General features: G+C 37.8%; 100 protein-coding genes and 1 tRNA gene (1 of these 101 only partly in view). 48 read left to right on the forward strand and 53 right to left on the reverse strand.

Features of this window, described 5'->3' with window-relative positions:
- On the forward strand, positions 1-916 hold the 3' portion of the coding sequence (locus P278_RS14585) for an enolase C-terminal domain-like protein (RefSeq protein ID WP_038268497.1). The gene continues 320 nt to the left of window position 1, outside the view; only the last 916 of its 1,236 coding nucleotides appear in the window; its start codon lies off the left edge, out of view; the stop codon is at positions 914-916.
- A gap of 248 nt (positions 917-1,164) precedes the next feature.
- Entirely contained in the window at positions 1,165-1,833 is a 669-nt protein-coding gene (locus tag P278_RS14590) for a TetR/AcrR family transcriptional regulator (RefSeq protein WP_038268500.1), read from the forward strand.
- A 53-nt stretch (positions 1,834-1,886) separates the two neighbouring features.
- Here the strand turns inward: P278_RS14590 and P278_RS14595 are convergent, their stop codons facing one another.
- The 25 genes from P278_RS14595 to hemA all read right to left on the reverse strand — a co-directional run bounded on the left by P278_RS14595 (position 1,887) and on the right by hemA (position 24,742).
- Positions 1,887-2,906, reverse strand: coding sequence for a hypothetical protein (locus tag P278_RS14595; RefSeq protein WP_038268502.1), 1,020 nt, complete (start codon positions 2,904-2,906; stop codon positions 1,887-1,889).
- Between the two features lie 3 nt (positions 2,907-2,909).
- Entirely contained in the window at positions 2,910-3,617 is a 708-nt protein-coding gene (locus tag P278_RS14600; protein WP_038268504.1) for a porin family protein, read from the reverse strand.
- 28 nt (positions 3,618-3,645) lie between these two features.
- Positions 3,646-4,701: an HAD family hydrolase gene (locus tag P278_RS14605; RefSeq protein WP_038268505.1), complete on the reverse strand. Its 1,056-nt coding sequence runs from the start codon at positions 4,699-4,701 to the stop codon at positions 3,646-3,648.
- Between the two features lie 22 nt (positions 4,702-4,723).
- On the reverse strand, positions 4,724-5,302 hold the full coding sequence (locus P278_RS14610) for a DUF4136 domain-containing protein (protein WP_038268507.1): 579 nt from the start codon (positions 5,300-5,302) through the stop codon (positions 4,724-4,726).
- 375 nt (positions 5,303-5,677) lie between these two features.
- Entirely contained in the window at positions 5,678-6,268 is a 591-nt protein-coding gene (locus P278_RS14615) for a hypothetical protein (protein WP_038268509.1), read from the reverse strand.
- Positions 6,269-6,290: 22 nt separating this feature from the next.
- Positions 6,291-6,824, reverse strand: coding sequence for a hypothetical protein (locus tag P278_RS14620; RefSeq protein WP_038268511.1), 534 nt, complete (start codon positions 6,822-6,824; stop codon positions 6,291-6,293).
- A gap of 73 nt (positions 6,825-6,897) precedes the next feature.
- Positions 6,898-7,611, reverse strand: coding sequence for a 3'-5' exonuclease (locus P278_RS14625; protein WP_038268513.1), 714 nt, complete (start codon positions 7,609-7,611; stop codon positions 6,898-6,900).
- Positions 7,611-8,759, reverse strand: coding sequence for a serine hydrolase domain-containing protein (locus tag P278_RS14630; RefSeq protein ID WP_038268514.1), 1,149 nt, complete (start codon positions 8,757-8,759; stop codon positions 7,611-7,613). Before P278_RS14630 ends, P278_RS14625 begins: the two co-directional genes overlap by 1 nt.
- Before the next feature lie 42 nt (positions 8,760-8,801).
- Positions 8,802-9,287 (reverse strand): methylated-DNA--[protein]-cysteine S-methyltransferase, encoded by a 486-nt coding sequence (locus P278_RS14635; RefSeq protein WP_038268516.1) that lies wholly within the window; start codon positions 9,285-9,287, stop codon positions 8,802-8,804.
- A complete protein-coding gene (locus tag P278_RS14640) occupies positions 9,268-10,395 on the reverse strand; it encodes a CNNM domain-containing protein (protein ID WP_051413600.1) in 1,128 nt (375 codons plus the stop codon). The genes P278_RS14635 and P278_RS14640 overlap by 20 nt, the downstream gene beginning before the upstream one ends.
- 132 nt (positions 10,396-10,527) lie before the next feature.
- The gene (locus tag P278_RS14645; RefSeq protein ID WP_038268518.1) at positions 10,528-11,034 is read right to left on the reverse strand and encodes a DinB family protein; all 507 of its coding nucleotides are present in this window, start codon (positions 11,032-11,034) and stop codon (positions 10,528-10,530) included.
- Between the two features lie 201 nt (positions 11,035-11,235).
- A complete protein-coding gene (locus P278_RS14650; protein ID WP_038268520.1) occupies positions 11,236-12,006 on the reverse strand; it encodes an MBL fold metallo-hydrolase in 771 nt (256 codons plus the stop codon).
- Positions 12,007-12,069: 63 nt separating this feature from the next.
- Positions 12,070-12,696, reverse strand: a complete 627-nt coding sequence (locus tag P278_RS14655; RefSeq protein ID WP_200909623.1) for a Crp/Fnr family transcriptional regulator — start codon at positions 12,694-12,696, stop codon at positions 12,070-12,072.
- Between the two features lie 62 nt (positions 12,697-12,758).
- The gene (hemB, locus tag P278_RS14660) at positions 12,759-13,748 is read right to left on the reverse strand and encodes a porphobilinogen synthase (RefSeq protein WP_038268522.1); all 990 of its coding nucleotides are present in this window, start codon (positions 13,746-13,748) and stop codon (positions 12,759-12,761) included.
- A 7-nt stretch (positions 13,749-13,755) separates the two neighbouring features.
- A complete protein-coding gene (locus P278_RS14665) occupies positions 13,756-14,721 on the reverse strand; it encodes a DUF4421 family protein (RefSeq protein ID WP_038268523.1) in 966 nt (321 codons plus the stop codon).
- On the reverse strand, positions 14,712-15,614 hold the full coding sequence (gene hemF, locus P278_RS14670) for an oxygen-dependent coproporphyrinogen oxidase (RefSeq protein WP_038268525.1): 903 nt from the start codon (positions 15,612-15,614) through the stop codon (positions 14,712-14,714). Before hemF ends, P278_RS14665 begins: the two co-directional genes overlap by 10 nt.
- Positions 15,611-16,246, reverse strand: coding sequence for a hypothetical protein (locus tag P278_RS14675; RefSeq protein WP_051413601.1), 636 nt, complete (start codon positions 16,244-16,246; stop codon positions 15,611-15,613). The genes hemF and P278_RS14675 overlap by 4 nt, the downstream gene beginning before the upstream one ends.
- A 10-nt stretch (positions 16,247-16,256) precedes the next feature.
- Positions 16,257-17,819, reverse strand: a complete 1,563-nt coding sequence (locus P278_RS14680) for a hypothetical protein (protein WP_038268527.1) — start codon at positions 17,817-17,819, stop codon at positions 16,257-16,259.
- Positions 17,820-17,835: 16 nt separating this feature from the next.
- Entirely contained in the window at positions 17,836-18,339 is a 504-nt protein-coding gene (locus P278_RS14685; RefSeq protein WP_051413602.1) for a DUF6973 domain-containing protein, read from the reverse strand.
- A 1-nt stretch (position 18,340) separates the two neighbouring features.
- Positions 18,341-19,363 (reverse strand): uroporphyrinogen decarboxylase, encoded by a 1,023-nt coding sequence (gene hemE / locus P278_RS14690; RefSeq protein ID WP_038268529.1) that lies wholly within the window; start codon positions 19,361-19,363, stop codon positions 18,341-18,343.
- Positions 19,364-19,381: 18 nt separating this feature from the next.
- Positions 19,382-20,032 (reverse strand): uroporphyrinogen-III synthase, encoded by a 651-nt coding sequence (locus P278_RS14695; RefSeq protein ID WP_038268688.1) that lies wholly within the window; start codon positions 20,030-20,032, stop codon positions 19,382-19,384.
- Positions 20,033-20,050: 18 nt separating this feature from the next.
- A complete protein-coding gene (locus P278_RS14700; protein ID WP_038268531.1) occupies positions 20,051-20,743 on the reverse strand; it encodes a potassium channel family protein in 693 nt (230 codons plus the stop codon).
- 61 nt (positions 20,744-20,804) lie between these two features.
- Positions 20,805-22,547 carry a TrkH family potassium uptake protein gene (locus P278_RS14705; RefSeq protein WP_038268533.1) on the reverse strand — a complete coding sequence of 581 codons (1,743 nt, stop codon included), beginning with the start codon at positions 22,545-22,547 and terminating at the stop codon, positions 20,805-20,807.
- 23 nt (positions 22,548-22,570) lie between these two features.
- On the reverse strand, positions 22,571-23,488 hold the full coding sequence (gene hemC, locus P278_RS14710; RefSeq protein WP_038268534.1) for a hydroxymethylbilane synthase: 918 nt from the start codon (positions 23,486-23,488) through the stop codon (positions 22,571-22,573).
- Positions 23,489-24,742: a glutamyl-tRNA reductase gene (hemA, locus tag P278_RS14715; protein WP_038268536.1), complete on the reverse strand. Its 1,254-nt coding sequence runs from the start codon at positions 24,740-24,742 to the stop codon at positions 23,489-23,491.
- A 236-nt stretch (positions 24,743-24,978) separates the two neighbouring features.
- Here hemA and P278_RS14720 point away from each other — a divergent pair, with 236 nt between their 5' ends.
- The 8 genes from P278_RS14720 (at position 24,979) to P278_RS14755 (ending at position 35,420) form a co-directional block, all read left to right on the forward strand.
- The gene (locus P278_RS14720) at positions 24,979-25,839 is read left to right on the forward strand and encodes an AraC family transcriptional regulator (protein WP_038268538.1); all 861 of its coding nucleotides are present in this window, start codon (positions 24,979-24,981) and stop codon (positions 25,837-25,839) included.
- Positions 25,840-25,841: 2 nt separating this feature from the next.
- Positions 25,842-26,591 (forward strand): ThuA domain-containing protein, encoded by a 750-nt coding sequence (locus P278_RS14725; RefSeq protein WP_082436186.1) that lies wholly within the window; start codon positions 25,842-25,844, stop codon positions 26,589-26,591.
- A gap of 87 nt (positions 26,592-26,678) precedes the next feature.
- A complete protein-coding gene (hemH, locus tag P278_RS14730) occupies positions 26,679-27,710 on the forward strand; it encodes a ferrochelatase (RefSeq protein ID WP_038268542.1) in 1,032 nt (343 codons plus the stop codon).
- Complete coding sequence (locus P278_RS14735) at positions 27,710-29,101, forward strand: MATE family efflux transporter (RefSeq protein WP_038268544.1); 1,392 nt, start codon at positions 27,710-27,712, stop codon at positions 29,099-29,101. The genes hemH and P278_RS14735 overlap by 1 nt, the downstream gene beginning before the upstream one ends.
- A gap of 360 nt (positions 29,102-29,461) precedes the next feature.
- Complete coding sequence (locus P278_RS14740) at positions 29,462-32,575, forward strand: VPS10 domain-containing protein (protein WP_235444301.1); 3,114 nt, start codon at positions 29,462-29,464, stop codon at positions 32,573-32,575.
- A 6-nt stretch (positions 32,576-32,581) separates the two neighbouring features.
- Positions 32,582-33,124, forward strand: coding sequence for a CopD family protein (locus P278_RS14745; protein WP_038268548.1), 543 nt, complete (start codon positions 32,582-32,584; stop codon positions 33,122-33,124).
- 81 nt (positions 33,125-33,205) lie between these two features.
- Entirely contained in the window at positions 33,206-34,612 is a 1,407-nt protein-coding gene (locus P278_RS14750; protein ID WP_038268550.1) for a sensor histidine kinase, read from the forward strand.
- A gap of 31 nt (positions 34,613-34,643) precedes the next feature.
- Positions 34,644-35,420 (forward strand): enoyl-CoA hydratase/isomerase family protein, encoded by a 777-nt coding sequence (locus P278_RS14755; RefSeq protein WP_038268552.1) that lies wholly within the window; start codon positions 34,644-34,646, stop codon positions 35,418-35,420.
- Positions 35,421-35,472: 52 nt separating this feature from the next.
- On the opposite strand, the gene P278_RS14760 is transcribed toward P278_RS14755, so the two are convergent.
- A complete protein-coding gene (locus P278_RS14760) occupies positions 35,473-36,888 on the reverse strand; it encodes a Gfo/Idh/MocA family protein (RefSeq protein WP_038268554.1) in 1,416 nt (471 codons plus the stop codon).
- A 264-nt stretch (positions 36,889-37,152) separates the two neighbouring features.
- On the opposite strand from P278_RS14760, the gene P278_RS14770 reads away from it, so the two are divergent.
- Entirely contained in the window at positions 37,153-38,247 is a 1,095-nt protein-coding gene (locus P278_RS14770) for a PA0069 family radical SAM protein (protein WP_038268557.1), read from the forward strand.
- A 3-nt stretch (positions 38,248-38,250) separates the two neighbouring features.
- Here the strand turns inward: P278_RS14770 and ccsA are convergent, their stop codons facing one another.
- From ccsA to P278_RS14805, 7 genes are all read right to left on the reverse strand, one after another.
- Entirely contained in the window at positions 38,251-41,397 is a 3,147-nt protein-coding gene (ccsA, locus tag P278_RS14775; RefSeq protein WP_038268558.1) for a cytochrome c biogenesis protein CcsA, read from the reverse strand.
- A 74-nt stretch (positions 41,398-41,471) separates the two neighbouring features.
- Positions 41,472-42,959: an ammonia-forming cytochrome c nitrite reductase gene (gene nrfA / locus P278_RS14780; RefSeq protein WP_038268559.1), complete on the reverse strand. Its 1,488-nt coding sequence runs from the start codon at positions 42,957-42,959 to the stop codon at positions 41,472-41,474.
- Entirely contained in the window at positions 42,949-43,563 is a 615-nt protein-coding gene (gene nrfH, locus P278_RS14785) for a cytochrome c nitrite reductase small subunit (protein WP_038268561.1), read from the reverse strand. The genes nrfA and nrfH overlap by 11 nt, the downstream gene beginning before the upstream one ends.
- 242 nt (positions 43,564-43,805) lie before the next feature.
- On the reverse strand, positions 43,806-44,261 hold the full coding sequence (locus tag P278_RS14790; protein ID WP_051413603.1) for a GNAT family N-acetyltransferase: 456 nt from the start codon (positions 44,259-44,261) through the stop codon (positions 43,806-43,808).
- Between the two features lie 322 nt (positions 44,262-44,583).
- Positions 44,584-45,240, reverse strand: coding sequence for an HD domain-containing protein (locus P278_RS14795; RefSeq protein ID WP_038268562.1), 657 nt, complete (start codon positions 45,238-45,240; stop codon positions 44,584-44,586).
- Complete coding sequence (locus tag P278_RS14800; protein ID WP_316930422.1) at positions 45,233-45,775, reverse strand: lysophospholipid acyltransferase family protein; 543 nt, start codon at positions 45,773-45,775, stop codon at positions 45,233-45,235. The genes P278_RS14795 and P278_RS14800 overlap by 8 nt, the downstream gene beginning before the upstream one ends.
- Before the next feature lie 343 nt (positions 45,776-46,118).
- The gene (locus tag P278_RS14805) at positions 46,119-46,529 is read right to left on the reverse strand and encodes a BrxA/BrxB family bacilliredoxin (RefSeq protein ID WP_038268566.1); all 411 of its coding nucleotides are present in this window, start codon (positions 46,527-46,529) and stop codon (positions 46,119-46,121) included.
- 176 nt (positions 46,530-46,705) lie between these two features.
- On the opposite strand from P278_RS14805, the gene P278_RS14810 reads away from it, so the two are divergent.
- Complete coding sequence (locus P278_RS14810; protein ID WP_038268567.1) at positions 46,706-47,434, forward strand: tellurite resistance TerB family protein; 729 nt, start codon at positions 46,706-46,708, stop codon at positions 47,432-47,434.
- A 15-nt stretch (positions 47,435-47,449) separates the two neighbouring features.
- Here P278_RS14810 and P278_RS14815 read toward each other — a convergent pair whose 3' ends face one another.
- Both P278_RS14815 and P278_RS14820 read right to left on the reverse strand, forming a co-directional pair.
- Complete coding sequence (locus P278_RS14815; protein WP_038268569.1) at positions 47,450-48,586, reverse strand: PepSY-associated TM helix domain-containing protein; 1,137 nt, start codon at positions 48,584-48,586, stop codon at positions 47,450-47,452.
- Positions 48,587-48,648: 62 nt separating this feature from the next.
- Positions 48,649-51,027 (reverse strand): TonB-dependent receptor, encoded by a 2,379-nt coding sequence (locus P278_RS14820; protein WP_038268571.1) that lies wholly within the window; start codon positions 51,025-51,027, stop codon positions 48,649-48,651.
- A gap of 316 nt (positions 51,028-51,343) precedes the next feature.
- Between P278_RS14820 and P278_RS14825 the strand changes: the two genes are divergently transcribed.
- From P278_RS14825 to P278_RS14835, 3 genes are all read left to right on the forward strand, one after another.
- A complete protein-coding gene (locus tag P278_RS14825; protein ID WP_038268574.1) occupies positions 51,344-51,928 on the forward strand; it encodes a HupE/UreJ family protein in 585 nt (194 codons plus the stop codon).
- 139 nt (positions 51,929-52,067) lie between these two features.
- Positions 52,068-52,502 (forward strand): deoxycytidylate deaminase, encoded by a 435-nt coding sequence (locus P278_RS14830; protein ID WP_038268576.1) that lies wholly within the window; start codon positions 52,068-52,070, stop codon positions 52,500-52,502.
- On the forward strand, positions 52,502-54,118 hold the full coding sequence (locus P278_RS14835) for a S41 family peptidase (protein WP_038268578.1): 1,617 nt from the start codon (positions 52,502-52,504) through the stop codon (positions 54,116-54,118). The genes P278_RS14830 and P278_RS14835 overlap by 1 nt, the downstream gene beginning before the upstream one ends.
- An 8-nt stretch (positions 54,119-54,126) precedes the next feature.
- Here P278_RS14835 and P278_RS14840 read toward each other — a convergent pair whose 3' ends face one another.
- From P278_RS14840 to P278_RS14850, 3 genes are all read right to left on the reverse strand, one after another.
- The gene (locus P278_RS14840; RefSeq protein WP_038268580.1) at positions 54,127-54,732 is read right to left on the reverse strand and encodes an FAD-dependent oxidoreductase; all 606 of its coding nucleotides are present in this window, start codon (positions 54,730-54,732) and stop codon (positions 54,127-54,129) included.
- Positions 54,732-54,935 (reverse strand): hypothetical protein, encoded by a 204-nt coding sequence (locus P278_RS14845; RefSeq protein WP_038268582.1) that lies wholly within the window; start codon positions 54,933-54,935, stop codon positions 54,732-54,734. Before P278_RS14845 ends, P278_RS14840 begins: the two co-directional genes overlap by 1 nt.
- Positions 54,936-55,035: 100 nt before the next feature.
- Positions 55,036-55,608, reverse strand: coding sequence for a MarC family protein (locus P278_RS14850; RefSeq protein ID WP_038268583.1), 573 nt, complete (start codon positions 55,606-55,608; stop codon positions 55,036-55,038).
- Positions 55,609-55,739: 131 nt separating this feature from the next.
- On the opposite strand from P278_RS14850, the gene P278_RS14855 reads away from it, so the two are divergent.
- From P278_RS14855 to P278_RS16525, 5 genes are all read left to right on the forward strand, one after another.
- Positions 55,740-56,303, forward strand: a complete 564-nt coding sequence (locus P278_RS14855) for a DUF3109 family protein (protein ID WP_038268584.1) — start codon at positions 55,740-55,742, stop codon at positions 56,301-56,303.
- A 137-nt stretch (positions 56,304-56,440) separates the two neighbouring features.
- Positions 56,441-57,421: a hypothetical protein gene (locus P278_RS14860; RefSeq protein ID WP_051413604.1), complete on the forward strand. Its 981-nt coding sequence runs from the start codon at positions 56,441-56,443 to the stop codon at positions 57,419-57,421.
- A 302-nt stretch (positions 57,422-57,723) separates the two neighbouring features.
- Positions 57,724-58,704 carry a ribonucleotide-diphosphate reductase subunit beta gene (locus tag P278_RS14865; RefSeq protein ID WP_038268586.1) on the forward strand — a complete coding sequence of 327 codons (981 nt, stop codon included), beginning with the start codon at positions 57,724-57,726 and terminating at the stop codon, positions 58,702-58,704.
- A gap of 117 nt (positions 58,705-58,821) precedes the next feature.
- Positions 58,822-61,248 carry a ribonucleoside-diphosphate reductase subunit alpha gene (locus tag P278_RS14870; RefSeq protein ID WP_038268587.1) on the forward strand — a complete coding sequence of 809 codons (2,427 nt, stop codon included), beginning with the start codon at positions 58,822-58,824 and terminating at the stop codon, positions 61,246-61,248.
- Between the two features lie 385 nt (positions 61,249-61,633).
- Positions 61,634-61,816 (forward strand): hypothetical protein, encoded by a 183-nt coding sequence (locus P278_RS16525; RefSeq protein ID WP_152973947.1) that lies wholly within the window; start codon positions 61,634-61,636, stop codon positions 61,814-61,816.
- A gap of 41 nt (positions 61,817-61,857) precedes the next feature.
- Here P278_RS16525 and P278_RS14875 read toward each other — a convergent pair whose 3' ends face one another.
- Together P278_RS14875 and P278_RS14880 are read right to left on the reverse strand one after the other, a co-directional pair.
- Positions 61,858-64,143 (reverse strand): inorganic phosphate transporter, encoded by a 2,286-nt coding sequence (locus tag P278_RS14875; RefSeq protein ID WP_038268589.1) that lies wholly within the window; start codon positions 64,141-64,143, stop codon positions 61,858-61,860.
- 59 nt (positions 64,144-64,202) lie between these two features.
- Entirely contained in the window at positions 64,203-65,405 is a 1,203-nt protein-coding gene (locus P278_RS14880) for a porin (protein ID WP_038268591.1), read from the reverse strand.
- A 361-nt stretch (positions 65,406-65,766) separates the two neighbouring features.
- Between P278_RS14880 and P278_RS14885 the strand changes: the two genes are divergently transcribed.
- A complete protein-coding gene (locus P278_RS14885; protein WP_038268593.1) occupies positions 65,767-67,110 on the forward strand; it encodes a deoxyguanosinetriphosphate triphosphohydrolase in 1,344 nt (447 codons plus the stop codon).
- Between the two features lie 33 nt (positions 67,111-67,143).
- Here P278_RS14885 and P278_RS14890 read toward each other — a convergent pair whose 3' ends face one another.
- The 3 genes from P278_RS14890 to P278_RS14900 are packed head-to-tail and all read right to left on the reverse strand — an operon-like array spanning position 67,144 to position 69,430.
- Positions 67,144-67,752, reverse strand: coding sequence for a hypothetical protein (locus P278_RS14890; RefSeq protein ID WP_051413605.1), 609 nt, complete (start codon positions 67,750-67,752; stop codon positions 67,144-67,146).
- 8 nt (positions 67,753-67,760) lie between these two features.
- Positions 67,761-68,834, reverse strand: a complete 1,074-nt coding sequence (locus P278_RS14895) for a zinc-binding dehydrogenase (RefSeq protein ID WP_038268594.1) — start codon at positions 68,832-68,834, stop codon at positions 67,761-67,763.
- 14 nt (positions 68,835-68,848) lie between these two features.
- Positions 68,849-69,430 (reverse strand): helix-turn-helix domain-containing protein, encoded by a 582-nt coding sequence (locus P278_RS14900; RefSeq protein ID WP_038268597.1) that lies wholly within the window; start codon positions 69,428-69,430, stop codon positions 68,849-68,851.
- Positions 69,431-69,574: 144 nt separating this feature from the next.
- Here P278_RS14900 and P278_RS14905 point away from each other — a divergent pair, with 144 nt between their 5' ends.
- From P278_RS14905 to P278_RS14920, 4 genes are all read left to right on the forward strand, one after another.
- A complete protein-coding gene (locus P278_RS14905; RefSeq protein ID WP_235444302.1) occupies positions 69,575-70,873 on the forward strand; it encodes a DUF5690 family protein in 1,299 nt (432 codons plus the stop codon).
- A 76-nt stretch (positions 70,874-70,949) separates the two neighbouring features.
- The gene (locus P278_RS14910; protein WP_038268598.1) at positions 70,950-71,885 is read left to right on the forward strand and encodes an alkaline phosphatase family protein; all 936 of its coding nucleotides are present in this window, start codon (positions 70,950-70,952) and stop codon (positions 71,883-71,885) included.
- A 12-nt stretch (positions 71,886-71,897) separates the two neighbouring features.
- Positions 71,898-73,010, forward strand: a complete 1,113-nt coding sequence (locus P278_RS14915) for an SGNH/GDSL hydrolase family protein (RefSeq protein WP_038268600.1) — start codon at positions 71,898-71,900, stop codon at positions 73,008-73,010.
- 91 nt (positions 73,011-73,101) lie between these two features.
- Positions 73,102-73,668: a helix-turn-helix domain-containing protein gene (locus tag P278_RS14920; protein WP_038268601.1), complete on the forward strand. Its 567-nt coding sequence runs from the start codon at positions 73,102-73,104 to the stop codon at positions 73,666-73,668.
- 78 nt (positions 73,669-73,746) lie between these two features.
- On the opposite strand, the gene P278_RS14925 is transcribed toward P278_RS14920, so the two are convergent.
- The 5 genes from P278_RS14925 to P278_RS14945 all read right to left on the reverse strand — a co-directional run bounded on the left by P278_RS14925 (position 73,747) and on the right by P278_RS14945 (position 82,283).
- Positions 73,747-74,424, reverse strand: coding sequence for a phosphonatase-like hydrolase (locus tag P278_RS14925; RefSeq protein WP_038268604.1), 678 nt, complete (start codon positions 74,422-74,424; stop codon positions 73,747-73,749).
- Between the two features lies 1 nt (position 74,425).
- The gene (locus P278_RS14930) at positions 74,426-75,580 is read right to left on the reverse strand and encodes a TIGR03364 family FAD-dependent oxidoreductase (RefSeq protein WP_038268605.1); all 1,155 of its coding nucleotides are present in this window, start codon (positions 75,578-75,580) and stop codon (positions 74,426-74,428) included.
- Positions 75,581-75,727: 147 nt separating this feature from the next.
- Positions 75,728-78,214, reverse strand: a complete 2,487-nt coding sequence (locus P278_RS14935; RefSeq protein ID WP_038268606.1) for an outer membrane protein assembly factor BamB family protein — start codon at positions 78,212-78,214, stop codon at positions 75,728-75,730.
- 335 nt (positions 78,215-78,549) lie between these two features.
- The gene (locus P278_RS14940; RefSeq protein ID WP_038268607.1) at positions 78,550-81,399 is read right to left on the reverse strand and encodes a TonB-dependent receptor; all 2,850 of its coding nucleotides are present in this window, start codon (positions 81,397-81,399) and stop codon (positions 78,550-78,552) included.
- A gap of 803 nt (positions 81,400-82,202) precedes the next feature.
- Positions 82,203-82,283, reverse strand: a tRNA-Leu gene (locus tag P278_RS14945).
- Between the two features lie 146 nt (positions 82,284-82,429).
- On the opposite strand from P278_RS14945, the gene P278_RS14950 reads away from it, so the two are divergent.
- From P278_RS14950 to pth, 3 genes are all read left to right on the forward strand, one after another.
- Positions 82,430-83,371: a ribose-phosphate pyrophosphokinase gene (locus P278_RS14950; protein WP_038268608.1), complete on the forward strand. Its 942-nt coding sequence runs from the start codon at positions 82,430-82,432 to the stop codon at positions 83,369-83,371.
- 19 nt (positions 83,372-83,390) lie between these two features.
- On the forward strand, positions 83,391-83,993 hold the full coding sequence (locus tag P278_RS14955; protein WP_038268609.1) for a 50S ribosomal protein L25/general stress protein Ctc: 603 nt from the start codon (positions 83,391-83,393) through the stop codon (positions 83,991-83,993).
- Positions 83,994-84,078: 85 nt separating this feature from the next.
- On the forward strand, positions 84,079-84,708 hold the full coding sequence (gene pth / locus P278_RS14960) for an aminoacyl-tRNA hydrolase (RefSeq protein ID WP_038268612.1): 630 nt from the start codon (positions 84,079-84,081) through the stop codon (positions 84,706-84,708).
- A gap of 9 nt (positions 84,709-84,717) precedes the next feature.
- Here pth and P278_RS14965 read toward each other — a convergent pair whose 3' ends face one another.
- A complete protein-coding gene (locus P278_RS14965; RefSeq protein WP_038268613.1) occupies positions 84,718-85,401 on the reverse strand; it encodes a fibronectin type III domain-containing protein in 684 nt (227 codons plus the stop codon).
- Entirely contained in the window at positions 85,398-89,177 is a 3,780-nt protein-coding gene (locus P278_RS16870) for a reprolysin-like metallopeptidase (protein ID WP_051413607.1), read from the reverse strand. Before P278_RS16870 ends, P278_RS14965 begins: the two co-directional genes overlap by 4 nt.
- A gap of 135 nt (positions 89,178-89,312) precedes the next feature.
- On the opposite strand from P278_RS16870, the gene P278_RS14975 reads away from it, so the two are divergent.
- The 19 genes from P278_RS14975 to P278_RS15065 all read left to right on the forward strand — a co-directional run bounded on the left by P278_RS14975 (position 89,313) and on the right by P278_RS15065 (position 107,668).
- Entirely contained in the window at positions 89,313-90,266 is a 954-nt protein-coding gene (locus tag P278_RS14975) for a bifunctional riboflavin kinase/FAD synthetase (protein ID WP_394331299.1), read from the forward strand.
- On the forward strand, positions 90,256-91,593 hold the full coding sequence (locus P278_RS14980; RefSeq protein WP_038268614.1) for an HTTM domain-containing protein: 1,338 nt from the start codon (positions 90,256-90,258) through the stop codon (positions 91,591-91,593). The genes P278_RS14975 and P278_RS14980 overlap by 11 nt, the downstream gene beginning before the upstream one ends.
- Before the next feature lie 324 nt (positions 91,594-91,917).
- A complete protein-coding gene (serS, locus tag P278_RS14985; protein ID WP_038268700.1) occupies positions 91,918-93,189 on the forward strand; it encodes a serine--tRNA ligase in 1,272 nt (423 codons plus the stop codon).
- 314 nt (positions 93,190-93,503) lie between these two features.
- Complete coding sequence (locus P278_RS14990; protein ID WP_038268615.1) at positions 93,504-95,285, forward strand: tetratricopeptide repeat protein; 1,782 nt, start codon at positions 93,504-93,506, stop codon at positions 95,283-95,285.
- An 88-nt stretch (positions 95,286-95,373) separates the two neighbouring features.
- A complete protein-coding gene (locus P278_RS14995) occupies positions 95,374-95,685 on the forward strand; it encodes a DUF4286 family protein (protein ID WP_038268616.1) in 312 nt (103 codons plus the stop codon).
- 12 nt (positions 95,686-95,697) lie between these two features.
- The gene (gene rsmA / locus P278_RS15000; protein WP_038268617.1) at positions 95,698-96,483 is read left to right on the forward strand and encodes a 16S rRNA (adenine(1518)-N(6)/adenine(1519)-N(6))-dimethyltransferase RsmA; all 786 of its coding nucleotides are present in this window, start codon (positions 95,698-95,700) and stop codon (positions 96,481-96,483) included.
- On the forward strand, positions 96,470-97,825 hold the full coding sequence (gene mgtE / locus P278_RS15005) for a magnesium transporter (protein ID WP_038268618.1): 1,356 nt from the start codon (positions 96,470-96,472) through the stop codon (positions 97,823-97,825). The genes rsmA and mgtE overlap by 14 nt, the downstream gene beginning before the upstream one ends.
- Positions 97,826-98,004: 179 nt before the next feature.
- Positions 98,005-98,598 (forward strand): hypothetical protein, encoded by a 594-nt coding sequence (locus tag P278_RS15010; protein WP_038268620.1) that lies wholly within the window; start codon positions 98,005-98,007, stop codon positions 98,596-98,598.
- Positions 98,599-98,794: 196 nt separating this feature from the next.
- Complete coding sequence (locus P278_RS15015; RefSeq protein WP_038268622.1) at positions 98,795-99,421, forward strand: class I SAM-dependent DNA methyltransferase; 627 nt, start codon at positions 98,795-98,797, stop codon at positions 99,419-99,421.
- Positions 99,422-99,424: 3 nt separating this feature from the next.
- Positions 99,425-99,865: a GNAT family N-acetyltransferase gene (locus P278_RS15020; RefSeq protein WP_051413608.1), complete on the forward strand. Its 441-nt coding sequence runs from the start codon at positions 99,425-99,427 to the stop codon at positions 99,863-99,865.
- Between the two features lie 5 nt (positions 99,866-99,870).
- On the forward strand, positions 99,871-100,665 hold the full coding sequence (locus P278_RS15025) for a cation transporter (RefSeq protein WP_038268623.1): 795 nt from the start codon (positions 99,871-99,873) through the stop codon (positions 100,663-100,665).
- Between the two features lie 330 nt (positions 100,666-100,995).
- Positions 100,996-101,559 carry a hypothetical protein gene (locus P278_RS15030; protein ID WP_038268624.1) on the forward strand — a complete coding sequence of 188 codons (564 nt, stop codon included), beginning with the start codon at positions 100,996-100,998 and terminating at the stop codon, positions 101,557-101,559.
- A gap of 345 nt (positions 101,560-101,904) precedes the next feature.
- Entirely contained in the window at positions 101,905-103,095 is a 1,191-nt protein-coding gene (locus tag P278_RS15035) for a hypothetical protein (RefSeq protein WP_038268626.1), read from the forward strand.
- 114 nt (positions 103,096-103,209) lie between these two features.
- Entirely contained in the window at positions 103,210-104,346 is a 1,137-nt protein-coding gene (locus P278_RS15040; protein ID WP_038268628.1) for a hypothetical protein, read from the forward strand.
- Positions 104,347-104,606: 260 nt separating this feature from the next.
- Entirely contained in the window at positions 104,607-105,545 is a 939-nt protein-coding gene (locus P278_RS15045; protein WP_038268629.1) for a 2-hydroxyacid dehydrogenase, read from the forward strand.
- A 243-nt stretch (positions 105,546-105,788) separates the two neighbouring features.
- The gene (locus tag P278_RS15050) at positions 105,789-106,244 is read left to right on the forward strand and encodes a DUF1801 domain-containing protein (protein WP_038268630.1); all 456 of its coding nucleotides are present in this window, start codon (positions 105,789-105,791) and stop codon (positions 106,242-106,244) included.
- Between the two features lie 3 nt (positions 106,245-106,247).
- Positions 106,248-106,640, forward strand: coding sequence for a VOC family protein (locus P278_RS15055; protein WP_038268632.1), 393 nt, complete (start codon positions 106,248-106,250; stop codon positions 106,638-106,640).
- Positions 106,641-106,780: 140 nt separating this feature from the next.
- Positions 106,781-107,155 (forward strand): TM2 domain-containing protein, encoded by a 375-nt coding sequence (locus tag P278_RS15060; protein ID WP_038268634.1) that lies wholly within the window; start codon positions 106,781-106,783, stop codon positions 107,153-107,155.
- Positions 107,156-107,353: 198 nt separating this feature from the next.
- Positions 107,354-107,668, forward strand: coding sequence for an ArsR/SmtB family transcription factor (locus P278_RS15065; RefSeq protein WP_038268635.1), 315 nt, complete (start codon positions 107,354-107,356; stop codon positions 107,666-107,668).
- A gap of 68 nt (positions 107,669-107,736) precedes the next feature.
- On the opposite strand, the gene P278_RS15070 is transcribed toward P278_RS15065, so the two are convergent.
- From P278_RS15070 to P278_RS15080, 3 genes are all read right to left on the reverse strand, one after another.
- Entirely contained in the window at positions 107,737-109,548 is a 1,812-nt protein-coding gene (locus tag P278_RS15070; protein WP_038268636.1) for a GNAT family N-acyltransferase, read from the reverse strand.
- Positions 109,549-109,653: 105 nt separating this feature from the next.
- Positions 109,654-110,904 (reverse strand): aspartate kinase, encoded by a 1,251-nt coding sequence (locus P278_RS15075; RefSeq protein ID WP_038268638.1) that lies wholly within the window; start codon positions 110,902-110,904, stop codon positions 109,654-109,656.
- 2 nt (positions 110,905-110,906) lie between these two features.
- Positions 110,907-111,386, reverse strand: a complete 480-nt coding sequence (locus tag P278_RS15080; RefSeq protein ID WP_038268640.1) for a GNAT family N-acetyltransferase — start codon at positions 111,384-111,386, stop codon at positions 110,907-110,909.
- A 113-nt stretch (positions 111,387-111,499) separates the two neighbouring features.
- Here P278_RS15080 and fbp point away from each other — a divergent pair, with 113 nt between their 5' ends.
- Entirely contained in the window at positions 111,500-112,501 is a 1,002-nt protein-coding gene (gene fbp / locus P278_RS15085; RefSeq protein ID WP_038268641.1) for a class 1 fructose-bisphosphatase, read from the forward strand.
- Positions 112,502-112,528 lie beyond the last annotated feature (27 nt).

A 112,528-nucleotide genomic window follows, 5' to 3' on the forward strand; every position in this document is an offset into this window, starting at 1 on the left:
AGTCGTTCATTTAGCACTGGCATCAGTGGTAAATGCATGTTTTGATCTTTGGGCAAAATCGAAAGGAGTTCCATTGTGGAAACTACTGGTTGACCTATCTCCTGAAGCGATTGTGAGAACACTTGATTTTTCATACTGTGAAGATGTATTAACTCCGCAGGAGGCTATAGATTTAATCAATCAAAATAATCTGGGGATCAGTGAGCGAATTCCAATAGTAGGTGAAGGCTATCCGGGTTATGACACTTCTGTTGGATGGTTTAATTATTCTGATGAGCAGGTTGCAGCCAATGTTAAGAAAGCAATGGATAATGGCTTCACAGCGATGAAACTAAAGGTAGGAAGTGCAGATAGCGCCAGAGATATCAGACGGGCCGAAATGCTGAGGTCTCTTGCGGGAGATGAGGCGACCATTATGTTCGATGCTAACCAGCAATGGAATTTACCTCAGGCCATTGCTATTTGTAAAGAGTTGGAAAAATTAAATCCTTTATGGGTAGAAGAACCTACCCACCCAGACGATGTTAATGCTCATGTTACATTGGCAAAGGAAGTTCCTGTTAAAATAGCCTTAGGTGAACATGTGCCGAATAAGGTAATTTTCAAGAACTTTTTGCAGTCAGGCTGTATGTCTTTTAATCAGGTGGATGCAGTAAGAGTAGGGGGTGTTTCAGAATTTATACTAATCAGTTTGTTGTCCAGAAAATATAATATTCCTGTGGTGCCGCATGTTGGTGATATGGGACAAATACATCAGCATTTAGTACTCTTTAATCATATTACACTAAATCATCCTGTTGTGTTTTTAGAACATATACCACATTTACAAGATTATTTTAAACATCCGGTACGGATCGAAGGAGGTAAATACATAACCCCTATGGAACCCGGTCTGAGCAGTGATTTAAAATTATAACTCTTTATTAAGGGTCTGCGAATATTGGGTTGTTATTGGGTCTTAAAAAAATGTATCCCTGTAGAAAATTTCGGGATGCAGCTTTTTATATACATTTAAGTTTGACTTAACGCTCCGCTCAGTTAGCGGAGTGTTTTTATTTGTTGCGATGGTACTGGTTCCAAAAGTTCAATGATAAATCAAATTTTGTATACTTTTATAACCAGAGAAGGATTAGCGTATTTAAAATAATACAATAGAATAAAATCATGTCGGTAGGTTCCAAAGGAAAAAATAAAAAATTAAAGACCAAACAAAGAATAATTAATCAGGCAATCGCGCTGTTTAATAAAGACGGAGTTCGAAATGTGACCATTAGGAATATAGCATCTGAAATGGCTATTGCACATGGAAACTTAACCTATCATTATAAAAATAAAGAGGATCTGTTATTGGCAATTTATGGGCAGATGAGAATTGAAATGTCTCAATCCTATATTTTAAGTAAAGATTCCGCTACATCATTTGAACATTTCCACCGTTTACTATTGCATCTGGAGCATTTTCAACTGAAGTATCGTTTTTTTAACCTGGATGTGTTAGAGATATCCCGAACGTTTTCAAAGATTAACGAGGTACTTCAGGATACCCTCTTACTCCGACGTGACCAAATGGTTAAATTGTTTCAAGGGTTTTTAGATGAGGATTTAATAGACGGCACCTCCGTTGATGACTATACCAGATTAAGACATACCATTAGAATTCTAATTACTTTTTGGCTATCACAAATGGAAGTGTTTCCGGAATCAGGCACCAAAGAGGAAGGGGAAATGGTCGCACATATTTGGAATCTCATTAAGCCCCATATGACTGAAAATGGAAAAAGGGAGTTCACAAGGGTTTCAGAGCAATTTTTGCGTTACGAGGAAGAGGTCTGAAGATTTAAATTAACTCCTGGATTGGAACAGACTGATGGGTCGTGATGTAGCGTTTAAAATCCTTGAAACCTGTAATTTAAGTTGAGCAAGAATTGACTTCTTTTGCCAAATACTCCTAATTCAGATCTTAGTTGCCAATGTTTGTTGAATTGGTATTGTGCACCCAAAATTAAATTAAATGGAGCAGCCACTTCTTTTTCGAGTTTGTAATCTATATTGGCATTACCAGGATCTATTCCGTTAGCGATGTCTTCCATCTTGTTTATAATCTTATTTACAACAAATTTTTGAGCTGGAGGTAAGGTTTCTGCCCACCGATACATATCTTCAATGATGTTACCATCCCCAATGTTTGGAAAAATATTTTGTATAGCAATAGATCCTTCTGTGTCACTTTGTAAAGACTGGTAGAATACGCCACTCCATACAGATAAAGATCTGGTGGGCTTTATCGGGTCCATAAAACTGTGTCCGATACGTAAACTACTATTAAAAGCGGGTACAGGTTCAACTATAACATCTACATCTACAAAGTTATAATTATTGTCCCATGCTATCCATATGGGGCCAACCGCTCCAGCCAAAGTTGCGCCCAACCCAAACGATTTCGCTCCAAAATGCTGATCTGTTTGGAGGCTAATAGGGTCCAGAAGTGTAACCTCAGTCTCAGTAGTTCCCCCTCCTAAGATCCCATAGATGTTCAAAAATGGAAAAATCCATAGGTCAGGTCTAACAGTATAAGCATTGGTTGTAGCTATGGTGGGTCCAAAATTAATAAAGTTACTGATGTCAACTTTATTACTGCCATTAAACCCTATGGCTGTTTGTGTGATGTTAATTTCTTGTTTTTGAGTAAAGTAAATAGCACTTACTCCCCAGGGAAATGGAATGTCATAACCTCTTTTATAGGCTTGTTTTCCAAGAATTGGAAAGGTGTAATCGTATTCCATTTGCTGAATACTGTCGTAATAGGCTTTATAGGCTGGGTTATCAGATTTTCCATACCCCTGAGCTTCTGCAATATTCAAGGAGAGAAGCCAACAACAGATTATAAGTAATATGTTTTTTAACATAAGTTAGTTGATTTCATTTTTTTTCCCCGCACCAATAGGAATACCTGCGTAAATATAAAAGGTACGGTTGTGTTGAGCAGGAATACCTTTCTTGGCAATATTTAAAAGTCCGTGATAATATCGTACTCCAAGGTTAATTCCTGTACCTTTCATCAATTTATATCCTACACCTCCTGCAAGTCCCATATCGAAAAGTGTATATTGTTCTTTTACATCATTTTGCATGGTTAAGGCTTTTCCGCTTCCAGTTTGGGTTTCAAATTTATCTTTAGCCCTGTACAACAACCCAATTTGAGGACCTGCCTCTATAAAGAACTGATTGTAAATTTTGTATTTAATATATACAGGGACGCTAAAATAGTTTAGTTCGCGTTTAGCTGTAGATTCCATGAATAAAGGATCTAACTCGGGATCGTCAAGATTGTATGCAATATTACGAGCGCCCATTTGAGATTTTACAATAACTCCGGTATGTATGAGCATGTTTCCCTTTGTTTTAATATCAAAATAGAACCCCAAATGCAGTGAAGAATTCGATTGAGTATCGTCAATTCCTGAAATATTAGACAATGCAAGCCCACCATCCAAGCCGAATTCTACTTTTCCGGAATTCAGTTTGTCCCCAAGTAACAATGAAATAAGTATTTGTCCGTGGGTTAGTTGTAAACCGAACATCATAAAGGAAGTGAAAAGGAAGATTCTTCTTAACATATTACCAAAGTGGTTACCGTTTTTGTTGTTATAACTCAAAAGGATAAACAACTTTCCAGTCACGTTCCATATCAACAAGGGTCCACCCTTTTTCCTGTGCTTCATCCAGTCCTTTATCGAAAGTACCTATATGAGACTTTCGGTCATAGGCCCATTCTCGGATAGAGTCTGTATGGTGAATGTATAATTGAAAACTTTTATGCTCATTGGCATCAGTCCACCGTAACATTTGCAGATCACCATCTGAATTACCCGCAGCAAAAACGGGTTTTTTGCCTATAAACCGATTAATGCCAATCGGCTTTCCTTCTTTGTCATCAATGAAGTCTATTTTAGCCAGGCGTTTAATTACAGGATTTCCATTATTGTAATCGTATTCCGTTTGAATACTGCTGCCTACTACTTGATCTTTTGGAATACCGTATACCTGTTCCGTCCAAGGTCTCATAAATTCAATACCTCCTCCTGAAACGATAAAGGTTTTAAATTCATTGGCTCTTAAATATTCAAGCAATTCCAGCATGGGTTGGAATACCATCTCGGTGAATTTCCTTTTCTTAACAGGGTGTTCTGCAGTAGTAATCCAGTTTTTAACAATAGCCTCAAATTCATCCGTAGTCATTCCTGCATGGGTTGTCATTATTATTTCAATCAGTCCTTTCATCCCTTGCTTTTTGAGGTCTTCCATATTGTTCTCTAAAACAGCCTTGAAAGGCTGTTCATTTTTCCATTCCGGATGGTCTGCTGCTAAAGACTTTACTCGGTCTATAGCAAAAAAGAATTGAAAATATACTGGTTGTTCGCTCCAAAGGGTGCCGTCATTATCGAAAGTAGCAATGCGGTCATTTACATCGATAAAGTTCGGACTATTAATATTTGTTACATCTTGAACATAAGAAATGATAGCTTCTTTGGTAGCACCGTCATTCCATGATGGTAGCGGGTCCATTGCATTTTCTGAAGATTCGGTTATTTCAATAACTGATTCGTCAGTTTTTGGGTCTGTGTTCGACTTACAGCCTGTAAAGAATAGGGAGATAAAAAGTAATGGGAGGATGAAGAAATGGTTTTTATGTGTTTTCATGATGGTTATAATTTTTGATTGATTAATACTTCGTAGGTTTAACCGGATATTTCTTCATTAGTTTTCCAATCTTTTTTGGTATCGCTTTCTCCCGCTTACTTGGGTTTTCTTGTACAACCGCTGTTATGATGCCTTGCCATATCAGTCTTTTTGTTTCCCTGTCGTACATGTCTACAACAAAAGTACCCTCGTTATAATCATTTTCACTTATGGTAGTTGTAGCGGATACACTGCCGGCGCCCATCCCATAACGCCAACCCCATCGGGCTCCATAGCCGTAATAATTATTAAAGTCAGTGTAGGCCGTTTTACTGGTTTTGGCGTTTACCACAACAAATAAGGTAATAGCAGCGTCTCCACCTGAATTAACCAATTGCATACCGCGTAGTGAGAATTCATTTTGAAGCGCATCAGTGATCCGCTTTTTATCAAAATCGTTCAGGATTTTATCACTATTCTTTTCCCATCCTTCAAATGAATAGGTTCTGTATTTAGAAAAGTCAGCTTCTTTATCGTAATCACTTCTAATTTGGGCATTTCCAAAAGAAATTACAAAGAACAAGATCAGGATGGGACCAAACGGTTTTAGCATTGTTTTCATCTTTTAAAATTTTGAGTTAAAATCTAATCAATAAGTCATTTACCAGTGCAATCTATTGTGTTTTACAGGATCACTATAAGGGGGTATCATGATTTTTGATATTGCTCAACAATTATAAACCAATCATCAAACTTTTAATATCAAGTATGTTCTGGGGTCAGGGATCAACTAATTATTTGGAGGGGGAATACTAAAATTACTAAAAAAAAGAATTAATCAATAAGGAAATCCCGTGTTTAACAAGTGATTTCAACTTATATTTTGAGTTTTGCTACACTTTGGCTTATCAGAATTCACAATATTTATCATTAATAAAGACGCCATCTATTACAAGAATTAAGAGGATTAACGCCAGGTTGAGATGTGGTGATGTAATTATTTTTTTATATGCGAAGGGAGCTCACCATCTCTTCCGAAAGTATTGAGTGCTTTCATAGCATTTTGCATAGGGATGGAAATAAATTCACAATTCTCTTTATTCAAATAACGTATTTCTCCCGCATCCATTTTGGGGGCATCCGGGATATAGAGACTTAAAAATCCATTTTCAGTTTCATTGGTGATAAAGGCCAAAATATAGCTTTGGTCTTCTTTTAGAAGTATAGCCTTCCAATGGTCTTTTGTTAGGTCTTGCTCTTCATCAAGTAATCGGTATTTAAGCATTTGCAGGCTAGGGAAAATAGTAAAGAGTCGCTCTTCCATTTTTTGACTCCATTGATGTACCACCCCCATTTCAAGGAGTAAGCCACTAATGTAACATAAACCTAAAAGCAATAAAACAGAAACAATGGTAAGGGTTGCAGCACCAAAAATGGTATGAATATTTAAAAGGTCTATAAGTTTCCTTCCTATTGGAAGAAGTAGATGAATGGCATTGTTGATTAAAAAAATAAAAATGATCAGGGGGATAACGAAGAATAAGCCTCCTAATATCAAAGCTCTCGATGGTCGTTTATATACAGACATTTTTATGCATTTTATTTTCCGGTTAAAATTTCCAGGCTACACCGACACCTAAGGTGAATGAATCATAGGCTTTCCATCTGAAGTCATATGAGAATTCAGCAATAAACTCCCAGTTGGAGGCTAATGGTGTTCCGTATTCTAGTGAGGCCCTATTCAGGAAATAATTCTCATCCTTAGAAAACTCTCCTCCTGCTCCAAATAAAATGGACCAATGTTCACCAGGTTTATAGGCGCCCATAAGAGCAGGGGCAACAGGTCTTGAACGTTCTATTTCTTCACCGTTTTCTCCTTCTGCTACAAATTGTTCCAGGATAATGTCGGTGTGAAGGCCGATCGCCCATTTTTCATCCACTTCATAATTATAATTGATTCCCCATGCTGCCAGTTTTAACCATTCTTTATCACCATCAGAATCCCGACCTTCAAGGACGTTAGCATGACTTAAAACGATAGAAATAGAATGGCGAGTTTCGGACTCTTCTATTTGCTCTTCCTGACTGTAAGATTGAACACCCCAAAATAATATACAGAAAAGTATAAAGTACAAATTCTTCATATTGCAATGTGTTGGTGGTTAATAAATCTTGGGGGAATAGGTACAAGTTACTTAAAGTTTTTTAAAGAAAACTTCAGACATGTAAAATTTCTTCAGGACTAAGAATATCATCGCCTTGAAATTTTAAAAGTACCTGGGCAACGGCTACCGTATCTTTTTCACAGTAGATGATTATTTTATCGAGATCATTTTGCTCATAAAAAACAGCTCTAACCATGCTTCCGTCAATATCGTCTTTTGGCGATGGGATGTTTAAAATATTGGTTAATAGTTTTAGTGATGTGAAATGTTTGTAATCTCCAAATCGCCATAGTTCCATAGTGTCAATATGAGGGATTTCCCATGGCTTTTTCCCCATTAAGTTTAATTTATTGGGTAATGCAATTCCATTGATGATCATTCTTCTGGCGATATACGGAAAATCAAACTCTTTGCCATTGTGTGCACATAACAAATGTTGTGGCTTATTAAAATGTGTCTCAAGCATATTCTTAAAGTCCAAAAGGAGTTGATGCTCATCACCGTAAAATGATGTTACCCTAAAATTCCTGATGGTACCTTTAAATGTAAAGTACCCCACTGAAATACATACGATTTTGCCAAATTCAGCCCATATTCCGGCACGATCATAAAATTCTTCCGGAGTAAAATCTTCTTTTCGCTGATATTTGGTTTTTTGAGCCCACAACTCTTTTTTCTCCTCAGTGAGGTTTTCGAAATTTTCATTTTCAGGAACTGTTTCGATATCTAAAAAAAGAATGTTCTCAATTTGAAGTTTGCGTTGCATTATTTGAGCATTTTGTAGGTTTCATCAATATAACCATAGATGTCATCCCGAAATGGGTCATCGGGTTTTTTTTCAGCTCTTTCATGGCCCAGTCTAACTATAATCAGATTATCATTGGGCTCTACAATTACGTATTGACCGAGGTGACCTCTTAGCATAAAGAAGTTTTTACCTTTATAAGGAAGTAGCCAAAACCCATATCCATACATCCAATCATTTTTAAATCGTGGAGTTATTGATTTTACCACAAAAGAAGAATCGAGTATTTGCTGACCGTTCCATTTACCAAAATCTTTATAAAGTTTTCCAAAGCGGGCAAAATCTCTGGCATTGCTGGCAATACAACAATAGGCTTTCTCCAGTCCGTCTTCTTCACTATCGAGTTGCCAGTAAGCCTCGTTTTCTGCTCCTATTGGTTTCCAAAACTTTTCAGACAGGTAATCTGCCAAAGTTTGTCCGGTCGCTTTTTCAAGGATCATTCCCAGTAGTTGAGTGTTTCCACTTAGATATTTAAAATATTGTCCTGGTTCTTCAACTACCTTAAGGTTAAGGATCACATCTCGTAAATTTTCATCGAAATAGGCTCTGGTTGTAATTGAAAAGGGAGAATAGTATGCCTCATCCCAGTTTAACCCACTGGACATTGAAGACAGATCTCCGACGGTCATTTTACCAGCGAGACCCATAGAAAATTCGGGATAAAAATCACCGACAGGCTGTTCAAGGCTCTTTATTTTGCCATCCATAATAGCCCGACCTAGCATCGCGGAAACCATGCTCTTGGCCATAGAAAAGGAGTTACTCTTGGAGTCCTTATCATAACCATCAAAATAAGTCTCATGCCACAAGCTATCATCTTTGATAACAAGAAACGCTACCGACGAATATTTTTCGTGAAGCTTATTTAAACTGTCCGTTGCAGGAGTAGTGTTGTATGCAATATGCTTTGGCCATGGCTGTGGCTTGGCTGATGCTATTGTTCGATTGTCAAAAACCTTGTAGTCATCTAAATAAGCAGTGGTTTGTCCATTTAAATAAATCGTCCTTACCGCTTTTATTAAATAATCGTAATCAAAGAGGTATAGTAACATTATGATAAGCCCAAATGGAATCAGAATCCATTTAAGAAATAATCTGAATACTTTCATGAATTTTAAGTTGCAGGTTCCGACTAAAGATAAGTTTTTTCTTTAAAAAAGGGATTGCTGGGAAGGTGGATTTTCATGATCTAAAAGCCACTTTTTTCTCCATATACCACCGGCATAACCTGTTAAAGAACCATCAGTTCCAATAACCCGATGACAGGGTACGACAATCCACAGAGGGTTTTTTCCATTTGCCGAGGCAACAGCACGTATGGCTTTAACGTCTCCAAGCCTTTTTGAAAGGTCTAAGTAGGAGATGGTGTTTCCATAAGGAATTTCTTGAAGGGATTGCCATACTTTTTTTTGAAAGGAAGTACCTGAGGGATTAAGTTTTAAGTTGAACTCCGTTCGTTCACCTTTGAAATATTCTTGAAGCTGTATCGAACAATCCATTAATGTAGCAGGTATGTCATGAGTGTTTGTGTTGCCGTTAGAAACGTCATCATCTAATACCCTAATAGTACTAATTCCTGCTTCATCACCTTCAATGATAGTATTTCCAAGAGGTGTTTTAATGCAGATCTTCTTCATGTTTATTACCCGGGTCTTTGGTTTTAGGATCTAGATTCGAAAAATCTTCCTTATTCAGGATCCCCAGACGTTCAGCTCTGGTTTGCCAATTTCTGCGAGCCAACTGTTGAAGGTCTTCAACATTATCGCTCTCATCAACGATCTCAAGACCGAGAAGGGTCTCAATGATGTCTTCCATAGTCACAAGGCCGCCAATGGTTCCATATTCATCAACGACAAGGGCAATATGTCTTTTCTCACTGATAAGCTCCTCGAAAAGTGTAGGGATCGGCATATCCCTGCGGACGATCATGATTTCTCTTTTGATTGATGATAGTGGACTTTCCCCATGGCCGTTGATCATTTCTTCCATGACCTGGTCTTTCAGAACGAAACCTGAGATATTATCATTATTATCCTTAAAAAGAGGAATGCGTGAAAAACGTAGTTTAGGATTCTTAGTTAAAAACTCTTTTATCGTAGTATCTTCCGAAGCAATTTTCATAACAGTACGCGGCGTCATGATATCTTTAGCCTTTACCTCATCAAACTTAAGAAGGTTCTTGATTACCTTGCTTTCTGATTCTTCCATAACACCTTCTTGATGTGCTATGTCAGCCATTGAACTAAATTCTTCACGACTAAAAACAGATCCATGGGCACTTTTACCGCCAATTACTTTAGTAGTTAACTGAAGTATCCAGAGTATACCGGTATACTTCAATACGTTTACCATAATTTGCAGCGTAGAAGCAGCAAAGCCTGAAAGTTGTTTCCAGTAGGTTGCACCAATCGTTTTCGGGATGATTTCAGACAATACCAAAATTAGAAAGGTCATTATCGCCGAAACAATTCCAACAGAATTATTCCCACTTCCAAAAGTCTTTTCTGCCTGTACACCAACAAGAATAGCACCAACAGTATGCGCAACGGTGTTGATTGTAAGAATGGCAATTAAAGGTTTGTCGATGTCCTGTTTTAGTTCTTCCAATGTTTGAGCATAACCTTTCTCTTCTTGCTTCTTAAGGTTAATATAGGTAGGTGTAATACTTAATAACACTGCTTCCAGAATCGAACACAAGAATGAAAAGAAAATAGAAATTACAGCGTAAACTATTAATAGGGTCATGGTTTTTGGTCGTTGTTATGCTAATTTAATAAAATTTATAGGTTTTAACTTACTAACGGAGCAATGAAATGTTTTGGTGCTCCTCTTAAAAGTTTTTTTAAAAATTTAATAGATACGTTTTGTAAGCTAAACTTACCATCCCACATATCTTGGAGGTTTAATATTGTTCAGGTTCAGGTAAACAATAAGTTGTCCACGATGGTGGGTTACGTGATCTTGCAGAAGGTTTAAAATTTGCAATTTGGTTTTAGGTCCTGCAAAGAACTCTACGGTTTCTTCTAATTCTTTTGCAGGCGTATTTTTTACAGCTTTTGCAACTAAATCAAAAGCCGTTTGTAAACTTTCTAAGGTAGCTTTTTTATCAGTATTGTGATTAGGCACCTCCCTTTTTTCAGCATGGAAATAGGCATTACTTAACCAGGCCATATTATCCTGAATGTGCTTGAGTTGTTTGGCAAAGGTCATTTCTCTTTCTGTAGGTTTATATGCATAAGCATTTGCGGGCATGGCCTCAGCAATTTCCAAAAGATAGTTTTTAGAGTTCTCCCATTTTTCAAGGAAGGCAGAGATAGGTTCACTTTGGGCTTTTCCCGAGGTTGCAACGAGAAAAAATATAAATAATATCAGTAGGTGTTTCATGGTATTTTTTTAAATTTTCACACATAAAAAATCCCGTTAATACGGGATTTAAATGTACAAAATGATTTGGTATAATTCCTTAATGGAATTATAATGTTTAACTGATTCGTTATGCCACTGCTATATCGAATCAAAACAAGGCTTTTTGCTCACGCCAATGCTCAAATTCTATGGTGTCACCATGATGATTCGTTGTAATCTTTATACGAATTCCATTACGTCCCCATCCTCAGGAATCAAAATCTTGTCATTCAGCTGTTGAGCTGTCATCAAGGCGTTGAGTTCCTTTCTTGTTAGCGGACAATGATTGATCGCTTCCATATGATTGGCAATAACCTTACCAGAGGTGTTTTTTACAAATCGGGTAAGGTCATCAATATCCATTATCAGATGTCGGAAAAGATCAAATTGGGCAGCACCGCAGGCCAATATATTAATATCTGGTTGATAGTTTCGCAGAACGGTATCTACCGAATCCGTATAGATGGTATCCGAACTAAGGTAGACAGATGGTTGAGAGTCTGATTTGATATAATAACCGATAACATTCCCCATAAGTTTTGAAACAAAGCCATAGCCATGCTTTGCAGGGATTCCCTCAATGGTACCTCTAAAAAACGTTTGTTTTTCCCAATATTTTAATGCTGAAACCACCCGTAAACCACGCTTCTCAAGTGCTCTCTTATCCTTTATACTACAGGTAACAGGTATGTTCCGTTCGATTAAAAATGCCACTCCTTTACTGTCCAGGTGGTCTGGATGTTGGTGGGTTATCAGGCAATGTGTTACTTTGTTTAGTATGCTGGTGCTGTTGGGCGGAAGAGGTACTGTAGGATTCTTTCTGGCTTTATGTCTGAAGAGGGTAAAACTGGGCATGAACCCCTGGTCGCCTAACATCGGATCAATTAAAATAACCTGATCTTGCATTTCAAGTACCATGGTCGCATTTCTGATATGATGAACTTTTAGCATATACTTTGAATTTAAATGAAATACAAAAATGTAGGAAAATGAAATGGTGTGAATTGATTGAAATCAAGAAATACGTTTTCGAATTCGGCTAAGGGTTTCTGGGGTAATGTTCAGGTAAGAAGCAATATGGTACTGTGGAATATACCGAATCCATTCTGGTTTTTTCACCAGCAGTTCCTGGTAGCGCGTTTCCGGATTTTTGGTAAGATGGTTATATTCAAAAGATTCCTTCTGTGTCAATAATTTTTGAAAGGAGGATGTTACAAGCGACTTCCCACATTCATACTTTTCTAACAGTTCAAAAAAGATGTGTCTGTCGATAGATAAGACCTCAACAGCTGATAAGCACTCTTGATATTTACGGGTTGAAGTATTTTGATTAAATGCAAGCAGATCTGATATAAACTGTGGCTTTACATAAAAATTAATGTTGCGCTCTATATCCTGGTTATAATAATATTCCCGAACAATACCATTATTTAGAAAACGAAGTTTTTTCTCTTTTGTTTCCGCTTGCAGCAGCATACTATTGGCTGGATAATGGGTTAACCTAAAATGAGAAAATAATTCTTCAAGCCCATGCTCATTGAGGGGGAATTCAGTTTTAAAAAAGTCAGAGATGGCTGAAAACATATTTTCGTAGCTAAAAGGGAATAAATGGGATTCATTATCAAAAAAAATCAGATGCATTAAGTTATCTCAATGCTTTAATATTCCGTATTGTCGAGATAACTTAATACACCTAACTGGTGCTAACCAATAAGCTTTACTACGTCCTTAGCGAAATAACTCGCAATGATATCGGCGCCAGCCCTTTTTATAGCATAGGTCTGTTCAAGCACTACCGCATCGTGATCGAGCCATCCTTTTTCAGAAGCAGCTTTTATCATAGCATATTCCCCACTTACCTGATAAACAGCAACTGGAACATCATACTCATTTTTAATATCTCTTACAATATCCAAATAGCAAAGTCCGGGTTTTACCATTACAATATCTGCCCCTTCATCAATATCCATTTCTGTTTCACGTAGTGCTTCTATACGATTGGCATAATCCATTTGATACGTTTTCTTGTCTTTAGGAACCTCGGCCAAATCAACCGGAGCAGAATCTAATGCATCCCTGAACGGACCATAGAAAGCTGAGGCATACTTGGCGCTATAGCTCATGATACCGGTGTTAATAAAGCCTTCCTCTTCCAGGATCTCGCGCATTTCAAGTATGCGTCCATCCATCATATCACTGGGTGCAACAAAGTTTGCTCCTGCCTGCGCATGACTTAATGCCATTTCTGACAAAATTGATGACGATTCATCGTTTAAAATCATGCCATTTTCAACCACTCCGTCATGCCCATATGACGAATATGGATCTAATGCTACATCCGTCATAACTAACATATCAGGCACTGTATTCTTAACGGTTTTGATAGCACGTTGCATTAATCCATTCGGATTTAAAGCTTCAGTCCCCTTGTTATCTTTAAGGTGGTCCGGAACTTTAACAAAAAGTAAAACCGATTTCAGGCCTAAATTCCATAACTCCTTAACTTCTTTTTCTAATTCATCCAGGCTGAAACGAAAGTAGTTTGGCATAGAAGGGATTTCATCCTTTACGCCTTTTCCTTCGGTAACAAATAGTGGCACTAAAAAATCATTTGGGGTAACAATGGTTTCGCGAACCAATCCTCTGATAGCTTCGCTCTGTCTTAGTCTTCTATTGCGTCTTAATGGGAACATATGAATATTATTTTTTATCGATATTAAGTTTTTTATTAATCTTATCAGCAGTTTTTGTGAAAGTTCTTGGAGCCTTAAAACGGTAACCGATATGAATGTTGAGGTAATTCATGGTGTCTCTGAACTGCATGTATCGGGTACTGTTGCTTTTTAAAAATAATACATTAGATTGTATTCCTCCAAAAAAACGATCGTAATTAAAACTTAAAACTCCCTGTAGTGATAGTTCATATAAAGAGGTGAATACATAATCATTTCCAAAATCGTTGTAATTGAGTCCAAATCCGGCAGAGGCTCCACTAGAAAACATAAAATGCTCGTTCAAAACAAAATTATAAAAATACGAAGGAGCAAGTGCGATGTCTACGGAACTGCTGTTGTGGTTAAAGCCACTGGACTGTAATACAAAATTAGTGTAATAGTAATATACCTTGGGAATGAAACTACCCGCACTTTTCAATTGCCATTCGCGCTGACTCCTGGTAGCGCGGTAAGAGAATTTTTTGTTGAAGGAATATGCTGTGGCTCCTCCGATCTTATTGGTTTCCATCAATGGAGATATTTCATCTCCGGAACCCCTGTTGATGGTAAAACCTCTCTGGTGATAAAAACTCACATCCTGTATCCAGTTTTTATAAAAACCTTTTAGGGCAAGGTTAATGATATTAGCATCATCAGCATGGCTATTTCCAGGAAGGAAACCCGAAGAAATACCCACGCCAACTTCTAACGACCTGAATTGTGCAGCAATAGACAGGCGTTCTTTTTTGTTTGGAGATATTTCATATTTTGTACTGGCATCTTTGTCATTATATCCAAAACTATTCGAGTTGTGGATAAATGCCAGTTTTAGGGCAACTTCATCCGGAAAGCTTTTTATATATCCATCCTTATGGATGCTATCAGTTCTCTGCGCGGTTATAAAAAAGCAGTGGCTTATAAAAAGTAAGATCAAGGCTTTTTTTAAACCCATGCTTTAGGATTTTTTAAAACAGTGATTAATTTCTCTTCTTCACTTCCTTTTTCAGGATGATGATCATAAACCCACTGCACATGGGGCGGGAGACTCATCAGAATACTTTCTATTCTGCCGTTTGTCTTCAGTCCGAACAAGGTACCTTTGTCATGTACCAGGTTAAACTCTACATAGCGGCCTCTTCTTATCTCTTGCCAGTCTCTGTTCTTTTGAGTGTAGGGTAAATCCTTACGTTTTTCAACGATGGGAACATAAGCAGATAAAAAACTATCGCCAACTTCGGTTACAAAATCGTACCAGGCACTCATGTCCATCGTTTCATTGGCTTTGCAATAATCAAAAAATAATCCTCCGATGCCTCTTGCTTCATCACGATGTGCATTCCAGAAATACGTGTCACATTTCTTTTTAAAGTCAGGATAAAAAGATGGGTTATGTTGATCACAAGCCGTTTTGCAAACTTTATGAAAATGCCTGGCATCTTCTTCAAACAAATAGTAAGGAGTTAGGTCTTGGCCACCACCAAACCAGCTATCGACAATATTACCCGCTTTGTCATACATCTCAAAATAACGCCAGTTTGCATGAACGGTAGGGACAAAAGGATTCTTAGGGTGTAGTACCAGGCTAAGGCCACAGGCAAAGAAATCGACATCATCAACTTTAAAATACGATTGCATAGCTTTCGGAAGCGGTCCGTGAACGGCAGATATGTTTACTCCCCCTTTTTCAAATACGCGACCGTTTTCAATAACTCTCGTACGACCGCCACCTCCTTCAGGACGTTGCCATAGGTCCTCCTGAAACGTTGCTTCTCCATCGATAACTTCAAGTTTTGAGGTTATGGTATCTTGTAATTGTTGTATGTATTGATAAAATTTTTCTTTCATGTTAATTGCGCACTAATGGGTTTAAATTTTTTAGAAACTAATAAAATAGTTTCGATTATGGCGGTAATGCTATAATAGGAAAAACCGAGGCAAATAGCGGTATATGGTTTTTCCAGGAAAAGTCCGCCTTGTGTTCTGATAAGGTGATACCCGGATTGATCTAAAAACTGATCGTTTAATCCTAAACTGGGTATATATGGTGAACCAAATCCTATAATAAAAATAAGAATAAAGTAGGTGAAGCCAGCAGAAACGGCCATTACTTTTGTTCGCTTTTTAAGCTCGGGACTCGGGTTGCTGAAGGCAAATCTCATACGGTTTAAAATAGTAATTAAATAAACCATTATAATGAGATTGTTGGTCACCAGGGTATTAAAAAAGTAAGCGAATAACCCATAGAATGGGAAGAAAATAAAAAGGGTGTATTTCTTTGGGAATACGGCCATAAATATTCCGGTGTGCAACATGATAAACTCGGCAGCTATGAGAATGGCCAAATTCATAATTTGTTCGGCTTGATCTGGTTTCGGATCAATCCATAACATTAAGAATTGTAGGGCTATAATGATATTCATCATGATGCCGGTGTACTCAAACTGCTTATCGTATTTTTCCAGAATACTACTACTCATTTACTATCGGTTAATCACTAATTTTTTTAGTAATAATGGTGCTGTACTTTTTAAATTTATGATGGGTTTCGATTATAATTTTAGCGGCATTTTTCACCTTAAATTCCATGTTGATCACCGCTGGTAAACCAGTTCTTTTTTTGTCGTTAAATATGGCGATTAATTCGTCCGGGGTGTATTTATCATCAAGCTTCACATCTTGATTGTAGAGGAAATTATAAGTGGCATCCAGCTGTTTATTATCGGCATCATAAAACCGGATGGCTTTGTAGATGTTGTATAGGAGCGTGTTATAGTTTTTTCTGGGTATTGATAATACTACTGCACTCTTGTCAAAATGAGCTGTAATGCCTTTATTTTTGGTGTTATTTTTGGTCAGACTCAAATTTCTGCTTTCTGTCGGAATATATAATGACAAGTTAATTTCGATAGTATCACCTTCTGGTAAGGGTTCGTAGATGTCTTTATAATATTCTCCAAGATACCCCACAGAAAATGAGTCGTAGTCCTCTTGTCCCGGAATTAACTTTAAAACCTCTCTGCCCTTAGGAGTGTGGAGGTAAAAGTTATTAACTTCAATATAGGAGCCGGTCGGGTATAAAGTGTCCATTTTAGTATTGTAAACGGATATGCTTTGATAGTTGCTATTGTTAGATAGTATTTCTAAAGATTCACTATAGGCCTCAATTTGTGAGTTAGAATAATTATTCTGAAATGGATAAAATTCGAGTGCTGCTTTATCGATATATTTGTCGGCTGAATACCAGTTGTTATAGACTTTTTTAAACGCCAAATCCTGATAGTCAATGATGAGGGGTGGATAATCATAGCCTTGTAATTTGGTGAGCATATACATGTTTCCGCGATCCCCAAAATTCAGCATTAATTTCGTAAGCTTCTGAATACCTGTTTTTCGATCGTATATGGAAGTCCCTCCCATATGCACTTGGTTCTCTTTTACCTTAAAAATGCCTCGACTTTCAACAATGACCTCTTCTTTATTCACCTCGATAATAGTATGTTCAACAAGAACCGCTAGCTTTTTGTTTTTTTGAAATGAAAAGGAATCAAGTTCCGACCAGTTGTAGCCTGTCTTTAACTGGATATCTTTAAGGGGATTAATCTTTTTGTTGCCAAATTTATCCGTTAATTGATTAAGGATACCCTCCACTTCGGCATCGTTTATATCCAAATGATATGTTTTAGAAACAATTCCATTGCTATCAACTTCAAAGGTAAGAGGCTTGTTGATGATGTGCTTAGCTAATTTTTGAACCCGTTTGTTTTCCATAGCGATGTTTTTAGTATGGAAATAAGCACGGTTATTGTAACCCTGGCTCATAGAACCTTTTATATCGTGAAGAACAATTTCAAAATCGAGGTCTTTATTGGTATATGTTAAGCCAAAATCAAAATTGATCATAAAAGCAATATCGTCATCTTCCTCTAAAATTAATTCTGTCTCATATTCATATACCTGATCAATTACAGGTCTTAATTTCAACTGTTGCGAATACCCGGTAAGGGAAAAAACAATGAAAGTGGTGACAAGTATAATTCGGTCTATTCTCATAGATGCTGTTTAAAAATCATATCAAATGAACCAGTTGATTTTTAAGGGTCCTGAGCTCGTTAAGATTCGATACCTTTTTACTGGTTGTAAGAAACGGTAATAATTCCTTGGCTAATTTTTCACTGTCAGTCTCAATAATATTATTGCGTTTGAACATTTTGTGAACAAAGGTACGACCATATGCATTGTTGTGCAGGTCCATAGCACGCTCCAAAGGTTTGTTTGGAGAAAATTCTTCGTGCCAGTCAGTGATTGTTTTAGCCCATTGAAGCGCCTCGTTAAAATCTTTGTTCCACTGATAAGCTTCCTTGGTTAATAAAATATTCCATAAGGCATGTCTAAACGCATTCGAACTGTTATTTAGATGATGCAGGTTTGGAAAATAATGATCTGAAATACGGATACAGTTTTTTGTTGCTATAATGGTTGGGATCACCATAAGCGGCCGCCTGAAAAATAACCCCGAAAGGCTTATGAGTTTCTTATAATTTAAACTTGTTAAAAGCGTTCGGGGTATCATTTTATTTATATTCTTTAACCGCTTCTATAAAGGCTTTGGCATGATCAACCGGGATATTAGGTAAAATACCATGTCCTAAATTAACCACATACTTATCTTTCCCAAATGCATCGATCATCTCATGAACCATTTTTTTAATGGTTGGGATCGGGGATAACAAGCGCGAAGGATCAAAGTTTCCTTGCAAAGTGATATTTCCTCCCGTTAAATACCTTGCATTTTGAGGCGAGCAGGTCCAATCTACACCTAGTGCTGAGGCTTTACTTTGTGCCATGTCGTTTAGGGCAAACCAACAACCTTTTCCAAACACAATAACTTCAGTTAAAGGAGCTAACGCTTCGATAATTTGGTTGATGTATTTCCATGAAAACTCCTGGTAATCTACCGGAGAAAGCATGCCGCCCCAACTATCGAAAATTTGAACTGCATTGACCCCGTTTTTTACCTTTTCTTTTAAATAAAGAATTGTGGTGTCAGTTATTTTCTGAAGCAATGCATGGGCTGCTTCGGGTTGAGAGAAACAAAAACCTTTGGCAGTATCAAAACTCTTAGATCCTTTTCCTTCTACAGCATAACAAAGAATAGTCCAGGGAGAACCTGCAAAACCGATTAAAGGAACCTCGTCATTAAGCATTTCCTTTGTGAGCTTAATAGCATCCATTACATAGCCTAATTCTTCATTAATTTCAGGGATAACAACTTGTTCAACATCTTTAGCGGAACGAACCGGATTAGGTAGCCACGGACCAACTCCGGGCTTCATTTCCACTTCAATGTTCATCGCCTGTGGAATTACCAGAATGTCGGAAAACAAAATAGCAGCGTCCGGCTTAACGATACGAATAGGTTGTACGGTTATTTCAGCAGCCAATTCGGGAGTTCGACAACGAGTAAAGAAATCATATTTTTCTTTTAATGCCATAAACTCAGGTAAATATCTTCCAGCCTGTCTCATCATCCATACAGGTGGACGTTCAACAGTTTCTCCCTTAAGTGCTTTTAAAAATAAATCGTTTTTTATCATGTGTTCTATGGTCTTTCTTTATGAGTTAAAATGTTTAATCACTTGTACAATCACGTTTTCAATGGTCGGTTTATTTGCCGTGATAATATTGTTGGTGTGTTTTTTTACTTCAGCCTCCGTGGTTTTTCCAAGAGAAAAAACAACAGCTTCTTCAATATGATTTTTAAGCGTGAAACTTTGTACGGCACTCGGACTGAAAAACATGATTCCGTCAAACTCTTCAAACAATTGTTTAGAGTCGGCCTCTGTCTTATATACTTCAATCTCTTTAAAAGCAACTCCATGCTCGCTTAACAGTGCAGGAAGCTCTTCTCTTCGACGGTCACCGCAGAAAAAGATAAATTCTTTTTCTTTATGATTGTTTATGATCTTAGTGGCCAGCCCTTTTGCCTGGTACGCTTTTTCCGTTACAGGATAGCCTTTAGCGATTAAAAAAGCTTCTGTTTTATCACCGACACAGTACGAGTTTTTAATCGTAATATCACGATTGTATATTTGTTTTACAGAGTTCTTGCTGGTAAATATGGCGTTTTCAATTTCCTTGGGACAATTAAAATCAATTCCTTTTACCTTTATGAAATCAGCTTCAAAAACCGTAATATTAGCTTCTTCCAGCATATTTCGTTGTTGTTCTGTAAGCTCCTTGGTGCTTAATATTTTAGGTTTCATGTTCATATTATAATAATTTTATTCAGCTAAATCGACTCCAAAAGCCGTTATATCATTATTGTTACCAAATACAATTAAAATATCATTCTCTTGCAGTTTTGTCTCGTTATTAGGGATGCCAATAACTTCTTTTTTCTGCATTTTGTTTCCTAATAGATTGGTCTTTTCACAGTCTCTTAATATGGTTACGACATTGAGATTATAATGCTGTCTGAAGCTTAATTCCTGCAGTGTTTTTCCAGACATTCTTGCATTTATCTTTATTTCCGATATCGAATAGTTCTTATCGATATTAAAGCTGTCGATAACGTTTTTTAAGTTAATCTTAGAGGTCAGCTTTTCTGCTGCTTCCTGTTCGGGATGAACAATGCGATTGATGCCCATAGCTTTCAGAACCGTATCATGAATAGGAGAAAGTGACCTGCTTATAATATCCGCTTTTGTTATTTTCTTTAAAATGGCAGTCGTTATGATTGCAGCTCCTTCGTTTTCTCCAATGGCGACCACTGCAATATTAGTGTCTTTAAGTGGAATAGCATCATAGGCAAGTTCATTTGTTGCATCCATACATATGGTATGAGCAATTTTATCTTTAACAAGATTGATCTTTTCCATTTTATGATCGATACCTATAACCTCATTACCCGTTTCAGTAAGCTTCAAGGCTAGTGAGGTTCCAAAATTTCCTAATCCAAATATTATAATTTTCACAATGCTAATTTAATTAATTCAAATACCTCATGTTGCTCATAAACAATATGATTAGCTGACTCTAATTTATTAAAATGTTTTCTTTTGGGTACTGATACATTTTTGAATTTATTCTTCTCAATAGCCCAATTAAAATATTGAGCATTCCAATTCTACCGATAAACATAACCAATATTAACACCAGTCTGCTGGCATTAGAGAGATCAGGTGTTAGGTTAAGGCTTAACCCCACGGTGCTATAGGCAGAAAAGCATTCAAAAGCAATATGCAATAAATCCTTGCCTGGTTCAAAAATTAACAATAACAATATTGCGACTCCTATCGTAATCAATGAAATGCATAAAATGGCAAAAGCTCTTTTAATGGTATCGTTGTGGATGCTCCTTGTGCCGATTTCTATCTCAGGCTTATTTTTAGCAGTAGAGAGTATGTTAAGTGTAGCTAATGCAAAAGTTGTCGTCTTAATACCTCCTGCAGTAGACGCTGGTGACCCTCCAATCCACATCAATAGCATAACAAAGAGTATCGACGGTAAGGCTAGGCTTCCATAATCAATTGTGTTAAATCCTGCAGTTCTTGGGGTCACTGACTGAAAGGCAGCAGTTGTAAATTTTCCCAGCCAACTGTCATGCACTGCAATCGTGTTGTTAAACTCACTGATGCCAAAAAATGCAAACCCGGTAATAAGTAATATTACTGTGGTTACTAGTACGATTTTAGAATTTAAAGTAATGAGTCTTACGATAGGTTTTTTGTGCTCTCGGTATATTAGGTTATTTATTAAAACTTTGAAGTAGCTATAAAAATTGAAAACTATGTTGTAGCCTAGCCCTCCTAAGATAATTAGTATCATAATAATCCATTGGAACGAATAATCGAATTGTAAGTCAGCATTAAAAAGTCCATTGGATATATTCGAAAATCCCGCATTACAAAACGCCGATATGGAGTGAAACACACTAAAGAAAACAGGATTTTGAATATCAGATGCATGGTCTAAAGAAAAGTAGATCAGGATAGAGCCAAGTGCTTCAATACCCAAGGTAAAGGTGACGATTTGCATAGCAAAACGCAAGGTGTCTTTTAAATTTTCTGAAGAGACAAAATCTTTTAAATAAAGACCTTCCTTAAATGACGATCCGCTTCTAAAGAAAAAGGCAAAGAACGAGGTGAAAGTTAAGATCCCTAAGCCTCCTAATTGAATTAGAAAGAGTATAATTGACTGTCCAAAGGTTGTGAAATCTTTTGAGGTGTCTAAAACCGCTAATCCCGTTACACAAACAGCACTGGTTGCGGTAAACAGGGCATCGATAAAATGAATATCACCCTGGGTGGTTGCCTTCGGTAACATAAGTAAAAAGGCTCCGAGAAGATCAATGATAAAAAAACTCCCAACAAAAATAATAGCAGGATTAAAATAAATGCTATAAAGATACCTGATAAGAATACTGAGTCGAATGATCAGATATAGCAATAAGGAACCCTCAAGGTAAGGTTTCATATGTAAAAGAAAATCCGCTAGTGCGCGCTCAGGAGAAAAAAGAAAAATAATAAAACTGCTTACCAAAACAATCGAAAATAGTATGGTATAGGTAAGACTAAGCGTTTTCTTTATGGATTTTTTCTGGTGATAATACCTAAAGATGTTTACAGCAAGTAAAATGGGTATTAAGCAAGAAATTAGTATGAGTTTATGAGTTTTAAATTTCTCATATACGATAAAACCAAAGTCGAAAACAAGAAAGCTAATTACGATAAAATCGACAATTAGAAGTGTCAATCGTGCATACTGTAATTTTTTCAATCGACAAGGTTTTGGTTCCTGTTTTAGTTAATTGTTTTTCGAATTTCTTCCATGATCGACTTGCCTCCTTCATTCAACACTTGTTGTCCAAAACTAATTCCTTTATTCAGATGATCTTTTAATGGAAAAGAAGTGTTAACCGCTGCTTTCTGACTTCCGTCCAGAGAAAAAACAGCAGCGTTAAAATGAATGGTATTGTTATCAATAGTTGCAAGCGCACCGATTGGTGCGGAACATCCACCCTCCAAGGTGCGCAAAAAATCACGCTCTATTTTGGTGCAGATTTCTGTTTCAATATGATTGAGCTGAGCAACCGCTTCCTGAACATATGGGTTGTTTTCCATTACGGCAATCGTAATGGCTCCCTGTGCAGGTGCCGGTATCATCCAGTCCAGAACCGTATTGTTTTCAGGCTTAAGGGCAATGCGCTCAAGTCCGGCTTTAGCGAAAATAGCCCCGTTCCAGTTATTGTCATGCAGTTTTTGCATACGAGAATTTACATTGCCACGGAGTCCAACCACGGTATGTGAAGGATATTTGTGTAGCCATTGCGCTTTCCTGCGTAAACTTCCTGTAGCAATAACGCCGTGCTCTTCAGATAGAAAATCAGTGTTTCCTTTGTGTATAAGAAGATCTTCTACATTGGCGCGTTCTAAAACCGCACCTTGAATAATGCCCTTGGGTAGCATGGTGGGAACATCTTTCATGCTATGAACGGCAATGTCAATAGTGCCATTAATCATGGCGATGTCAAGAGTTTTTGTAAATACCCCCGTAATACCCAATTCATATAAGGGTTTGTCTAAAATCAGATCACCTGTGGATTTAACAGGAGTTAACTCAGTTTTATATCCTAAGTCCTCTAATTTCTTTTTAACAGTATTAGCCTGCCATAACGCCAATTCGCTATCGCGGGTTCCGATTCGAATAACTTTATTCATTTACGCTTTGGTTTCCAGTTGAAACACCTTCTGAATTAAGTCAATACTTTCGTCTGAAGTGTTTGAGTTGTCTTTTAGGTGATTAGCAAAGTGAGTAGTGATCTTTTGAATGATACGCTCACTGATAATCGTAGCCTGTTCTTCATTAAAGTCTTCAATTTTTCTTCTCTGAAAATCAATTTCAGCATCTTTAAGAGACTTTAATTTTTTCTTGAGAGCTTTAATGGTTGGAGCAAACTTCCGCGTTTGCAACCATTGAATGAACTCTGTTTTTACCTCTTCGTTTATTTGTTCCGCTTTTGGAATGTGTGCTTTTCTTCGCTCTAAGGTCTGATCGGTCATTTGTGATAAATGATCCAAATGAACAAGAGTAACATTGTCCAGTTCGCTCACGTCATTTGCCACATTTTTAGGGATCGACAGATCCAATATCAAAAGAGGCTTGGTGCGATGAATCAGGTCTTTGGATACAGTAGGGTGCTGAGCTCCGGTCGATACAATTAAAATATCGGTATTTAAGATCTCTGCTTGTAATTCACAGTAGTCTTTTACGATGAGGTTAAATTTACCCGCAATCTTTTCAGCCTTATCTTTGGTGCGGTTAATAAGCGTGATATGTTCATTCTTGGTGTGTTTTACCAAATTCTCACATGTATTACGCCCAATTTTACCAGTACCAAATAATAGAATGTTTTTGTCTGAAATGTTTTCAACCTCGTTCATGATGTATTGAACTGAAGCAAATGAAACCGAGGTAGCCCCCGAGCTAATGTCCGTTTCATTTTTTATGCGCTTACTTGCCTGAATAACAGAGTTGCATAAGCGCTCTAAAAAGTGATCAGTTAATTCCATTTTCTTGGAGGCAGCAAAACTCTGCTTGAGCTGACTTATAATTTCAAAATCACCCAAAATTTGACTATCAAGACCAGTACCAACCCTGAATACATGTGCAATTGCATCGTTGTTTTTGCATACATAGCCAACTTGTTGGAACTCCTCTACCGTTCCATTGGAATTGTCACAAATTAATTTGATAAGTTGAAAAGGGTGCTGAGCAAAACCATACACCTCTGTACGGTTACATGTAGAAATAACCAATAAACTTTCTAAGCCTTCATCTTTAGCTTGAACAAGTAATCTTTCTTTTCCAACGGTATCCAGACTAAAACGTCCACGTGTCTCTGCATCTGCTTTTTTATAGCTTATCCCTACGGCATAAAAAGATTTACCTCTTGCTATGTTGTATGCTTCCATGTAATAAATCTGATAATCGGTAGCAAAAATAGAAGTACAATTGGTAAAAAAATAACGCTAGAAGAACTATTTGTGTCGCTTTAAGATTTTTTGGCCTTGAATTGGGTTGAAAACGCTAAAATACCTTACATTTGGATATAATCAAGCCTTTTTAGAAATTTTTGTTTAGAACGAATCTAAATAAAAAGGAATTTAAAAAGCAGGAGAATCATTAAAAAAATAACGCTGCAGGAACTATGGAAGAAATTCAGATATCAGATGGATTTTATTTGTTAAAAACACAGAATGACGGTAACGATCCTCAACAGTATGAGCGTCATGCAGATAGTAGCTATATTCAAATGCATTTTTGCCTGAAGGGGAGTTCTAAGTTTAATTTTAATAAAGGGCGATATGCGCTTGAGGTCAACGAAGAGAAAGCCCTGTTGTTATACAATCCACAACAGGATTTACCTATCAATTTAGAATTGGAACCGAAATCATGGCTTATTTCAGTTTTGATTTCTATCAAAAAGTTTCATTCGCTATTTTCCCAGGAAGCCGATTACATACATTTCTTGAGTGAAGATAACAAGGATAAGAAGTATTATACCAATGCGCCTATTACGCCTGCTATGGCAGTAGCTTTAAGTCAGATAATGAATTACCATGTGCATTCTTCTATTAAGACACTTTATCTGAAGGGTAAGATATATGAACTTATTAGTTTGTATTTCAATAAACCCGAGGATGCAGATGTGGAACAATGCCCTTTTTTAATAGATGAAGACAACATCCGAAGAATACGTAAGGCAAAAGATATCGTCATAGCACGAATGGCAGAACCACCATCCCTTTCTGAACTTTCTGAAGAAATAGGGTTGAATTTGAAAAAGTTGAAAGAAGGATTCAAACAAGTTTATGGCGATTCGGTTTATAGTTTTTTGTTTGATTATAAAATGGAGTATGCCCGAAAGGTGCTGGAAAGTGGTGAGCATAATGTAAATGAAGTAGCCTTAAAGGTCGGGTATAGTACATCAAGTCATTTTATTGCTGCTTTTAAGAAGAAATTCGGAACCACACCAAAAAAATATTTAATGTCCTTAACCAACTCATAACAATGAGAAAAAAGCTTTTACTATCTATTATTGCAGGATTGTTATTCCAATGGGGGTACAATCAAAATCCTGTTGATTCCTCACAAAATGAAAATATACTTTTGTTTACTAAAACTGCAGGCTTTCGACATAGCTCGATAGAGACAGGGGTCAAGCTTGTTAAAATGCTGGGAGAACAAAATGGATTTAATGTTACACATACAGAAGATGCATCCGTTTTTAACGATTCGTTCCTGAAAAATATAGACCTTATTGTTTTCTTGTCAACTACCGGAGATATTTTAAACCCTAAGCAAGAACTGGCGTTTAAAAATTTCATACAAAACAAGAAGGGTTTTTTAGGGATCCACGCAGCCACAGACACTGAATTTGAATGGGAGTGGTATGGGAAACTGGTTGGCGGCTATTTTTCTGATCATCCTAGAGTTCAAGAGGCAAGGTTGGAAGTATTGGATAAAGATCATCCGTCGTGTAAGCATCTGCCTGATACCTGGATTCGGAAGGATGAGTGGTATAACTTTAAGAACCTGAATTCAGATGTGAGGGTTTTGATTAACCTTGATGAATCTAGTTATGAAGGAGGGAAAAACGGGGAAAGTCATCCTATTGCCTGGAGTCATGTTTATGAAGGAAGCCGAATATTTTATACCGGTGGAGGACATACGCATGAATCTTATGATGAACCGCTCTTTGTAAAACATATTTTAGGTGGCATTCTTTGGTGTCTTAACAGAGAAAATGCTATTGAATAAATCTATACAGTTATTAATATTCTTAACGGATGGTTTAGAAATAAGCTTTGAGGAAAAGTGTATTTTTGCCATGAATAAATTAAAGACATGAAAGGAGTTTTACTTATAAACCTGGGTTCGCCGGATAGCACAAATCCTAAAGACGTTAAAAGATATTTAGACGAATTTTTGATGGATGAAAGGGTGATTGATAAACCTTACCTGTTGAGAGCCTTTATAGTAAAGGGAATTATCCTAAATACAAGACCCAAAAAATCAGCAGCTGCTTATAAAAAGATTTGGTGGGATGAAGGTTCGCCTTTAATAGTACTCTCTGAAAGACTTAAGAGAAAGGTAGACGATTTAACCCACGTTCCGGTTGCTCTTGGAATGCGTTATGGGAATCCTTCAATTAAAGCCGGGTTACAGGAATTAGCAGACCAGGGTGTCGACGAGGTGTTAATAGTTCCACTTTATCCCCAGTTTGCCATGTCTACTACTGAAACCGTACTGGTGAAAGCTGAAGAGGAAAGGAAAAAACATTTTCCTGAAATGAAATTCACGAATATTCCTGCTTTCTATAATCACCCGGATTATGTAAGAGTACTTGCCGCTTCTATTAAAGATGAATTGGAGGGGAAAGAATGGGATCACTTGTTGTTTTCATACCATGGGGTACCAGAGCGACATATTAGAAAATCAGATATAACCAATTCACATTGTAAAATAGATGGTGTATGTTGTCAAACAAATTCACCAGCCCATCAATATTGCTACAGACACCAGTGCTTTGAAACCACTAAACAGGTCGTTGAATTACTGGGTATAGACAATTCAAAGTATTCAACCTCCTTCCAGTCCAGATTGGGAAGAGATCCATGGATACAGCCATATACTGATGCCACCATCGAAAGTCTGGCTGAAAAAGGAATTAAAAATCTCGCAGTAGTTACACCTGCGTTTGTCTCTGATTGTTTAGAGACCCTGGAGGAAATTGCTATGGAAGGTAAAGAGGACTTTATTGCAGCAGGTGGAGAGCAATTCTACGCAGTTCCATGCCTGAATGATAATGATGAATGGGTGAAAGTATTGTCAAGATGGGTTGATGAGTGGGCAATAACTGAAACAGCCAACGCTTAATGGCAAAGGTTAGTGCTACCGACTTAGGTTCAGAGCCAATTGGTAAACTCTTGGTAAAGCAGGCTATACCCGCTTCTGTAGGGATTTTGGTAATGTCTCTGAATGTCCTGATCGATAGTATTTTTGTGGGTAAATGGGTAGGTTCGATTGCCATCGCTGCAATCAATGTAGTATTACCCGTATCATTTTTTATTGCCGCGCTAGGAATGGCAATTGGAATTGGGGGTTCGTCTATCATTTCCAGAGCTTTGGGAGCCGAAAACCCCGAGAAAGCCCTGACTACTTTTGGAAACCAGATCACCTTAACGATCCTTATTACCGTCGGCATGGTAATACCAGGCCTTATTTTTGTCGATGATATCATCCCGAGTTTTGGGGGTAAGGGAGCCATTTTTGATCCTGCTAAAATATATTACACGGTGGTGCTCTATGGTGTGCCTTTCCTGGCCTTGTGCATGATGGGTAATAATGTCATACGGGCAGAAGGAAAGCCACGGTATTCCATGATAGCCATGATCATACCAACCATCGGAAATTTGTTTCTGGATTACCTGTTGATTCATGTGTTCGACATGGGCATGAATGGAGCCGCCTGGGCTACTACCTTGTCTTATTTGATGTGCTTTGCCTATATATTATGGTTCTTTCTTAGTAGAAACTCAGAGCTTAAAATCAATATAACTCATTTAATTCCTAAAAGAGAAATTGTTTCTGAAATTGGCTCTCTTGGGTTTGTAACCCTGGCACGACAGGCTGTGGTTAGTATTATTTATTTGATTATGAATAATATCTTGTTCAACCTTGGAGGGGAGGCATTAGTCTCTGTATATGCCATAGTGGGTAGAATGCTGATGTTTGTCCTGTTTCCTGTTTTGGGAATTACTCAAGGTTTTCTGCCGATAGCCGGTTTTAATTATGGGGCTAAAAAGTATGCGCGGGTGCGAGAATCGATCAATAAATCTATAATTACAGCATGTTTTGTAGGTTTGCTGGTTTTCCTGATCATATTCTTTATCCCTGATGCCTTTACAAAACTATTCCTCAAGAGTAATGGTACGCTCTCTCCGGAAGAATTAAAAACCAATGCTACCATTTTAGCCAAAGCTCCTGATGCACTTAGGATGGTTTTCGCGGCAACGCCTATTATAGCTATTCAATTAATTGGAGCAGCCTATTTTCAAGCTATCGGGAAAGCAATCCCCGCTTTACTCCTGACCCTAAGCAGACAAGGGTTTTTCTTTATTCCTCTGATACTTATATTGCCTGGAATCTATGGTGAAACAGGTGTATGGATCTCCTTCCCTATAGCAGATTTCTTAGCTACCATTGTTACTGCATATTTTTTGAATAGGGAAATTAGGCGTACGACAAAGTTGGAAAATGCTGTTTGATATTTTTTAAAAAGACTACCTTTTTTTAAGAAAAATCTTATATATTAGCGATGTTGTATTGAATAAGATTCATCTTGAAATTTTGTGTCTAAATGAAAAATCTTAAAAGCCTATTCAAGAATCCTGTATATGTATTACTTGGAATTTTAATATTGGTAGTATTGTACTTTAATATAGCTGAACTAATGTACCAATTGGGGGAGGTAGCAGGACGCAGGGTGTCAAAACAGTGATCAGGCTTTTTTAAAAATTCAAGACAGAATTGATGACTGTGAGGCAATTGCCAGATTGGTTTAAAGGGCCGTACTATATCATATTTTATTCCTACCTTTAAGTGCAAACCATTGTACTACTTTAAAAATGATAAAAAGACTACTATTTCTCAGTATGTTAGTCATACTGGGCATTTCAACTTCCTGGGGACAAACAAAGAAATCTAAGAAATCAAAAACAACCGAAACAGAACAAAGCCTGTATAGTGGTTTGGAATACCGGTTAATAGGGCCTTTTAGAGGAGGGCGATCGGCAGCTGCAACCGGAGTTCCGGGAAAACCGAATCTGTACTATTTTGGTTCTACCGGCGGAGGTGTATGGAAAACTGAAGATGGAGGGAGAACCTGGGAGAATATTTCAGATGGGTTTTTTGGAGGAAGTATAGGTGCCGTTTCAGTGGCGCCAAGCGATCATAATGTAATCTACGTCGGAGGAGGAGAAAAAACAGTGCGCGGAAATGTCTCTTCAGGTTATGGCATCTGGAAAACAGTTGATGCAGGTAAGACCTGGAAGCAAATGGGACTGGAAAAATCGCGTCATATTCCCAGAATCAGGGTACACCCCGATAACCCTGATATCGTATACGCCGGAGTTTTGGGTAATATCTATAAACCTACCGAAGAACGTGGTGTTTACAAGAGCACGGACGGCGGTGAAACCTGGAGAAAAACGCTATTTGTAAATGATATGGCCGGAGCTGTAGATTTGATGATCGATCCTAATAATCCAAGAATATTGTATGCCTCAACATGGCGTGTGCAACGTACTCCTTATAGTTTGAGTAGTGGAGGTGAAGGTTCTGCACTATGGAAAAGTACTGATAGTGGAGAAACCTGGACCGAAATATCAACAAAACAAGGATTTCCAAAAGGAACCTTGGGAATTATAGGCGTAACGGTTTCACCAAAAAATTCGGATCGGGTATGGGCTATTGTTGAAAACAAAGATCAAGGTGGTGTATATCGTAGTGATGATGCCGGAGCGACCTGGAGACAGGTCAATAGTGATAGAAGTTTACGACAAAGAGCCTGGTATTATACCAGGATTTATGCCGATACCGACGATGAAGAAGTGGTTTATGTGGTGAATGTACAATATCATAAATCAAAGGACGGCGGAAAAACATTTTCTTCTTCAAGCGCACCACACGGAGATCATCACGACCTATGGATAGCTCCGGAAAATCCGGATAGGATGATAATTGCTGATGATGGCGGAGCCCAGATCAGTTATGATGGAGGAGCCACCTGGAGCACCTACCATAATCAGCCTACATCTCAATTTTACAGGGTTACAACCGATAATCATTTCCCGTACCGTATTTATGCGGCACAACAGGATAATTCTACCGTTAGAATAAATCATAGAAGCGACGGTTATTCCATAGGGGAAGATGATTGGGAGTCTACAGCAGGAGGAGAATCAGCACATATTGCAGTCGATCCGGAAAATGACGATATTGTTTATGGTGGTAGCTATGGAGGTTTTCTAACAAGAGTCAACCATAAAACAGGTACCGTAAGAGCCATTAATGTATGGCCTGATAATCCAATGGGATATGGAGCAGAGGGGATGAAGTATCGGTTCCAGTGGAACTTCCCTATTATGTTTAGTAAGCACGATCCAAATAAATTGTATACGTTTTCCAATCATGTGCACCTAAGTACAGATGAAGGTCAAAGCTGGACCTTATTAAGCGATGACCTTACTACAAATGACCCGGAAAAATTAAAATCTTCCGGAGGGCCAATCACACAAGACAATACCGGAGTAGAATACTACTGTACTATATTTGCCGCAGATGAAAGCCCTTTAAAAGAAGGACTCCTTTGGGTTGGTAGCGATGACGGTCTTATTCACCTTACCCGGAATGGAGGGGAGACCTGGGAAAATGTGACACCTAAAGGACTTCCGGAATGGAGTATGATTAATAGCATCGAGTCAAGTGCCTTCGAAGAAGGGACTTGTTATGTAGCGGCTACGCGCTATAAATTAGGTGATTTTCAACCTTACCTGTATAAGACTACGAACTATGGTAAATCATGGACGCAGATAACCAATGGGATAAATGAAGAGCATTTTACCAGGGTGCTTAGAGCCGATCCGAAGCAAAAAGGGTTGTTGTATGCAGGTACCGAAACGGGAATGTACATCTCTTTTGATGATGGTAAGAACTGGGAGTCTTTTCAGTTAAACCTGCCGGTGGTTCCCATTACCGATCTTGCCCTGAAAGATGACAACTTGATTGTCGCTACTCAAGGCCGTAGTTTATGGATAATAGACGACCTTACCGTTTTACATCAATTAAAAGATGTTCAAAACAAAAAGCAGGTTCTTTTTGCTCCTAAAGATGCCTATAGGATGAAAGGTGGAGGAGGTAGTGCTTCTAAAACAGCAGGAGCTAATCACCCTAATGGGGTCATTACCTATTTCTACTTAGAGGATCTAAAAGAAAAAGATAGCGTGTCCCTCACCTATTTTGATAAAGCCGGGGATACCATAAAAAGTTATAGCAATTTTGATAGTAAGAATAAATTAGAACTTCAGAAAGGAGCGAATAAATTCGTATGGAATACGCGCTATGATGGAGCTGAAAGGCTTCCGGGAATGATCCTTTGGTGGGCAAGTTTGAGCGGTGCAAAAGCCGTGCCGGGCACCTATAGTGTTGAACTCGATGTAAATGGTCAAAAAGAAACGGAAATATTTAATATTTTACCGGACCCCAGAGCTGAGGTAAGCGTTGCAGAGATGCAAAAACAGTTCGATTTTGTGGAGTCTGTAAATAAAACGGTCGATAAGGCTCACAAATCAATCGCTAAGATCAGAGAAATTAAAAAGCAATTGGATGCTTTTGAAAAGCAATATAAAAATGATCAGGCAGTGAGTGAATTGGTCGAAAGAGCCGATACGCTAAGTAAGCAGTTTACAGCAATTGAGGAAGCCTTATACCAGACCAAAAATCGCAGTGGCCAGGATCCTCTTAATTTCCCGATTAAGCTTACAAATAAGCTGGCGCATTTAAATAGTCTGGTTACGATAGATGATTTCCCGCCAACAGATCAAGACATTGCAGTTAAGAACCAACTCACGGCTAAAATTGAGGAAGAATTGGTTAAATTCGATGCATTGGTTTCGGAGGAAATAAAGGCTTTTAATAAAGAATTTAATGCCTTAAACTTGCAGTATCTATTTGTAGAATAAAAAGGTATGTATAATTATATAAAAGCACTCCATTTAATATTTGTAATCACCTGGTTTGCAGGCTTGTTTTATATTCCGCGACTATTTGTGTATCAAATAGAAGCCTATCATAAAGCTTCCCCGGAGAAAGAGATTTTAGGGAAACAATTAAGTTTAATGGCGAAAAGGCTGTGGTATATCATTACCTGGCCTTCTGCAATATTGGCTACGGTTTTTGCCATCTGGTTACTGATTTTGATTCCCGGTTGGTTGACACAGGGATGGATGCATGTAAAACTAGGCTTTGTAGTGTTACTTTTTGCCTACCATTTAAAAACACATCAGATTTTTAAACAATTACAGCGCAATGAGGTAAAATATACCTCAAGCTTTATGCGTATCTGGAATGAAGGATCAACCATTATCTTGTTCTCTGTGGTTTTCCTGGTAATTTTAAAAAGCGCGATTGATTGGGTGTTTGGGGTGGTTGGTATTTTTGTACTGGCACTTTTACTTATGTTGGGCATTAAATGGTATAAAAAAATACGAGATAAAAATCCGGAAGCCTGATTGGCAAGGATGTTGTAATGAAATCACAAAACTGAAAACGTGAAAAAAAGAATATCTCTTCGATACCGGGTTTTCTTCACCATGATTTTATTGGTACTGATAGCTTTTTTGCTAATCGCTGCAGTGACCATATATCAATATAAAGAACAGTCCATAGACTATCATCGCGAAAGACTTGAACGTAAGGAAAGTCAGGTGATTGCCCAAATTGATTATGAACTGCGGGAAACTACTTTTGAAGTTAAATCAGACAACCTTCAATACATCTTTAGAAACAGGATTTATGAAATAGCAGACATTCAAAACCTGAACTTTAATATTTATGGCCTGGATGGGGAATTGATCCTTAGCAGTAAACCAAAGCGTGAAGAGAATGGAACTGTGATTGATGCAGCAACCCTGAGAGAACTTTCGTTAAATCCTGATCATAGAATTGTTGTAAAAAGAGACATAGCCGGCTATGACTTTCAGTCGTCATATGTTTACATCAACGATCTGAAATTTAAGCCTATTGGCATTTTAAATGTCCCCTATTACGAAGACGATAGTTTTAACGATTATGAACTTCGGGAGTTTTTAATTCGACTGGGAGCGGTATATTTCTTTTTATTGCTTTTAGCCATTTTGTTAGCTTACTTTATTTCAAAATATATCACCCGATCCCTCAAAGCCGTTAGTGAAAAAATAGAAGAAACGAGGTTGACCAAAACCAACGAAAAAATATTCTTGGAAAGACCAAGCGAAGAAATCGGAACCCTTGTCGACGCCTATAATAGTATGATAGATGAACTTCAGGAAAGTGCTGCCAAACTAGCAAAAAGTGAACGGGAGCAGGCATGGAGAGAAATGGCAAAACAGGTGGCTCACGAAATTAAAAATCCGCTTACCCCCATGAGACTGAGTGTGCAAAGCTTTGAACGCCGCTTTGATCCTAACGATCCTGATGCCTCGAAAAAGCTTCAGGAGTTTTCAAAGACACTTATTCAGCAAATCGATACCATGAGTAATATTGCCTCTGCCTTTTCTAGTTTTGCTGAAATGCCGAGGCAGAGGAAAGAGTTGTTGAATGTAGTGGATGTGGTGAAGCTATCCCTGGATATCTTTAATGAAGACTATATAGAATTTCGTTCAGAGGAGAAAGAGGTGATGGCTAAATTAGATCGAACCCAGCTGGTAAGAGTGGTAACAAATCTGGTAAAGAACGCCATTCAGGCAATGCCTGACCATGTCGATCCTAAGATAATGGTAGAGGTGTCTTCCATTGATGATCAGGTTAAGATAGCTGTTTCAGACAACGGAAAAGGGATTCCTGAAGAAAATCACGAAAAGGTATTTGAACCCAAATTTACCACCAAGTCCAGTGGCATGGGACTCGGTTTAGGAATGGTGAAAAATATTGTTGAAACTTACAACGGAACTATTAGCTTTTCATCAGAAAAAAATAAAGGAACCGTCTTTACGGTTTTATTTCCAAAGGAAAAATCATAATTTCGAAGGACGGACACAAAAACAACATAACATGAGCTACGAAAACATTCTAATTGAAAAAGAAGAAGGGATAGCTATTATTACTATAAACAGACCAGCAAAATTAAATGCGCTGAATATAGCAACCATAGATGAACTTCATAGAGCATTAAAAGAACTAAAAGACGATAAAGACACCCGCGTGCTTATAATTACAGGAAGCGGCGAAAAGGCATTCGTTGCGGGTGCAGATATTTCCGAATTTGCCGATTTCTCTGTTAAACAAGGTAAACGTTTGTCTGAGAAAGGACAGGACAGTTTATTCGATTATATCGAAAACTATAATAAGCCTGTAATTGCAGCAATCAATGGGTTCGCTCTTGGCGGTGGCCTAGAATTGGCGATGGCTTGCCATTTCAGATTGGCCAATGATCATGCTCGAATGGGATTGCCAGAAGTTTCCTTGGGGGTTATTCCTGGCTACGGAGGTACACAACGTTTGCCCCAGTTAATTGGTAAAGGTAGAGCCATGGAAATGATTTTGACAGGAGGAATGATAGGAACAGAACAAGCCTTATCCTATGGACTTATAAATCATATGGTGGCTCAGGAACAATTAATTCCAACGTGTAAGGAGATTGCACATAAAATAATGAAAAACTCTCCTGTAGCGGTTGCTACGGCTATCAAAGCAGTTAATGTAGGGTATAGTAAAAAAGGCTTCGATACTGAAATAGATCTGTTCGGAGAAAGTTTCGGAACAGAAGATTTTAAAGAAGGAACCGCCGCATTTTTAGAAAAACGAAAGGCGAAATTCCCCGGGAAGTAAATAAAAAAGCGCTCATTTGAGCGCTTTTTTATTTATCAAGGGCGAGATATTATTATGTCAGTTCCCATCCTTTTCTGTAGTTTCCTTTAACCCACTCATTGGCCTTGTCATAGTTGGTGATCAACATATTTTCACCATCCCACTTCAGCTTCTTTCTTCCAGGGTAGTTATAAGGAGCCCAGTCAGTCGGTTTTTTACCATCCTTTAAAACTTTATACTGAAATGCCTTAATAGCGAGATTACCCATAAGAACTGACTCTGTTAGCGGTCCGGCGTATGAGAAAGGCGATGAGGTTTCTGTGCCCTTTAAACACCCGTCAACAAAATTGTCAGCATGGGTGCCCTTCACTCTTTTTAAGGTTTCCGGCGGATATGAAATACTGCTTGGAGTATAGTTTTTTAAGAACCTCGGATTACGTGAATACGTATCGGTTACCAGGATTCCTTTTTCACCATAGAATATAGATCCGCCATCTACATTTCCAATGGTTTCCCCCTCTAGGATATTATCCGGCATGTCAGGCATGATACCACCGTCATACCAATTTAATGCGACATCACCGTGTTGATCATTTTTGAATTTAAGTCTTACAACAGAAGAAGGCGGACATGCTTTATTGTAATCGGCTTCAACAAAATCTCCCGACCATACCGTGGTACAACTCGCCTCAGCTTCATATGGATATCCTAAACTAAGGGTTTTAAAAGGAGTTTCCATAATATGACATCCCATATCACCCAAAGCTCCTGTTCCAAAATCCCAGAATCCACGCCATTTAAATGGTAAATATGCCGAATTATATGGACGCATCGCAGCAGGACCTAACCAAAGATCCCAATCCAGTCCTTCCGGAATAGGTTCTCCCTCATTAATGGTTCGCATCCCCTGTGGCCAAACCGGCCTGTTAGTCCAGCAATCTACACGATAAACTTTCCCTAAAATACCGGCATCTAACCACTCTTTGGTTTTTCTAACATCATCTGTACTACTTCCCTGGTTCCCCATTTGGGTTACGATTCCATTTTCTTTGGCAACTTTAGCCATAAGCCGTGCTTCATGTATATTGTGCGTTAATGGTTTTTCAACGTAAGCATGCTTTTTAGCTCTCATGAATGGCAGCGCTATAGTGGCATGGGTGTGATCTGGTGTAGCAACCACTACCGCATCTATATGCTTTAACTGCTCCTCATATACTTTTCTGAAATCTTTGTATTGTTTTGCTTTGGGGAACTTTTTATAAGTACCCCCGGCGCGACGATCATCAACATCACATAAGGCTACAAATTTTACTTTTTTGGTGGCATTAAGCTCGCTGATTACACCTGCCCCTCTTCCTCCGGCTCCTATGGCAGCAACATATAGCGTGTCACTTGGTGCCGTATGAGTGCCTCCCAAAACATGGCTGGGGACTATATAAAAAGCGCTGCCCGCCGCAGCAACATTCTTTACAAAATCTCTTCGTTTCATTTATTTTAAAGTTTTTGTTGATTAATGATCCTTTAATGAAGGCATAAGTTACAAAAAAATGATTATGAATAATTTTAAACTTATGGGGGTGCTGGGATATGATATTGTTGACTTAAAATGAAGAGCGTCATAATGTTAATTTCTTTATGAGAATGGAGATACTCAGAATTGTTGTGCTCTTGGGTGTTAATGTTTATAAACAATAAAGGGCCTTGTGTGATAATAGCCTTGAAATCAATAAATTTATAGTCTTGTTTGATGTGGATGAAAGATAAAACGATCATAAAAGGCCGTGGAGCACAGGTGAATGTACAAAACAAGTTTTTGGAACATTCCGAAGAGGTGCGTGATGACTTTTTAGAATATTGTCGATTAGAAGGGGAAGAAGCGGATCCTAACAAAACAACCTACATAGAAGTAACATCAAAATCCATTGTGAATAAAGTGAACAGTCCGGATGTCGGAATGTCTTATTCCATGAATCCATATCAGGGTTGTGAACACGGTTGTATCTATTGCTATGCAAGAAACTCTCATGAATATTGGGGGTACAGTGCTGGTTTAGACTTCGAGAGAAAGATTCTGATTAAGAAAGATGCCCCTGAATTATTGGAAAAAAAGCTACAATCTAAAAGTTGGAAAGCTCAAACCATTGTGCTCTCCGGGAATACAGATTGTTATCAACCTGCTGAACAACGTTATGAAATTACCCGAAGATGTCTGGAGGTATTTTTAAAGTATAAGCACCCTGTAGGTATTATTACAAAAAATGCCTTGATATTAAGAGACCTCGATATACTGAAGAAATTGGCAAAAGATAACCTGGTAAGTGTCAGCATATCGATAACATCCTTGTCAGAAACCACCAGGCGAACGTTAGAGCCCAGAACCGCCACCATTAAAAGAAGGTTCAAGACGGTAAGGGAGTTAACCGATAACGGAATCCCGGTCAATGTTATGATGGCTCCCGTAATTCCCGGTGTCAATAGTCATGAAATATTGCTATTGGCTAAAGTAGCCGCTGAAAATGGGGCCCTCTCTCTCGGTTTTATTGTCGTAAGACTTAACGGTGCCATCGGACAAATATTTACCGATTGGATTCGGAAAACCATGCCCGATAAAGCTGACAAAGTTTTGCATCAGATTGAAGCATGTCATGGGGGTGCCTTAAACGATTCCGAATTTGGAATCAGGATGAAAGGCAAAGGTAAAATAGCAGAGCAATTGCATAGTATGATGCGTATTGCAAAGCAGAAATATTTCTCAGATAAGGAATTTCCAAAAACAAATCATACCCTATATGAAGCCCAAAAACAACTTCTCAAACAACCAAAAAATGGACAAATGAGATTGTTTTGAGCCTTATCCCTTAATGGTATTTTTTATTTTCCTTTTCTTAACGAGAACAGCCATGGCCAGGAGTATCATAAAACTGGCAACATAATAAACAAAACTCGGTATAGGTAATGGATCTCCTGCAGCGTAACTGTGAAGTCCCGACAAATAGTAATTAACACCAAAAGAGGTCATGATAATTGACCAGAAACCGAACATGGCAGCAATGTGAAGGGTAATAGCCCCTTTCAATCCCGGAATCAATCGCAGGTGTAGGATAACTGCATAGACCATCATACTAATTAATGCCCATGTTTCCTTTGGGTCCCAGGCCCAATATCGTCCCCACGATTCATTCGCCCAAATGCCCCCAAGAAAGGTGCCGATGGATAGTAAAAACAATCCAATGGTCATAGCCATTTCACTCACATAGGTGAGCTCTTTTATTTTGATGTTCAGAACTTTATTTCTTCGTTCGTTACCAAATAAAAATAAGAGTAATGCCATGATGCCTATCAAAGCCGCCAGGGCTAATGGCGCATAACTGCTAACAATGGTCGCTACATGAACTTTTAACCAATATGATTTAAGCACCGGCATTAAATTGGTTATTTCCGGATTCAACCAATCCAGGTAACTGACAAACAAGAGCGCTCCACTAAATAAAGAAGCGAGTGGAAGTGTAAAGTCAGATTTTTTATAAGTGATCATACCGCATAACAAAACACACCAGGCAACAAAGATTAACATTTCGTACCCGTTACTCCAGGGAGCATGCTGTGCTACATACCATCTCAATACAATATTTCCGGCAAATACAATAAACCCAATAAGGGTGGCAATTATCATGCTGTTCCATGCAAAATTTAACCAGCTCCTTTTTAGGAATACCTTTGTGATGGCCAATAGGAGCATGATCAGTCCAACCGTAAAAAAGTATTGAAACAGCCAAAAGTTTAAATTCAGTCTATTGTACCATATTTCTGCTTCTATTCGTTGAGGTGAAGGGATGATGTCTTTCCCCAGTTCTTTTTGATAGGTGCTGATATAAGTAAGTTTTTCATCAGCATCCTCCCATCGTTGATTCAGAATATCTCTGAAATATGCCTGGGTAATGGTTTTGGCGAACTGACCGTCCTCTTGCGGAAAATCGTTAAAGTGATGGTTGTAACTAAACCAGGTTTCGTTGGTATCAAGCTTATTAGGAAATACTTTAAAGTAGTTTCCTGAAAATACATTGTAAAGTATATTAAAGCGCTCATCAACCTTTAAAACTTCTTTGTCAAATTCATTACGCTCTGCAGGTTTTTTTTGGTTTGCCTGCTCTACGGCATCCGTTAAGATATACGCATTATCACCTTCATTCAACAAGTCCTTAAAAGCAACCAACTTTTCATCATTTGGTTGTAGCTCCTTAAATAAGTCGCCTCCTTTCTTCTTGTCAATTTTAATTATAGGGATGTTTTGCCAAATTGCCGGTGCAGTATGCATGGCTAAAAAAGTCTGGTTGGCATCCATTTTAATAATGTTCCCGTTGGGTTGATGTAGTTTAAAGTAATATTTACCGGATATCTTCCTTAAAAACTCCGATGCCAGCGAGTTCATGGGCTTGATCCTCCCGTCTAAATCCTGTACCAACAGCCTACCGAAGGCATCAGAATGGGCTTTATTAATGATTTGCTGAGAGTTCATCCCTTGGCTGGTTGGATTTTCCTGAGCGAAAATAAAGTTGTTAGTACCTAATAAAAGGAAGGCAACCCAAATAGCTTGAATGCTTTTAAGCTTCTTTAGTTTTTTATTAACCAATCGGAATCGCGTCCCGTTTCCGAAAAGAGTAAAGAACATACCAATACTCATGAGGAAATATCCCAAATACGTTACATAGGTTCCCGGTCGATCATGGTTTACAGAGAGTACAGTTCCTAATTCATCGGTGTCATAACTGGCCTGAAAAAAGCGATAACCCTTATAGTCAAGAACATTATTCATGAAAATGCGATGCGGGATCGTTTCATTTCCATCCATAACGGTTACCTCACTGGCATAAGAAGATGGACTGGTAGAACCGGGGTAACGCTCCAGTTGAAAATCGTTTAACTGAATGGAGAAAGGAGTGGTTATCTTTTTAGCGCCGTACGATATACTTCCATTTAGACCCGCTATCGAAACAGGATGCTCTGTAGGTAAAAACCCTTCTCTGTATAATAGGGGAATCGTCTTCTCTTCCTCCCCTGAACTCACAGTAATTAATACGGCGTCATCTAGATTTTTATCATTCTCTTTGGGATTTTCGGCGCCACTTTTCAATGAGACCTTTCCTTTAGGGTAAAAGGCCATCGGTACAAATGAAAAATCGCCAACACGATACAGGGTTCTCAGATGCACTGCCTGTAAACTGTCCTTTTTTAGCTTGCCGGCTTCCTGAGTGGCCATTATAAAATAATCGATATGTTGGGTTGGTGAAATAACGAGTGTGCCATGGTCTTCTTTAATATTAATACTATGCTCGGCATCAGTTTCAAAGCCTATTTGATGACGATGACTTCCTATGGCTTGTACTTCCCCTTTTTTGAGAAAGATGGTTTCCTTTCCATTATCACCAGCTACCGTTAATTCAAGCATCGGCACGCCTTCTTCACTGTTAGGAACAATTTCAGGTAAGGCATCCGGAATATAAGCTTCGAAAGCAATAGAGATGGGGGTTTCGTTGAATTGGGTGTTAATCGTGAACTCATTATCTTTTACAGCCGAGAAGTTTTTCTTGGCCTTTATAGATTTTACTTCTTTGCCATTGCTCAGGCTAAGGTTAAGGTAGTTTTCATCAGAAATGATTGTATTGGAAGAAGCACCTTCACGAATGCGCATAATTCCACCGTAGGAAGTGAATCGGGTAATTCCTGCGCCTATGATAATCACAATAAACCCAATATGAAATAGTAATACAGGCCATTTTTCTTTTCTGTATAACTTGTATTTGTAAATGTTTATGATGAAGTTGATGGTGAGTAAAACCATTAATAGCTCAAACCACCAGGCATTGTAAATTAAAGCCCATGCTGCAGCAGTTCCATAATCGTTTTCTATAAAGGTGGCTATGGCCATGGCACTTGCAAATGCTAATAGAACCAGTAAGGCAATCCGGGTGGAAGAGATGAGTTTATACAAATATTTCATAAGGGGTAGTATATTTTAAAAGGTGTAAAGAAAAAAACACCTCTTTACACCTTTAGAAGACTGTTTAATGATACTTATTCATTGAGCTGTGGCGTCATTTTGGCTTCGCGTTCTTTCGCTTTTTCCAGCCATTTCGGTACAACGGTTTCTAAAAACACCTCTTTATCGCTATTTAACTTTTCTATATCCAGTCCGATATAAGCCTGTGCTTTTTCCTTAGAGGTAATATCAGGCATATCTACAGGAGCATTGTGTCCCAGGTCTGCGAGCAAACGAGCTAGTTTTATTCTTCCTTTCTGAACAATTTCAAGGCCACTTCCTAAAACCCGTGCCGTCTCAACAGGAGAGTGAAAAGAAGCGCCATGGGCGGCTGCTGCATAATCCCAACGCCATTGCGCATGACGAATATCCTGAAGGATGTCTTTCATCTGATCTTCTGTGGCTCCAAGATCCCAGGCTTTTTTAGCTTCAATATGTGCTTTTACCAAAAAGCCTTCTAGCTTTAAACGATTCTCATTGGCCTTACGTTGGCGTTCGTATACGTTTTCCGCTAATTTATTAGCTTCCTCCCTATGACAAACCTGGCAGGCATTGGCTATGTTGTTTAAAGGTGATTGTATATGATGATCGGTAAATTTTTGTCCGCCTTCACTTTTATAAGGCATATGGCAATCAGCACATGAAACACCTCTGTCTGCATGCACACCAGTTAAATAGGTTTCATAACCTGGGTGTTGCGCCTTTAACATTGGTGCTTTACTCAGTTGGTGAGTCCAGTCTGAGAACTCAATCTCGTCATAATATTTTTCCATATCCTCGACAGACATCCCATTTTTCCATGGAAAAACAAGATATGGGGTGCCCTCTTTGCCAGGTAAGTTTTTATTGAAGTAATACTCCACATGACATTGGGCACAAACTAAAGAACGCATTTCCTGATGCGTAGCCTGGGTGATGTCTTTTCCCATAGACTCGAAGGCTTCGATCAATGCAGGTCTGGTTATTGTTAACTTCATGGTTTTTGAATCATGGCAGTCGGCACAACCGATCGGATTCACAACCTCTTCACCTTTGTCAGCCCATTTACCTTGATAAAATTCCGCTATGCCGTGTTCGTTCATGAGTCTCGGAACATCCGGACTTTTACAAGTCCAGCAAGTTGCTGGCATCGGCCCGTCACCAGGGCCTTTAGGAGCTCCGGTTCTTAAAGTGTTGTGAATATCCTCTACCGCATAATAATGTCCACGTCCCTGATTGTAGTCTTTTGAGAAACCATATCCGGCCCATAAGATGACTAAATTTGGATCTTCCTCTAAAACATCTCTCATCTTAGACCCTCCTTGATAAGAAGCAAATGAAGTATCAGCTGTTTGAATATACGACTGATATTCTTTTGGGAAATTCTCACCCCAAACCGCATTTCTTGGTTCATGTTCACTAATGTTCACTTGAGGAACATACTTGTACTTAGCTTCATTTTTTCTGTTGATAATACTTGAAGCAAGTAACCCCAATAAAAAAACTACTATGACCGTAACGAGAAATAAAACTTTATTCTTCATGAGGAGATTGTTTGTCTTGATTAATTTTTTGTTCTAACCATTCCGGAATAACCGTTTGTTCGGTATCCGTTGGAATGGGAGCGATATTATGCTTTATAGTTGATATTCCATGAATTCTTCCGTGTGGTACCTCGCGATGACATTCCCAACATTGACGATCAGTTCGGTTGGCACCGTGAGTTTCAATCCATCCATCATATTTAGTTTGGGTAACCTGTTGGACATGACACCGTATACAATTGTCTTGTACCACTTCCTGAGATGCTTCACGCATAAACATAACCTCTGGTTCAGCTCTTAAAGTAAATACCGAGGCATGAAACAATCCGTCTTTGGCCTTGAAGTAATATGTGTTTACAATATTGTCATGAGGTACATGACAATCATTACAAGAAGCCCATTCTCTATGAGAACTATGCATCCAACTGTTATAAACAGGGGTCATTACATGACAATTTACACAAGCCTTTGGGTCGTCTGACATATAAGAAACAATTTCAGCTTCTTTTGCCATAAACAGGCCCAGGCCCATCATGATAGCAATCAGAAATACGGCTGTTGCCCGCCAGTTGGAATGCTTTTGTGGTAATATGTTTTTAAGCATATGTAAAATATTGCATTTATAAACACATTGCGCATCCGGTATGTACCGGATCTTCGGTTTGGTTATATGTTGAACCCCTTTATTAAGTTATAACTTAATAAAGAAATTGATTTCGTATGACAATATTCTTGAACAAGTCTTGAAAAAAACATGACTTATGTCATCAAGTTATAAAAAAGTTCTGAATGTTTATGTAAGTTGTTGGTTAATATTTGATTAATCAAAAAATCAAGGCAGGTTTACTAGAGCTTTTTTTCGAAAATAACTTCTAAATTCCCATTTCGATCTTCATCAGTGTCTACAATATCAAATCCGTTTTTAAGATTGAGTATCATCATAGGCCGAAAACGGTTCATAGATTTCGTTCTTAGCCTGGTATATCCTTTAGATCGAACCCAATTTTCCTGAACGTAGGCAAGTGCTTTAGCTACACCCCTTTGACGATAGTCCTGTATAACTCCGCCAGACCAACTATAATAAACCGTTCCTTTTAGTGCATATCCTATTTTAAATCCTACAGGTTTACCATCAATAGAAGCAAGTAATAGTAACAAGTCTTTTTTGTTTTCTAATTTCTTTAAGAATGAATCTTTATTCGCATTATCAAACACTTTTTCGTACAATGTGTAGATCTTCTTAAGCTCATCAGATGATGGCGCTACGGTAATTTTCTGTATGTTGAGGTTCCTTGATAACATTGAGTATAACTCTTATATGATGCACTTACTTTTTGGGTTTCGATAACCATTCTATGCTTATTATAAATCTAGTGAATGCAGTTGGTTCTACCATCATTTTTTTCTTATTAATTAGGTGTTCTATTTTCCCACAATAAAGATTCAAAACATACCTTAAGGCAGGATGCATTAACCCTTCCGGAAACATATCACTTGATGCTATGGGATTTTAGCTCCCGGAAAATGAGGTGTGGTACTTTTACTTTGAATATTGCTTAAAATAGAAGGTGAGGAGGGTTTTGTGAAAAGATAATGGTATCGATTCCTTTGATTGAGGGAGTATCTACTTCTTTCCATCCCATTCATCGTAGAATTGTGATAAGAAACGCTCCATAAATTGATGGCGCTCCTGGGCAATTTTTTTTCCTGATGTTGTCTTCATGCGATCTTTTAACAACAGAAGTTTCTCATAAAAATGATTAATTGTCGGAGCCTTGGACTTTTTATATTCCTCTTTACTCATATTGAGTTTAGGAGCAATATCCGGATTGTAAAGTTCCCTGTTTTTAAAACCTCCGTAATTAAAAGCCCTGGCAATTCCGATGGCGCCAATGGCATCCAGTCGGTCGGCGTCTTGAACAATATTTAATTCTAAAGAGGAGAAGGAACGTTGGTCAAAATCATTTTTAAACGAAATGTTCTCTATGATGTGCACTACATGATTAATGACAGGTTCTTTTACGGCTAGAGATTCAAGGAATTCACGAGCCATTCTTGGTCCAACACTTTCATCTCCATCATAAAATTTTGGATCCGCAATATCGTGCAAAAGGGCTCCCAGACTCACAATGAGTGGATCGGCTTCCCTTTCATCTTTTGCAATGGCGATGGCGTTGTTGAAAACCCTCTGAATGTGAAACCAATCATGACCACCTTCTGCACCTTTTAATGTTTCTTTGACAAAGGCAATGGTCTCTTCTACAATTTCAGTGTTAGTCATTAGAAATGTCTTTTACAATGGTTTGCTCTATCTGCTGGGTGAGTTTAGAGATATCTTGCCCCGCTATTTTTATCGGATCATGAACCTTAAATTTAATGTGATTCCCAATACCTAAAGGGAAGTTTCCATATCGGAAGAGCTTCCATGAGTTGTTAATGGTAATCGGAACCACCACCGCTTCAGGAATCTGTTGAAACATTAACTTTAAACCACTAATCTGAAATCGTTTCGGCTTACCGTTTTTACTGCGGGTGCCTTCAGGGAATATAACGGCAGCATAATTGTTTTTTCTGATGTATTGGGAAAAGTCTTTAATCGCTTGAAGTGCCTGTTCAGAGTTTTTTCGATCAATTAAAACCGATCCGCCATGACGTAAATTATACGATACACTCGGAATCCCTCTGCCTAACTCGATCTTACTGATAAACTTTGGGTGATACTTACGCATATGCCAGATAATTGGAGGAATATCATGTAGGCTCTGATGGTTAGCAACAATTATAACAGGGGTGTCATCCGGAATATTTTTGTTCATTTCAAAAGTATAACGGTTTCCAAGCAGATTAACACAGCGCATTAAAAACCAATTCAAAAGGCTAACACTTTTTTTATGTGCTTCATACCCGAATAAATTGAGGCATATCCACTGGGTAATATGAAAAATAACCAACGTTAGTCCGAAACAGAGGTAGTAGATGACAGATAAGGGGTATGCGAGTATTTTGGCCATGAATTTGTTAAAATTATGGGTGAATTTAATGCTTTTTCAATTATACAACAATCGTTAAAAAGGTTTTCTGTGTATTCTGTTCGTTTTTATCCATAAAAAAACCACTCTTACTTTTAAAGAGTGGTTTATAATATGCGTTTAAGCTTTATTAACAAAAATCGTTGTAAGCTTCCATAAGGTTTTCAGCGATCATTTCAGCTGGTCTTCCTTCAATATGATGACGTTCTAACATATGAACTAATTCACCATCCTTAAATAATGCCATACTTGGTGAAGATGGAGGGAAAGGAAGCATATAGCCCCTTGCTTTGTCTGTAGCCTCACGATCAACACCAGCAAATACAGTATATAAGTTATCTGGTTTCTTAGCGTTTTGTAAACTTATTTTTGCTCCCGGACGCGCATTCGCAGCCGCACAACCACAAACTGAATTAACCACGATTAATGTGGTTCCTTTTTGGGCGATAGCTACATCTACATCTTCAACGGTTACAAGTTCTTGAAAACCCGCTGAAGTTAAATCTTCCTTCATTGGTTTTACTAGCTCTGCTGGATACATATGATTTAAGAATTTAATTCAACAATAGTATCTGCAAAGATAATGAAAAAGAATTGGGTTTTAGGGTAATTAATTCATGCTTAAAGTTTATTGCAGGATCAATTTTGTTTATTGATTCGATAAATTTTTAAAATTGTTTAAAACCCTATCTTTGCCTGCAAATTAAATAGAATGATATGGTAAAGTGGTTAGCCGCTTTTTTAGGATACATGATTTTTAGACTACCTGGAGCAGTAATGGGGTTTTTACTTGGTAGTTTTTACGATATGATGAAAGATGATAAAGGAAACAGATCTTTTAATCAAAGAAGCAGCCGGACGGTGACCCCTGCCGATTTCGAAATGCATCTGATTTCGTTGTGTGCCATTGTTATAAAAGCAGATGGTTCCGTCAATCAAACCGAATTAAATTACGTACGCCAATACTTTGTTTCAACCTACGGGAAAGAAAGAGCCAATAATATTTTCAGAACATTTAACACCGTAATTAAGGATCGTGAAATTTCAGCTCAACGAGTGGCCTCTTATCTGAAACAACGATTGAGGTATGAGGTGCGTTTGCAATTACTTCACTTTTTATTTGCCATTGCTAAAGCAGATGGTGCAGTTTCGAAAGCTGAAATCGAAAAGATCAAGGAAATTGCAGGGTATTTGCAAGTTAATTATCGCGATTTTGAGAGTATCATGGCGATGTTTGTAAAATCTGCTGATAATGCATATAAAATTTTAGAGGTAGAGCAATCAGCCTCAAACGATGAGGTGAAAAAAGCCTATCGAACCATGGTTAAGAAATATCATCCTGATAAGGTCATTACTGAAGATGAAGCCATTAAAAAAGGAGCTGAAGAGAAATTTAAAGAGGTGCAGAGAGCATACGAAGACATTCAAAAAGAACGAGGGTTTTAAAAAAAGAAAAGGGCATTATGCCCTTTTCTTTTTTTTCATTTTATTCAACCAGATAAGCGTACCGGTAATGGGCAAGCTAGTTCCTATTAAACATGCCAGAAAATAGAGTATTTTAGAAAAAACACCATATATTTCCCCAGTATGTATAGGTTTTATTAAACTCGCAATTTGCACGTTTAAAGGTTTTTCAGCAAAGAGCTCTTTTTTTAATACATTTCCGTAGATATCAATCAGTACCTGATCCGAAGTTACGGGCGACCAGTTATCTTCATTGTACTTGCGAATACTGTAATAAGCATTGTTAGTATTAGGAAAATTAATAGCGGTTTTGCCTTGGTAAGGGAGCGATTGATCGGCTATAGCCATGGCCTTTTCATAAGAAATTGTTGGGAGGTTCTCATGGGTTACTGTGTTTACCTGATTACCGCCTCTGTTTCCAAATACCTTGGTCCCCATTACGACGCTTAATCCATTACGATACCCTTCGAAAGACCAGCATAATCCTGTAAGTCCCATGATTAGAATTAAAATGCACGAGTAAAAGCCCAGTGTATTGTGCAGATCGTGATTAACACGTTTCCAATTGGCCTTGGTTTTTATTTTAAATCCTGCCTTAAAGTTTTTCCATTTTAATTTTTTAGGAAACCACAGTACAATTCCGGAAATACTTAAAATGAGAAAAAGGATGGTTGCAATTCCGACGATAGGTCTTCCAATCTTACTGTCTACTAACAACCACCTGTGGAGTTTAAACATGGAGAACATAAAATCGTCAGCACTGGTTTTTTTGGGCACAAGCGATGCTCCGGTATAAGGATCTACAAAATAGGTGGTTCCTCGTCTTTCCTTGGGAGATTGTTTTACCCTAAACTCATAAGGAGCAGTTGATTTTTCTTGAAGGGTAACACTGGATATAATAGCTTCTTTCCCGAGCTCTTTTGACAAGTTTTCTTTTAGTTCAGTTAATGAAATCTTTTTTCCGCTTGGGGTTATTTCTAAAGATTCGGAAAAAAGAGCTTTTATTTCATGCTCAAAGGTCAATATGGTTCCTGTCAGACATACGATAAATACAATAATCCCGCTGATAAGCCCAATCCATAAGTGGATGTCGTTGATCAGCTTTCTGAAACCATATTTTTTCTTTTTCTTCATGTGGCTTAAAATTTAAAAGCAGGCATAATTCATTATGCCTGCGGTAACAACAAATAATTTTATTAAAACCTGTAGGTTAATACACCTCCAAAAGTTCTCGGGTCCGTCTGATTGATATATCGTGTTCTGTATGCGTTATATCCGATTTCGTTAAATAGGTTATTAGCTAATAATCGAACATTCCAATGCTGATCTATTTGATAGGCGATCTGGGCATTTACTAACGTATAAGAAGCGACATTAAATGGCTTCTGTCCCGGCACAATTCCTTCATGAGTAACAGCACCTGCACTCCAGTCATTAATAGGGCGCTCGCCCGTATAATAAGCTCCGGCTCCAATACTTAAGCCTTCCAACGAACCTTTGAAGAGGTAGTTAGCATAGGCATTAAAAGTATGCTTTGGAGTATTTAAAGGCGCTGAGCCATAAACAAATGAAGTATGCTCTTTATATTGGGCATCGATATAGGAATACCCGGTTATTAATTCAAGGTTATCTAAGATTCTACCGGTAAGCTCTACCTCAATTCCCTTTCGCTCGTCATTACCTCCTTTTTGATAAAAGCCGGTAGCTACCCAGTTTTCATCATATACCGGAAGGTTGATGTCTCTGTTGTTGATCTTGAAAAAAGTAAGGTTGAAACGTAATTTATTGTCCAGCCAGTTTGTTTTAATTCCGGCCTCCAATTGATCAAATCTTTCATTACCCAATGGATTTCCGTCCACATCTAAGCGATTCCCACTTCGTGGATAAGAACTGTTGGTATAAGAAGCAAAAACATTAACATGTTTATAAGGTGAAAATACGATACCTACTAATGGATTTAATGCATCACTTGAAGTGGTTTCCTGATCGGCAATTGTTTCTGTAGTGCTATATCTTAATCCTAAAAATGCTTTAACCCATGAATTGAAGGTAATAACATCCTGCGCAACCACACCGATCGAGTTTGAAGAGGCTTTAGCTTCCGACGGACTGCCGAAAGGAATAGCATCAGGTAGTCTGTTTGAGGTATTGGTGAAAATATCAATGGTGTCAATTACACTGCTTCGCTCGCTGAAAGTATTATAAGAGGTGGTTCTGTAATCAAACCCAACCTGAAAACTGTGTTTGATGCTTCCTGTTTCCAGTTCGTCGCCGATAAGGTCGAATTGCAAGACACTATTCTTGTCGTTTCGCTCTGAAATAGAATATCCTCTTTGCCTTTGGTTGTAGATAGGTTCTGAGTTCTCGTCAGAAATGTAATTACCAAGACTCGCGGCTTTATCATTCAAGGCCAGATCGGAGGTGTAATAAGCGCCCTTTAATTGTAATTTATCGGTTAACTGATGATCTAAACGCAATGCAAAAGTCGTATTCTTGGTAACCGCTCTGTCGTTTTCAAACCCGAGAAATTGATCGTGAGGAAGATCGTAAATGGCGTTGGTATCATTTTCTCCAAGGTTTACAGTTCCCATGTCTGGAGTTCGGCTGTCGTCTAAATAATCCATTTCAGCAGTGAACGTCGTATTCGGACTTATACGCCATTGAATCGAAGGGTTAATGTAAAATCTTTCAGACGATATGCCATTACGATAGCTGTCAGCCCTTTCTAATGAACCGTTAAGTCTGAATGCTAGATTCTTCTTATCGTTCATAGGACCGTAAATATCGAAAGCAGGACGTACCAGGCCAAAGCTTCCTGCACGCATAGAAGCGCTTCCGCCAAATTGATATTTAGGGGTCTTGGTAACAATATTAATAACACCACCCGGACTCCCTAAATCCGTTGCTACTCCCTGGGTAATCGAAGCAGCGCCTTTTAAAACCTGAATGTTGTCAACACCTTGCATATCGGTAAGAATACCAACCCCTCGGAAATCAGAATGAATACGTACCCCGTTTTTCAAAATCGGGATTCCTCTGAATCCTCTCGACGACATACTTTCTCTACGATTACCATAGGTGGCAAAAGTGTATACGCCCGGTACATTTTTGGTGGCTTCCGAAATGGTTAAATTCCCTTGTTGTTCTATAAGTTTGTCCGAAATAATCGAAATACTTTGAATTTGCTCGTAAGGTGCCAGGGGTAGGCGGGTTAAAGCTTCAATTTTATCGGGATGCTTGAACCTGTTGCCAAAAACCTCTACCTTTTCTAATTGCATGTCTTCTTCAAGGGTGAAAGCGAAGCTTTTAGATTCGTTTGCTCCAATGATAACAGGTTCTATAACGGTTTTATAGCCTACCGCACTTATCACGATTTGATGATTCCCTTCAGGGATGTTGGGAAGATTGAAATTTCCATTTTCATCCGCGTAAATTCCTATGTTAGTACCCTGTAGCTGTATGGTGGCATAAGCTATGGGAGACTCATGACTATTGATTATATGACCTTTTATTTCGGTGTTTTGTGCCTGTGCAAATGAAACACATAAGAGTATAAATAGTAATTTTTTAAACATGTTTATTTAGATTTATTAAAAATAACGAGGCAAATATAGATCACCCAGCATTCTTGCAAAACATTATTTAGAATAATTTTAAATAAAGAAATTAATACATCTGATAGTCAGTCCGTTGTAAGGTGTTAAAGTTTTTTAGAGTGTTTTATTGGTCTCTAAATTTGATGGAGTGAATATTAATAATGATCTATTCAATCCTGTCTAACCTTTGTTTCCTTGCCTTTTTAGATTCGATTTTTTTCGTTGGTAATTAAATTAATCGTATGTTTGGGAGGAACAATAAATCACGTATTTTACTTAAATTACCTAACTTACTATGGATCAATTTTGGTTCTATTTTAAACTAGGGCTTACCCACGTCCTGGACCTGTCTGCATACGATCATGTTTTATTTTTAGTGGCATTAACGGTGCCTTTCACATTTAAAGACTGGAAAAGAGTATTGTGGCTGGTAACTGTTTTTACCATTGGTCATACCGTTGCTTTAGTATTATCCTCTTATAATGTTGTGAGTATAAGAGTAGATCTGGTAGAATTTTTGATCCCTGTTACCATCCTTGCGACAGCTTTGTTTAACCTATTCACAGCCGGTAAAGGAGCCCGTAAAGAGAAGTTGGGTGTTACCTTTTTTGTCACTTTGTTTTTTGGGGTCATTCACGGTTTAGGCTTCTCGAACTATTTTAAAGAAATTATAGCAGGACAGGAAAGTAAATTATGGCCGCTAATTGAGTTTGGTCTTGGGGTAGAAGCTGCTCAGGTAATAATAGTCTTATTGGTGCTTATCTTTAGCTTTATAGCGCAATCCATATTCAGGTTTAATAAAAGAGATTGGATCTTGATAATTTCTTCGATCGTAATAGGTTTTGTTATACCAATGCTGAGAGAAACATACCCTTACTAAGTAGAAGGCGTACATCTAATTAATATTAGGTAAAAATTAACGCCTATCTGGTTGGTTGTAAGGGCTAAACCTTATATCTTCGTTAAAAATAACTTTACAGCAACCTTGGTGTTGCTTTTTTTGATCTCTATCAGTATTTATGACTGACAAAAAGCAATTACGTTACGACAAAGCATATTTAAGAATGGCCGTTGAGTGGGGCAAATTATCTCACTGTACCAGAAAACAAGTTGGAGCCATTATTGTGAAAGGAAGAATGATCATTTCCGACGGATACAATGGAACCCCTACAGGTTTTGAAAACCCTTGTGAAGATGAAGAAGGGTATACAAAATGGTATGTATTACATGCTGAAGCAAATGCCATTTTAAAAGTTGCCTCCTCTACCCATGCTTGTAACGGGGCTACCTTATACCTGACCTTGTCTCCATGTAAGGAATGTAGTAAGCTCATTCATCAGGCCGGAATTACCCGCGTAGTGTTTATAAGCCAATACAAAGACGACTCTGGAATACAATTTCTTGCTAAAGCGGGCGTTGAAGTAGAGCAAATATCAGATATCGAAGGAGAATAATGTTGAAAGGAAAGAATTATATATGGCCGGTAATTATCTTGGGGGCGCTAGCACTCGGGGTTTTTATTGGTGGTAAATTACACTTTAATGACACCCCTGAAAAATTATTTACTACAAATTCAAAAAAAGATAAATTAAATCGTCTGATCGATTATATTGATTTTGAGTATGTAGATGAGGTGAATACCGATAGCATTGTGGATGTTACCGTTAATAATATACTCGATAAATTAGACCCTCATTCTGTATATATCCCAAAAGAACAGGCTAAAAGAGCTGCCGAAAGCATGAAAGGTGATTTTGTGGGTGTGGGTGTTAGTTTTTATATGTATAAGGATTCCTTGACGGTTATTCGTCCAATTAAAGGCGGACCCTCATACAAAGCAGGGGTTAAACCCGGAGATCGTATTCTCTTTGCCAACGGTGATACCCTGTTCGGGAAAAAATTGGCAAGCGAAGAAATTATAAATAAACTTCAGGGAGCTAGAAATACACCGGTCAACCTTAAAATATTCAGAAAGGGAGAAGAGGGACTTTTAGATGTTAAAATCAAACGGGCAGAGGTGCCGCTTCCAAGTGTGGATGCCTATTACATGCTTTCAGATTCCCTCGGATATATCAAGATTAATCGATTTGCAGAAAGCACCTATCAGGAATTTAAAATTGGCCTTAACGCCCTTTTGGAAGAAGGGATGACTGCTTTAACCCTTGACCTGAGAGATAATCCGGGTGGGTATATGGGTATTGCGGAAGAAATAATAGATGAATTTCTTGAGTCCAGAAAACTAATCGTATTTACAAAAAATAAGAGCGGAGCTATTCAAAAAAGTTATGCGACTAAAAAAGGCGACTTTGAGGATGGACATGTATATGTGTTAATTAATGAAAAGTCGGCTTCTGCCAGTGAGATTGTTGCCGGGGCATTACAAGATAATGATAAGGGAACCATCGTCGGTAGAAGAAGTTTTGGAAAAGGATTGGTACAAAGAGAAATGGGGCTGGGAGACGGGTCTTCAGTACGTTTAACGGTTTCTCGATACTATACCCCTACCGGTCGTTCTATTCAACGTTCATATGAAAATGGAACTAAAGATTATTATGATAATTTCTATGAACGTTATCGCAATGGTGAATTAAAAAACCAGGATAGTATCAAAGTTGCTGACTCCTTAATCTTTAAAACCCCTAAAGGAAAAATTGTTTACGGTGGTGGAGGGATTATCCCGGATGTTTTCGTTCCTATAAACGGCACCTATAAAGATGAGTCACTTGATGTGCTTTTGAAATCGGACTTCACTTCTTTTTTTGCATTTGAATTATTGGATAAAGATCGCAATGCATACAGTGATTACGATGCTGATAGTTTTATTGATGAAGTGGTAATTACTGATCAGACTGTAGAAGACTTTATTAATTATTCTCGTAACGATCGAGGTTTGAATATTGATTTGAACCCTTACAAAAAAGCGATGAAAAAATATATTAAAGCGGCTATTGCAGAACAATTATACGGTCCGAATATTAAGGAACAGATTCTCAATCAAGATGATCATATGCTAAAGAAAGTTATTGAGCTTTCAAACAGCGATTCGGAAGATGTAAATCAAGAAGAGTAGGAAGGTGCTTAGACAAGCTTATCGTGAACGTGAGCATGTTTTCCGTTATTCCACAAGGTCAGGATGTCGGTAGCTACTTGTGCCCCACTTCCCGCAGCTATAGCAAATTGACTTCGCCACCCCGCTAACGTTCCGGCTACATAAATTCCTTCCGCTACAAGATGATTGGTATTTTTTAATTGTACGCGCTCTTTTTCCCGATTTGATAACTCGTGAGGTTCGAGATACTGATTTAATCCCTCAATATTGAAAAAATTTGTATAACCAAGAGCTACTACGATCAATTTGGATGTATACCGGTTTTTATTGGTAAATATTGTAAAGTGATTGAGGTCCTTTTCTACTTTTAGAACTTTTTCATTTTCGATTTGAAGGACATGAGGATAAAGGTCAGCCAGGTGTTTCTTGCTCGCATTTAGAAGGTCTAATCCGCTCGTTCCCGGTGCTATTCCAATAGCATTATTCAGCTCAGCAGACTGTAAATGCGATGCTTTTTGGTGTGCTATAATCCCAATTTTTTTGTCTTTCGCAAATTCTTTGCTCTTGGCAGAGCCTAATATCAAAGCACATTGCATTCCGGCTACTCCGCCACCGATCACTAATACGTCGAACATTAATGATTGTCTTTAATTTTATCTTGGATTTTCTTAGATAATGTGAATATCGTCAATAAAAGTATAGCACATATGGAAGCAACAACACCTATGATAGCCACTACGCTGTCTCCTTTAAACGGTTCGCTAAAGTCAATCAGGGTTACATTGTAAGCTATAAGGGCTACAGCTAAAAGAATTAATATGGAAATAAGTATTTTCATTATCGATTGTAATTACATCACAAAGGTATTGAATTAAGGTATGTATGACAAAAAACACTGCCGAATACCAGTTCTTTTCAGAATAGTTTAACAGCAAATGTTAAAATAATCCTGTCACATTAGCAGAAAACAGCTTAACCGCAATTGCTAAAAGAATGACACCGAATACCTTACGGATTACAGCTAATCCTGATTGTCCTAGAATGCGACTTAACTTTTTAGAGGATTTAAGAACGATGTACACAAATATGATATTGATAATAATTCCAGCGGCAATATTTTCAACATGATATTCAGCTCTTAAAGATAAAATTGAAGTTAAGGTACCTGCTCCCGCAATCAAAGGGAAAGCTAAAGGTACAATGGATGCTGTTTCAGGGGCATCATCTTTATACAAGGTAATCCCCAGAATCATTTCAATAGCTAAAAAGAATAATATAAATGAACCGGCAACGGCAAACGAATTTACATCAATACCAATAAGGTTTAAGATTTCTTCCCCGATAAACAGAAAAGCTACCATTATTAAGGCTGCAACAACAGAGGCTTTCTCGGATTGAATGTGACCTACCTTATTGCGTAGATCGATAATGATAGGTATGCTTCCGACAATATCGATTACCGCAAAAAGAATCATGCTAGACGTAAATATTTCTTTCACATTAAAATTCATGACAATAACTTGTAAGCGTTTAAAAATGAGCGTGCAAAGCTAATATTAACTTTCGTATTTCAATTACAAAAAAACTAAATTTTTAATAAAATTTTATTGATGAGCCACTTCTTAAAAAGTATCTTTGCCGCATGTTTCAATTAGGAAAGACTATAGTATCGGAGGAGATCATTGAAAATGATTTTGTTTGTAACATTTCAGCTTGTAAGGGAGCTTGTTGTGTTGAAGGAGAAGCAGGTGCACCACTTGAAGATGAAGAGACAGGTATTCTGAAGGATATTTATGATAAGGTAAAGCCTTATCTCAGACCCGAGAGTATAGCTGTGATAGAAGAACAGGGCACCTTTGTTAAAGGACTTGATGGCGAATGGGAAACTCCGTTGGTAAATGGAGCAGAGTGCGTTTATGTTACTTTCGATGAAAAGGGTGTAGCAATGTGCGGTATAGAACAGGCACATAGAGATGGAGTGGTAGATTGGAAAAAACCCGTTTCATGTGAATTGTATCCCGTACGTGTAAAACAATACTCGGAATTTGCTGCAGTTAACTATCATAAATGGCATATTTGTGACGACGCATGTAGCTTGGGTAAAGAACTACAGGTTCCGGTTTATAAATTTGTAAAAGACGCCTTGATTAGGAAGTTTGGAGCTGATTGGTACAAGGAATTGGAGTCGGTTGCCAAGCAATTGTAGGAATAATAGATCACATATTTTAAAGTTAAAGAATTAAATGATATATTAGGGAGGCATATCCCTTACATCTTTATTATCATGGCTTTCATGTTGGCATACTTATGCGTGTTTTGTTTAATACGTAAAATAATTCAAGTATGAGTATTTCTAAGATGGATTTAAAGTTTTTTAAGCCAATCTTGTTGGTTTTTGTGTTACTTGTAATTTCTTGTAAAAACGATAAAAAATCCGAAAGCAATACAGCCCGGGAGGTGGTTGAGGTAAAAGTAGATTCCGTTATGGAGTTTGGTATGGTTGATATCCTTACCACGGCCATGGAGTTTCAAATGCCGGATACACTGCCAGCGGGATGGTTGCATTTACGATATAAGAATGCCTCCGCCGAACCTCATTTTTTTATTCTTGAGAAATATCCCGAAGGGGTTGGAATTGAGGAGGCAAAAAAAGAAATAGTTCCGGTCTTTCAGGATGCCATGGATTCAATTATGGTTGATAGGTTTGAGGCAGGGATGAAGCGTTTTGACAGCCTTCCTGCATGGTATCAGGAGGTGGTGTTTCACGGTGGATCTGGATTGATATCTCCGGGGAAAGTATCAAATTCTTATGTGAATTTACAGCCTGGTACATACCTTATTGAATGCTATGTCAAGATGCCTAATGGAAAGTTTCATTCCTCTATGGGAATGTTAAAACAATTTGAGGTTGTTGATAAGTGGAGCTCCATGTCACAACCAAAAGCTACTGTCGACCTCACTGTGTCATCTGATCAGGGCATTATTTTCGATGGTGATGTTTCGTCCGGAGACCATGTTTTTTCAGTGTTTTTTAAGGATGCTAAGATCTACGGAAATTTTGTTAATCACGATGTCCATCTCGTTAAATTGGAGGATGAAGACGCTGTTGATAACTTAAATTCCTGGATGAATTGGCTCGAAAAAGATGGGTTTATTTCACCAGGCCCACAGGGAGTTATATTTTTAGGGGGGTCACAGGAAATGCCGATGGGAAGTACTGCCTTCTTTACGGCAACCCTTACTCCAGGCCTCTATGGGTTAATTGCTGAAGTCCCGGATCCTAAGGCTAAAGGATTGTTCAAAACCTTTACCGTGAGTGAATAAGGTTTTTATTTAAAAATAAATGAGCTCTCAACGGTCTTAACTCATTGAGAGCTTGCTGTTAACGAGGTTTTGTCCATCGTTAGCACCTTAATTCGTGAGAATTTTCCCGATTTAAACATTTGGTTAACAATTACTTAACAAAGTCAATAGCAATCAGCGGTTTGCGATTTGTCAACAATTTCTGTTAAAAACTTTTAAAGTTAAGTTTTGATTTCTGCTTTCAATTTTGGGTTCGTTTTGCAATCTTTGTTAGTCCCGAATCACTTCAAATTCCATTTTTTAAAACATTAAAAACGAGATAGATGTCAGCATCAGTAGAACCAATTTTACAAGAAAACAAAGACAGATTTGTTCTTTTCCCGATAAAACATGAGGATATTTGGCAATGGTATAAGAAACAGGAGGCTTGTTTTTGGACCGCTGAAGAAATTGATTTACACCAAGACCTAACAGATTGGAATAATAAGTTAAATGACGATGAGCGTTATTTCGTAAAACACATCTTAGCCTTTTTTGCGGCTTCAGATGGTATTGTGAATGAAAACCTGGCCGAGAATTTCGTAAATGAAGTACAGTTTACAGAGGCTAAATTCTTTTATGGTTTCCAGATTATGATGGAAAATATTCATTCAGAAACCTATTCATTGCTTATTGATACCTATGTAAAGGATGAAAAAGAAAAAGATGTTCTTTTTAAAGCAATAGAGAACTTTGAGGCTATCAAGAAAAAAGCAGACTGGGCTTTAAAATGGATTGAGTCTCCGAGTTTTGCAGAAAGACTAATAGCATTTGCTGCTGTAGAAGGGATTTTCTTTTCTGGGGCATTCTGCTCGATCTTCTGGTTAAAGAAAAGAGGTCTTATGCCGGGGCTTACTTTTTCTAATGAATTAATTTCAAGAGATGAAGGGATGCACTGTGACTTCGCAGTTCACCTACATAATAACCACTTGATTAATAAAGTCCCTAAAGATAGAATTAAAGAAATTATCATTGACGCACTTGATATCGAGCGTGAGTTTATTACCGAATCGTTGCCGGTAAGTTTGATTGGGATGAATGCTAAATTAATGACCCAATACCTCGAATTTGTTACAGACAGATTGTTAGTTGAGTTGGGATGCGAAAAGGTATACAATGCTACCAATCCTTTTGATTTTATGGATATGATATCTCTTCAGGGGAAAACCAATTTCTTTGAGAAAAGAGTTTCAGAATATCAAAAGGCAGGAGTGCTTAATAAAGATGAAGATTCTCAAAAAATTAGTTTCGACGCCGATTTTTAATAACTAAAGTTTTAACCACCGGGGTTTAATATAAACCTCTTGAAAAATATAATATAAGCTGAAGAAGTGCATTCTTTGGCCTGGACAAATAGTCTTTAACCTTAAATAGTGTAGCGTATGTTTGTAGTCAAAAGAGACGGAAGAAAAGAGCCGATTATGTTCGATAAAATAACGGCCCGAGTTCGAAAATTATGTTATGGTCTGAATCCACTGGTAGACCCTGTAAAAGTAGCCATGAGAGTTATAGAAGGCTTATATGACGGGGTGACTACTTCGGAATTAGATAACCTTGCGGCAGAAATCGCTGCAACATTAACCACTACACACCCTGATTATGCTAAATTGGCGGCTAGAATATCAGTGTCCAACCTGCATAAAAATACAAAGAAGTCATTTTCGGAAACAATGACCGATTTGTATGAGTATGTGAATCCTCGTACAGGTAAAAAAGCTCCCCTGATTGCAGATGATGTTTATAAGGTCATTGTCGACAATGCCGATAAGCTAGATTCGACCATTATATACAATCGCGATTTTGGTTATGACTATTTTGGTTTTAAAACATTAGAACGTTCGTACCTTCTTAAAATAAACGGAAAAGTAGCCGAACGTCCTCAACATATGCTAATGAGAGTCTCTGTAGGGATTCACCTGAACGATATCGATAGTGCAATTGAAACGTATGAGTTGATGTCGAAAAAATACTTTACGCACGCTACACCAACATTATTCAACTCAGGTACACCTAAACCTCAAATGTCTTCATGTTTCTTGCTGACCATGAAGGATGATAGTATTGATGGTATATACGATACCTTAAAGCAAACAGCTAAGATTTCTCAATCTGCCGGAGGAATCGGACTTTCTATCCATAATGTACGTGCCACAGGTAGTTATATTGCAGGTACAAATGGTACATCTAATGGTATTGTACCAATGCTAAGAGTCTTCAATGATACTGCGCGCTATGTAGACCAGGGTGGAGGTAAAAGAAAAGGGTCTTTTGCGATCTATGTTGAACCGTGGCATGCAGATATTAACGACTTCTTAGATCTTAAAAAGAATCATGGTAAGGAGGAAATGCGTGCACGTGATTTATTCTATGCAATGTGGATTCCTGATTTGTTCATGAAGCGTGTAGAAGAAAATGCTGAATGGACCCTTATGTGTCCTAATGAATGTCCCGACTTATGTGACACCTATGGAGAGGAGTTTGAAAAATTATATACCAAATACGAAAGCGAAAGTAAAGGACGTAAAACCGTGAAAGCGAGAGATCTTTGGGAAAAGATACTAGAGTCTCAAATCGAAACCGGTACCCCTTATATGTTGTATAAAGATTCTGTTAACAGAAAATCAAATCAAAAGAATCTCGGAGTAATACGCTCGTCAAACTTGTGTACGGAAATTATGGAGTACACATCTCCTGATGAAGTAGCGGTTTGTAATTTGGCATCAATAGCGCTGCCAATGTTTGTTAAGAACGGAGATTTTGATCATAAAGAGTTGTTTAAGGTTACAAAAAGAGTTACAAAGAACCTGAACAAGGTGATTGACCGTAATTACTATCCCGTTAAAGAGGCAGAAAACTCTAATATGCGTCACCGACCTGTAGGGCTTGGGGTGCAGGGACTGGCAGATGCCTTTATTATGTTAAGACTCCCTTTCACCAGCGACGAGGCTAAAAAGTTGAATCAGGAGATATTCGAAACCATGTACTTTGCAGCAGTTACCGCTTCAATGGAAATGGCGAAAGAAGAAGGAGCCTATTCAACCTATGAAGGCTCTCCGATTTCCCAGGGAGAATTCCAACATAATATGTGGGGTGTAAAAGATGAAGAACTTAGCGGAAGATGGGATTGGAATAAACTACGTAAAGATGTTAAAAAGCACGGAGTGAGAAATTCATTATTAGTGGCTCCGATGCCGACAGCATCTACCTCTCAGATCCTTGGAAATAATGAATGCTTTGAACCTTATACATCAAACATATATACGCGTCGTGTACTTTCCGGAGAGTTTATAGTTGTAAATAAACACCTCTTAGAAGATTTAGTTAAACTAGGTTTGTGGAATGAACAACTCAAGCAGGAGTTGATGAGAGCAAATGGCTCAATTCAGCATATTGATATTATACCACAGGAAATAAAAGAACTTTACAAGACGGTATGGGAAATGAGTATGAAAGATATCATAGACATGGCCAGACAAAGAAGTTACTTTATAGACCAGTCTCAGTCTCTTAATTTATTTATGGAAGGTGCAACCTTTGCTAAATTAACCTCGATGCATTTCTACGCTTGGAAAAGTGGTTTAAAAACCGGAATGTATTACCTGAGAACTAAGTCTGCTGTTGATGCAATTAAATTTACTTTAGATAATACAAAGAAATCAGAACCTGTTGTTGCAGCTGCTACTGTAGCACAGAATGAAGTGGATCCTCAGGCTGTTGAAATAGAGCCTATGGATCCGGAAGAATTAAGAGCTATGTTAGCGCAATCACGCGATAATGAAGATGATGATTGCCTGATGTGTGGTTCTTAAAGATTAGATATCCATTAGACTTAACCTTAATTTTGAAGAGCCCCTCCAGAGGGGCTTTTTTATACATCTGTTTTTATGAGTGAGCAATTTAAGGTAACAGAAGATATCTAAACAAGCAGGGGTAATCGTCTTTTCAATTATATAATCGACCAAATCGCGTTCTGTCTATTGTTTTGGGGGTTGTTCTGGCCTTGATAGGTGGCGAACCAGGTGTCTTAGCGAATAGGTTGGCAAATATTAACCCTTATTTGGATATGCTTATTACAAGTGTGTTGTTTGCTTTGCTCTACTTTCTTAGTGAGGTGATTTTTAAAGGAGACGCAGTATTGGTAAGTTTATTACGAAGACTAAAGTAGTGGACCCGTATGGAAATACCCTATCTCTTATGGGAACTTTTACGAGATCAGCCTCTAGGTTAATTCCTTTTAATGTACGCTCATTCCTTATGGGGGCCAGAGGGTGGTATGATGCCCTGTCCAAAACCTATGTCGTGGATGTCTATGAGTTTGAAAAGAAAAAAAGACTGTTTGGAGAGTTCAATCAGATAGAGGCTGGTATTGGAAGGTGAATTGTAAAAAAAAAGCCCCATTTTGGGGCTTTTCTATTGATCTATTGGTCTTCTTCTGGTATTTCTTCTAAGCTAGGTGCCGGAACAGAACTGTCGTATTCTTTATAATAAAGTTCGAGTAAGTCCATTACAGCATTGATTAAATCTTTGGTCTCCATGAGTAGTCCAAAATACAGGGTAGTGTTCTTAGGGCTCGATTCCTCTGTACGAGTTCTTGACACCTGTTTCTGTATTTTATCAGATACATTTTCTAGTAGTGACTTTTCATTATCAAGAATTTGTTCAATGTTCTCAAATGATCGGTCATCGAAAGTCATTTCGATCTTCTTGAAAAGATCACCCATGTGTTTTTGAATTTCTAAAAGATCTTTGATCTGATTGAATTTCAATTTTTTATGGTTGTTGTTGACGTGCTTGTAATTGGTCTTCCCAATGTATTCAAGCGATTGCGTCATGTCTTGTAAATAACCAACTGCATTGATGTAAAAATTACTTGCTCCAACGCTAGATTCGTCAAGGTTTTTAATGAAATAAAATATATTGTCTCTTAATTCATCAACCTCTGAGGAAAGTTTAGCAATACCCTTTTTACATTTTTTCAATTCCTTAAGGTCTTCTTTTGAAAGTCCGGTAATGGCAGAGCTAAAGATTTTGTTACTTCTTTTTGCAACAGCTGCTATGTTGTCTGCACTCTCTTCAATAACACCTTGAATAGAACTGCTTTCAGACTTCTTAAGGCTGTCTTCAGCTTTGAGCTCTTTGGATGTTTTCTTGTAATTGATGTAGTTTCTAACCAATAACACTATGGCAAAGAATAGTAATATAGCAATAGCTGCAGGTCCCCCAATGTAAATAATGTATGCCATGGTAGCAGCAGCTACAAAGGCTGAAATAGCTGTGAAGAACCATCCACCGATTACATTAAATACTCCCGCTACACGATATACAGCGCTTTCTCTACCCCATGCACGATCCGCTAATGAAGTACCCATAGCTACCATAAAGGTTACATAAGTGGTAGATAAAGGTAGCTTAAGTGAGGTTGCTATTGAAATAAGAACCCCAGCAATCATTAGGTTTACAGATGCACGAATAAGGTCAAACGCCGGTAATTCGTAGTTCTTGTCTTTTCTTACATTAATGACAGGCTTTTCGAATTGTTTTTCAACTTTCTTTCTTGTTTTCTCTGGTAATAAATGTGAAAGTGCTTTACTGGCTTTGGTAGCACCTCTTACAATTGTTCTTGAAAGTAAATTCGGTTGAAATTTTTCTTGTCCTTCATCTTGTCTTGACAATCCGATCTCAGTCTCTGTAACACGTTTAGCCTTCTTGGAAAACCATAAAGTCAGTACCATAACACCTCCCGCTAAAAATAATAGTAGAGGCTCTGTAGGAACCTTTTTTGAAAGAGCACCCATAGAATAGGCGGTAGCATCCATTCCAGATGCCGACCAGGCTTCATACGAATGGTAGGCTGCCATTGGAACACCAATAAAGTTTACCAGGTCATTCCCTGAAAAAGCTAATGCCAATCCAAAAGTACCGATGATAATAACAAGTACCAGGATATTCTTTTTGATGATGTTCATATAAATAAAGGAGAACAAAGACCATACGACAAGACTCCCCGCGATTATCATTAATTCATTCCCTTCTAGGATGCCTTTTAAGTCAGAATAATAAGGAGTTCCTTTAAGACCTTTCATGAAGATGAAATAAGTAATAGCAGTTAATGCAGCACCTCCGAAAAGGAATCCGAATTTCTTCATCTTTTCATTATAGTGAAATGAAAAGATAAGACGAGATATATATTGTACAAGAGCACCAATGGTAAAAGCAATGACTACTGAGAGCAAAATTCCCGAGATGATCATTAAGGCTTTATCTGAATTGATGTACTTCGAAATATCTGCTAAAGTTTCCGTTTCTGAAGTTGAGACCTTGATAAGAGCCATAACAACCGCAGCCCCTAACAATTCAAATACAATAGAAACAGTAGTAGATGTAGGCATCCCAAGTGTGTTGAAAAAATCAAGTAAGAGAATGTCCGTGATCATTACCGCCATAAAAATGATCATGATCTCATTAAACATGAAATGTTCAGGTACAAAAATCCCTTTTCGGGCAACTTCCATCATCCCGCTCGAGAAAACGGCACCTACAAAAATCCCGATGCTGGCCACAATCATAATGGTTTTGAAAGATATGGCTTTCGAACCGATTGCAGAGTTTAAAAAGTTAACAGCATCATTACTAACCCCAACAATTAAATCGGCTACTGCGAGCACAGCCAGGGCAACGATCATTAACAAATAAATGTTTTCCATAATTACTAATAAATGTGCTCAAGTTAGTTTAAATTCTCTGAACACGAATTGTTTTTAATTTAAAAATGTACGTCCAATTGTAATCGCCACATCAACTGGTCGTTAACGTTTGCGATGTCCATATAACTAATATCGGTTTGAACCTTTAACTTGTGTCCTACAATATACTTGGAAAGTCCAAGTGTATATTGGTTTTGCTCTTCTTTTCCTGTTACCGCCTGATCCAATTCAACATTTGAATATCTCGTTGAAACCTCCCAGTTGTTTTTAAATAAATAGCCCCCTTGAAGGTTAAAACCATTTCCGATTTGAACAACATCTCCGGTGAGTGAACCATCTGAATTTCTTGCAAAAGGATCGTCAGCATTCCTGTCAGCATATTCAGCCATTACTGAAAAACCCTTGTATTTAAACATTAAATCTGCAAAGAAAGTGGTGATATTTGTTTCGTAAAGACCGTTGTCTGTCTCCATATAAGATCCTTGGTTACTTCGTGTTTTTACAGCATTATTGTTGTAATCGTAAGAAGCTGCGATCATTAACTTAGGGGTCTTCTCTCTGCTCAAATCACCTCCGGTATAATCTCCTTTATTCTCGAACAATCCAAAAGGTAATAATTCAAGCCTCCCTGTATATTGATAACCTCCAATATTACCTGTTACCACATTCCTGCCTTCACCTTGTGCAACAGAGACAATCTCTCTCATGATGAAATTCTCACCGAGGTTGGTATGATGTCTTAGCTGTATCCCCATGTCACGATCAATATTGAAGGTGGAGTTTAAGATAGATCGATCCACCATTTGTAGGTTGGCCGACGAAATTACACGTTCAACATTACCCGGTAATTTGGTTTGTCCTGCCCATAGTGTAAAGTTTTCGTAAAAATTCCATTTTACAACGGCATCTAAAATATATCGGGGTGTGTTTCTTGTGTAAATTGAAGCACCTGCAATGTCTCTGTTAGATAAACCTAACTCAATTTTGTACTTAAATTTTGGAGAAAAAGCAAATCCGTCCATTTTAATACGTGCACGTCTGATTAGAATGTTCGATTGCGGATTAACAAGATGACCATCTTCGTTCGACCAGTCATATATAGATAACATTTGAATCCTTGCGCCTAATCTCATACTCCAACTATTGTCTTCCCCTGTAAGGTTTAGAATTCCTTTGCCAAACTTAGGAGCTTTTACCTCTTGCGCATACACCGCTGAAAACAGTGAAAAGCATAGCACGAATGCTAAAGTCTTTAATTTCATTTATTTCTTAGTTTTTGTCGCCGCAAAGAACAGATTGCAATGTTAATTTAATGTTACCTGGATATTAATCTTTAGTCAATATAAGTTTAATTTATAGATTATTAATGAGTTACTGTAAGAAAAGGGCTGCCAAATGCAATTGGCAGCCCTGATGATTTCATAAATCAAGTCGACAAAAACTAATGATTAAATGAAATGCCTTAAAAAGACAATGCCAAAAATCGCTTTCATTTTTGAGATGCACGTAACCATAATATTATCTAATTATTAACTCTAACCGATAATGTTAATATAAAATTAAGAGCCCTTCTGATGATATTTATGAATTGGCGTATATTGCCATCATTATTTAATATTTGCAATGAACTGGGAAGATTTATTATCATTAAAACGCTACGGAGACCATCATAAACGATTAAGGAAAGAACAAGATGAAACGAGATTAGGATTTGAAGTAGATTACGATCGTATTATATTTTCTTCGGCATTTCGAAGTTTACAAGATAAAACTCAGGTAATTCCATTATCTAAAACAGACTTTGTTCATACGAGGTTAACCCATAGCCTGGAAGTGTCAGTAGTAGGTAGAAGTTTAGGAAGAGCCGTTGGAAAAGCAATATTGGAAAAGCATCCTTATTTGAGTGAAGTTCATGGTTACCGATTTAATGATTTCGGAGCTATAGTTGCAGCAGCTGCTTTGGCTCATGATATAGGAAACCCTCCATTCGGACATAGTGGGGAAAAAGCTATTGGTGAATTTTTTAAGAACGGCACAGGACAAAACTATAAACCGCAATTAACACCCAAAGAATATCAGGATTTAATAGATTTCGAAGGAAATGCGAATGGATTTAAAATATTAACTGAGAGCAGAAAAGGAATTGCAGGAGGCTTGCGATTGAGCTATGCTACCCTGGGTGCATTCACAAAATATCCGAAGGAATCATTACCCAAAAAACCTACCAGACATATCGCAGATAAAAAGTTTGGATTTTTTCAGGCTGAAAAAGAATCGTTTAGTGAAGTTGCGAATGATCTGGGGTTAATCAAAACCTCTGGTGGAGAAGAGCTGTCTTTTGCTCGTCATCCCCTTGCATTTTTAGTAGAAGCCGCTGACGATATATGTTATACTATTATTGACTTTGAGGATGGTATTAACTTGGGGTTAATTCAGGAAGAATATGCGCTGGAATATCTTATTAACCTGGTGAGAGATACCATCAATACAAAGAAATATCAATCACTTACCACTAAGGAAGACCGACTAAGTTACTTAAGAGCACTTTCTATTAATACCTTGATAAGTGATGCAACTCGCGTATTTCTGGAGAATGAAGAAAGTATATTAGATGGAACTTTTGATTGTGCTTTGCTGGATAAATCAAAATATACCGCTCAAATAAATGATATTATACAATTAAGTATTAATAATATCTATAGGAGTACAGAGGTAGTACATAAGGAAATCGCAGGATATAAAATATTAAATACATTATTAGGGGCGTTTTCAGATGCCTTAATTCGTACCAATAACGGTACAGCCTCTAATTATGATAAGTTAGTGTTGGAATTACTTCCGGAAAAATACACCAAATCAGGTTCGGTCTATACCATGTTGCTGTCTGTGTGTCAGTTTGTAGCTGGTTTAACCGATGGTAACGCTGTTTTGTTGTTTAATAAATTAACGGGAAGTTCATTAAAATAAAAGGCTGCAAATTCATGCAGCCTTTGTCTTTTCTTAAAAGGTATATGTTTTTGCCTTGCTGAAGTTATCGTCAAAGGCTATTTGGGCATGTCCGCTTGGAGCATCATATGGAGCATCCGGTAGAATAGAAGGGTTGGAGGGATAGGATCCGTCCTTGTGAATTAATTCTTTTAAAGCTCCTTCGCTTCTTATGAGTAATACGGCCCAATCCTTATCTTCTCGCTTTTCAATAAATAAGGGAGGTGTCATAACCGTAAAGGAAGTGATAACGCTCAAGTCAGAATTTAGTAAAAGCATTGTACAACCTCCCGAGCCACAAAAATAAGAGCCGTTAAGCAAAACGAATATTTCTTTGTTTTGGTCCCCGTTTAAGTCAGTAGTATAAAATTGAAAACGACGATCAGTAGCATTTAAAAAGTCAATATCCTTTTTTACGATACTATCTGTTATGTATTCGCCAATCCGCTTGGCAAGGGCATCGTCATAACTGTTTTTAATATACTGTTCAGCCTCCTTATTGGTTTCTTGAGAAGTTTCAATTTTTGTGGTGTCTTGAACTTCAGGGATATCGTGTCCTTCCTTCTTGTCATTCTTACAGGATGAAAGGATTAATAAAATAAATACAATCTTTAACAGTTTCATAGTCTTAATTAATTTTGATTTATACCAACTCTGTAATAAGTGCCGCTTTGAGCAGTTTCAAATGCATCGTCAAGTTCGTTTAGTGAAAATTCCTGCCCTACTAATTCCTTAAAAGGATACTTTTGATGGCAGGAGTTAAGAAAATCTATAGCAAAGGCAAGATCATCTGGAGTGTAATTGTGTAATCCTTTAATCGTCAAAATTTTTCTCACTACTGTTTCTGCATTAATTTGTGTTTTAGGTGTACTATATACGGCACCCACCCATACGGCGATACCTCCTAAAGTTAATAAATTAATACCAGATTCCATTGCTTTAGGATTCCCTGTGGTGTCAATTACCACATCAATCTTTTCAGAATTTAACCGATCTTGGATTTCTTCATCGCTTAAAGAGGCAGGAAATGATGCCGTAGCTCCGAAAGAAGTGGCTGATTTTAAGCGTTCTTTATCCAGGTCGATCGCATATACGTTTTTAGCTCCTTTTTCTTTACTCATTGCACAGGCAGAAAGACCTAACATACCGGCACCGAAAACCAATACATTTTTGCCTTCTAAGGTGCCGGCTAACCTTAAAGCCCCGGCAATGGTCGCATGAGTGCAATTTAAAGGGGCTGCTTCACAAGCCTCTAATGCTTCCGAAAGTTTAAATACCGAAGTGCCTTTTCTCAAAATACAATGAGAGGCAAAACCCCCACTTAACGGAGAGTCGTTTAATATAGTTTGATGCCCGTACTTGAATAAGTCGGGAGATTTTTGTGGTATACCTATTTGATCCATTGGATTTCCTGAACTAAAGGCATAAACAGACCAGGTTATCATATCCCCCTCAATAAGTGTATTACCATTATAGTCTTTATGTACGTTAGCTCCATGCTTAACTATTTTACCTATAATTTCATGGCCTAAAATACTCGGGCTTGGAGATTTCCTTCTGCCGTAATAAGTATGTAAGTCACTTGTACAAATAGTGGTATAGGTTATTTTTACAACTATTTCATTAGCTGAAGGAATTGGAATTTCAACTTCAAAATCACTAAACGGTTCATTAGGTCTGTTAAATATTTTTGCAGAAGCCTTCATAGTGCTTATAATACTTAAATGGTGGTTATAAAGTAAACGACTAGCAAAACAGATTCCGAGTCTAGATTGTTTAAAGGGACATGGGGTTGTCTGCCATCAAAATAAAGAGAATCTCCTTCTTTTAAATTAAAGGTTTTGTCTCCTAGTTTATAGGTGATGTCTCCTTTGATAATATAGATGTACTCAAACCCTTCTGTGCTAACACGCTCTCTTGTCGCATTTTGATCTAGGGTTAAAATCGATATTTCAAGTGAAACATTACTTATGGAATGTGTGAGTACTGTTTCATACTTAAAACCTATAGAAGCTTCTTTAGATGTTTCTTTGCAATCCTCTCTTTTTACTAAAATATGCCCGGGAAATTTGAGGTCCTGATTTACATCTTCAAAAAATTCATTAAGATCAACCTCTAAGGTTTTTAAGATTTGCAGAAGGGTTGGGAAAGTCGGGAATACTCTACCGTTCTCAATTTTTGAGATCATCGGAATGCTTACTTCAGAATAATGAGCCAGATCACCCAGTTTCCAATTTTTAGCAATCCGCAACTCTCTGATTTTCTTTCCAATCCATATTGTTATATGTTTGTTCTCAGTCATAATTACTAATTTAAAAACCAAAGATAGTTTCTTAAGAAGAAAATTTGTTTATTATTAAGAAAATTTAACCGTTACTTTACAATGGCTTAATTTATGGTGAAGCCATGAAGTTTACATTTGTGCTAAAATCAAATATTGCAGGAAATGAAGGGACTTAAAAGCAAAATGATGACATCAGGTTGGTTGAGCTCAGCTTGGATAATGATCGCTGCATTTTTATGTTATACAGGGATGTATGCGGTACGTAAATCATTTTTGGCAGGTCAGTACCTCGATTTAGGACTTAGTTTTGATGTTGATGCAAAGACAGTGTTGGTGATTAGTCAGGTGTTAGGCTATATGCTGTCAAAATTTGCAGGCATTAAAATTATCTCAGAGATGGCTCCCGATAAGAGAGTGAAGTGGCTTATAGGTCTCGTAGTTTTTGGTTTGGCCATGCTTGGAGTCTTTGCTGTGGTTCCGCCACAATTGAAGGTGTTGGCTATTTTTCTAAACGGACTTCCCCTGGGGATGGTTTTTGGCGTGGTCCTCTCCTATATTGAAGGGAGGAGAAATACCGAATTACTTGCAGCAGCCTTAAGTACCACGTTTATTTTTTCAACAGGCTTGGTTAAGACTGTAGGAGTAGTGTTGATGCAGGATTATGGAGTGGGTGAATACATCATGCCTTTTATAACTGGTTTGCTCTTTCTTCCCTTGTTCTTATTGGCAGTTTGGATGCTTAAGCATTCTAAAAAAGCGGATGATCGCGATGTGAAGGAAAGAACCGAAAGAGTGCCAATGGATCGCGCTAAAAGAAAAGAATTTATAAGAAAGCATGGGGTAGGATTCGCAGGACTGGTGATCGTATATGTGTTATTAACTATTGTTCGGGATTTTAGAGACAACTTTGTAGTGGAATTTTGGGCCGAATTGGGATATGGACAAAAACCGGAACTAATTACCTTAACCGAAATTCCTGTGGCTGTCATTGTACTGGTACTTACTGCCATGGGTATCATCATCAGAAAAAATAAACTGGCTTTTAATATAGGAATGTGGCTCACCGTTTTAGGATCCTTAATGGTCCTGTTGGCTACCCTGCTATTTGAAAACTCATTGATTTCTCCCGTTGCCTGGATGATTAGTACCGGGGTGGGTATATATTTACCTTACATCCTTTTCCATTGCCTTATATTCGAGCGTTTAATTGCATTTTTGAGATACAAAGGGAACATTGGCTTTTTATTCTATACGGCAGATGCCTTTGGGTATATGGGAAGTGTCATGGTATTGCTCCTGAAAGAAGTATTTGAATATAACCAGACTTGGGTAGAGTTTTTTGTGAATCTTAATATAAAATCTGCTATAGGTATGCTGGTATTGGTATCCCTAACCATGCTGTATTTTAATATTGCCAAAAGTCCTGAAAAAGTGTTTGGTGAGCTGCCAAGGGAACTGTAACAATTAATTTCTTATAGCTTTATTTATTACTTTTTCTTTACTTTGTGTTTTTAATATTTGTAAAGTTATTTTAGTTATGGTAAAAAATATACGTTGGATTTTAGTGCTTTTGCTAGCTGTTACAATAAGTTGTAATAGTACTCAATCGGTGTCAAAACAGGATAAGAAGCCCGTGGCAAAACGTGTCATCATTCTCGGACTGGATGGAATCAGTGTAGCGGGTTATAAAACAGCTAAACATCCAAATCTGGATAAACTTTTTAGTAATGGTATGATATCTTTTACTACCAGAACCGTAATGCCATCCGTAACCTTGCCTAACTGGACCAGCCATTTAACTTCAGGAGGGCCAGAACAACACGGTGTAGATGGTAATGGGTGGACTATTGAAAAAAATAATATCCCTCCGGTCGAACAAGATGAAGATGGCTATTACCCTTCTATTTTTAAAGTGCTGAAGGAACAGGTGCCTGAGATTAAAACGGCTTATTATTATAATTGGGGCAATCTAATTAACCCTATCAATCAACGATACCTGGATGAGGTTAATTTCCTGGAGGATGATGCCTATCACGAAAATTATGAATATGCTGTCCGGTTTGCAGAGAAACATAAAAACGATCCTACTTTAATATTTTTGTATTCAGTACATACCGATCATGCCGGACATAAACATAAATGGATGTCTCCTGAATATATAAAGGCAATCGAAGAAGCCGATGTTGCCATTGGACAACTAATGAACCAAATGAAAGAAAAGGATCTCTTTGATGACACACATTTTATATTAATTACAGACCATGGTGGTAAAGGTAATGGCCACGGTGGCGTGAGTGAAGTGGAGATGACTGTACCATGGGCTATTGTTGGACCCCAAATTAACAGCTCAGCAACCTTTCAGTCGCCAAATAATAATACGAATACGGCCGCTGTAATTGCAGAATTATTTAATTGTGATAACACCCCAAAATCGTGGGTAGGACAAGTTCCGTCAGGAGTAATTAAGAAATAATAGATCGGAGATTTGAAACAGTTAAGTTATATATTCCTGTGTTTGTTATTCGGTAGCCTAAATCCAATAGAAGCCGACGCCCAGGTACAAGAGGAGTTTATATGGACCAAAATTAAGCCAACCGAAGTAAACGGTCGATTGGCTGACAAAGACATTGATGGGTTCAATAGACTGCCTTTGGCTTTGAAATCTGAGGTAAGAGAACCGGTTTGGAGATTGTCTCAACACTCAGCAGGCTTGTATCTACTGTTTACTACGGATGCTGAAAAAATACGTGTGGAATACAAGGTCAAAGGGAATAAAAGTATGCCTCATATGCCTGCTACAGGAGTAAGTGGAGTAGATTTATATGCCCTTGACGGACCCAGTGAATGGCGTTGGATTCGAGGAGATTTTAGATTTCAGGATACAATTTCTTATAATTATTCCGGGATATCTAAAAGGTCTTCAGAAAGGGTTTATTACCTGTATTTACCATTATACACCAAGGTTGAATGGCTGAAAATAGGGGTTCCGAAAAATAATAACCTTGAAATCAAGAGAGAGAATAAGACAAAACAGAAGCCTTTAGTTGTCTATGGAACGTCGATAGCTCAGGGAGCATGCGCTTCAAGACCGGGAATGGCATGGACGAATATTTTGTCGCGTAACTTAGCTCGGCCTATAGTGAATTTAGGTTTCTCCGGAAATGGATTGCTCGAAGAACCAATATTGGATTACTTTACTAAATATGATGCTGAGGCCATTATATTAGATTGCATGCCAAACTTTACCAGGGATGATATGGGGCCCGAACAAGCCCGAAAAAGACTTAGGGAAGCCATAACATTAATAAGGTCAAAACATAAAAAAACTCCAATGCTACTAGTACAACATGGAGGATATTCCGATGGTGCCCTGCAACAGGATCGAAATCAGCTATATACCTCACTTAATAAAGTCGTAACTGATGTTTATCACGAAATGATTGAAAATGGAGTTCAGCATATCTATATGCTGACGAAGGAAGAAATTGGATTGGGGGTTGATGCTTTTGTCGACGGAACACATCCGAATGACCATGGGATGATACAATATGCCAGGGCGTATGAAAAGTTTTTAAAAGAGCAGCAGTTAATAGAATAATTAGAGGTGTCTGGGTGTATTGTTATGTAAAAGATCGAATTTGTTAAATACGTTTTCTAAATTTTGAATATCTTGTCTGCAAATTAGACAGATGAAAGACTATATAATTGGTATTGGTAAACGAATAAAAGAAATTCGAAAGGATAATAAAAAGACCATTAGTGAAATCGCATCTAGAGCAGATGTTAGTAATGGGCTGATTTCCAGAATTGAAAACGGAAGAACCATTCCTTCATTACCAGTCCTATTTAATATAATAAAAGCACTTGAAGTTGAGGTTACAGATTTCTTTCTGGGTATGCCAAATTCAAACGGATCTTCTTATATCCTTACTAAATCCTCAGAATTCTCTGTAATTGAAAAAGAAGATGAGGCCGAAGGCTTTTTGTATAAATTCATATTCAATAAACAACTCTCATCTATTGGTTTCGAAGCTGTATTGTTAGAGGTTTCTCCTAATTCAAAGCGGGATAAAGTAATTACCGAGGCTTTTGAATTTAAGTATATGTTAAGCGGAAGCTGTAATTATATAATTGGAGATGACGAGGTTACCGTAAATGAAGGTGATGCCTTGTTCTTTGATGGCCGAATACCACACGTGCCGGTTAATAAATCAGATCAGAAAGCAAAAATGCTGGTGATGTATTTCTACTTGTAAAAAAAGGACTTTAATTGCTTAAAGCCCTTTAATCGTAAAAGTAAATCAAATTAAAAAAAAACAAATGAATGTTTGATATTATAGAATTGACTCTAATTCTTTAAGGGAGTCAATGATGTATTCAGGGTTGGCTGTTAGAAGTTGTTCTCTGGTATGTGCACCCGTTGTTACACCTATTGAGTATATACAGTGAGCATTTTTCCCTTCTTCTATGTCGATGATAGAATCACCAACCTTTACCACATGATGGGCATCAGAGACCTGAAGTTTATCCATGATCAGTGTGATCATATCAGCATTCGGACGACCGTTTTCTACGTCAGAAGCAGTAATCAATAGGTCGATATCCCTTCCTGTTTCCCAACCTAACTTATCTATGAGTAAATTGGCGGTTTTAGCATCGTATCCCGTGTTAAGAGCAACTTTTATGCCTCGGCTTCTTAATGAATCGAACAATTCTTTGGTGCCTTCATAAGTTGATACATTCAAAGTGTCATAAGCTTCTTTTAAAAGTCCTTTGAAGTCTTCAAATGCACTATCTGCCAAAGCTGTATCATGTACATTGGCTTCGGCAAGAATATCTATAATCGCCTGCTTTTTTTCTTTCCCGGCACCATGTTCAAGGACGAATTCAAGAGAGAAATCAAAGCCGGTCTTATTAATGGCTTTTCTTAAGGTTTTGTAAACTACATTGTCTTCATCTACAGTTGTTCCTGCCATGTCAAAAACAACAAGTTCAATTTTTTGGTCCTTCATTCTAATTATATATTAATTCAATATTTTGTTCTGAAAACCCGGCGCTACCGGTCATCCCTTTACCGCCGATTCCTGTCACAATGTGAATGTGATCATCCACATCATGTATAAATATGTCTGTGTTCTTACATTGTGAATATTTCCCATACCAACGTTGGGCTATTTCATAATTCGGAAGATCGATTATTTTTTTGGCCTCATTAACCATAAAATCATCCAATTCCATATTTAAGTCAAAGCCGAGTGTGTCAGCGTTTTTAGCATCGGCATATTCATGCGAATCGCCAATGATAACCGAACCGTCAGTGGCTTGTTTAAAAAGGATATGGACACCCCACTGCTTTTGATAACTATCAATGGCCTCCTTAGCCTTAATCTCTTTGTAGGACGCACACTCTCTGAAACTTTCATACCTTCTGATGGTCCACCCGGTGAGTATAGACCCGGGAATTACATGATTTTTTTGAGGCTTTGTTTGCATCATTTGAAGCTTACAAACCTCTAGATCACTTTGATTAAAAATTTCAGGATATAAGGTTTTAAATTCATTGCCATTACAAACAATAACCTTAGAGGCATAAATGATTCCGTCCTGAGCAGTGGTAATTTCAACTTTTCCATTTAAAGTTTCACAATTCACTACGTTCATCTGGTAATGCAGAGTTAGCCCCAATTCAGAAACCATATATTGCTGTAATCTCGAAATCATAACCCGTGATTCTACGGTAATTTCTTCCGGAAAGAATAAACCGGCCTTCACATAGTCGCTTCGTAATCCTTTATATTTCTTAAGACATTCCTCCTTGGTTAAAATTTGGGAGGCATACTTGTTATTTTGATTGATTTGATATAATTCTTCAATAAGTTGAACCTCCTCTTCATTAGAAGCCAGGTATACCGTTCCGTTTTGTCTGGCTGAGATATCAAATTTTGATTGAATACTTTTGTAAATGTCCAGGCTTCGTCTTCCATAAGTTTGCCACTTGCTGTCCATTCCAGAAGGAACCACCTGTCCGAAGTTGCGGACTGTAGCTCCCATCGGTTGTAGGTCCTTCTCTAAAATAGCAACTGATAAGCCCTTTTTTAGAGCATGGTAGGCGTGAAATGTACCTAAAATTCCACCCCCAATAACTACTAAATCGTACTGTTTACTCATGATTTTAAATGGTTGCCCATTGATGTTTATCTAATGTAAAAAATATTTACAAATATTAAAAATATATAATTATTTAACAACAGGAAATTCCCTTGGAAAACCTGTTTAGTGTTAAGATTATATTAAATGTGATCGTCGTGATTAAACTTATTTATTTTTAAAGTAATAGATGTTTCCTGCGAAATCACATATAAAGAATCCTTCCTTGGTTACTGCTGCTGAAGTTAATATTGGTGCACCAAGATTTGTTTTCCATATTAACTTACCGGTAATAGCATCCAGTTTGTACAACCATCCATCCATAGCACCAAATAGAAGTTCGTCGCCTACCAATACGGGTGTTGTCTCAATGCTCCTTTGATGGTCTGAATAATATTGAGGGGTATAAAACAATGCAGGTTCAACTTCAAATAACCATTTCAATTTTCCGGTAGTTCTTTCATATGATGCGATTCCGGGATCAGATCCGGCGATATAAATTGAATGGGGAGTTACTATCGGCGTAGTTGTACTCTTGTTTTCAATATGAGTTTCTATCGTTTTTATTGATTCACCTGTTTTGGGTTCCAATACGTGCAATGTTCCCTTTGCTCCGTCATTTTCTGCGATCCAAAGTTTGTCCTCTTTGAATAAAATGTTGCCATCCCGAAATCTTAAACCATTGTCGTTTCTTTTCCATAAGAGTTCACCGGTATTTTTATCATGCGCATATAACGCACCCCAATTGGCAGAGGTTATTAATATTTTAGGGGTAAGTGTCATGGTAGTTGTACTTCCATAACCGCCGGTCCAGTCCGAATTGATCCATGTTGTTTTACCGGTCTCGACCTCAATGGCCGATAGGGTTTCACCAAATCCCGTAAATACCATTGTTCCATCTGTAACCAGACCAGATATAAATCCTGGGAGTCGGTTATATTTTAAATCTTTTTCCCAAACAAGATGCCCTGAAGTGGTATTAAGGGCATAGGTGTAACCTTGCATATCGGTGGCAATAAGTATATCTCTGGCAATCACCATTTGATTCTTTATACCGTTCCGGGTTTGATATCTCCAAACTTCCTGACCCGATTGTGTGTCAAAGCATACAATGTAATTTTTCTCCGCATTTCCGTCATCAAAACTGGCTGTGAATACATGATTTTCATGTAAAATTGGCGAACTCATGTATATGTTGCTCCCAATATTTTTAACCCATTCCAGTACATAGTCCTTTGTGTGATTAAAATTAACGACGGCATCATGCGCACTATTGCCGGCAAGGTTATGCCATTTATTATCGAAAGCTTTATTTCCCCCCGGTTTAATGGTGAACTTTTGTTTGTCATACAATACTTTCCCGTTTTTTAAATAAGCTTCAATGGCTAATTCATAATTATTGTTTGGAATCTCTGGTTTAAATGTGGCTTCCCAGTTCCAATCTGATCGTTGGGTCATATGATGCATCTCGGAGCCTTTTACATAAGTTTTCCAGGTTAACCCTTTTTCATCGTATACTTTGTATTTAACACTGTCAATCGGACTGTTCGAACTATATACGTTCGAAGATAAATGTACGTGTTCTTTGCCGTGTTGGTGTAATTCATCGTGATGTGGAGAAACAATTTGCAACTGGTCGTTAACAAAAGTCCATACCAGATCAGAGGAACTGCTGCCGGCATCGTCAATTTTAATAACACGGAATGAAGAAGGTGAATGGTCAATCCCCCCTTTTGCAGCGGTAGCTGTTGAGTAGGATTTTATATTCGTAATACCGTGAAGCTTGGTAATGTTTGCATGGCGGTGTCCATAGATCCATGCTTTGATGTTGTAATTGTTTAAAAGAATCTCCTTGTTATCATTTATTTTAAATACAAATTCATCACCATTGGTAAGATAATCGTGGTTGAAAAAATATTTAGGCATTTCCTTGGGATAAGAGTCCAGCAAGTTCTGTAACCAATTCCCAATTTCTTCTCGTGTATATCCTGGTTTAAAATCACCTCCCATCATAGGGGTTATAACAAATAAGGCTTTCCCTTCCTCAAAAGCATACCATCCAGGACCAAATTTGTTTTCAAAATATTCTTCTCCGTAATTGCCTTTAACCAGATCGTGATTTCCAATACAATAGTAGACCGGAGCATTCATAGTTTTAGTGGTCATATTGTCCGCATGCCAGGTCATACCGGATTCATAGCAGATATCACCAGTGTGGATTATAAAATCCGGATCTATAGAATTACTATATGATTTTAAATTGTTTAACCAATCTTTATATTCGAAAGTTTCTGTGTCAGATACCTGAATAAAAGAAACTTCTTTTTTGATTTCTTTTTTTTGAATTGGGAAGTTGTAGGTTTTAATGCTCTTATCTACTTTAATATATCGAGTCTTTGCAGATTGAGTTGCGCCGGGGTAAATAGTGATAAAACGAGCCTTTTCCCAAATAGGTAAAGTAAATACGCCTTTTTTATCCGTTTTTACAACTTCAAGACCATTAGAAACAATAGCGCCTTCAATTCCTTTTTCTCTCTTGTCCTTTAACCCATTTCCATTTTCATCCAAAAATACCGACCCCTTAATTTGAGAGGTTACCTCATGGGAAATGAAAATGATGAATAAGAAAATAATCTGATTAACTGTTTTGTTCATGTTATTCGTTTAGGTAATTCATGCCTCCATATAATTTTAACTACATCAAGAAATCAAAGGATATTCATTTGAGTTTAATGTGTTTAGGAGTCTTGTTTATTACAATTTGTAAAATTAACAGCATTTACAAGATGTTATTTTTAATATAAGTAAACAAATATAGTGACTAATATTCGGAATTTATGTATGGTGAGATAAAACTATAGTTAAGAAAATATTAGAAGAATTGACTGTTGGAATATTTTATTCATAGAAAAAGTCAGCCGGAATCTTCCCGACTGACTTTTTTATTGGTTGAATAAAATGAATGCTAAATGTGTGTTAATTGATGAAATTTACAAACTCCACTTAATTCCTGCCTGTCCTCTCAGACCATGAAATTCTACTTGTCTCGGTCTGCTGGAATCCCCGTAATAATATTCCAATGGTTCATTAAGAATATTGTTGATTTCAGCGAAAATGGTAAAATGATCACTGATTCTGAAGGAAGCATTCGCATCCAGGGCAGAATAATCGCCATAGTAAATATCGTCACGCTTAGGGCCACTGCCATGGTCGGTTATATACGCTCCTTTAAAATTGTATGCTCCTCTGATATTAAAGCGCCCTTTCTCAAAGTATAGTTGCGCATTGATTAAATGATCTCCCTGTCTTGGAAGTCTTGTTGTTCCCTCCCTGCCTGGAATGGTGAATTCAGACTTGGTAAAGGTGTAGTTTGCCTGCATCCCAAATCCATTGAGGAAACCCGGTAAAAAGTCAAACTTTTTATTGGCGCTGATCTCTGCACCCATTAACCAGGCATTGTCTCCGTTTCTGGGTCTTGATATTTCAACACCACTAATCCCGTTTATAGTTCCCTGTTGTGTGTCATTAAAAATAGGATCCGAAATAGATTTGTAGAAAACTCCTGCAGTGATCACATCTAACTTACCTAAGTAAAATTCCCCCATAAGGTCGAAATTCAATGAGTAGGTTGGATTTAAATCCGGATTACCACCCTTAAATTCATTGTCCGCTGCTATATAAGTACCTCCTGGAGCCATATAAGCAAATTCAGGTCGGGCAAATGTTCTGGTAACCGCAAACCTCAAATTTGTTTTCTCATTAGGAACGTATTTTAAATGTAACATAGGTAGTAACGATAGATAGCTTTTGGTTTGTGAGACCTTTCTTAAAATTCCATCAGGATTCTCAGGTGTTACATCAAATTGATACCCGTCTATGATCGATCTGGTATTGGTTGCTCTTAGTCCTCCTAATAAGGTTAGCTTATCAGAAAAGCTATAGGTGGCCATACCATATACTGAAGCATGTTGTTCGTTGATGTTGAAATTCCTTCCAAGACCACCACCGTTTCGTAATAATTCAGAATCGTCTTCAAGCAAAGAAAGGTTGCCATTGAAGAAGTTATCCTTGTAAAATTGAATCATGCCTTCCGTAGAAAGAACCTGGTTGAAGGATTTTCCCGAAGTATTTAATTCATTTAAATAATCCAGCCTTCCGGGTTGTTCAATGTTAAATTCACGATAATCAGCAAGTGTAGGTGAAGCATTATTACCAGACCAACCGTAAAATTCGTCTGCAAATACGGCCTTTCTGTCCTTATCTCTAAACTTCGCGCCAAATTTTAGCTTCAATTGATCATTTGCGGTTAATTCGTAATTGGCACTGGCAATTACATTATCACGTTCCATAACACCCACTTTATACAATTCCAGGTCAGCAAATACCATTTTAGTAGGATCCATCTGGAAGTTCGGGTCCGAATACACGTCAAACATATTGCTGAAATAGTTCATGGCACCACCATCAGAATCCCAGTAAGCTCTTGGACCAACTCCTCTGTCTTCAATAAGGTCCGCGTTAAAGCCTACGTCATTTTGATTAAACTTAACAACATAGTAACTGTTATTATTCCTGTCGGGAATGTTTCCGTAGCTAAATTCATTTCTGTAGGTAGCCAGACTCCAGTCAAAAACCCCATGGTTGCCAAGGTGTTTCCCCCCAAGTTCAGCACCGATAAATTCGAATATAAGGTCGTTGTAAATGTTTTGTAATTCCACACGTCCGGTTTCCGTGGTCTCATTGAATTTGTCAAAACGTACCCGGTGCTTATAATGAATTTCAGTGTCTAATAATTTTCCATAGTTTATTTTAGTGTAAATTTTATCCCTTTTACTTGGGTTAAATTCAAAGGCACCATTGACACCGGTAGTTTTTCGTTCACCCACATAATCTCTTAGCTCCAGGCGATATACTCCATAATCACCACTTCTTCGGGCTTCAAAGTTGTCTGATGCCCAGTTTCTGTTCCATTGAGAAACACTTAAAATAAAACCGGTTTTTCCTGAATCCGACTTGTTCCCAATGGTAACATTTCCACTGTATATACCTTTTCCTGATTTTTCATTATATCCCGTACCTAAAGTGGCATCAACAGTAAATTTAGATGGAGCTGTCTTGGTGATGAAATTGACGCTTCCACCAATACCATCAGCGTCCATATCCGGAGTTAAAGCTTTAGATACTTCTACATATCCGATCATTTCCGTTGGAAAAAAATCAAAAGCCGTAGCCCTGCTTCCACCTTCATCAGCTCCGGTAGGAATACGGTTGCCGTTCATGGTGGTAGCGTTCCATTCAGAAGGGAGTCCTCTGACAGCTACATAGCGCCCCTCACCCTGATCTCTTTCAATAGAAACTCCGGGTACACGCTGTACCGCTTCAGCAGCATTACGATCCGGAAGTTTTCCTATACCGTCAGAGGCAATTACACTTTTTATGCTCAATGCATTTTTTTGAAGGTTAAGGGCCTTGGCTTCACTTAATCTTCTGGAGGCAGTTCCCTGTACAACAACCTCCTCTAATTGGGAAGCTTCAGGAGTTAATGTGATGTTTCCAAGGTCCAATACCTTTTGGCTGCCAAAATTCAAAGTAGTGGATTGCTTTTGATATCCAATGTAGCTTACAACCAACGCTTGGTCGTCCTGATTTATTCCGGTGAGTGTAAAATAACCGCCAAAATCTGTTGTAGTTCCTTTCTGTGTGCCCTGGATATGTACCGTGGCCCCGGGAAGTGGAAAATTGCCGTCCATAACGCGTCCCTTCACACTACCGTTCTGGGAAAAACCTACTGTCGATACGATCAGTAATACAAATAGATTAATTAGTTTGATTGTTTTCATTTTTGAATTAAAAGGTTAGTAAAGTTTAAAATTCGGCACAAAAATGACTTATAATTTTACTATTTGTAAATTTATTAGGTTAACAAATATTCAACATAGTTTTACTAATATGTAAAAGAAATGTTAATATCCTGGTGAGTATAAAATGTTTTAATATGAAAGAATTTATGGGCAAAAAAAAGCCAGCCGGTATGAGCCGACTGACCTTTGGTGCAGTCTTATTAGATAGAGCAGTGGTTGTAAAAAGAGTGTGAGTGACGTGATTTACATGCCCTAAATAATACTGCTTCATTTTAATATCTGTGAAGCGTATTCTAAATATTTAGTGATACCTCTTAATGTAGGATCTTCTAAATTAGAAACGACTAATACTGCTATTAGTGTGTGAACCACAAAAATGAAATAATTATTTAATATTTGTAAATTTTAGTTTTTATCAAATCCTTACTTTACTGTTATCCTTATGTGTCTTAAAAGTTAAGATTGTTAAGGGGTTTTAAATTTTTTAAGTTTGAATAAACTGAGACAGCTGATAGACAGGGGTGTATTCATTTTTCGTAAAGGGTGTAGTGTATGTCTAAGACTGTCATATTCCTGGTTTAAGGTGTCTAGGCCCGGTGCAAAGGCATAGATACCTTAGGGATAATCCATAGATAAGGCATGGATATTCTATACTTATTAAAGGATATTTGTTCAATGTGAAAGTGAAACTTCAGTTATAACGGGAGTTATTAATATTCGGTGCCAAGACATAAACATGTATAAATAAAAAAGCCTGATGAAGTGTCATCAGGCTTTTAAAGTACCTCGAGTGGGAATCGAACCCACACTCCAAAGGAACACGAGTTTGAGTCGTGCGCGTCTACCAGTTCCGCCACCGAGGCAATTTCGGAGTGCAAATCTATAAAATATTTTCTTTTCTAAAACAAAAATATCTACAATTATACTTTTGCTCTAAGAATAAATTTCTAAATTTGCACCTCATTAAACGCAACACATCAATTAAGTAACTACTAAACAATACGTTAGAATGCCATATACAGTGCCAGATCCTAAAATTTTTGCTTGTACTCAAAGTACAGAATTGGCGGAAAAAATAGCAAAGTCGTACGGAACAGAATTAGGTAAGATATCTTATGCCAGATTTAGTGATGGCGAATTTCAACCGTCGTTTGAAGAATCGGTTCGTGGAGCCAGAGTCTTTATTGTAGGATCAACCCATCCAAGTAGTGAGAATCTAATGGAGATGTTATTAACATTAGATGCTGCCAAAAGAGCTTCAGCAAGACATATTACTGCTGTAATGCCATATTTCGGATGGGCAAGACAAGATAGAAAAGATAAGCCTCGTGTGCCGATAGGTGCAAAACTTGTGGCTAAACTATTAGAATCTGCCGGAGCAACCAGAATTATAACGATGGATTTGCATGCTGATCAGATTCAGGGATTCTTCGAGAAGCCTGTCGATCACTTGTACGGATCTACATTCTTTTTGCCTTACTTAAGAAGTTTGGAGCTTGATAATCTAACAATTGCTTCACCAGATATGGGAGGTTCTAAAAGAGCGTATGCATATTCTAAGTTCTTGGAAAGTGATGTGGTTATCTGTTATAAGCAACGTAAAAAGGCAAACATAATAGAGCACATGGAGCTAATCGGGGAGGTTAAAGGTAAAAATGTAGTACTGATCGATGATATGGTTGATACTGCAGGAACACTCACCAAGGCAGCTGATATGATGATAGAAAGAGGAGCCTTAAGTGTGAGAGCGATTACGACACATGCCTTGCTTTCTGGAAATGCATATGAAAGAATTGAGAACTCTAAATTAACTGAATTAATAGTTTCTGATTCGATTCCGTTAAGACAACAGAGTCCTAAAGTAAAAGTATTAAGCTGTGCTGATCTCTTTGCAGATGTAATGCATAGAGTACACCATAATACTTCTATCAGTTCAAAATTTATCATGTAAATTATTTAATTTTTATATAATGAAGTCAATTACAATCAAAGGATCTCAAAGAGAAAGCGTGGGCAAAGTATCTACTAAAGCCTTACGTAATGCTGGAAAGGTACCTTGCGTAGTATACGGAGGGGATAAGCCATTGCACTTTTCAGCTGATGAATTAGCATTTTCTAAATTGGTTTATACTCCGGATGCACACACCGTAGTAATTGATCTGGAAGATGGGACGAAACTAAATGCAATCATGCAGGATATCCAGTTTCATCCAGTTACTGACAGTATTTTACACGTAGATTTCTACCAGTTACAAGATGATAAAGAAGTAACTATGGAAATTCCTGTAAAAGTTGTAGGTAACTCTCCTGGTATCATGGCTGGTGGTGTTTTACGTTTAGTAAACCGTAAGCTTAAAGTAAAATCATTGCCTGCAGACTTGCCAGATTTTATCGAGGCAAATATCAGTGAATTAGAAATGGGTAATAAATTATATGTTACTCAACTAGCAGCTGATAATTATAAATTTATGCACCCGGACAACACTGTAGTATGTCAGGTAAGAGTATCTCGTGCTGCAATGAAAGCCGCTCAAGATGCTGCAAAAGCAGAGAAAGAAGCTGCGAAAAAATAATAAAACCTATTGTATTATTTAATACAGTGATGAGCATTCGGTATCTGATACCGAATGCTTTTTTATTTTTGTTCAAAATTCAAATATGTCCGGTTTTTTAAATCTTATATTTGGTCGAAATAAATCGATTACACAAGAAATTGATCCTATGAAGAAATTTTTGATTGTTGGGTTAGGAAATATTGGTGCTGAGTATGCTGATACACGTCACAATATTGGTTTTAAAGTGTTAGATTATTTTGCAGAAAAAGAGTCATTAAAGTTTGAGACTAAAAGATTAGGTGACCTTACTTCCTTTAAGTTCAAGGGAAGAACATTTGTGTTTTTAAAACCTAATACCTACATGAACCTTAGCGGAAAGGCTGTTAGGTATTGGATGAATACTGAAAAAATTCCTATAGAAAATATATTGGTAATTACAGATGATATAAATCTTGATTTTGGGACCATCCGTGTTAAAGGCAAAGGTAGTGATGGTGGGCATAATGGATTAAAGAACATTCAACAGGAATTAAATACCAATAAATATCCGCGATTTAGATTTGGTATAGGAGATTCGTTTTCAAAGGGAAAACAAGTAGACTATGTGCTGGGAGAATGGAGTGATGATGAACTCTCGAAAATGCCTGAAAGATTAGAGAAATCATACGAGCTCATTAAGTCTTTCGGTACTGCCGGGATGAATAATACCATGAACACTTTTAACGGTAAGTAAAATACGTAATTACTGAAGTCTGAATTCATAAATTCCTGAATCGGAGGTATTCCCTTTGCTGTCCTTCGAGATTACTTTCCAATAATAAGTAGTTTCCAATGCTAAGGTAGGTGTATTAATACTTTTGGCGATTGTATTCCCCAATAGAGTGCTTGCCTCGCTATTCGTATCCAGGTAGACATCGTAGGAAGCAATATCGTCATCAATATCATTCCCATTCCATTTTAAAGTTACAATATTGTTGTTCGCACTAACGGTAGAACCTCCTTTTGGGTACACTATTTCCGCAGGAAAGGGAGCATAGTTTTCAACACCATCACCTGCAGCATAAAAACGCCAGGTGCTACTGGTGGCTGGTTCGTCCGGGAAGTTGTTGGAGAACGATGTAACAAACCAGGAATAAGGCATTCCTTTAGTGAGCACAACCTCTTGCGAGGTTGAGGTTGTTGAAAATGTTTGAATGGCCGAAGTGTTTAAGTTTTGTACCTGTAAGCGGTATTCATTAGTATTGTTGGAGGCACCCCAACTAAAGTTGATGGTAGTCTCAGTAGAATTGAGGTCAACGCCGTCAGTACATTCAGAATTGTTTTCCGGAAATAGTAAGCCTGCAGCAACGGGAGGCTGGGGGTCATCTTTACCACCACAACCTGTTAGTATTAGTATGAATACGAATATATAGGCTTTAGATTTCATTCTTTTACAATTTTAATACTTGTACTAATTTCACTTCCCGAAAGATGAACAATATATACCCCGGTTGATAGCGAGGTAAGATCTAACGGAATAGTGCCCTTGCTGTCCGATCTGCGCTTAGCACTATAGAGCTTACTTCCGTTTAAAGAAGCTACGGTGACTGTAATATCTTCATCGGTATTACCCGTAAAAAGAGTTATTTCATTTCTAAATGGGTTTGGATAGGCTAATGCTTCACCCGCCAGAAATACCATCTCTTCAAAAATGCCTTGACAATCTTTGTTGGTGGTAACTTTTATCGTATTGTTGCCTTTCGCCAAGGTAAGGCTAATAGTATTTGAAGTGGTTTGGGTGGTAATCCCGTTAAGTTCAATATTGTATACAGGAGCACCTTCCAGGGTTAAGGTTATGAGCTTTTCTTCGGCAAGGACTTTCGATATCACCTGCAATGGCGCTGGTTGAGTAATGGAAAGGTCAAAGCATTGTTGGTATTCAGGCTGACCGGCTACAGTAAAACATAACTGATAATCTCCCGACGAAAGATTGTTGAATTCAGCAGAGGAGGTAAAACTTAGATTGTTATTGACCCCTGTGCCAATGAGGGTAGCGGTATAATCTAAAGGCTCGTTAGCCGAAATGATAATGTTTCCATCGTTATTATTAATACAGCTTTCACCGATTGTTTTTAAGCTGAAGTTGTCCGCAGGAAGGGAAAATACAGGACACCCGTTAACATCAACTTTGGTATTGGCCGGGGTATTCGGGCAGGCATCCAACGGGTCGTATACACCATCCGCATCGGTGTCTTGCCTTGTGCAAATATCCAGGCTAAATGAATTCAGGCTGCCTCCGTCAATGCTGTATCCATCAGATACCGTAAGTATCCAGGTTCCGGTTGCAGCTTCGCCGACAAAACTAGCTAAAGCTTCTTCCGGCTTTATCACGCCTGTAATAGCAGGATCCGTTCCGCATAAAATTGAGGAGCCTTCATCAGAGAAAGTCGCATTTATATTCTTGCCATCTCCGCATACTTCATTAATTAATGTGATGGTGGTGCCGGAAGGCGAAGTAAGCGTTATTGTTAAGTCGCTGATATAAGTGTGGGTGATATCAAGATTTACAAACATCTCATGAAGATATCCGTCATCTGTAATATTGATCTCGGATGTTATTTCATTTGGTTGCTGACTGTTAATTGATCGTGTGGTCGTATTGCTGTTACTACTGCAATCCAGTGTAATGGTGGAAAATGAATAAGTGTTTGAATAATTTCCCGTACCGCAATTGTTCAGGGGGCGCACTCTCCAATAATAGCTAACTCCCGATTGCAGGCTTGTTGGGGTGTAATTAACTTCACTGACTGTCGACGATTCCAGTATGATAGAAAAATCCGTAACTTCTGAGAATTCAATTTCATAAGCCGTGGCGTTTTCAACGGCTTCCCACTCAAACCTTCTGTTTAGAACAATTTCCGTAGCTGCATTCGATGGACTGATGAGATTGGTTATATCAAATGAATCATCGAAGAGGTTGATTTCAATCGGGTATTGTTTGCTTAGGGAAGAGGCATCCGCATTGATGGTAAAACTGTATTTCCCCCTATCCAGGTTTTCTGTACCGGTAACCGTTACATCGATGCTAGTTCCGTTAGTTACCGCAGATGAATTACTGAAATTAACATTCAGGCCAGCAGGAACATCAGTTGCTGTAAAGTTGGTGGTCTCATTAAATCCGGCAAACGTACTGTAGGTAAAGCTAAAGTTGAGGTCGTTTGGTTTGCAGACCTCGTAGCTTAAAGAGTTTATATCGAGCTTAAATTCACTTTGCTGTATTTGTAAAGTAGCTGTACTGATAGCAAAGAAGATGTTGTTGGTCGGTTTTATGAGTATTCTCGCATTCGAAGTTGTAATGTCTCCTGGAAAAATTACATTTTCTGCTCCGTCATTAGGAGTGTTGGTGGCTAAAGAAACCAGGTTTTCAAAATCTTCGTCGATGATTAAAAATATATCAACAGCTGTGGCATTTACAGGGGCAATATTCGTATTAGCGATATCCCAGGTGATCCCTACGGCATCTCCACCGGTAATAGTGGTGTTGTCGGTTTGGGATGTAATTAAAAAGGGACCGGAATTTGCATCAGCAGTCACTTTCACATCGTCCCTGGCTGTTTGTCCGCCATTAAGATTGTTGTCTCTAACCAATAAGGCAAAATTGTACTCCCTTCCTGCACTGGAAATTACCTCCCAGGTCGGATTTAGATTATTGGCTAAAATATCCGCTTCACGAGGAAAATATCTTTTAGAAGAAAATTGAGGCGATCTTACTCTGAAAGCAGGTCCTTCCTCAGAATCGGAGGCAGGTGGTTGTGCGGTTACAGCATTATCAATTTGTTCCCAGCTATAGGTAAGGATGTCGCCATCGGTATCAGTTGCAGTACCTTCGAGGTAAAAAGCAGTACCTTTAGGGATGGTGTAATCATTCAAGGTTGTAATTACCGGGGCATTGTTGCCGATGCTTACGGTAGTAGCACAATCGTTTACCCCGTCTGTAATATTGTTCCAAATCTGGGCAATACTTACAGCGTGAAAAAAAGGATCGCTTGCACCCTGAACATTGGGAGGGCATATCCCTGCATAGGCCATGAGGGTTGATCCACTTCCGGGTTCCACAGCTGTATTGTCAGACCGATTATTGTTACAGGAATTGTTAAAGGTGTGGGTGGCCCCAAATTGATGACCGATTTCATGAGCAACAAAATCAATGTCAAAAGGATCGCCTACCGGGTTTGCACTACCAGTTACACCTCTTGCCTTTGCGCTTGTACAAACAGAAGCTACCGAGGCAATACCTCCACCCCCTGTGCTGAATACATGCCCTATGTCGTAATTGTCAACTCCGATATTGGTGTCGATCACATCTTGAATTTCATCAATAAGGGTGTCACCATCATCATTTGTGAAAGGGTCGGTATCAGGATCTAAGTAGATAATCTGGTCGTTAGTAGCAACGATTTCCATGCTAACGGCCAAATCTCTTTCAAAAACCTCATTTACACGGGTGATTGAAGTATTCATGGCAGATAAAACCGCAGATCTTTTAACTTCGTCGGTTCCGTCAGAAACATTGGCGGCATTAATATGATAATTAGAATATTCTCCAGTACTGGCAATGGCAATGCGATAGGTGCGAAGTAAGCCGTCATTTACAATTTCTTCCTTGTTCAAAAGCTGACCTTTAAGCTGTTGTGCCATAGCTTCATCACCCGTTTTACACATAAAATCATGGGCCTTGAAATCTTGTTTTGAGGCAATGTAGTAAAGATCCTTTTCTTCCGGTACTGGGTTAATGTAGGATATGCCCTTTTCAGAATGTATCAATCCATGAAATCCAAAATCATCCAGGCTCAGTCTTATGCTTGTTCTCGGATTGCTGACAGAGATCCCATAGTATGATTTAATATGGGGGTATTTTTTTTGTAAACCAGCCGAAAGTACCGAAGCCTCATAAATCCTGAATCGCTCCAAAGAGCCATTTTGTGTTGGAAAACTAACGATCTTTCCTGCTGCCTTTCGAACCCCATGTTTTCTGTTAACAACGTTTATTAGTTCGTTCTTAAGTAATCCGCTATTGAGTTGAAATGCCTTGTAGTTCTTAGAGCTCTTAACCGTTTCAGGTTTCACCTCTTTTTTATAACTCCAAATCCCATCATCTTGTGCAAATATGTTGCTGGTGTATGCAATGCAAACAAGAAAGAGAAAAAGTAGTGTTTTTTTCATTTTATTAAAATGATTGATGCGTAAATATAAATAAATTAAGAATAGTGGGAGTTTGTTGTTTATTCGGCAAGGCTAAATAACTCTACTAATATAATAAAAGCATTGTAAAAATTCGTTACTTTGCTGTAACAATCAATGCTAAAAATAAACAAGACTCAAGTGGTTATAAAGAGAAACCTGTCTGATTATAATGAAGAATATTTTTCGGTTGTTACTATTGGTACTTTTGATGGAGTTCATGTAGGTCATAAAAAGATTATCAAGCGATTAATAGAAAGTGCCAGAGCAAACGATTTAAAAGCTACTATACTTACTTTTTTTCCTCACCCCAGAATGGTTTTGCAGCAGGATGCAGATCTTAAACTAATCAATACATTAGACGAAAAGATTGCGATTCTGGAGAAAACTGGCCTCGATGTGTTAGTCATACATCCTTTTACCAAAGCCTTTTCCCGATTATCAGCATCTGAATATGTTCAGGAGGCTCTGGTGAAAAATCTTAATGCCAAAAAAGTCATTATCGGATATGATCATCGTTTTGGAAGAAACCGAACAGCAACCATAAAAGACCTCCAGGTATATGGCGAAACTTATGGCTTTGAGGTGGAGGAGATATCTGCTGAAGAAATCAATGAGGTTTCGGTTAGTTCTACCAAAATAAGAAAAGCGCTGGCAGAAGGAGATATAAAAACGGCGAATGAGTTTTTGGGATATGAGTTTATGTTAAATGGGGTAATAACGAAGGGTAAAGGTCTTGGGAGGCAAATAGATTTCCCCACAGCGAATCTGTATATCGAAGAAAAATATAAGTTGATACCAAAAGATGGAGTCTATGTCGTAAAAAGTATTTTAGACGACAGGGAGGTTTTTGGTATGATGAATATCGGCTATAATCCGACCGTTAACGGAGTGAAAAAATCAATTGAGATACATTTCTTTGATTTCGATGAAGATCTGTATGGTAAAAAAATACAGATCGATATGTTAACGCGTTTACGAAATGAACAGCGTTTCGATTCGATTGATATGTTACAGCAACAGCTTAAAAAAGATAAACTAAATGCCTTGGCGTTTATAAATGCTCAATAAACTTCTTTTTAAACAAATAGATAATGTTTCCCTGGTCGTTTTTAGGGTGTTTTTCGGCTTTCTCATAGCCGCCGAAACTTTTGGCGCCATCCTTACCGGATGGGTTAAAAAAGCACTAATAGCACCGGAATTTACATTTACAGTCATTGGTTTTGAGTTTTTGCAACCGCTCCCGGGATATGGAATGTATATCTTTTTTGGTGTAATGGGAGTTTTAGGATTGTTGGTCATGATAGGTTATAAATATCGCCTTAGTCTCGGACTGTTCACAGTCATGTGGACCGTTGTGTATATGATGCAAAAAGCCTCTTACAACAATCACTATTACTTGTTAATTCTTATTTGTCTGTTGATGCTGATACTTCCGGCGAATCGATACCTGTCATTTGATGCTAAAAGAAATCCCGACATTAAACGCATTTCAATGCCGGCTTGGTGTAAATGGATAATTGTGTTTCAGTTGTGGATCGTTTATACCTATGCCTCATTGGCCAAATTATATCCTGACTGGCTAGATTTTACCGTAGTACGAAATTTAATGAGTGCGAAAGATCATTATTACCTAATCGGTGATGTTTTGCAGAATCACTGGGTGCATGTGTTTATTACCTACACCGGAATTCTGTTTGATCTCTTAGTGATTCCACTACTGCTTTGGAAGCCTACCCGGAAATTAGCATTTTTTGCTTCCCTGGTATTTCATCTGTTTAATTCAATAGTGTTCCAAATTGGAATTTTCCCATACCTGTCACTGGCGTTTACATTGTTCTTTTTTGAACCGGAGACCGTCAGGAACATTTTTTTGAAGAAAAAAACATTGTACGAAGGGAATGAGGTCATGGTTCCTTCATATAAAAATACTTTTTACACCGTCGCAACGATCTATTTTTTAATTCAAATTGCCTTGCCATTGCGACACTGGTTTATAAAAGATGATGTACTGTGGACTGAGGAAGGACATCGATTAAGTTGGAGGATGATGTTACGCAGTAAAGCCGGATATTCTACCTTTAAAGTAGTTGATAAATCCACTGGAGAAACAGAACTGGTCTATCCTAAAAATTATCTTACCAGGAAACAATTGGGGATTGTCGGTACCAAACCTGATGTGATCTGGCAATTTGCCCAACGCCTGAAGAAGCAATACAATGCACAGGGAAAAGAAGTGGCAATTTATGTTAAGAATAGAGTAAGTGTGAATCACAGACCTACAAAGCCCTTAATTGATGAATCTGTTGACTTGGCCGCTGAACCCTGGAAACAATTTAAACACCATACATGGCTGCTTCCTTCAGATCTTGAAAAGCAGAAAGCTGTTAAAGATTAAAATATGCTGCTGAGCCACTTCCTTCTTGCGTCATGTGGTTATATATCAGGATAGAATTGGCCATTGATATTAAGGAAGGTTGATTAGTGAGGAGTTAAAGAATGCAGGTTGGCTTCCAAAAGATAAAGGCATGAACGATCGCTACCTGAGAATTGCTAAACTTTCAACAACTAAACTTTCTACTTCAATACTATTTATACTAAATTTGTCGCTTAATTTAACGGCGATCGGGGTGGAAGTAGATGGTGTTTGCGCTTTGTGAGCAAAACCAGGAGCGAACAGCCTGCCCGAAAAGAGGAACGCCCAAATAAAAATTATTTAACGATGTTACAAGTACCGTTTATCAGAGAAAACAAAGAAAAGGTTATCGAAGCCTTGAGCAAAAGAAATTTTGCTGCTGATGAAGTTATTAATGAGGTACTGTCTGTAGATGAAGAACGTAGAGCAATACAGGCGGAGCTAGACAATACATTGGCGGAGTCCAATAAACTGTCGAAAGAAATCGGTAATTTGTTTAAGTCCGGGAAAAAAGAAGAAGCAAATGAGCTTAAAGAAAAAACCGGATCGTTAAAAGAGCGTTCTAAAGATTTGAATGAGCAATTAAATGAAAAGACACAACGCTTAAGTGAATTGCTATACAATATTCCCAATGTACCACACCCAAGCGTTCCTAAAGGAAATTCTGACGAAGACAACGAAGTTGTTTTTGAAGAAGGAACAATTCCGCAATTGGAAGCTGAGTCATTGCCCCATTGGGAGTTGGCAAAAAAGTACGATATTATTGATTTTGAACTGGGAACAAAGATCTCAGGAGCTGGATTCCCGGTGTATAAAGGAAAAGGAGCTCGTTTACAACGTGCACTAATCTCTTATTTCTTAGATAAAAATACCGCTGCAGGATACAAAGAATATCAAGTGCCGCATTTAGTTAATGAAGCATCAGGATATGGTACAGGACAATTGCCTGATAAAGAAGGTCAAATGTATCATGTAACCAACGATGACCTGTATCTGATTCCTACAGCTGAGGTGCCGGTAACGAATTTCTTTAGAGGAGAGATTGTAAATGAAACCGACTTCCCGATCTGTTGTACAGCTTATACTCCTTGCTTCAGAAGAGAAGCAGGTAGTTATGGGGCACACGTTAGAGGATTAAATAGATTGCACCAGTTTGATAAAGTTGAGATCGTAAGGGTGGAGCATCCGGATAACTCATACAATGCATTAAATGGCATGGTAGAGCATGTAAAAGGAATTTTACGTGAACTTAAATTGCCATACAGAATTCTAAGGCTTTGCGGAGGTGATTTAGGTTTCACTTCAGCTTTGACTTTTGACTTTGAGGTGTATTCCACAGCACAGGAGAAATGGCTTGAGATCAGTTCGGTTTCTAATTTCGAAACCTACCAGGCTAATCGTCTTAAATTACGTTTTAAAGACGAAAATGGTAAAAGTCAACTGGCTCATACTTTGAATGGTAGCGCATTAGCCTTACCAAGAGTGTTGGCAGGGATTATCGAGAACTATCAAACCAAAGATGGAATAGCGATCCCAGAGGTGTTAATACCATATACAGGCTTTGATATCATCGATTAAACTTGGAATATTAAAAAAAAATTACTTAATTTGAAGTAGCCTAATTCTTATTTACGATCCTACTGATGTTGAAATTTATGTTTACCCATAACGTACTTCACGTCAGAAATATCCAGGAATAGGCTTGTTACAGGTAAAAGATTATATTATATGCCAACGCAAATAACAATCACAGTTTATGTTGATTAATAGCACTTTATTTAGTTGGTAGGGGCCCAAGCGAAAGTTTGGGCTTTCTTTTTGAATAAATACTTCAGTTTCCTTTTACTATCTTTGAGATTAAAGTGTTTGTCACTTTAATTATAAAAACACTTATGAAAAAAATTTGGATCGTCCTGTTCATATTGTTTGTTGGCGTGGTCAATGCCCAAAATGATGCATTGGCAAGGCAATATATGGATGATGGTGAGTTTGAAAAAGCAGTAAGCGTATACGAGAAACTCTATAATACCAACAGCGGTAACTTTTCCTATTTTCGTTCTTTATTGGAGTGCTATCAGCAATTGGAAAGATACAATGATGCACAGGAATTGTTGGAGTCAAAATTTAAACAGGGTCGATTCTCTGCCGCATTGTGGGTGGAAATGGGATATAATTACCAGTTAATGGGCGATCAGTCTCAGGCAGAATCCTATTATAAAAAAGCCATAGAAAGTATTTCAGAGCAAGTAACAAATGCATATGCCGTGGGGAATGCATTTCGGCGATTGATACTTTTGGATTATGCTGTAGAGACCTATAGAAAAGCTATGGAATTGAATCCAGACCTTAATTTTAATTATAATCTGGCTTTGATCTATGGAGAACTGGACGATGTACCAAATATGTTTAAAACCTACCTCGATTTAATCGCTTTTGATGAAAAATATAAGGCACGGGTGTTAAATAACCTGGGGAAATTTATTTCAGATGACACAGACAGCGAAAACAATCAATTGCTGAGGAAAGAATTGCTGAAACGTTCCCAATCGAATCAGGATGTGCTTTGGAATGAACTTTTAAGTTGGTTTTTTGTGCAACAAAAACAATTTGGAAGTTCGTTTATCCAAGAAAAATTTATCTATAAAAAAAACAATAAGGAAACCCTGGGAAGAATAGTAAACCTGGGTCGTTCAGCATATGAAGCCGAAGATTATAAGGCGGCTAAAGATATATTTCTGTTTGTGGTTGATAATAGCCCTTTTCAGGAAGTTACCTTAGAGGCAGAGTTGAGTATAATAAAAATCGACCTGTCTGATTCTACTGAAAAAGATGTAGAGAAGATCAATAAAAAGTTTGTGTCTTTACTGGAAACCCATGGCAGAACCAAGCAAACAATACCCTTGCAATTAGCTTATGGAGAGTTTATAGCCTTCGAGTTAGGAGAGCCTGACAAGGCACAAAATTTTATCACTGAAATATTAGAACTGCCTTTAAATAATTTTGAGGAAGCAAAAGCTAAGATGTTATTGGCTGATATCTTAGTTTACAATGAACAATTTAACAGGGCTCTGATCTTGTATTCTCAGGTTCAGCGAAAAGTAAAAAATGATGTAATAGCTCAGGATGCCCGGTTTAAAGTAGCCAAAGCCAGCTTTTATAAAGGAGATTTTGCCTGGGCTGAAAGTCAATTAAAAGTGTTGAAGTCTTCAACATCGCAACTGATAGCGAATGACGCATTGCAATTGAAACTATTGATTTCAGATAACTCTCTTGAGGATTCAACCCAAACGGCTCTTAAAATTTATGCAAAGGCCGATTTGCTGGCCTATCAGAAAAAGAATAAAGAAGCAGTAGCCTTACTGGAAAATATTCTGGTTAATCATAAAGGTGAAAGCATCGAAGATGAAGCATTGCTGAAACAAGCCATTTTACTCGAAGATCTTGGAGATGTGGAGCGAGCAAGCTTAAACTATACGAAGATCATAGAATTCTTTCCCGACGATATTCTAATGGATGATGCGCTGTTTCGATTGGCTAACCTATACTATGCTCAGGGAGAAACAGAAAAGGCAAAACCCCTTTATGAACGCATTGTTTTGGAACATCCCGATAGTATTTTCTTTGTTCAGGCACGAAATACTTACAGGAAAATAAGAGGTGATGTCCTAAATTAACGTAGTTAGATAGCTAGATGTTTTGATGCCATAAAAAAACTACGGTTCTTTGCAGCAGATTAAAATTTATTCCTAAACAAACAGCATTATGTTTATCTATAACGTAACAATTAATATCGACGCTAGTGTTCATGACGATTGGGTGAAGTGGATGCGTGAAACACATATACCTGATATGTTGGCAACGGGAAAGTTTACCAATGCACGTATGGTAAAAGTATTGGTAGAAGAAGAAATGGGAGGAACCACCTATTCGGTGCAATATCTTACCGACAGCAAAGATACCTTAGAGCGCTATTATCAGGAGGATGCAGAAAGGTTGAGATTAGAGGCAATGAAACTATTTGCAGATAAGTTTGTTGCTTTTAGAACAGAGCTTGAGATCATTAGTGAGCATTAATAAAATTAGGGGATGAGTAAGGTAAGGGCCAAAAAACACTTAGGGCAACATTTTTTAAACGATGAGAATATCGCCCGTAAAATTGGAGACACGCTGACACTTCAAAATTATAATGAAGTATTAGAGATCGGTCCTGGTATGGGGGTGCTTACTAAATACTTGCTTCTCAAAGATATTAATGTAACCGTAATGGATATTGATACAGAATCCATTGCCTACCTAAAACAGCATTATCACGAAGACGGATCTAAATTCAGTATTGTCGAAGCAGACTTTCTCAAAACCGATTTGTCTGAACTTTTTGGAGACAAACCCTTTGCCATAACAGGGAATTTTCCATACAATATATCATCGCAAATAGTTTTTAAGATGTTGGAATGGAGACATCAGGTGCCTGAATTTACCGGGATGTTTCAAAAAGAAGTAGCACAGCGAATTTGTGAAAAAGAAGGAAGTAAGACCTATGGGATCTTATCCGTGTTTGCCCAGGCTTTTTATGATGCTGAGTATTTATTTACGGTAAAACCGGGTGTTTTTAATCCACCTCCAAAAGTAGACTCCGGGGTACTAAGATTAATTAGAAAAGAAAATTACAAACTTCCGTGTGATGAGAAACTGTTTTTTAGAGTGGTAAAAACAGCTTTTAATCAACGAAGAAAGACGCTTCGTAATAGTTTAAAAACATTTCAGCTTTCAGATAATTTAAAAGAAGATACTATATTTGGGCAGCGTCCTGAGCAATTAAGCGTAAAAGATTTTATTACGCTGACAGAAAAAATACAGCATGACACCATTTAAACTCACAGACGAACTCATTGCAGAAATCAATTTATTGATTGCCGAGAATAATGCCGGTGCACTCCTCGATATGATGAGTGATTTGCACTATGCTGATATTGCAGAGATCGTTCATGAGCTGGATGATGTAGAGGCTGTGTACCTTATTAAATTGCTCGATAGTGAGACGACCTCGGATGTACTGGCAGAATTAGATGAAGATGTTCGGGAAACCATCCTTCGTAAGCTCTCGGCGAAAGAAATTGCAGATGAGCTTCTGGAATTAGATACAGATGATGCTGCCGATATTATTGGAGAACTTCCCAAAGAGCGTGTAAGTGAGATTATCTCTCAGATAGAAGATCGGGAACACGCCAGGGATATCGTAGATCTATTACGCTATGATGAAGGAACAGCAGGTAGTTTAATGGCGAAAGAGCTCGTGAAGGTGAATGAAAACTGGAGCGTGCTTACCTGTGTAAAAGAAATGCGTGCACAGGCAGAAAATGTGAGGAGAGTGCATTCCATTTATGTGGTTGATGATGAGGACAAGCTTAAAGGAAGACTCTCACTAAAAGACCTTTTAACCACCTCCACCCGAACAGCTATTAAAGATGTATACATACCAAAAGTGGACTACGTTTCTGTAAACGATGAAGCAGAGGAGGTAGAGAAGATCATGTCTAAATACGACCTGGAAGCAATTCCGGTCATCGATGAATTAGGGAGATTGGTAGGCCGTATCACCATCGATGATATCGTAGATTTCATAAAAGATGAAGCGGAGAAAGATTATCAGCTCGCCGCGGGTATTACCCAAGATGTAGAGGCAGATGATAGTATTTGGGAACTCACCAAGGCACGCTTACCCTGGTTGCTAATCGGTATGTTAGGCGGACTGGGTGCAGCGAGTATTATTGGAGGTTTCCAAGACGTTTTAACCCAATACCAGGCTCTGGTACTTTTTATTCCTTTAATCCAGGCAACAGCAGGTAATGTCGGAGTTCAATCATCCGCAATAGTCGTTCAGGGACTCGCAAATGATACCATAAAAGGTGAGTTGTGGGGCAGGCTATTAAAAGAAGGACTCCTTGGATTAGTAAATGGTTTAGCAATAGCCTTAATAGTACTGCTGATTAGTCATTTTGCATTTGGAACTACTTATTTTGAGTCAGCAACAATTTGTGTGGCACTTGTTTCTGTTGTGATCATTGCCGCCCTGATCGGAACTTTTATACCGATATTCTTAGATAAAAGAGGAATTGACCCTGCGGTAGCTACCGGGCCATTTATTACCACCAGTAATGATGTATTCGGGATTCTTATATACTTCCTCATAGCCAAAATGATCTTAGGGTTTTAAAACCCTTCGAGATTTGTTTTTTAGCCATTACAAGGCATACCAACTGCACCGGAGACTCCTATAACAATAGAAAGATTGAAAAGCAAAAAGTCATAAAAACTTAAGCAACTACAAAAGAACTCCTACAAATCACTACCTTTAGCCGTAGATATTTATTAACAACCCAAAATCAAATTACGATGAACTTAAAAACCAGCCTCTTTAGCCTTGTGGTATTATTTATCGGTGCGTTCGCATCGGCACAAGATTATAAAAAGGAAATTGAAACTGAATTCACAGCCTATCTCGATGCTATAGTTAACAGAGAGTTTGAAAAATCGATGGATTATATAGTGGACGATTTCTTTACCATCATTTCCAAAGAACAAATGGTAGAATTGATGGAGAAAACATTTAATAACCCTGAAATCGAATTCGAGATCAAAGATCAAGAAATTATCAAGATCAATGATGCCGAGGAAATAGAAAACAAATTCTATGCATTACTGTCGTATTCCAATAAAATGAATATGAAGTTTAATAGTAAGCCATCAGAAACTGCAGAAGAAATAGAGACAAAAAACAACCTGATAATGTCTTCTTTGGAAAGTAGCTTTGGTGCCGAAAATGTAAAGTATAATAAAGAGACTAAATTCTTTGAAATATATTCGGAAAAGAATGTGTATGCCATATCAGATAATGGTGCAACAGCATGGAAATTCTTAGTGGTAGAACAACGCCAAAAGCCAATACTGGAACAGCTCTTGCCGAAAGTATTGGTCGACAAAATATAATAATAAGAGAATATAACTGCAAAGTCATGTCGACTTCAATGGAGACATCTTAAACGATAAAGGAATAGAATAGATTCTCCCACTCCGGTCGGAATGATTGTTAGCTGCCAAATGTAATGTCGAGCGACAGGTCAGTCATTTAAAAACAGCAACGGTTCTATGTTTAAAACTTAACACAAGTTATTATCTTTAAGGCATGTCTAAAACCGGAAACGCAGTTAAAATATTCAATGAGTATGCATTGCAATACGAAGCAAAGTATATGAATGTAGATGCTTACAGTCCGTCATTGGATGTGTTCTGTAAGCTTCTGCCAAAAAGTGAAGCAACTGTATTAGAGTTGGCATGTGGCCCCGGTAATATCACTAAATACCTGTTACAAAAACAACCAACCCTGCAAATACTGGCCACAGACCTGTCCGAAAATATGCTGAATCTTGCAGCCAGGAACAATCCAAAAGCTAACACCCAAAAATTAGACTGTAAAGACATTAAAAAGCTTGAAAAAAGGTTTGATGCACTGGTGTGTGGATTTGGATTGCCGTATTTATCGAAAGAAGAAACGAAACGGTTAATAACAGATGCTGCTGAGGTTTTAAATAGTAAAGGCGTTTTATACTTGAGTACTATGGAGGGAAACTACGCGGATTCAGGATATGTAGGACCCTCATCAGATCCTGAAAAAAAAGAGTTGTATACCTTCTATCACGAGGCGCCTTATCTGTTAAAAACCTTGGAAAAAAGTGGATTTAATAATGTTATTGTCGATCGGATCCAGCATAGTGAAACTGAAACCGATCTGATCATTATAGCTCAAAAATAATAAATGAAGTATAAAATAGAACCTATCAATCCGTCGGCATATGAGGAAGTAACTGAAGTCTGGGAGGCTTCAGTTAGAGCAACGCATCATTTTTTAAAGGAAGAAGACATACGGTATTTTAAGCCATTAATTAGAAATGAATACCTAAAATTGGTAGAGCTCTGGTGTATTAGAAATGAACAAGATCGAATTCAAGGATTTTTAGGGGTTGCTGATGATAAACTGGAAATGCTTTTTATAACTCCCGAAGCACGCGGTAAAGGAATAGGAAAAGCCTTGTTAGACTTCGCTATAAATGAATTGAGAGTAACACAAGTAGACGTGAATGAGGATAATGAACAAGCAGTTGGTTTTTACATTCACTCGGGGTTTGAAACCTATAACAGATCAGAATTAGATGCAACAGGTAAACCATACCCAATACTTCATATGCAATTAAAATAAAGGCAATGAAAAAAACAGTTTTTCATATCAGTAAAATGGATTGTCCTTCTGAGGAAAACCTCATACGAATGAAATTAGACGGTTTTTCAGCAATTAAAAATCTTGATTTTAATATTTCGGAAAGAACACTGACTGTTTTTCATGAAGGACAATTGAATAGTATAGAAGAAGCTTTAGAAGCATTGAACCTGGGAGCCAAAAAAACAACTTCAGAGGAAACCAATCAAACTACCTTTCAAGAAGCATCACATCAGAAAAAACTGCTTTGGAGTGTGTTGGCTATTAACTTCGTTTTTTTTCTGATTGAAATCACTACCGGACTCATTTCTAAATCGATGGGGCTGGTAGCCGATAGTCTCGATATGCTTGCCGATTCATTTGTATATGGAATTAGTTTGTTTGCCGTAGGAGGTTCGATGATTCGAAAGAAGAGAATAGCAAAACTCGCAGGATATTTTCAAATAACATTGGCACTCATCGGTTTTATTGAGGTCCTTAGACGATTTTTTGGAGCAGAGCGTCTTCCTGACTTCTCCACCATGATTATTGTTTCCATTTTTGCACTTATCGCTAATGGAATTTGCCTGTATCTTTTGCAAAAATCTAAAAGCAAGGATGAGGCGCATATGAAGGCCAGTATGATTTTCACCTCCAATGATGTAATAATTAACTTGGGTGTTATCGTTGCCGGATTACTAGTAAACTGGCTGCATTCCAACAAGCCCGATCTTATTATTGGTAGTATCGTTTTTGTGTTAGTGATACAGGGAGCCATCCGAATACTGAGACTGGGAAAATAAAATACATCCTGGCCACCACATCAGAACGGATCCAAAGCAAAGCTTATCCACAAAGACGGTTTAGTAAGGAATGAATCTTATTTTTGGTTCGTTTTTGCATGAATAACTCACTTTTGGTCCAACAGAAGAGGTTGAAATAAATTCCATTTTAAATTCTAAAACGACAAATACCCCAAATGAATCTTAAAATTAAATAGAAAGTTTTTTCTTAATATTTCTTTTACTATTTTTGATAGAGATCGACACTCCCCCTACAATAAAAGTAATTTACCTCGTTCAACTGTTAAGGATGACCAAAGTGTCCGGAAACCTAATAACAATAGTGTTATTATGAATAAATTAATAACCACCCTTGGAAGTTCAGAAATTAGAGAAAGCGAAATTCTAATTCAGAACTATCCTTTCGAACCTTCAGTTGCCTACCCGGGCCGAATTTTTATAGCCTCTGAAATTGAAGCTGTCGTACTCGATTTTGGAAACCCAAAACTCCATGTTACAGGAGATATCGTCTTTGTTGCAGCTAAATATAAAAACGAATTAAAAGCCTTTGCTAAAAAGAATCAAATTTCAATCTTACCTTACAGTTGGAATTGGGACTGGGTATTAGAGCCGTTTTTAGATACTGAATTTTCCAAAGCAGATCAAAGGAAAACCATAGAACAATTGCTTAAAAATGGGTTAAGAGAAAATGAAATAATGGAACTTCGTAAAGAAGTTGGTAATCAGATGATAGCCTATAATTTTAACACATTACTTTGGGAGTGGGTGGGCCTTAGTTTATTTGATGTGCTTTCTGCAATGAAGGCTAAATATACCAAGGCAAAGTATAGGGATTTTTATCAAAGAGCTTTAGAAATAGAAAAAAGAAGCACAAATCATCCCGGCAGGACATAGCCCCGGAATCTTTGCTGAGTTGCAGTCGAAGTAAGGTTTGATTCATTCAAAACCCCTCAAAAAGAAAAAAATAGATGCAGAAGTTAAAACAAGGTATTTGAGGTTTAAGATATCTTGTATTTGCTTTTAGAAAAGGCATTTTATACTTCTGAAGCCTAAGATAACCAAAGAATAATTATTACGATCACAGAGTCATGTCGATTGCCGGGGAGACGTCTAAAAATAATAAAAGGCTTGAATACACTTTTTCAAGCGGGAATGATTGAAAAATTAGTACCACTCATTCGGATGGGCTAACAATAAACCTTGCATGGTGTAATATTGTACAAAACCACTATTCAAACCATGAGTTTACCCGCCGACACTTGTGCTACAGTCTTGGAAGAATATATATTCGAACAAATTTGTAAAGGGCTTGAACAAATAGCTATAAATGAAAAAGACAGTATATATGCATATTCGCTGTATTGCTACGACGCTTTTGCAGATCCTCTGAGAGCAAACCTTACCCTGGGGTACAACACAATAGAGCATTATCGATCCGAAATGGATGCGGCTTATAATGATAAAGAACCTGAAACCTTTTTTGATTTTATTAATACCCCACATGATGATATGGAGGCCAAATGGAATTATGCCTTTTGGCTGCAAAACGATATAGTTACAATAGGTACAGCAGATGATAAAAAGGGAAAGGAGCTCATCACAAATTGGATAAAAGAACAGGGATTCTATTATACCGAAGAAGAATCTTGGAAAAATTTTGAGGCCTGTATGGAAAAGGCAAGAGCTGTTACGAAGCAATTCCTAAAGATTCTCGTTAAAGTGGTTCAGCGATTGCACCAAAAATTTAATTTAAAAGTTCCAATCCTTATTCATCAGTTAGAATCTTTCGAGGGAATCACAGAATATAACATTGAAGCCAACGGTAAATCCCTGGTAAAAGAGTATTTAGATACCTATGGAGAATATGAGCAGGAATTATATGCCCATATGCTATACAGCTTTTTGGATATTATCGATGGAATTCAGGAAAGTATAGTCGATTCGATTTATGCCTACTCCCTTTTGATTAAACATGAGAATAATGATCCAAGGCGACCGACCTTAACTATTGGGTATAATACCAATTCCAATTATCTGAATCAGATAAAGAATACTCGAAATTGTCAAGAAGCAAAATGGAATCACACCTACTGGTTACACGATAATATTGGTGAAATAGGCAGTGTTAATGATGTTCGGGGAAGAGATTTGATCGAAAAATGGTCTAGATATGAAGCGTTGTTCTATACCTATGAAGAGTATAATCAGGGGAGTATGGAATGCCTTGAAAAGGGAAAAAAAATCACTGATAATTTTATTAAAACTGTAAAAAATGCCATCGAAGGGATGCTGAGTATCCATCAGTTGAATAATCCAATGATTATGTATACAGACCAAAACCAGGTAACGCTGATCAATGATTCTTTAGAAGCCGAGGGTGAACAAATGGTTTTGGAGTTTAGAGAATGGGTTTCAAAAAGGAATCAGTAATATTTGAAACATCAGGCTTATGTAAACTGGTTTCATTCGTTCGGATGGAACACTTTTTAACTTGGGTCCCCCTAATATTGTGTGTAAATCAAATCTTTAAAAAATAATTTAATCATGGAACAAATACCCACAAGTCCAAGCGAAGCTTCGCAATTAGCAGTAGCAAGTAAGCAACTTTCAGCGTATGGATATTATGTCTTATCAGACGGACTCTTTTATGCTATTGAGCCGTATTCAATCAAAATGGAATTTGGATTTAATAAGTTAGGAAGCCTTAAATATGCTCCCGCTTCCAGCCATTTTAAAATTGTTGTTTTCCGCCCGGATTGGTACTATGAACACACTTCATTTTTTGCTCAGGATCTCGATATAGTTAACCACGATTATACAAAACGTATTGAGCCTAAAATTGTACAGGTTGCAGAACATGTATACGAATTGGAATTTCCGGCCTTAAAGAAAGGACAGTTATTGGTGATACGAGATTATAATAATTTATATGGGATTGGTATTGGCAGTATCTCTGATGCTTTAATTGAGTTATTTAATACTACCAAAGCTCCACCACATGCTGTAATTGATAATCTTAAAAAAGCGTTGAAGTCCTTTCCTGATAATTTAGTCATACAGGCATTAAAAGGAGTATGGGAGTATAAGGTTTTAGAAGAAAAAACCGAAAAGGTTTGGAATGCGGTTCAGGAAAAACTTCAGAACTACAAGGGCCGGGAAGATCGTGCAGGGAAACTGGTATTGGCCGATGATGTGCTGCATGAAATTCAATACTATTTGTCACTGGCGGATAATACCCCACGTAAAGTTGAGGCTGAAGCCCTGATTGCAGAAATAGAATCTTATAAAAGCAACAAGCCTCAGGTCGAAAAGCAAGAGCTTCCTGATATATCACAGCTGGCAGAACATGTAGTGTGCTACTCAGGAGATACATTTACCTTAACGATGGTAGATGTAGGAGAAGAGGTGTTACTTCGATTTAAAGGAATTCCAAATGAATATGATAATGTGGTGATCCGTCATAAAAAGCAAATTCAAAATGAAGCCACAGGAGCATTTATCCTGCAAACAGACGAGATAAATGGTGAAAATTGGAATACCTTCTGTTATGAGAACGATGGTTGGGGCGGTTTATACACCTATGTTTATCCACCTCAGATAAATAATCAGGTGTATATACAAGAAGGAGGAATAACTGAAGATACCCCATTGAAACTATATAAAGATTATAGCAAACAATAAATGCTTGAATCCAATTAAGTTGTGAATTGGCAATAAAGAGGAGTGATCTGGACTTTTGTACATAATTGCTCCTTTTTCATATGCTTTAATGGTTAACAACTAAAGGTTAAGCCTTATGGATAGCAATGGAGACATCCAAAACATGATAATTCTTCAAAAAAAATAACAATTATATAGATTCCTCCGCTTCGGTCAGAATGATTTTTAAGAAGTCAATCATTTCAACCCAACTTTGTACCTTTACGTTTTAAACCGTAAAAATGAAAGTACTTCATATCGATAGCAATCACCCGCTACTTATAGAACAATTAAAAGCTTTAGGTTTTCGTAATGATGAAGATTATACATCTTCGAAAGAAGCTATTGAGGCTAAAATAAGCGAATATGGCGGGTTGGTCATTAGAAGTCGTTTCCCAATAGATAAACAATTCATAGACAAGGCAGTAAACCTTAAGTTTATCGGAAGAGTGGGTGCCGGACTCGAAAATATAGATTGCGATTATGCAGAAAGTAAAAACATTAAGCTAATTGCGGCCCCTGAAGGAAATCGAAATGCGGTTGGTGAACATGCCTTGGGGATGTTACTCTCCTTAATGAATCATTTTAAAAGAGCCGATAAAGAAGTGTCTAATGGTTTCTGGAAAAGAGAAGAAAACCGGGGGGTAGAACTCGATGGTAAAACCGTTGGTATCATTGGCTACGGAAATATGGGAAAGGCGTTTGCAAAAAAGCTACTCGGATTTGACGTTGAGGTGATCTGTTATGATATCCTGAATGGTGTCGGTGATGCCAATGCCAAACAAGTTTCATTAGCTGAATTCCACCAAAAGGTAGATGTGGTAAGTCTTCATACCCCGCAAACACCACAAACCCTGAGAATGATTAATAATGCATTTATCGATGCCTTTGCAAAGCCCTTTTGGTTCATCAATACCGCCCGCGGAAAGAGCGTAGTAACAGCCGATTTGGTTGCCGCACTGAAAACCGGTAAAATTATTGCCGCCGGACTTGACGTTTTGGAATATGAAAAAGCTTCTTTTGAAGATATGTTCGTTGGTAATACCATGCCTGAGCCTTTTCAATACCTGATACAGGCTGATAACGTTATTTTAACGCCTCATATAGCGGGTTGGACCCTGGAAAGTAAAGAAAAGCTTGCACAAACCATTGTAGATAAAATCAAAGCACATTTTTCTTAACTTTAAAGGAGTTAAAGAATAAACAGGTAATCAGACACTCCGTCGGGATAAACCGAAGAGAAACCCCATCGTTAGTATCTTGGTGATGAAAGAAGCTTCGAGTCATCTCGTCCATCGATGTATGGCGTAAACCTGTAATGAGGAATCGTGAATGGAAAGGCTTTGTTTTAGATTGAAATAGTATAAAAGCCTTGCCTTTTGAACCTTTGAAAATGGAATATTAGTTGTTTATCTATATTTATTATGCAATACAAAGCCACTACCATTCAGGAATATATAGAGCAGTTACCGGAAGACCGAAAAGGAGCCATTCAAAAACTTTTGGGAATAATTCGTAGTCATATCCCACAAGGTTTTGAAGAAACACTCAGCTATGGAATGATTGGTTTCGTGGTGCCTCATCGTTTGTATGCTCCCGGATATCATTGCGATCCCAAACTACCACTGCCATTTGTTAATCTCGCTTCTCAAAAAAACTATATTGCACTCTATCATAGTGGGATTTATGCTGACAAAAATTTATATGAATGGTTTGTAGTTGAGTATCCTAAGCATGCAACCACCAAGCTCGATATGGGTAAAAGCTGTATACGATTTAAAAAAATGAGCGATATACCCTTTGACTTGATTGGCGATTTAATGACCAAAATGACTCCACAGCAATGGATAGCACTTTATGAAAAAAATGTAAAACGATAACAAATGAAAAACAGGGTAACAGGTATCGGAGGTTTCTTTTTTAAAGCAGACGATCCGGATAATTTAAAGGACTGGTATAAAAAACGCTTAGGAATCCCAACAGATCAGTATGGTTGGTCTTTTAAATGGAGAAAGGATGATGATCCCGAACAAAGAGCTTTAACCCAGTGGAGTCCATTTGATGCATCCACCGCTTACTTTAAACCGAGTCAAAAGCAATTTATGTTTAACTTCAGAGTTGAGAATTTAGAAGAACTTCTGGAAGTGTTAAAAGAAGAAGGGGTTACGGTAATTGGCAGTATAGAGAAATATAGCTACGGGAAGTTTGGCTGGATCTTAGATCCGGAAGGTAATAAAATAGAGCTGTGGGAGCCCGTTGACGAAGAACTATTGTAACTTGTAAAAAAATTACTAATTTTAATTAACATATTACCCTTAATTCATTTCAAGAGGGACTAGTTATTATTCTAACATTTTAACGCCATATAGCGGTGTCAAAACATCTAAGATGGCGAAAACATTAATTATATACAATCATGAGTGAAGAGCACAAAGACTTCGGAGAAAAAGCAAAAGAATTTGCCCACGAAGCAAAAGAAGAAGCCAAAGAAACAGCCAAAGAATTTAAAGAAGGAGCCAAAGAAACATTAGGCGGACCTGAAAACAAAAAATTACTTGCCGGTATTTTAGCCATTGTCCTGGGAGGGTTTGGTGTTCATAAGTTCATTTTGGGATACAATAAAGAAGGAATTATCATGCTTGTTGTTACCTTAATTCTGGGGGCAATTACCTGTGGTGTTTTAGGTGGCGTTGTTTGGATTATCGGCCTGATAGAAGGAATCGTTTATTTGACCAAATCAGATGAAGATTTTTATCAAACGTATCAGGTAGGTAAAAAACCGTGGTTCTAATAAAAATCACTGAGTAAAGACTTTTAATATTAAAGAAAACTGCTTATCAATAGTTCTGTTCGCTTCAGGGTCTATGAGACCATAGACCTTTTATAATATGAAGGAGAACTGTTTGGTGAAGAAGGCGGAGTTGAAGAGGCGTATGTATATAGGCCTCTTTTTAAGAGGTTGTTTTCTGATCAGCATTAATAATCAACAATGGGTTTTACCAAAAGAGTTATTCATACCATAGAGCAAAATGAGTTGGCAAAAGTATTCAAAGCCTTAAGTCATCCTGCCAGGGTTGCTATTATGGAATTTATCAGCGAGAATCCGGGCTGTATTTGTGCCGAAATGGTGCAAGATATGGAACTCGCTCAATCTACCATTTCTCAACATTTAAACGAATTAAAAGCTGCAGACCTGCTTGAAGGAGAAGTAAAAGGAAAAAAAATGTGTTATACCATTAATTTTGATAAATGGTATGAAACCAAGCAAGCTATCAATGATTATTTTATGAGAACCTCCAAATAAAGGAGAGCGCTAAATAGTAACAAAAAGTATACTGAAGATTTGTTAGGTCAGATGACAATAATAAAACTTTATTCCGGGGAGGATCCGTTCATAAACTTACGTTCAAGCTCTTCCTGAAACTCTTCCATAACCGGTTTTACAGTGCTCTCTGGCAAATCGGCAATACGTATATACATCAAGCCATCTACCGAATTGTTAAATAACGGGTCAACATTAAAAGCTACTACTTTAGCATTTTGTTTAATGTATTTCTTAATTAATACAGGTAATCGGAGGTTGCCGGGTTCTACCTCATCAATAAAGCGATCAAATTTATTCAGATCGGCCTCAGTTTCATCAAAAACAAAGTCTTTGTCCGCATCTTTAAGCTTCACCTTAAACTCTTTCTTCGGACGAACATACTGTGCAACATAAGGATCCCAGTAATGCGACTTCATGAATTCGATCATTAGCGATTTGGAAAAGCTCGTAAATTGATCACTGATACTTACCCCGCCAATAAGATATTTGTGCTCAGGATGTCGTAAAGTAGTATGAACGATACCCTTCCATAATAAAAATAAGGGCATTGGTTTTTGTTGGTATTCCTTGATGATAAAAGCACGACCCATTTCAATCGATTCGCTCATCATTTTAAATAATTCAGGTTCAAATCGAAAAAGATCCTGTAAATAGAAACCGTCAATCCCATATTTTTCAAAAATTTGAGAACCCAATCCCATGCGATAAGCCCCCACGACCTCTTTGGCCTCATCATCCCAAAGAAACAAATGATGATAAAACGCGTCGAAATGATCCAGATCAATAGGTTGATTGGTGCCTTCACCAACTGCGCGGAAGGTAATTTCTCTTAACCTTCCCAGTTCCTGAAGGATATTCGGTATATCTTGAGCTGCCGCTAAAAAGATCTCATAATTTTTACTGGTAAAAAGTCTGCAATCTTTCTGTCGGATGCTTTCAATTTCTTCAATAATAATTTCCCGATCGATAGGAGTAATGATCGCCTTAGGTGACTTTGGTAGTTTTAAACTGGTTGGCACCATCTTTAATAGACTTTCCCGCTCATAAGAGTTTGAAAGCATATAGGTTTTTCGGCGTAGGAATTCTGTGAATTCACCCAGGTCTGAATGTTCTTTTTGAGCATCTACAGAAATAGGACGTCCAATTCGTACTTTGATAACCCGGTTCTTTTGGGTTAATAGTTCAGAGGGGAGTTTTGCAGTTCTGAAGGTGTCATTCATTTTAGACAGTCGATAAAACAAGCGACTGTTTTTCGCATGAAAATAAATAGGAACGACAGGCACTTCAGCCTTTTTAATAAGTTTCATTGCTGCCTCTTCCCATGGTTTATCTACTATAAGCTTACCATCCCGATAGGTCGAAACCTCTCCTGCCGGAAAAATCCCCAATGGTTTGCCTTCTTGAAGATGCTTCAGCGATTGCTTGAATCCGGCGATACTACTTTTAGCATCTTTGTGATCCTCAAAAGGATTCACCGGCATGATATAGGGTTTTAAAGGAGCTATGCGATGTAATAGAAAATTGGCAATTATTTTAAAATCGGTACGTTTCTCCAGCATTAATTTTAATAACAATATGCCATCAATACCTCCTAAAGGATGATTTGAAATGGTGATAAAAGCACCATCTTTCGGAAGGCGTTTAAAATCTTCTTCAGGAATTTCAAATCGAATCTGAAACTCATCCAGAATAGAGTTAAGAAAATCAAGATCACTCTTGTCTTTATTGTTAGAATAGATCTTATTAAGTGTAGATATTTTGAGGGCTTTCATCAGCAACCAACCTACGAAGGTTCCTAAAAAACCATACTTGTCGAATTTTATAACCTTCGAAACTTCTTTTGCCGTAACTAAGCCCATTAGTAAATCTGTTTAACAAACAAACTTACATAAAAAATCGTCATCTGAAATCAATTAATTTTAGATGACGATCCTTTAGGTTTTAAATCAGTGGTTTCTGTAAAATTATTTTACTACCAACTGAACCGTTTTTTGTGTTCGCTGCTCCAAAAGTACTTCGCGTCCGTTTTGTAGTGAAGCTATAGCGTCATCATTAAAATGTCTGATAGTATATAACGAGACGTCTTCATAATGAGTTACTTTAAATTTAGAACGCAAGGTTTGCAATAGCTGTTCTAACTTATTGAACTTATTATCCACACACACCGAAAAACTAATGGCAGAGTTCTGAATGAGGTCTACCTTCATTCTGGAGTCAGCTAATAATTTGAATATCTCACTAATATTATCCTCTACAATAAATGAGAAGTCAAGTGAAGATAACCTGATGAGCGTCTGATTTGTTTTTAAAATAAAACAAGGAGTTTCCGGCTCTATACCTTTTCCTTTGGTCACTGTGGTTCCCGCTTCTTTCGGATGTATAAAAGACTTAACGTGTAAAGGAATCTCTTTACGTTGTAAAGGCTGTAAGGTTTTCGGGTGTATTACCGAGGCTCCATAAAAGGCAAGCTCAATAGCCTCCCTGTAAGATATTTTGTTCAACAAAGCAGTCTTTTCAAAATACCTAGGATCCGCATTAAGAACACCTGGTACATCTTTCCAGATGGTAACCGAAGAAGCATTTAAACAATACGCAAGGATGGCAGCGGTGTAATCCGAACCTTCACGCCCTAGTGTGGTGGTGAAGTTATTTTCATCACTTCCTAAGAACCCTTGGGTAATATTTAGAGACTTTCGATTTACATTTTCGTTAATACTTTCCTGGGTAAGTTCCCATCTAACACCGGCATCTCTGTAGCTGCTATCCGTTTTAATAAGGGTGCGTACATCTACCCAGTTATTCTTGATGCCAATTTCATTCAAATATGCACTAACAATGGTCGTAGAGATTAATTCACCATATCCCACTACCTGATCGTATACAAAGCTATATTTGGGAGACTTGTTCCATGCCAGAAAACCTTTTACCTCCTCGAACAGCGTCTGAACCTTTTTGAATACCGGATGTTTTTCATTCTCGAAAAGATCAAACAAAATAGTATTGTGAAACTTAACGACTTCCTGAATAGATTCCTGAAGTTCCTGCTTGTTTTCAAAGTAATTCTTAACCACAACCTCCATGGCATTAGTGGTTTTTCCCATTGCAGAAATAACAACCATGGTATCGTCATAACCAACGGTTTTTAATACTTCTACGACATTTTTCACTCCATCGGCATCCTTTACCGATGCACCTCCAAACTTGAAAATTCTCATATTTAATGCTGTTCAATAAAGTTTTTAATCGCTTGTTCGTTCATTTGAACGGTATCCCAATCTCTCATCACATCGGCACCATTCTTTTCGTAAAATGTAATGGCAGGTTCATTCCAGTCCAGTACAGCCCATTCAATACGCTTAACACCTTTTTGATGTCCGTATTTAATCACTTCGGCAAAAAGAGCAGACCCTAACCCGGTTCCTCTCATTTTTTCGCTTACAATGAGATCTTCCAAATGAACGGTTTTTCCTTTCCATGTTGAATAGCGCTGGTAGACCAAAGCCATGCCAACAATTTTGCCGTTAACTTCCGCCACGAAACAATGAAATGCCGGATGGGCACCAAAACCATCTTCGATCAGATCTTCTACAGTCACCTCAACAGCATTGGGCTCCTTTTCAAAATCAGCCAATTCCTGTATCAGTTCCCGAACGGAACTCATGTCCTCTTTATGTGCTTGTCTTATTGTATAATCCATAACTGTTACAAAATTCACAAATAGTTAAATAATACACAAATTGATTTTAGCGAAAACGTTGTAGTTTCACAAAAATATCGATATTTGTTGTTCAAAACACAACTATATTAAACATGGCTAAACAAAACCAGACGCTCGGTGAATTTATCATCGAGAAACAAGCTGAATTTAAATATTCTTCTGGCGAACTTTCCAAATTAATTAATGCTATTCGACTGGCTGCTAAAGTAGTAAATCATGAAGTTAATAAGGCGGGATTGGTTGATATTTTAGGTACAGCAGGAGAAACCAATGTACAGGGAGAGCAACAACAAAAATTAGACGTCCTGGCAAATGATGCTTTTATCCGAACCTTAACCAACAGAGAGATCGTTTGTGGTATTGCATCAGAGGAAGAAGATACCTTTATCAGTATCAATAGTTCCGATAAAAACCACCAGAATAAATACGTGGTGTTGATCGATCCGCTCGACGGTTCCAGTAATATTGACGTAAATGTATCTGTCGGAACAATCTTTTCCATATACAGAAGGGTTACCCCTGTAGGAACCCCTGTTACAGAGGAGGATTTTTTACAACCCGGTAAGAACCAGGTGGCTGCAGGTTATGTGATCTACGGAACTTCTACCATGTTGGTGTATACAACAGGCCACGGGGTAAACGGATTTACATTGAACCCTGCAATCGGAACCTTTTACCTGTCACATCCCAACATGACCTACCCTGAAAATGGAAGGATATATTCCATCAATGAAGGGAATTATGTGCATTTTCCACAGGGAGTAAAAGATTATATTAAATATTGCCAGGCAGAGGAAGAAGACCGCCCTTACACCTCTAGGTATATAGGGTCTCTTGTTTCCGATTTTCATAGAAATATGATTAAAGGTGGGATTTTCATCTACCCTAAAAGCTCGAAAGCTACCGATGGAAAACTCAGGTTGCTTTACGAGTGTAATCCGATGGCCTTTCTGGCTGAACAAGCCAATGCAAAGGCTAGTGATGGATTTCGACGTATATTGGATATAGAGCCCACAGAACTTCATCAGCGTGTCCCATTTTTCTGCGGAAGTAAAAGAATGGTAGAAAAGGCAGAAGCATTTATGCAACGCTAAAAAGTGATAGAATAAAAAAAGCGGCTT

The organism is Zhouia amylolytica AD3 (assembly GCF_000511935.2).
In the GTDB taxonomy this organism is placed as follows: Bacteria; Bacteroidota; Bacteroidia; order Flavobacteriales; family Flavobacteriaceae; genus Zhouia; species Zhouia amylolytica.

What these genes read in the sequence shown, in the direction of transcription:
- ccsA (WP_038268558.1), bottom strand. Translation starts at nt 41,397, where the DNA reads ATGAAATATTTGTATAAACTCATCTCTTCCACCCGGATTGCCTTACTG.
- P278_RS16525 (WP_152973947.1), top strand. Translation starts at nt 61,634, where the DNA reads ATGGGAACTTTTACGAGATCAGCCTCTAGGTTAATTCCTTTTAATGTA.
- P278_RS14650 (WP_038268520.1), bottom strand. Translation starts at nt 12,006, where the DNA reads ATGCTAAAAGTTCATCATATCAGAAATGCGACCATGGTACTTGAAATG.
- P278_RS14965 (WP_038268613.1), bottom strand. Translation starts at nt 85,401, where the DNA reads ATGAAATCTAAAGCCTATATATTCGTATTCATACTAATACTAACAGGT.
- P278_RS15075 (WP_038268638.1), bottom strand. Translation starts at nt 110,904, where the DNA reads ATGAGAATTTTCAAGTTTGGAGGTGCATCGGTAAAGGATGCCGATGGA.
- hemH (WP_038268542.1), top strand. Translation starts at nt 26,679, where the DNA reads ATGAAAGGAGTTTTACTTATAAACCTGGGTTCGCCGGATAGCACAAAT.
- P278_RS14820 (WP_038268571.1), bottom strand. Translation starts at nt 51,027, where the DNA reads ATGTTTAAAAAATTACTATTTATACTCTTATGTGTTTCATTTGCACAG.
- P278_RS15010 (WP_038268620.1), top strand. Translation starts at nt 98,005, where the DNA reads ATGAACTTAAAAACCAGCCTCTTTAGCCTTGTGGTATTATTTATCGGT.
- P278_RS15020 (WP_051413608.1), top strand. Translation starts at nt 99,425, where the DNA reads ATGAAGTATAAAATAGAACCTATCAATCCGTCGGCATATGAGGAAGTA.
- P278_RS14910 (WP_038268598.1), top strand. Translation starts at nt 70,950, where the DNA reads ATGGTAAAAAATATACGTTGGATTTTAGTGCTTTTGCTAGCTGTTACA.
- P278_RS14720 (WP_038268538.1), top strand. Translation starts at nt 24,979, where the DNA reads ATGGAAGAAATTCAGATATCAGATGGATTTTATTTGTTAAAAACACAG.
- serS (WP_038268700.1), top strand. Translation starts at nt 91,918, where the DNA reads ATGTTACAAGTACCGTTTATCAGAGAAAACAAAGAAAAGGTTATCGAA.
- P278_RS14610 (WP_038268507.1), bottom strand. Translation starts at nt 5,302, where the DNA reads ATGAAAACAATGCTAAAACCGTTTGGTCCCATCCTGATCTTGTTCTTT.
- P278_RS15030 (WP_038268624.1), top strand. Translation starts at nt 100,996, where the DNA reads ATGAATAAATTAATAACCACCCTTGGAAGTTCAGAAATTAGAGAAAGC.
- P278_RS14870 (WP_038268587.1), top strand. Translation starts at nt 58,822, where the DNA reads ATGTTTGTAGTCAAAAGAGACGGAAGAAAAGAGCCGATTATGTTCGAT.
- P278_RS14605 (WP_038268505.1), bottom strand. Translation starts at nt 4,701, where the DNA reads ATGAAAACACATAAAAACCATTTCTTCATCCTCCCATTACTTTTTATC.
- P278_RS14750 (WP_038268550.1), top strand. Translation starts at nt 33,206, where the DNA reads ATGATTTTATTGGTACTGATAGCTTTTTTGCTAATCGCTGCAGTGACC.
- P278_RS15060 (WP_038268634.1), top strand. Translation starts at nt 106,781, where the DNA reads ATGAGTGAAGAGCACAAAGACTTCGGAGAAAAAGCAAAAGAATTTGCC.
- P278_RS14615 (WP_038268509.1), bottom strand. Translation starts at nt 6,268, where the DNA reads ATGTCTGTATATAAACGACCATCGAGAGCTTTGATATTAGGAGGCTTA.
- P278_RS14695 (WP_038268688.1), bottom strand. Translation starts at nt 20,032, where the DNA reads ATGAAACCTAAAATATTAAGCACCAAGGAGCTTACAGAACAACAACGA.
- P278_RS14855 (WP_038268584.1), top strand. Translation starts at nt 55,740, where the DNA reads ATGTTTCAATTAGGAAAGACTATAGTATCGGAGGAGATCATTGAAAAT.
- P278_RS14835 (WP_038268578.1), top strand. Translation starts at nt 52,502, where the DNA reads ATGTTGAAAGGAAAGAATTATATATGGCCGGTAATTATCTTGGGGGCG.
- hemF (WP_038268525.1), bottom strand. Translation starts at nt 15,614, where the DNA reads ATGAAAGAAAAATTTTATCAATACATACAACAATTACAAGATACCATA.
- P278_RS14800 (WP_316930422.1), bottom strand. Translation starts at nt 45,775, where the DNA reads ATGAACAAAAATATTCCGGATGACACCCCTGTTATAATTGTTGCTAAC.
- P278_RS14815 (WP_038268569.1), bottom strand. Translation starts at nt 48,586, where the DNA reads ATGAAGAAAAAGAAAAAATATGGTTTCAGAAAGCTGATCAACGACATC.
- P278_RS14680 (WP_038268527.1), bottom strand. Translation starts at nt 17,819, where the DNA reads ATGAGAATAGACCGAATTATACTTGTCACCACTTTCATTGTTTTTTCC.
- hemE (WP_038268529.1), bottom strand. Translation starts at nt 19,363, where the DNA reads ATGATAAAAAACGATTTATTTTTAAAAGCACTTAAGGGAGAAACTGTT.
- P278_RS14625 (WP_038268513.1), bottom strand. Translation starts at nt 7,611, where the DNA reads ATGCAACGCAAACTTCAAATTGAGAACATTCTTTTTTTAGATATCGAA.
- P278_RS14850 (WP_038268583.1), bottom strand. Translation starts at nt 55,608, where the DNA reads ATGAATTTTAATGTGAAAGAAATATTTACGTCTAGCATGATTCTTTTT.
- P278_RS15035 (WP_038268626.1), top strand. Translation starts at nt 101,905, where the DNA reads ATGAGTTTACCCGCCGACACTTGTGCTACAGTCTTGGAAGAATATATA.
- P278_RS14665 (WP_038268523.1), bottom strand. Translation starts at nt 14,721, where the DNA reads ATGGGTTTAAAAAAAGCCTTGATCTTACTTTTTATAAGCCACTGCTTT.
- rsmA (WP_038268617.1), top strand. Translation starts at nt 95,698, where the DNA reads ATGAGTAAGGTAAGGGCCAAAAAACACTTAGGGCAACATTTTTTAAAC.
- pth (WP_038268612.1), top strand. Translation starts at nt 84,079, where the DNA reads ATGTCCGGTTTTTTAAATCTTATATTTGGTCGAAATAAATCGATTACA.
- P278_RS15080 (WP_038268640.1), bottom strand. Translation starts at nt 111,386, where the DNA reads ATGGATTATACAATAAGACAAGCACATAAAGAGGACATGAGTTCCGTT.
- P278_RS14640 (WP_051413600.1), bottom strand. Translation starts at nt 10,395, where the DNA reads ATGACCCTATTAATAGTTTACGCTGTAATTTCTATTTTCTTTTCATTC.
- P278_RS14925 (WP_038268604.1), bottom strand. Translation starts at nt 74,424, where the DNA reads ATGAAGGACCAAAAAATTGAACTTGTTGTTTTTGACATGGCAGGAACA.
- P278_RS14955 (WP_038268609.1), top strand. Translation starts at nt 83,391, where the DNA reads ATGAAGTCAATTACAATCAAAGGATCTCAAAGAGAAAGCGTGGGCAAA.
- P278_RS14950 (WP_038268608.1), top strand. Translation starts at nt 82,430, where the DNA reads ATGCCATATACAGTGCCAGATCCTAAAATTTTTGCTTGTACTCAAAGT.
- P278_RS14940 (WP_038268607.1), bottom strand. Translation starts at nt 81,399, where the DNA reads ATGAAAACAATCAAACTAATTAATCTATTTGTATTACTGATCGTATCG.
- P278_RS14745 (WP_038268548.1), top strand. Translation starts at nt 32,582, where the DNA reads ATGTATAATTATATAAAAGCACTCCATTTAATATTTGTAATCACCTGG.
- P278_RS15050 (WP_038268630.1), top strand. Translation starts at nt 105,789, where the DNA reads ATGCAATACAAAGCCACTACCATTCAGGAATATATAGAGCAGTTACCG.
- P278_RS15040 (WP_038268628.1), top strand. Translation starts at nt 103,210, where the DNA reads ATGGAACAAATACCCACAAGTCCAAGCGAAGCTTCGCAATTAGCAGTA.
- nrfA (WP_038268559.1), bottom strand. Translation starts at nt 42,959, where the DNA reads ATGAAGAATAAAGTTTTATTTCTCGTTACGGTCATAGTAGTTTTTTTA.
- P278_RS14975 (WP_394331299.1), top strand. Translation starts at nt 89,313, where the DNA reads ATGCTAAAAATAAACAAGACTCAAGTGGTTATAAAGAGAAACCTGTCT.
- P278_RS14900 (WP_038268597.1), bottom strand. Translation starts at nt 69,430, where the DNA reads ATGACTGAGAACAAACATATAACAATATGGATTGGAAAGAAAATCAGA.
- P278_RS14825 (WP_038268574.1), top strand. Translation starts at nt 51,344, where the DNA reads ATGGATCAATTTTGGTTCTATTTTAAACTAGGGCTTACCCACGTCCTG.
- P278_RS14600 (WP_038268504.1), bottom strand. Translation starts at nt 3,617, where the DNA reads ATGTTAAGAAGAATCTTCCTTTTCACTTCCTTTATGATGTTCGGTTTA.
- P278_RS15025 (WP_038268623.1), top strand. Translation starts at nt 99,871, where the DNA reads ATGAAAAAAACAGTTTTTCATATCAGTAAAATGGATTGTCCTTCTGAG.
- P278_RS14895 (WP_038268594.1), bottom strand. Translation starts at nt 68,834, where the DNA reads ATGAAGGCTTCTGCAAAAATATTTAACAGACCTAATGAACCGTTTAGT.
- P278_RS14790 (WP_051413603.1), bottom strand. Translation starts at nt 44,261, where the DNA reads ATGTTATCAAGGAACCTCAACATACAGAAAATTACCGTAGCGCCATCA.
- hemC (WP_038268534.1), bottom strand. Translation starts at nt 23,488, where the DNA reads ATGAATAAAGTTATTCGAATCGGAACCCGCGATAGCGAATTGGCGTTA.
- P278_RS14635 (WP_038268516.1), bottom strand. Translation starts at nt 9,287, where the DNA reads ATGAAGAAGATCTGCATTAAAACACCTCTTGGAAATACTATCATTGAA.
- P278_RS14890 (WP_051413605.1), bottom strand. Translation starts at nt 67,752, where the DNA reads ATGAAACTGTTAAAGATTGTATTTATTTTATTAATCCTTTCATCCTGT.
- P278_RS14930 (WP_038268605.1), bottom strand. Translation starts at nt 75,580, where the DNA reads ATGAGTAAACAGTACGATTTAGTAGTTATTGGGGGTGGAATTTTAGGT.
- P278_RS14630 (WP_038268514.1), bottom strand. Translation starts at nt 8,759, where the DNA reads ATGAAAGTATTCAGATTATTTCTTAAATGGATTCTGATTCCATTTGGG.
- P278_RS14905 (WP_235444302.1), top strand. Translation starts at nt 69,575, where the DNA reads ATGAAGGGACTTAAAAGCAAAATGATGACATCAGGTTGGTTGAGCTCA.
- P278_RS15070 (WP_038268636.1), bottom strand. Translation starts at nt 109,548, where the DNA reads ATGGGCTTAGTTACGGCAAAAGAAGTTTCGAAGGTTATAAAATTCGAC.
- P278_RS15055 (WP_038268632.1), top strand. Translation starts at nt 106,248, where the DNA reads ATGAAAAACAGGGTAACAGGTATCGGAGGTTTCTTTTTTAAAGCAGAC.
- P278_RS14880 (WP_038268591.1), bottom strand. Translation starts at nt 65,405, where the DNA reads ATGAAATTAAAGACTTTAGCATTCGTGCTATGCTTTTCACTGTTTTCA.
- hemB (WP_038268522.1), bottom strand. Translation starts at nt 13,748, where the DNA reads ATGTTCCCATTAAGACGCAATAGAAGACTAAGACAGAGCGAAGCTATC.
- P278_RS14795 (WP_038268562.1), bottom strand. Translation starts at nt 45,240, where the DNA reads ATGACTAACACTGAAATTGTAGAAGAGACCATTGCCTTTGTCAAAGAA.
- P278_RS14990 (WP_038268615.1), top strand. Translation starts at nt 93,504, where the DNA reads ATGAAAAAAATTTGGATCGTCCTGTTCATATTGTTTGTTGGCGTGGTC.
- P278_RS14885 (WP_038268593.1), top strand. Translation starts at nt 65,767, where the DNA reads ATGAACTGGGAAGATTTATTATCATTAAAACGCTACGGAGACCATCAT.
- P278_RS15015 (WP_038268622.1), top strand. Translation starts at nt 98,795, where the DNA reads ATGTCTAAAACCGGAAACGCAGTTAAAATATTCAATGAGTATGCATTG.
- P278_RS14810 (WP_038268567.1), top strand. Translation starts at nt 46,706, where the DNA reads ATGGTAAAGTGGTTAGCCGCTTTTTTAGGATACATGATTTTTAGACTA.
- P278_RS14595 (WP_038268502.1), bottom strand. Translation starts at nt 2,906, where the DNA reads ATGTTAAAAAACATATTACTTATAATCTGTTGTTGGCTTCTCTCCTTG.
- P278_RS14685 (WP_051413602.1), bottom strand. Translation starts at nt 18,339, where the DNA reads ATGATACCCCGAACGCTTTTAACAAGTTTAAATTATAAGAAACTCATA.
- P278_RS14655 (WP_200909623.1), bottom strand. Translation starts at nt 12,696, where the DNA reads ATGCATCTGATTTTTTTTGATAATGAATCCCATTTATTCCCTTTTAGC.
- P278_RS14645 (WP_038268518.1), bottom strand. Translation starts at nt 11,034, where the DNA reads ATGAAACACCTACTGATATTATTTATATTTTTTCTCGTTGCAACCTCG.
- P278_RS14620 (WP_038268511.1), bottom strand. Translation starts at nt 6,824, where the DNA reads ATGAAGAATTTGTACTTTATACTTTTCTGTATATTATTTTGGGGTGTT.
- P278_RS15045 (WP_038268629.1), top strand. Translation starts at nt 104,607, where the DNA reads ATGAAAGTACTTCATATCGATAGCAATCACCCGCTACTTATAGAACAA.
- fbp (WP_038268641.1), top strand. Translation starts at nt 111,500, where the DNA reads ATGGCTAAACAAAACCAGACGCTCGGTGAATTTATCATCGAGAAACAA.
- P278_RS14830 (WP_038268576.1), top strand. Translation starts at nt 52,068, where the DNA reads ATGACTGACAAAAAGCAATTACGTTACGACAAAGCATATTTAAGAATG.
- P278_RS14725 (WP_082436186.1), top strand. Translation starts at nt 25,842, where the DNA reads ATGAGAAAAAAGCTTTTACTATCTATTATTGCAGGATTGTTATTCCAA.
- P278_RS14740 (WP_235444301.1), top strand. Translation starts at nt 29,462, where the DNA reads ATGATAAAAAGACTACTATTTCTCAGTATGTTAGTCATACTGGGCATT.
- P278_RS14755 (WP_038268552.1), top strand. Translation starts at nt 34,644, where the DNA reads ATGAGCTACGAAAACATTCTAATTGAAAAAGAAGAAGGGATAGCTATT.
- P278_RS14735 (WP_038268544.1), top strand. Translation starts at nt 27,710, where the DNA reads ATGGCAAAGGTTAGTGCTACCGACTTAGGTTCAGAGCCAATTGGTAAA.
- nrfH (WP_038268561.1), bottom strand. Translation starts at nt 43,563, where the DNA reads ATGCTTAAAAACATATTACCACAAAAGCATTCCAACTGGCGGGCAACA.
- P278_RS14935 (WP_038268606.1), bottom strand. Translation starts at nt 78,214, where the DNA reads ATGAACAAAACAGTTAATCAGATTATTTTCTTATTCATCATTTTCATT.
- P278_RS14995 (WP_038268616.1), top strand. Translation starts at nt 95,374, where the DNA reads ATGTTTATCTATAACGTAACAATTAATATCGACGCTAGTGTTCATGAC.
- P278_RS15065 (WP_038268635.1), top strand. Translation starts at nt 107,354, where the DNA reads ATGGGTTTTACCAAAAGAGTTATTCATACCATAGAGCAAAATGAGTTG.
- P278_RS14860 (WP_051413604.1), top strand. Translation starts at nt 56,441, where the DNA reads ATGAGTATTTCTAAGATGGATTTAAAGTTTTTTAAGCCAATCTTGTTG.
- P278_RS14845 (WP_038268582.1), bottom strand. Translation starts at nt 54,935, where the DNA reads ATGAAAATACTTATTTCCATATTAATTCTTTTAGCTGTAGCCCTTATA.
- P278_RS14770 (WP_038268557.1), top strand. Translation starts at nt 37,153, where the DNA reads ATGAAAGATAAAACGATCATAAAAGGCCGTGGAGCACAGGTGAATGTA.
- P278_RS14590 (WP_038268500.1), top strand. Translation starts at nt 1,165, where the DNA reads ATGTCGGTAGGTTCCAAAGGAAAAAATAAAAAATTAAAGACCAAACAA.
- P278_RS14980 (WP_038268614.1), top strand. Translation starts at nt 90,256, where the DNA reads ATGCTCAATAAACTTCTTTTTAAACAAATAGATAATGTTTCCCTGGTC.
- hemA (WP_038268536.1), bottom strand. Translation starts at nt 24,742, where the DNA reads ATGGAAGCATACAACATAGCAAGAGGTAAATCTTTTTATGCCGTAGGG.
- P278_RS14920 (WP_038268601.1), top strand. Translation starts at nt 73,102, where the DNA reads ATGAAAGACTATATAATTGGTATTGGTAAACGAATAAAAGAAATTCGA.
- mgtE (WP_038268618.1), top strand. Translation starts at nt 96,470, where the DNA reads ATGACACCATTTAAACTCACAGACGAACTCATTGCAGAAATCAATTTA.
- P278_RS14760 (WP_038268554.1), bottom strand. Translation starts at nt 36,888, where the DNA reads ATGAAACGAAGAGATTTTGTAAAGAATGTTGCTGCGGCGGGCAGCGCT.
- P278_RS16870 (WP_051413607.1), bottom strand. Translation starts at nt 89,177, where the DNA reads ATGAAAAAAACACTACTTTTTCTCTTTCTTGTTTGCATTGCATACACC.
- P278_RS14865 (WP_038268586.1), top strand. Translation starts at nt 57,724, where the DNA reads ATGTCAGCATCAGTAGAACCAATTTTACAAGAAAACAAAGACAGATTT.
- P278_RS14875 (WP_038268589.1), bottom strand. Translation starts at nt 64,143, where the DNA reads ATGGAAAACATTTATTTGTTAATGATCGTTGCCCTGGCTGTGCTCGCA.
- P278_RS14675 (WP_051413601.1), bottom strand. Translation starts at nt 16,246, where the DNA reads ATGAGTAGTAGTATTCTGGAAAAATACGATAAGCAGTTTGAGTACACC.
- P278_RS14840 (WP_038268580.1), bottom strand. Translation starts at nt 54,732, where the DNA reads ATGTTCGACGTATTAGTGATCGGTGGCGGAGTAGCCGGAATGCAATGT.
- P278_RS14805 (WP_038268566.1), bottom strand. Translation starts at nt 46,529, where the DNA reads ATGTATCCAGCAGAGCTAGTAAAACCAATGAAGGAAGATTTAACTTCA.